The 109,509-nt window shown below is 63.6% G+C and carries 117 protein-coding genes, 4 tRNA genes and 1 riboswitch (2 of these 122 only partly in view); of the genes, 68 read left to right on the top strand and 53 right to left on the bottom strand.

Features of this window, described 5'->3' with window-relative positions; genetic code table 11:
* On the top strand, positions 1-718 hold the 3' portion of the coding sequence (locus PYR64_RS20945; RefSeq protein ID WP_275777459.1) for a Ku protein. It extends 149 nt beyond the left edge of the window; only the last 718 of its 867 coding nucleotides appear in the window; its start codon lies off the left edge, out of view; it ends in the stop codon at positions 716-718.
* 88 nt (positions 719-806) lie between these two features.
* Here PYR64_RS20945 and PYR64_RS20950 read toward each other — a convergent pair whose 3' ends face one another.
* Genes PYR64_RS20950 through PYR64_RS20965 form a run of 4 tightly spaced genes read right to left on the bottom strand, consistent with a single transcriptional unit; the run spans position 807 to position 5,155 of the window.
* Positions 807-1,643, bottom strand: coding sequence for a carbohydrate ABC transporter permease (locus tag PYR64_RS20950; protein WP_039239318.1), 837 nt, complete (start codon positions 1,641-1,643; stop codon positions 807-809).
* On the bottom strand, positions 1,640-2,611 hold the full coding sequence (locus PYR64_RS20955; RefSeq protein ID WP_018778945.1) for a sugar ABC transporter permease: 972 nt from the start codon (positions 2,609-2,611) through the stop codon (positions 1,640-1,642). Before PYR64_RS20955 ends, PYR64_RS20950 begins: the two co-directional genes overlap by 4 nt.
* Before the next feature lie 6 nt (positions 2,612-2,617).
* Positions 2,618-3,913, bottom strand: a complete 1,296-nt coding sequence (locus PYR64_RS20960; RefSeq protein ID WP_275777461.1) for a sugar ABC transporter substrate-binding protein — start codon at positions 3,911-3,913, stop codon at positions 2,618-2,620.
* Between the two features lie 60 nt (positions 3,914-3,973).
* Complete coding sequence (locus tag PYR64_RS20965) at positions 3,974-5,155, bottom strand: aminotransferase class V-fold PLP-dependent enzyme (protein WP_275777463.1); 1,182 nt, start codon at positions 5,153-5,155, stop codon at positions 3,974-3,976.
* Positions 5,156-5,435: 280 nt separating this feature from the next.
* Here PYR64_RS20965 and PYR64_RS20970 point away from each other — a divergent pair, with 280 nt between their 5' ends.
* On the top strand, positions 5,436-6,122 hold the full coding sequence (locus PYR64_RS20970) for an FCD domain-containing protein (protein ID WP_018778942.1): 687 nt from the start codon (positions 5,436-5,438) through the stop codon (positions 6,120-6,122).
* Positions 6,123-6,167: 45 nt separating this feature from the next.
* On the opposite strand, the gene PYR64_RS20975 is transcribed toward PYR64_RS20970, so the two are convergent.
* Positions 6,168-6,434 (bottom strand): Rho termination factor N-terminal domain-containing protein, encoded by a 267-nt coding sequence (locus PYR64_RS20975; protein WP_275777465.1) that lies wholly within the window; start codon positions 6,432-6,434, stop codon positions 6,168-6,170.
* Positions 6,435-6,502: 68 nt separating this feature from the next.
* A complete protein-coding gene (locus PYR64_RS20980) occupies positions 6,503-7,015 on the bottom strand; it encodes a DUF6328 family protein (protein ID WP_275777467.1) in 513 nt (170 codons plus the stop codon).
* A 115-nt stretch (positions 7,016-7,130) separates the two neighbouring features.
* On the opposite strand from PYR64_RS20980, the gene PYR64_RS20985 reads away from it, so the two are divergent.
* Positions 7,131-7,352: a hypothetical protein gene (locus PYR64_RS20985; protein ID WP_275777469.1), complete on the top strand. Its 222-nt coding sequence runs from the start codon at positions 7,131-7,133 to the stop codon at positions 7,350-7,352.
* Between the two features lie 82 nt (positions 7,353-7,434).
* On the opposite strand, the gene PYR64_RS20990 is transcribed toward PYR64_RS20985, so the two are convergent.
* Positions 7,435-7,605 (bottom strand): hypothetical protein, encoded by a 171-nt coding sequence (locus tag PYR64_RS20990; RefSeq protein ID WP_018778938.1) that lies wholly within the window; start codon positions 7,603-7,605, stop codon positions 7,435-7,437.
* 308 nt (positions 7,606-7,913) lie between these two features.
* On the opposite strand from PYR64_RS20990, the gene PYR64_RS20995 reads away from it, so the two are divergent.
* The 4 genes from PYR64_RS20995 to PYR64_RS21010 all read left to right on the top strand — a co-directional run bounded on the left by PYR64_RS20995 (position 7,914) and on the right by PYR64_RS21010 (position 10,628).
* Positions 7,914-8,393 (top strand): DNA starvation/stationary phase protection protein, encoded by a 480-nt coding sequence (locus PYR64_RS20995; RefSeq protein ID WP_014920468.1) that lies wholly within the window; start codon positions 7,914-7,916, stop codon positions 8,391-8,393.
* A 40-nt stretch (positions 8,394-8,433) separates the two neighbouring features.
* Positions 8,434-9,393 (top strand): DNA topoisomerase IB, encoded by a 960-nt coding sequence (locus tag PYR64_RS21000; RefSeq protein WP_189076406.1) that lies wholly within the window; start codon positions 8,434-8,436, stop codon positions 9,391-9,393.
* An 85-nt stretch (positions 9,394-9,478) separates the two neighbouring features.
* A complete protein-coding gene (locus tag PYR64_RS21005; RefSeq protein ID WP_018778936.1) occupies positions 9,479-10,036 on the top strand; it encodes a hypothetical protein in 558 nt (185 codons plus the stop codon).
* Between the two features lie 4 nt (positions 10,037-10,040).
* Positions 10,041-10,628: a TetR family transcriptional regulator C-terminal domain-containing protein gene (locus tag PYR64_RS21010; RefSeq protein WP_189076407.1), complete on the top strand. Its 588-nt coding sequence runs from the start codon at positions 10,041-10,043 to the stop codon at positions 10,626-10,628.
* A gap of 122 nt (positions 10,629-10,750) precedes the next feature.
* On the opposite strand, the gene PYR64_RS21015 is transcribed toward PYR64_RS21010, so the two are convergent.
* From PYR64_RS21015 to PYR64_RS21035, 5 genes are all read right to left on the bottom strand, one after another.
* Positions 10,751-11,029 (bottom strand): HPr family phosphocarrier protein, encoded by a 279-nt coding sequence (locus tag PYR64_RS21015; RefSeq protein ID WP_018778934.1) that lies wholly within the window; start codon positions 11,027-11,029, stop codon positions 10,751-10,753.
* Positions 11,030-11,068: 39 nt separating this feature from the next.
* Positions 11,069-13,099, bottom strand: coding sequence for a fructose-specific PTS transporter subunit EIIC (locus PYR64_RS21020; RefSeq protein ID WP_018778933.1), 2,031 nt, complete (start codon positions 13,097-13,099; stop codon positions 11,069-11,071).
* Positions 13,096-14,088: a 1-phosphofructokinase family hexose kinase gene (locus PYR64_RS21025; RefSeq protein ID WP_275777475.1), complete on the bottom strand. Its 993-nt coding sequence runs from the start codon at positions 14,086-14,088 to the stop codon at positions 13,096-13,098. The genes PYR64_RS21020 and PYR64_RS21025 overlap by 4 nt, the downstream gene beginning before the upstream one ends.
* Entirely contained in the window at positions 14,085-14,876 is a 792-nt protein-coding gene (locus PYR64_RS21030) for a DeoR/GlpR family DNA-binding transcription regulator (RefSeq protein WP_018778931.1), read from the bottom strand. Before PYR64_RS21030 ends, PYR64_RS21025 begins: the two co-directional genes overlap by 4 nt.
* Before the next feature lie 734 nt (positions 14,877-15,610).
* Positions 15,611-15,943 (bottom strand): hypothetical protein, encoded by a 333-nt coding sequence (locus PYR64_RS21035; protein ID WP_229778650.1) that lies wholly within the window; start codon positions 15,941-15,943, stop codon positions 15,611-15,613.
* 278 nt (positions 15,944-16,221) lie between these two features.
* On the opposite strand from PYR64_RS21035, the gene PYR64_RS21040 reads away from it, so the two are divergent.
* From PYR64_RS21040 to PYR64_RS21050, 3 genes are all read left to right on the top strand, one after another.
* Complete coding sequence (locus tag PYR64_RS21040) at positions 16,222-16,995, top strand: GAF and ANTAR domain-containing protein (RefSeq protein WP_018778929.1); 774 nt, start codon at positions 16,222-16,224, stop codon at positions 16,993-16,995.
* A 216-nt stretch (positions 16,996-17,211) separates the two neighbouring features.
* Positions 17,212-17,661, top strand: coding sequence for a hypothetical protein (locus tag PYR64_RS21045; RefSeq protein WP_275777478.1), 450 nt, complete (start codon positions 17,212-17,214; stop codon positions 17,659-17,661).
* A 40-nt stretch (positions 17,662-17,701) separates the two neighbouring features.
* Positions 17,702-18,838: a glutamate--cysteine ligase gene (locus PYR64_RS21050; protein ID WP_275777480.1), complete on the top strand. Its 1,137-nt coding sequence runs from the start codon at positions 17,702-17,704 to the stop codon at positions 18,836-18,838.
* An 87-nt stretch (positions 18,839-18,925) separates the two neighbouring features.
* Here PYR64_RS21050 and PYR64_RS21055 read toward each other — a convergent pair whose 3' ends face one another.
* Positions 18,926-19,327, bottom strand: coding sequence for a VOC family protein (locus tag PYR64_RS21055; protein WP_026267320.1), 402 nt, complete (start codon positions 19,325-19,327; stop codon positions 18,926-18,928).
* 10 nt (positions 19,328-19,337) lie between these two features.
* A complete protein-coding gene (locus tag PYR64_RS21060) occupies positions 19,338-19,787 on the bottom strand; it encodes a helix-turn-helix transcriptional regulator (protein ID WP_018778925.1) in 450 nt (149 codons plus the stop codon).
* Positions 19,788-19,813: 26 nt separating this feature from the next.
* On the opposite strand from PYR64_RS21060, the gene PYR64_RS21065 reads away from it, so the two are divergent.
* The 4 genes from PYR64_RS21065 to PYR64_RS21080 all read left to right on the top strand — a co-directional run bounded on the left by PYR64_RS21065 (position 19,814) and on the right by PYR64_RS21080 (position 24,765).
* Positions 19,814-20,431, top strand: coding sequence for a phospholipase (locus PYR64_RS21065; RefSeq protein ID WP_055977433.1), 618 nt, complete (start codon positions 19,814-19,816; stop codon positions 20,429-20,431).
* A 204-nt stretch (positions 20,432-20,635) separates the two neighbouring features.
* Positions 20,636-21,637, top strand: coding sequence for a LacI family DNA-binding transcriptional regulator (locus tag PYR64_RS21070; RefSeq protein ID WP_275777483.1), 1,002 nt, complete (start codon positions 20,636-20,638; stop codon positions 21,635-21,637).
* Positions 21,638-21,645: 8 nt separating this feature from the next.
* Positions 21,646-22,377, top strand: coding sequence for an HAD-IA family hydrolase (locus PYR64_RS21075; protein ID WP_035734044.1), 732 nt, complete (start codon positions 21,646-21,648; stop codon positions 22,375-22,377).
* A 30-nt stretch (positions 22,378-22,407) separates the two neighbouring features.
* Entirely contained in the window at positions 22,408-24,765 is a 2,358-nt protein-coding gene (locus tag PYR64_RS21080; protein WP_275777486.1) for a glycosyl hydrolase family 65 protein, read from the top strand.
* Positions 24,766-24,770: 5 nt separating this feature from the next.
* Here the strand turns inward: PYR64_RS21080 and PYR64_RS21085 are convergent, their stop codons facing one another.
* Complete coding sequence (locus PYR64_RS21085; protein ID WP_018778920.1) at positions 24,771-24,962, bottom strand: hypothetical protein; 192 nt, start codon at positions 24,960-24,962, stop codon at positions 24,771-24,773.
* Positions 24,963-25,343, bottom strand: a complete 381-nt coding sequence (locus PYR64_RS21090) for a hypothetical protein (protein WP_018778919.1) — start codon at positions 25,341-25,343, stop codon at positions 24,963-24,965. It abuts the gene before it with no gap.
* Positions 25,344-25,464: 121 nt separating this feature from the next.
* On the opposite strand from PYR64_RS21090, the gene PYR64_RS21095 reads away from it, so the two are divergent.
* Positions 25,465-26,220, top strand: coding sequence for a class I SAM-dependent methyltransferase (locus tag PYR64_RS21095; protein WP_018778918.1), 756 nt, complete (start codon positions 25,465-25,467; stop codon positions 26,218-26,220).
* Between the two features lie 270 nt (positions 26,221-26,490).
* The gene (locus PYR64_RS21100) at positions 26,491-27,609 is read left to right on the top strand and encodes a hypothetical protein (protein WP_275777489.1); all 1,119 of its coding nucleotides are present in this window, start codon (positions 26,491-26,493) and stop codon (positions 27,607-27,609) included.
* A gap of 25 nt (positions 27,610-27,634) precedes the next feature.
* Here the strand turns inward: PYR64_RS21100 and PYR64_RS21105 are convergent, their stop codons facing one another.
* Positions 27,635-28,456 (bottom strand): tryptophan-rich sensory protein, encoded by an 822-nt coding sequence (locus PYR64_RS21105; RefSeq protein WP_275777490.1) that lies wholly within the window; start codon positions 28,454-28,456, stop codon positions 27,635-27,637.
* A 111-nt stretch (positions 28,457-28,567) separates the two neighbouring features.
* On the opposite strand from PYR64_RS21105, the gene PYR64_RS21110 reads away from it, so the two are divergent.
* Positions 28,568-29,089, top strand: coding sequence for a MarR family transcriptional regulator (locus PYR64_RS21110; protein WP_018778915.1), 522 nt, complete (start codon positions 28,568-28,570; stop codon positions 29,087-29,089).
* Here the strand turns inward: PYR64_RS21110 and PYR64_RS21115 are convergent.
* Genes PYR64_RS21115 through idi form a run of 6 tightly spaced genes read right to left on the bottom strand, consistent with a single transcriptional unit; the run spans position 29,084 to position 34,934 of the window.
* Complete coding sequence (locus tag PYR64_RS21115; RefSeq protein ID WP_275777492.1) at positions 29,084-30,283, bottom strand: prenyltransferase; 1,200 nt, start codon at positions 30,281-30,283, stop codon at positions 29,084-29,086. The two genes, PYR64_RS21110 and PYR64_RS21115, sit on opposite strands and share 6 nt — an antisense overlap.
* Complete coding sequence (locus PYR64_RS21120) at positions 30,280-30,630, bottom strand: lycopene cyclase domain-containing protein (protein WP_018778913.1); 351 nt, start codon at positions 30,628-30,630, stop codon at positions 30,280-30,282. Before PYR64_RS21120 ends, PYR64_RS21115 begins: the two co-directional genes overlap by 4 nt.
* Entirely contained in the window at positions 30,630-32,282 is a 1,653-nt protein-coding gene (crtI, locus tag PYR64_RS21125) for a phytoene desaturase family protein (RefSeq protein WP_079582360.1), read from the bottom strand. Before crtI ends, PYR64_RS21120 begins: the two co-directional genes overlap by 1 nt.
* Positions 32,279-33,184, bottom strand: coding sequence for a squalene/phytoene synthase family protein (locus tag PYR64_RS21130; RefSeq protein WP_018778911.1), 906 nt, complete (start codon positions 33,182-33,184; stop codon positions 32,279-32,281). The genes crtI and PYR64_RS21130 overlap by 4 nt, the downstream gene beginning before the upstream one ends.
* Positions 33,181-34,383, bottom strand: coding sequence for a polyprenyl synthetase family protein (locus PYR64_RS21135; protein ID WP_275777495.1), 1,203 nt, complete (start codon positions 34,381-34,383; stop codon positions 33,181-33,183). Before PYR64_RS21135 ends, PYR64_RS21130 begins: the two co-directional genes overlap by 4 nt.
* Positions 34,380-34,934, bottom strand: coding sequence for an isopentenyl-diphosphate Delta-isomerase (idi, locus tag PYR64_RS21140; protein ID WP_039239340.1), 555 nt, complete (start codon positions 34,932-34,934; stop codon positions 34,380-34,382). The genes PYR64_RS21135 and idi overlap by 4 nt, the downstream gene beginning before the upstream one ends.
* Before the next feature lie 105 nt (positions 34,935-35,039).
* Between idi and PYR64_RS21145 the strand changes: the two genes are divergently transcribed.
* Together PYR64_RS21145 and PYR64_RS21150 are read left to right on the top strand one after the other, a co-directional pair.
* Positions 35,040-35,627 (top strand): MarR family transcriptional regulator, encoded by a 588-nt coding sequence (locus tag PYR64_RS21145; protein WP_189076418.1) that lies wholly within the window; start codon positions 35,040-35,042, stop codon positions 35,625-35,627.
* 133 nt (positions 35,628-35,760) lie between these two features.
* A complete protein-coding gene (locus tag PYR64_RS21150) occupies positions 35,761-36,867 on the top strand; it encodes an EAL domain-containing protein (protein ID WP_018778907.1) in 1,107 nt (368 codons plus the stop codon).
* Positions 36,868-36,961: 94 nt separating this feature from the next.
* Here the strand turns inward: PYR64_RS21150 and PYR64_RS21155 are convergent, their stop codons facing one another.
* Entirely contained in the window at positions 36,962-37,843 is an 882-nt protein-coding gene (locus PYR64_RS21155) for an SGNH/GDSL hydrolase family protein (RefSeq protein ID WP_018778906.1), read from the bottom strand.
* Positions 37,844-37,956: 113 nt separating this feature from the next.
* Here PYR64_RS21155 and PYR64_RS21160 point away from each other — a divergent pair, with 113 nt between their 5' ends.
* Positions 37,957-38,907 carry a cation transporter gene (locus PYR64_RS21160; RefSeq protein ID WP_275777499.1) on the top strand — a complete coding sequence of 317 codons (951 nt, stop codon included), beginning with the start codon at positions 37,957-37,959 and terminating at the stop codon, positions 38,905-38,907.
* A gap of 10 nt (positions 38,908-38,917) precedes the next feature.
* Here the strand turns inward: PYR64_RS21160 and PYR64_RS21165 are convergent, their stop codons facing one another.
* The gene (locus tag PYR64_RS21165) at positions 38,918-39,754 is read right to left on the bottom strand and encodes a helix-turn-helix transcriptional regulator (RefSeq protein ID WP_018778904.1); all 837 of its coding nucleotides are present in this window, start codon (positions 39,752-39,754) and stop codon (positions 38,918-38,920) included.
* Between the two features lie 86 nt (positions 39,755-39,840).
* On the opposite strand from PYR64_RS21165, the gene ilvD reads away from it, so the two are divergent.
* Positions 39,841-41,703, top strand: coding sequence for a dihydroxy-acid dehydratase (gene ilvD, locus PYR64_RS21170; RefSeq protein WP_275777501.1), 1,863 nt, complete (start codon positions 39,841-39,843; stop codon positions 41,701-41,703).
* 165 nt (positions 41,704-41,868) lie between these two features.
* On the top strand, positions 41,869-43,527 hold the full coding sequence (locus PYR64_RS21175; RefSeq protein ID WP_275777502.1) for an HNH endonuclease signature motif containing protein: 1,659 nt from the start codon (positions 41,869-41,871) through the stop codon (positions 43,525-43,527).
* 44 nt (positions 43,528-43,571) lie between these two features.
* On the opposite strand, the gene PYR64_RS21180 is transcribed toward PYR64_RS21175, so the two are convergent.
* A complete protein-coding gene (locus PYR64_RS21180) occupies positions 43,572-44,423 on the bottom strand; it encodes a LysR family transcriptional regulator (protein ID WP_275777504.1) in 852 nt (283 codons plus the stop codon).
* Between the two features lie 85 nt (positions 44,424-44,508).
* On the opposite strand from PYR64_RS21180, the gene PYR64_RS21185 reads away from it, so the two are divergent.
* Positions 44,509-45,366, top strand: coding sequence for an EamA family transporter (locus PYR64_RS21185; RefSeq protein ID WP_275777506.1), 858 nt, complete (start codon positions 44,509-44,511; stop codon positions 45,364-45,366).
* Here the strand turns inward: PYR64_RS21185 and PYR64_RS21190 are convergent, their stop codons facing one another.
* Entirely contained in the window at positions 45,367-46,386 is a 1,020-nt protein-coding gene (locus PYR64_RS21190; protein ID WP_039239346.1) for a LacI family DNA-binding transcriptional regulator, read from the bottom strand.
* A 121-nt stretch (positions 46,387-46,507) separates the two neighbouring features.
* Between PYR64_RS21190 and PYR64_RS21195 the strand changes: the two genes are divergently transcribed.
* Positions 46,508-47,692 (top strand): Gfo/Idh/MocA family oxidoreductase, encoded by a 1,185-nt coding sequence (locus PYR64_RS21195; protein WP_064723579.1) that lies wholly within the window; start codon positions 46,508-46,510, stop codon positions 47,690-47,692.
* 1 nt (position 47,693) lies between these two features.
* Positions 47,694-48,689: a Gfo/Idh/MocA family oxidoreductase gene (locus tag PYR64_RS21200; RefSeq protein WP_275777510.1), complete on the top strand. Its 996-nt coding sequence runs from the start codon at positions 47,694-47,696 to the stop codon at positions 48,687-48,689.
* An 82-nt stretch (positions 48,690-48,771) separates the two neighbouring features.
* Here the strand turns inward: PYR64_RS21200 and PYR64_RS21205 are convergent, their stop codons facing one another.
* Complete coding sequence (locus PYR64_RS21205; protein WP_275777512.1) at positions 48,772-49,566, bottom strand: TIM barrel protein; 795 nt, start codon at positions 49,564-49,566, stop codon at positions 48,772-48,774.
* Entirely contained in the window at positions 49,563-50,702 is a 1,140-nt protein-coding gene (locus PYR64_RS21210) for a Gfo/Idh/MocA family oxidoreductase (protein ID WP_275777514.1), read from the bottom strand. The genes PYR64_RS21205 and PYR64_RS21210 overlap by 4 nt, the downstream gene beginning before the upstream one ends.
* A 467-nt stretch (positions 50,703-51,169) precedes the next feature.
* On the opposite strand from PYR64_RS21210, the gene PYR64_RS21215 reads away from it, so the two are divergent.
* Positions 51,170-52,156: a LacI family DNA-binding transcriptional regulator gene (locus PYR64_RS21215; protein ID WP_275777516.1), complete on the top strand. Its 987-nt coding sequence runs from the start codon at positions 51,170-51,172 to the stop codon at positions 52,154-52,156.
* Positions 52,157-52,183: 27 nt separating this feature from the next.
* Here PYR64_RS21215 and PYR64_RS21220 read toward each other — a convergent pair whose 3' ends face one another.
* Both PYR64_RS21220 and PYR64_RS21225 read right to left on the bottom strand, forming a co-directional pair.
* Positions 52,184-53,488, bottom strand: coding sequence for an MFS transporter (locus PYR64_RS21220; RefSeq protein WP_275777518.1), 1,305 nt, complete (start codon positions 53,486-53,488; stop codon positions 52,184-52,186).
* 70 nt (positions 53,489-53,558) lie between these two features.
* On the bottom strand, positions 53,559-53,723 hold the full coding sequence (locus PYR64_RS21225) for a hypothetical protein (protein WP_018778892.1): 165 nt from the start codon (positions 53,721-53,723) through the stop codon (positions 53,559-53,561).
* 196 nt (positions 53,724-53,919) lie between these two features.
* Here PYR64_RS21225 and PYR64_RS21230 point away from each other — a divergent pair, with 196 nt between their 5' ends.
* The 3 genes from PYR64_RS21230 to PYR64_RS21240 are packed head-to-tail and all read left to right on the top strand — an operon-like array spanning position 53,920 to position 56,302.
* A complete protein-coding gene (locus PYR64_RS21230; protein WP_055977383.1) occupies positions 53,920-54,756 on the top strand; it encodes a hypothetical protein in 837 nt (278 codons plus the stop codon).
* Complete coding sequence (locus PYR64_RS21235) at positions 54,740-55,489, top strand: 5-oxoprolinase subunit PxpA (protein WP_275777521.1); 750 nt, start codon at positions 54,740-54,742, stop codon at positions 55,487-55,489. Before PYR64_RS21230 ends, PYR64_RS21235 begins: the two co-directional genes overlap by 17 nt.
* A gap of 39 nt (positions 55,490-55,528) precedes the next feature.
* Positions 55,529-56,302 carry a biotin-dependent carboxyltransferase family protein gene (locus tag PYR64_RS21240; RefSeq protein WP_275777523.1) on the top strand — a complete coding sequence of 258 codons (774 nt, stop codon included), beginning with the start codon at positions 55,529-55,531 and terminating at the stop codon, positions 56,300-56,302.
* Between the two features lie 46 nt (positions 56,303-56,348).
* Here the strand turns inward: PYR64_RS21240 and PYR64_RS21245 are convergent, their stop codons facing one another.
* Both PYR64_RS21245 and PYR64_RS21250 read right to left on the bottom strand, forming a co-directional pair.
* Positions 56,349-56,786 carry a VOC family protein gene (locus PYR64_RS21245; protein ID WP_018778888.1) on the bottom strand — a complete coding sequence of 146 codons (438 nt, stop codon included), beginning with the start codon at positions 56,784-56,786 and terminating at the stop codon, positions 56,349-56,351.
* 62 nt (positions 56,787-56,848) lie between these two features.
* A complete protein-coding gene (locus PYR64_RS21250; protein WP_275777525.1) occupies positions 56,849-58,204 on the bottom strand; it encodes a DUF445 domain-containing protein in 1,356 nt (451 codons plus the stop codon).
* A 50-nt stretch (positions 58,205-58,254) separates the two neighbouring features.
* Between PYR64_RS21250 and PYR64_RS21255 the strand changes: the two genes are divergently transcribed.
* Genes PYR64_RS21255 through PYR64_RS21270 form a run of 4 tightly spaced genes read left to right on the top strand, consistent with a single transcriptional unit; the run spans position 58,255 to position 60,722 of the window.
* The gene (locus PYR64_RS21255) at positions 58,255-59,142 is read left to right on the top strand and encodes a glycerophosphodiester phosphodiesterase family protein (RefSeq protein WP_275777527.1); all 888 of its coding nucleotides are present in this window, start codon (positions 58,255-58,257) and stop codon (positions 59,140-59,142) included.
* 52 nt (positions 59,143-59,194) lie between these two features.
* The gene (locus tag PYR64_RS21260) at positions 59,195-59,629 is read left to right on the top strand and encodes a hypothetical protein (RefSeq protein WP_018778885.1); all 435 of its coding nucleotides are present in this window, start codon (positions 59,195-59,197) and stop codon (positions 59,627-59,629) included.
* A complete protein-coding gene (locus PYR64_RS21265) occupies positions 59,626-60,411 on the top strand; it encodes an AzlC family ABC transporter permease (RefSeq protein WP_275780028.1) in 786 nt (261 codons plus the stop codon). Before PYR64_RS21260 ends, PYR64_RS21265 begins: the two co-directional genes overlap by 4 nt.
* Positions 60,411-60,722, top strand: a complete 312-nt coding sequence (locus tag PYR64_RS21270) for an AzlD domain-containing protein (RefSeq protein WP_275777529.1) — start codon at positions 60,411-60,413, stop codon at positions 60,720-60,722. Before PYR64_RS21265 ends, PYR64_RS21270 begins: the two co-directional genes overlap by 1 nt.
* Here the strand turns inward: PYR64_RS21270 and PYR64_RS21275 are convergent.
* A complete protein-coding gene (locus PYR64_RS21275) occupies positions 60,719-61,258 on the bottom strand; it encodes a DUF5684 domain-containing protein (RefSeq protein WP_193590739.1) in 540 nt (179 codons plus the stop codon). The two genes, PYR64_RS21270 and PYR64_RS21275, sit on opposite strands and share 4 nt — an antisense overlap.
* Positions 61,259-61,353: 95 nt before the next feature.
* Entirely contained in the window at positions 61,354-61,983 is a 630-nt protein-coding gene (locus tag PYR64_RS21280) for a TetR/AcrR family transcriptional regulator (protein ID WP_018778881.1), read from the bottom strand.
* Between the two features lie 91 nt (positions 61,984-62,074).
* Between PYR64_RS21280 and PYR64_RS21285 the strand changes: the two genes are divergently transcribed.
* The 3 genes from PYR64_RS21285 to PYR64_RS21295 are packed head-to-tail and all read left to right on the top strand — an operon-like array spanning position 62,075 to position 63,617.
* Positions 62,075-62,407 (top strand): thiamine-binding protein, encoded by a 333-nt coding sequence (locus PYR64_RS21285; protein ID WP_055977396.1) that lies wholly within the window; start codon positions 62,075-62,077, stop codon positions 62,405-62,407.
* Positions 62,408-62,447: 40 nt separating this feature from the next.
* Complete coding sequence (locus PYR64_RS21290; protein WP_275777532.1) at positions 62,448-63,119, top strand: O-methyltransferase; 672 nt, start codon at positions 62,448-62,450, stop codon at positions 63,117-63,119.
* Positions 63,120-63,617 carry a GNAT family N-acetyltransferase gene (locus PYR64_RS21295; protein ID WP_275777534.1) on the top strand — a complete coding sequence of 166 codons (498 nt, stop codon included), beginning with the start codon at positions 63,120-63,122 and terminating at the stop codon, positions 63,615-63,617.
* A gap of 7 nt (positions 63,618-63,624) precedes the next feature.
* On the opposite strand, the gene PYR64_RS21300 is transcribed toward PYR64_RS21295, so the two are convergent.
* Positions 63,625-63,777, bottom strand: coding sequence for a hypothetical protein (locus PYR64_RS21300; protein ID WP_018778877.1), 153 nt, complete (start codon positions 63,775-63,777; stop codon positions 63,625-63,627).
* A 118-nt stretch (positions 63,778-63,895) separates the two neighbouring features.
* Here PYR64_RS21300 and PYR64_RS21305 point away from each other — a divergent pair, with 118 nt between their 5' ends.
* A complete protein-coding gene (locus PYR64_RS21305) occupies positions 63,896-64,771 on the top strand; it encodes a fused MFS/spermidine synthase (RefSeq protein WP_275777536.1) in 876 nt (291 codons plus the stop codon).
* A 2-nt stretch (positions 64,772-64,773) separates the two neighbouring features.
* Here PYR64_RS21305 and PYR64_RS21310 read toward each other — a convergent pair whose 3' ends face one another.
* Positions 64,774-66,546, bottom strand: a complete 1,773-nt coding sequence (locus tag PYR64_RS21310; RefSeq protein ID WP_275777538.1) for an ABC transporter ATP-binding protein — start codon at positions 66,544-66,546, stop codon at positions 64,774-64,776.
* Positions 66,543-68,312: an ABC transporter ATP-binding protein gene (locus tag PYR64_RS21315; RefSeq protein ID WP_275777540.1), complete on the bottom strand. Its 1,770-nt coding sequence runs from the start codon at positions 68,310-68,312 to the stop codon at positions 66,543-66,545. The genes PYR64_RS21310 and PYR64_RS21315 overlap by 4 nt, the downstream gene beginning before the upstream one ends.
* A 40-nt stretch (positions 68,313-68,352) precedes the next feature.
* On the opposite strand from PYR64_RS21315, the gene PYR64_RS21320 reads away from it, so the two are divergent.
* The 7 genes from PYR64_RS21320 (at position 68,353) to PYR64_RS21350 (ending at position 75,465) form a co-directional block, all read left to right on the top strand.
* The gene (locus tag PYR64_RS21320; RefSeq protein ID WP_275777542.1) at positions 68,353-69,189 is read left to right on the top strand and encodes an AraC family transcriptional regulator; all 837 of its coding nucleotides are present in this window, start codon (positions 68,353-68,355) and stop codon (positions 69,187-69,189) included.
* A gap of 123 nt (positions 69,190-69,312) precedes the next feature.
* Complete coding sequence (locus tag PYR64_RS21325; protein ID WP_275777544.1) at positions 69,313-70,266, top strand: ABC transporter substrate-binding protein; 954 nt, start codon at positions 69,313-69,315, stop codon at positions 70,264-70,266.
* Complete coding sequence (locus PYR64_RS21330) at positions 70,263-71,144, top strand: siderophore-interacting protein (RefSeq protein ID WP_275777546.1); 882 nt, start codon at positions 70,263-70,265, stop codon at positions 71,142-71,144. The genes PYR64_RS21325 and PYR64_RS21330 overlap by 4 nt, the downstream gene beginning before the upstream one ends.
* Positions 71,145-72,230 (top strand): Fe(3+)-siderophore ABC transporter permease, encoded by a 1,086-nt coding sequence (locus PYR64_RS21335; protein WP_275777548.1) that lies wholly within the window; start codon positions 71,145-71,147, stop codon positions 72,228-72,230. It begins immediately after the preceding gene.
* Complete coding sequence (locus PYR64_RS21340; RefSeq protein ID WP_275777550.1) at positions 72,227-73,315, top strand: iron chelate uptake ABC transporter family permease subunit; 1,089 nt, start codon at positions 72,227-72,229, stop codon at positions 73,313-73,315. The genes PYR64_RS21335 and PYR64_RS21340 overlap by 4 nt, the downstream gene beginning before the upstream one ends.
* On the top strand, positions 73,312-74,172 hold the full coding sequence (locus tag PYR64_RS21345; RefSeq protein ID WP_200942184.1) for an ABC transporter ATP-binding protein: 861 nt from the start codon (positions 73,312-73,314) through the stop codon (positions 74,170-74,172). Before PYR64_RS21340 ends, PYR64_RS21345 begins: the two co-directional genes overlap by 4 nt.
* 246 nt (positions 74,173-74,418) lie before the next feature.
* Complete coding sequence (locus tag PYR64_RS21350) at positions 74,419-75,465, top strand: IS30 family transposase (protein WP_200888294.1); 1,047 nt, start codon at positions 74,419-74,421, stop codon at positions 75,463-75,465.
* 68 nt (positions 75,466-75,533) lie between these two features.
* On the opposite strand, the gene PYR64_RS21355 is transcribed toward PYR64_RS21350, so the two are convergent.
* Positions 75,534-76,430, bottom strand: coding sequence for a LysR family transcriptional regulator (locus PYR64_RS21355; RefSeq protein WP_210078498.1), 897 nt, complete (start codon positions 76,428-76,430; stop codon positions 75,534-75,536).
* A gap of 137 nt (positions 76,431-76,567) precedes the next feature.
* On the opposite strand from PYR64_RS21355, the gene PYR64_RS21360 reads away from it, so the two are divergent.
* From PYR64_RS21360 to PYR64_RS21370, 3 genes are all read left to right on the top strand, one after another.
* Positions 76,568-77,959, top strand: coding sequence for an MFS transporter (locus PYR64_RS21360; RefSeq protein WP_275777554.1), 1,392 nt, complete (start codon positions 76,568-76,570; stop codon positions 77,957-77,959).
* A 4-nt stretch (positions 77,960-77,963) separates the two neighbouring features.
* The gene (locus PYR64_RS21365; protein ID WP_018780360.1) at positions 77,964-78,713 is read left to right on the top strand and encodes a 3-hydroxybutyrate dehydrogenase; all 750 of its coding nucleotides are present in this window, start codon (positions 77,964-77,966) and stop codon (positions 78,711-78,713) included.
* Between the two features lie 111 nt (positions 78,714-78,824).
* Positions 78,825-79,370, top strand: coding sequence for a hypothetical protein (locus PYR64_RS21370; protein ID WP_275777556.1), 546 nt, complete (start codon positions 78,825-78,827; stop codon positions 79,368-79,370).
* A 64-nt stretch (positions 79,371-79,434) separates the two neighbouring features.
* Here PYR64_RS21370 and PYR64_RS21375 read toward each other — a convergent pair whose 3' ends face one another.
* Positions 79,435-80,871: an amino acid permease gene (locus PYR64_RS21375; RefSeq protein WP_055975539.1), complete on the bottom strand. Its 1,437-nt coding sequence runs from the start codon at positions 80,869-80,871 to the stop codon at positions 79,435-79,437.
* A 261-nt stretch (positions 80,872-81,132) separates the two neighbouring features.
* On the opposite strand from PYR64_RS21375, the gene PYR64_RS21380 reads away from it, so the two are divergent.
* Both PYR64_RS21380 and PYR64_RS21385 read left to right on the top strand, forming a co-directional pair.
* Positions 81,133-83,181: an ALF repeat-containing protein gene (locus PYR64_RS21380; RefSeq protein WP_275777558.1), complete on the top strand. Its 2,049-nt coding sequence runs from the start codon at positions 81,133-81,135 to the stop codon at positions 83,179-83,181.
* A gap of 167 nt (positions 83,182-83,348) precedes the next feature.
* Positions 83,349-84,158, top strand: a complete 810-nt coding sequence (locus PYR64_RS21385; RefSeq protein ID WP_018780287.1) for an IclR family transcriptional regulator — start codon at positions 83,349-83,351, stop codon at positions 84,156-84,158.
* A gap of 23 nt (positions 84,159-84,181) precedes the next feature.
* Here the strand turns inward: PYR64_RS21385 and PYR64_RS21390 are convergent, their stop codons facing one another.
* A complete protein-coding gene (locus PYR64_RS21390) occupies positions 84,182-84,625 on the bottom strand; it encodes an SRPBCC domain-containing protein (RefSeq protein WP_275777561.1) in 444 nt (147 codons plus the stop codon).
* A gap of 162 nt (positions 84,626-84,787) precedes the next feature.
* On the opposite strand from PYR64_RS21390, the gene PYR64_RS21395 reads away from it, so the two are divergent.
* The 3 genes from PYR64_RS21395 (at position 84,788) to PYR64_RS21405 (ending at position 88,563) form a co-directional block, all read left to right on the top strand.
* Entirely contained in the window at positions 84,788-86,515 is a 1,728-nt protein-coding gene (locus PYR64_RS21395; RefSeq protein ID WP_275777563.1) for a urocanate hydratase, read from the top strand.
* Between the two features lie 9 nt (positions 86,516-86,524).
* Positions 86,525-88,117 (top strand): histidine ammonia-lyase, encoded by a 1,593-nt coding sequence (gene hutH, locus PYR64_RS21400; protein ID WP_018780284.1) that lies wholly within the window; start codon positions 86,525-86,527, stop codon positions 88,115-88,117.
* Positions 88,118-88,314: 197 nt separating this feature from the next.
* On the top strand, positions 88,315-88,563 hold the full coding sequence (locus PYR64_RS21405; RefSeq protein WP_018780283.1) for a hypothetical protein: 249 nt from the start codon (positions 88,315-88,317) through the stop codon (positions 88,561-88,563).
* Between the two features lie 105 nt (positions 88,564-88,668).
* Here the strand turns inward: PYR64_RS21405 and PYR64_RS21410 are convergent, their stop codons facing one another.
* The 5 genes from PYR64_RS21410 to PYR64_RS21430 form a co-directional block, all read right to left on the bottom strand.
* Positions 88,669-88,890 (bottom strand): hypothetical protein, encoded by a 222-nt coding sequence (locus tag PYR64_RS21410; protein WP_018780282.1) that lies wholly within the window; start codon positions 88,888-88,890, stop codon positions 88,669-88,671.
* A 192-nt stretch (positions 88,891-89,082) separates the two neighbouring features.
* Positions 89,083-89,156 (bottom strand) — tRNA-Cys (locus PYR64_RS21415).
* 84 nt (positions 89,157-89,240) lie between these two features.
* Positions 89,241-89,702 (bottom strand): hypothetical protein, encoded by a 462-nt coding sequence (locus tag PYR64_RS21420; protein WP_275777566.1) that lies wholly within the window; start codon positions 89,700-89,702, stop codon positions 89,241-89,243.
* Between the two features lie 61 nt (positions 89,703-89,763).
* Positions 89,764-90,711 carry a formimidoylglutamase gene (gene hutG / locus PYR64_RS21425; RefSeq protein ID WP_275777568.1) on the bottom strand — a complete coding sequence of 316 codons (948 nt, stop codon included), beginning with the start codon at positions 90,709-90,711 and terminating at the stop codon, positions 89,764-89,766.
* 73 nt (positions 90,712-90,784) lie between these two features.
* The gene (locus PYR64_RS21430; RefSeq protein ID WP_018780279.1) at positions 90,785-92,227 is read right to left on the bottom strand and encodes an NCS2 family permease; all 1,443 of its coding nucleotides are present in this window, start codon (positions 92,225-92,227) and stop codon (positions 90,785-90,787) included.
* Between the two features lie 114 nt (positions 92,228-92,341).
* Here PYR64_RS21430 and PYR64_RS21435 point away from each other — a divergent pair, with 114 nt between their 5' ends.
* Together PYR64_RS21435 and PYR64_RS21440 are read left to right on the top strand one after the other, a co-directional pair.
* Entirely contained in the window at positions 92,342-92,974 is a 633-nt protein-coding gene (locus tag PYR64_RS21435) for a copper resistance CopC family protein (protein WP_018780278.1), read from the top strand.
* A 150-nt stretch (positions 92,975-93,124) separates the two neighbouring features.
* Positions 93,125-93,316, top strand: a riboswitch (cyclic di-AMP (ydaO/yuaA leader).
* A 3-nt stretch (positions 93,317-93,319) separates the two neighbouring features.
* Entirely contained in the window at positions 93,320-94,111 is a 792-nt protein-coding gene (locus tag PYR64_RS21440) for an NlpC/P60 family protein (protein ID WP_189076920.1), read from the top strand.
* A gap of 104 nt (positions 94,112-94,215) precedes the next feature.
* On the opposite strand, the gene PYR64_RS21445 is transcribed toward PYR64_RS21440, so the two are convergent.
* Positions 94,216-94,896 (bottom strand): FAD-binding protein, encoded by a 681-nt coding sequence (locus PYR64_RS21445; protein WP_039239382.1) that lies wholly within the window; start codon positions 94,894-94,896, stop codon positions 94,216-94,218.
* A gap of 417 nt (positions 94,897-95,313) precedes the next feature.
* On the opposite strand from PYR64_RS21445, the gene PYR64_RS21450 reads away from it, so the two are divergent.
* Positions 95,314-96,351: a universal stress protein gene (locus PYR64_RS21450; protein ID WP_055973921.1), complete on the top strand. Its 1,038-nt coding sequence runs from the start codon at positions 95,314-95,316 to the stop codon at positions 96,349-96,351.
* 62 nt (positions 96,352-96,413) lie between these two features.
* Positions 96,414-99,089 carry a PEP/pyruvate-binding domain-containing protein gene (locus tag PYR64_RS21455; protein WP_275780030.1) on the top strand — a complete coding sequence of 892 codons (2,676 nt, stop codon included), beginning with the start codon at positions 96,414-96,416 and terminating at the stop codon, positions 99,087-99,089.
* Between the two features lie 5 nt (positions 99,090-99,094).
* Here the strand turns inward: PYR64_RS21455 and PYR64_RS21460 are convergent, their stop codons facing one another.
* Complete coding sequence (locus PYR64_RS21460) at positions 99,095-100,015, bottom strand: cation diffusion facilitator family transporter (protein WP_018780272.1); 921 nt, start codon at positions 100,013-100,015, stop codon at positions 99,095-99,097.
* A gap of 10 nt (positions 100,016-100,025) precedes the next feature.
* Positions 100,026-100,487, bottom strand: a complete 462-nt coding sequence (locus PYR64_RS21465; RefSeq protein ID WP_193590754.1) for a metallopeptidase family protein — start codon at positions 100,485-100,487, stop codon at positions 100,026-100,028.
* Between the two features lie 90 nt (positions 100,488-100,577).
* Here PYR64_RS21465 and PYR64_RS21470 point away from each other — a divergent pair, with 90 nt between their 5' ends.
* Positions 100,578-101,501 carry a carbohydrate kinase gene (locus PYR64_RS21470; RefSeq protein ID WP_018780270.1) on the top strand — a complete coding sequence of 308 codons (924 nt, stop codon included), beginning with the start codon at positions 100,578-100,580 and terminating at the stop codon, positions 101,499-101,501.
* A gap of 8 nt (positions 101,502-101,509) precedes the next feature.
* Here PYR64_RS21470 and PYR64_RS21475 read toward each other — a convergent pair whose 3' ends face one another.
* Positions 101,510-102,451 carry a DMT family transporter gene (locus PYR64_RS21475; protein ID WP_039239386.1) on the bottom strand — a complete coding sequence of 314 codons (942 nt, stop codon included), beginning with the start codon at positions 102,449-102,451 and terminating at the stop codon, positions 101,510-101,512.
* Positions 102,452-102,767: 316 nt separating this feature from the next.
* Here PYR64_RS21475 and PYR64_RS21480 point away from each other — a divergent pair.
* The 3 genes from PYR64_RS21480 (at position 102,768) to PYR64_RS21490 (ending at position 103,120) form a co-directional block, all read left to right on the top strand.
* Positions 102,768-102,840 (top strand) — tRNA-Glu (locus tag PYR64_RS21480).
* Between the two features lie 84 nt (positions 102,841-102,924).
* Positions 102,925-102,998, top strand: a tRNA-Asp gene (locus PYR64_RS21485).
* A 46-nt stretch (positions 102,999-103,044) separates the two neighbouring features.
* A tRNA-Phe gene (locus tag PYR64_RS21490) sits at positions 103,045-103,120 on the top strand.
* A gap of 323 nt (positions 103,121-103,443) precedes the next feature.
* Here the strand turns inward: PYR64_RS21490 and PYR64_RS21495 are convergent.
* Positions 103,444-104,271: a hypothetical protein gene (locus PYR64_RS21495; protein WP_275777577.1), complete on the bottom strand. Its 828-nt coding sequence runs from the start codon at positions 104,269-104,271 to the stop codon at positions 103,444-103,446.
* 132 nt (positions 104,272-104,403) lie between these two features.
* The gene (locus tag PYR64_RS21500) at positions 104,404-105,069 is read right to left on the bottom strand and encodes a DUF6318 family protein (protein WP_275777579.1); all 666 of its coding nucleotides are present in this window, start codon (positions 105,067-105,069) and stop codon (positions 104,404-104,406) included.
* Between the two features lie 117 nt (positions 105,070-105,186).
* Here PYR64_RS21500 and PYR64_RS21505 point away from each other — a divergent pair, with 117 nt between their 5' ends.
* The 8 genes from PYR64_RS21505 (at position 105,187) to PYR64_RS21540 (ending at position 109,222) form a co-directional block, all read left to right on the top strand.
* Positions 105,187-105,759, top strand: a complete 573-nt coding sequence (locus PYR64_RS21505; RefSeq protein ID WP_018779543.1) for a hypothetical protein — start codon at positions 105,187-105,189, stop codon at positions 105,757-105,759.
* A gap of 80 nt (positions 105,760-105,839) precedes the next feature.
* Positions 105,840-106,286 (top strand): Asp23/Gls24 family envelope stress response protein, encoded by a 447-nt coding sequence (locus tag PYR64_RS21510; RefSeq protein WP_018779542.1) that lies wholly within the window; start codon positions 105,840-105,842, stop codon positions 106,284-106,286.
* Positions 106,283-106,474, top strand: coding sequence for a hypothetical protein (locus tag PYR64_RS21515; protein ID WP_018779541.1), 192 nt, complete (start codon positions 106,283-106,285; stop codon positions 106,472-106,474). The genes PYR64_RS21510 and PYR64_RS21515 overlap by 4 nt, the downstream gene beginning before the upstream one ends.
* Positions 106,471-106,854: a hypothetical protein gene (locus tag PYR64_RS21520; protein WP_018779540.1), complete on the top strand. Its 384-nt coding sequence runs from the start codon at positions 106,471-106,473 to the stop codon at positions 106,852-106,854. The genes PYR64_RS21515 and PYR64_RS21520 overlap by 4 nt, the downstream gene beginning before the upstream one ends.
* A complete protein-coding gene (locus tag PYR64_RS21525) occupies positions 106,851-107,498 on the top strand; it encodes a DUF6286 domain-containing protein (protein WP_018779539.1) in 648 nt (215 codons plus the stop codon). Before PYR64_RS21520 ends, PYR64_RS21525 begins: the two co-directional genes overlap by 4 nt.
* Positions 107,495-108,106, top strand: coding sequence for a hypothetical protein (locus PYR64_RS21530; protein WP_018779538.1), 612 nt, complete (start codon positions 107,495-107,497; stop codon positions 108,104-108,106). Before PYR64_RS21525 ends, PYR64_RS21530 begins: the two co-directional genes overlap by 4 nt.
* Positions 108,107-108,197: 91 nt before the next feature.
* Entirely contained in the window at positions 108,198-108,506 is a 309-nt protein-coding gene (locus tag PYR64_RS21535) for a hypothetical protein (protein ID WP_275777584.1), read from the top strand.
* A gap of 41 nt (positions 108,507-108,547) precedes the next feature.
* Positions 108,548-109,222 carry a DNA alkylation repair protein gene (locus tag PYR64_RS21540; RefSeq protein WP_275780032.1) on the top strand — a complete coding sequence of 225 codons (675 nt, stop codon included), beginning with the start codon at positions 108,548-108,550 and terminating at the stop codon, positions 109,220-109,222.
* 21 nt (positions 109,223-109,243) lie between these two features.
* On the opposite strand, the gene PYR64_RS21545 is transcribed toward PYR64_RS21540, so the two are convergent.
* On the bottom strand, positions 109,244-109,509 hold the 3' portion of the coding sequence (locus PYR64_RS21545; protein WP_275777586.1) for a hypothetical protein. The gene runs 97 nt beyond the window's last position; 266 of the gene's 363 nt are visible here — the last part of the coding sequence; its start codon lies beyond the right edge, outside the window — the gene reads right to left on this strand; the stop codon is at positions 109,244-109,246.

Consider the following 109,509-nt stretch of genomic DNA (forward strand, 5'->3'; position numbering starts at 1 on the left):
TTGCAGCGAAGTCGTAGCTTACGAGGACATCGACAAGGCCTACGAGGAAGAGGGCCGCACCGTGGTCCTCACCGCCGCCGAGTTGAAGTCCCTGCCGGAGGAGAACAGCCGCGAAATAGAGGTGGTGGAGTTCATCCCCGCCGAGCAGCTTGACCCGATCATGTACGAGCGCAGCTATTTCCTGGAGCCTGATTCCAAATCGCCCAAGGCCTACATGCTGCTGCGCCAGACGCTGGAGGACACGGACAGGATCGCGATCGTCCAGTATGCGCTGCGCCAGAAGACCCGGTTGGGGGCCCTTCGCGTGCGTGGAGACGTGCTGCTGCTGCAGGCGCTCCTATGGGGTGACGAAGTCCGCGAAGCCAAGTTCCCGTCCTTGGAAACAGACATCAAGATTTCCGACAAGGAACTGGAAATGTCCTCCGCACTGGTGGAATCCATGGCCCACGACTTCGACCCGGATGAATACACCGACGACTACCAGGCCCAGTTGAAGACACTCATCGAAGCCAAGCTCGAAAAGGGTGAGGCCCTGGACACGGAGGCCACTTTCGGCAACGTCGAAGGCGAAGGAGAAGGCGGCGACGTCATCGACCTCATGGAGGCCCTGAAACGCAGCCTCGACAAGAAACGCGGCAAGGAAAAAGCGTCCGACGACGACGCTGCCGCCGGCAAAACTGCCGACAAGCCAAAGGCGCGGGCGAAGAAAAAGGCGTGAGTCCGGCGTCGGGCATTTAGTCGCTTGATACGCAAGAGGAAAGCAGCGCCGGAAGGTACCGGCGCTGCTTTCCTCTTGCGTGCCTGGCTCAGCCTTTGACTGAGCCCGCAGTGAGCCCCTGGACAATGAACTTGCTGGCGAACGCGAAAATCACCAGCGTGGGTACCACTGTCAAAACCGCGGCAGCGGACATGGAACCCCAGTCAATGTTGAAGCTGGAGATAAAGCCGGCCAACGCCGTCGGGATGGTCTTGTTGCTGTCGCTGTTCATGAGTGTCACGGACAGGAACAACTCGTTCCAGCAGTTGACGAAGTTGAAGACGAAACTCGCCGCAATGCCCGGAAGCATCACCGGAACGATCACCCTGAAGAGCGCACTCAGCCTCGAACAGCCATCAATCATGGCGGCCTCTTCCAAAGCGTCGGGGACGTTCTCGAAGAAGCCGCGGAGCATGATGGTGCAGAACGGGATGCAGATGGCGATGTAGATCAGGATCAGGCCGGTCTTGGAATCCACCAGCCCGAAGTCGGTCATCATCAGGTACAGCGGGCCCAAGGCAATGAACCCGGGAATCATCTGCGTGATGAGGAACGCGCCAAGCACAGCCCCTCGTCCGGAGAACTGGAACCTCGCCAGGACATAAGCGGAGAGCAACGAGATGAGCGTGGCCACCGACGACGCCACCAGTGCTACCACCAGGCTGTTCAGCATGTACTGGCCAAAGTCGGACTTCGTGAAAAGACCGATGTAGTTGTCCAGCGACAGCTGCCGTGGCCAATAATCCAAGGGCAGCGAATAGATGGCCCCCGGCTCCTTGAGGGACGTCACCACGATCCAATACAGCGGAAAGACGGTGACGATCAGGCACAGGCCCAAAAAGACGACCTTTGAAACCCGGCCGAAGAGCGAGGGAGTGTTGATCATCGGTCTGCCTTTCGGAAACGGACAGCCATGAGGTAGAAGGCTGCAAACAGCATGAGGGTGACCATCACGATCAACCCCAGGGCGGACGCCTTTCCGTAGTCGCCCTCCTGGGTAATTTTGATCATGTACGTGGTGATGATGTGGGTCTGGTCGGCCGGTCCGCCGCCTGTCATGGCGAAGATGATGTCCGGGAAGTTGAAGATCCAGATCACCCGCAACAGGATGGTCAGCGCCAGCGTCGTCGAAATGCTTGGCAGCGTGATGCTGAAGAACGTCCGTACCTTGCCCGCACCATCCAAAGCGGCTGCCTCATACATTTCGTCGGACACCGACTGCAGCGCCGCGAGGATCATGATGGCGAAGAACGTCACGCCGTACCAGATGTTGGCAATGATGATCGCTGTCATCGCGAAGCCGGGGTCGGACAGCCACGGAATAGGCGAACTGATGAGCCCCGCCTTCATCAGAAGGTCGTTGACCACCCCGAACTCCGCATTGAACATCCACCGGAACAGCATGCCGATGAGGAAACCCGACACCGCCCACGGGAAGAAGATCATGGCCTGGTACGCCCCGCGCATCCGGAACCGGCGCTTCAGGAACAGTGCCACCGCGAAGCCAATGACCACCTGCGGAACCAGGGAGCCAACAACCCACACCACCGTATTGCGGACAATCGTTCCGAACTCGGGGGCATCGAACAGGCTCTGGAAGTTCCCCAAACCTACCCAGGAGGTATCGGAAAGGTCGTTCAGGTTCCAGTTCCGGAAGGCCATCTGGCTGCCGGCAATCATGGGGTAGTACGTGAAGATCCCCACGAAGACCGCAGCCGGAGCCAGGAAAGCCAGCAGGGTCAGCGCTGTCCGGCCGCTGAACCGTCGCTTGGACGGGTTGCCCCTGCCCGGTTCCGACAGCGCGGCTTTCCGCCCGGAAGGGGGCGGTGCGGCCTGCTTGACGTCGAGAGTCACCGGAAGCTATCCCTTCATCTTTTCGGTCCAGTAACTGTCCCAACTGGACAGCAGGTCAGACGTTGACATCTGGCCCGTGAGGACGCGTTGAAGTTCACCGTCGGACTTCTTGATCCATTCAGTCCACCAGGAGACGCTGCGGGGCTGGATCGCCGAGACGTACGTGTCAGGGTTCTCAGTCATCTTGACGTAGGCAGCCCATGGTCCGGTGCTGTAGAAGGTGTCCTGGGCTGCGGACTTCAGCGTGGGCACCAGGCTGTTGTCCTTGCTGAACGTAGTGGCAGCATCTCCCTGTGCCAGGTACTTGATGAGCTTGACTGCCTCGGGCTTGGACTTGGATGACTCAGCGATGCCCCAACCCGCCGAAGCCACGGGCTGGATTGCCTTGCCGCCCGGTCCTACCAGCAAGGGTGCGACGTTCCATTGGTCCTGCTTGATGGACTGTGACTCTTTGACGGTGGCAATGACTTCGGGATCCTGCAGCAGGAACGCAGTGGAGCCGTTGCTGAAGCCCTGCACCATTTCGGGGTAGCCCCAGGCTACCGACGACGGCGGGGAACCCTTCTTGAACAGGTCAATGTACAGATTCATGGCTTGCTGGGCCTTGGGGGAGGAGAAGATCGTCTTGCCGTTCGTCAGCTTGAAGGCGTTTTCCCGGTCGATCTCGTCTGCCACGTATGCCTCGATGATGGCGACGGCGTTGGAGTTGGCATTGGTGCCGCCACGGAAGGCGTAACCGAACTTGTTTTCGGCGGGTTTGTTGAGTGCCTCGGCCTGCTTCGCCATCTCTTCCCAACTGTTCGGAGGGCCGTCGAATCCGGCCTCCTTGACCAGGTCCGAACGGTAGAAAAGGGAAAGGCCGTAGAAACCGTACGGGATGTAGTAGGTCTTGCCGTTTTGCTTCGAGTACGTGACCGCGTTGTCTGTCAGGTTGTTCCAGCCGTCCCAGCCATCGAGGTCCTTGGTCATGTCGTAGAGCCAGTTGTTGGCGCCGAAGGAACCCACTGTGATGTCACGGGCTTCCACCACATCGATGCCTTTGCCGGACTGGAGCATCTGCTGGATTTTCTGGTCCGCCTGATCGGTGGGAGGCGAAATGAGCTCCACCTTGATGTCGGGGTTGGCCTGTTCGAAACCGGAAATGAGCTTCTTCAGGGTTTCCGTGCGGGTGGGGTTCGTCAGGCTTTCCACCATCTTCAAGGTGACCTTGCCATCGGCCGCTGACTGGCCGCCTCCACACCCGGCAAGTGCAAGAACTGCCGCCAGGCCTGCTGCCGCAGACGCCATAATTCTGGATTTCACGTGGGTCCTCCGTTGATTGGTTGAGTGATTTGCACCGGCTGAGCGGGTGCGGGTGGGGGTCTAGAGGGAACGGGCAAGCCGGACGAGTTCCGGGACTGCCTTTTCCGCGAATATCTCGTAGTCCTTGGGGGAGTTGTACAAATGGGCCGAAAGCCGCAGGAAACCTTGTCCGTTGAACGTGGTGATGGCAGTTTCGATGTCCAGGTGTTCTGAGATGTAGCCGCGGACCGCGTGGGAATCCTCGTGGGTAGTGGCGAGCCCCTCCGGCAGGCGGATCAGGCGCAGAGGTCCCACCGGCATGCCGACGTCCACTGCCGGGTTCTGCCCTGTGGCACTGGCAAATGCCTCGCTGATCAGTGATTGGCCATAGTCGCACAACTCCTTGGCGTAGCTGCGGAAAGCTGCCCAGCCGTATCGCTCCTCTATGGTGTCGAAGGCGGTCCGGGCCGCCATCCACGAGGTCACGTCCTGGGTTCCCACGTGGTCGAAGTTCTCCGGGAAGCTGTACGGGAACCCCCACGAATCGATCAACGGTTCCAGTGCCTGTGCTTCTGGTCCGCGCGCCACCAACGCTGCGGTGCCTCGTGGCGCACAAGCGAATTTGTGCAGGTTACCAACCCAAAAACCCTCAAAATCGGGGACCGGGAACTCCAGAACTCCCGGAGCGTGGGCGGCATCCACCAGCACAGGTATACCCAGACGGGAAGCCGCGCGGGCGATTCCCTCGACGGGGAAGGCCCGGGCAGTTGCGGAGGTGATGTGGTCCACCACGATCAGAGCTGTCCTGGGAGTTACTTCCGCCATGACCAGGGCGCAAACTGCCTCCGCATCCGCCTCGAGGGGTATCTCTGCAATCCGGACCTGGCCGCCGCACCTGCGGGCTACCCGCTCCGCGCCCTGCAGCACCGCTCCGTAGGCGTGGTTGGTGGTCACGATTTCGGCGCCGGGAGCGAAGTCCAGTGAGTTGTAGACGGCACTGACGCCCGCGCTGGCGTTGTGGACCAGCGCCACGTGTTGCGGATGGACCCTGAGGAACTCTGCAATCTCCCGTCGCGCCGTGGCTACCAGCTCGAATTGGCCCATGAACCACGGACAGGGGTTCTGGTCCATAAGCTCCTTGAGCTTCAACTGATGTGCCTGGGCAGCGCGGGGAACGGACCCATATGAACCGTGGTTGAGGTGGACCTTGGACGGTGTAAGGCTCCAGTCGGCCATTGCGGGCTGGCCCTCTGGGGTCAACATCGGGCGGGGGACTGTGAGGGGTGCTGGGAACACGGCGTCCTTCGTCGGAGGGATGGGTCAACGCTCTGTAAGTTACATCACAGCTTTGACCAAGACAACGGACAATCCAAAATAGTCATAAGATGACTCTGTCGTTTTCTGGTGATATTCCTGCCTCATCAGCCCATGTTTGAGTCTAAAGGTACGATGTCTTGAACAGAAGGCATGACAATGCCCTCACTCAGCTGCCCGGACGCCCCGGTGCGGTAGCGTGATACCGGAATCTGGAGGAGGCGACGTATTGGGTGCTGTCGAAACGGCGATGCAGGGCCTGAGGAACAAAATTGCCTCGGGTGAACTCGCGGCTGGTCAGAAATGTCCTCCGGAAGCGGAGTTGGCGGCGCAGCTGGGCGTATCGCGGAGTTCCCTCAGGGAGGCAGTGAGGGCGATGTCGGCACTGGGCGTCATGGAATCCAGGCATGGCTCGGGAACGTACGTCTCGTCCCTGGAGCCCACGGTGATCCTTCAGAACTTTGCCCTGCTGGTGGACCTGTTGCCGTTGGACGGTCTGCTGGAACTCTTCGAGATCCGCCGTCTCATGGAATCCCATGCCGCTGCGGCGGCGGCTGCCAATGCCACTCCTGAAGTCCTGGCGAAGTTGACCGCGCTTGTGGAGAGCATGGAGGCCACGGTCGACCCCGGCGAATACTCCGAGCTGGATTCAGAGTTCCATGAGGAAATTTGCCGTGCGGGCGGCAACTCGACGCTGAATGCGCTGGTCAGGCTTTTCCGCTCCCGAGGCGGGCATTTCCACATTTTCGACGGCGAGGACGGCGCGGCCGTGCGCAGGGACAGCACTGCAGGCCATAGTGCGATCGTGGCTGCGATCGCCCGGCGTGATCCCACCATGGCGGCGACAGCGACGGCCGCACATATCGCCCAGACGGAGACCTGGCTCAGGAAACTAAGGCCGGAGCCCCGGCTCTGACGTTGCCATGGCCGGGGCTGGGCGACGGGGTCAGTGGTTCCGGGGTCAGTGGTTCCGCAGCATCGAAATGAGTTCGGACTTCTTCTTGCCCGAGTAACCCCTCAGGCCGAGTTCTTTGGCGCGGGCTTTCAGTTTGTCGACGGTCCAATCGTCATAGTCCCCTGATTTGCCTCCCTTACGGCCCACGTCCTTGCGTCCCCGGGCTGCCGCTGCGTTGGAGATCCGGGCTGCTTTTTCCTTGGAGGCTCCGTCGTCGCGCAGTTCCTCATAGAGTTCAGGGTCTTTGATGCTTGGGTTCTTCTTTTCCGGCATGTTCAGGTTCCTTTCCCTGAGTTTGTGGTCATGTGATACTTCGGAGTTCGTGGCAGCTTCCAGGCGACTCAATCCACCTTGTTGTGTCCGTTGTTGCTCATGCCCCGGCGGTAGAGCCACAGGGGCATGCCGACCACCAGCAACAGCAACGTCAGGACGATGAAGCCGCCGGCCACAATGCCTGCGGTCCTTCCGGCTGTGAAATCGAAGACCAGCGTGGCGGACCCCACGATCAGTAGCGCGACGCCTCCCAAGGCCCATTTGGTGACAATGTCGGCGCTGGAGACGAGTGTGGCCTTGAGCCCGCGGCGGAAGAGCCGTCGATGAACGCTGACCGGAATGACGATGAGCACTGTAGTGAGGGCAGCCACCATCACGTTGAACAGGTAAAGGCCGCGCTGCCAGTCGTCCAGTTCCCCGAATCGTGACTGGAACGGCAGTGTCAACAGGAAGCCACCCAGGATCTGGACGCCCGTTTGCAATACCCGCAGCTCCTGGATGAGTTCCATCCAGTTGCGGTCCATGCGTTCTTCCGTGGACTCGTTCCTGCCGATTCTGGGAACTTGTTCCTGTTCTGCCATTCGCATGCCTCCGCAGCTGTGTGGTGGACGCCGGGGATGTGCCGGACTACGGTCGGACTGTCAGCATTCCTCGAACTCTTATCGGGGCCTCAACGGATTTCCAAGGAGGAAGAAAATGAGTCAGGACGAGCACCGCGTGGACCCGGACAGCGAGCCCGGCGGCTACGGTACGCCGACTCCCGAACAGGAGATGCCCGGCAGCGGCGACGGGGGCGAAACGCCGGAGCGGCCGGCTGAAGGAGTTCCCGAAGTACCGGGTGACGAGTTCCCCACGCCCAAGGATCCGGATGCTGCGCCGCCGTCAGAGGCTACAGGGCAGGAGTCTGAGGGAGGGTAAGGGCGCCTGAGGGCCGTCCCTGCGTGCAAATGATGGGCGCAGGTACAGCCCTCGTTGACCTGTCGGAAGTCCTCGGTGGTGGTTATACCGTATGGCCCCGGCGTCCCGACATGAAGCTCAGCAGCCACCCGATGGCCGCGATGACGAGAAGGACAACGCCTACCCACAGCAACCAGTTCAGGGCCTGCGAGAAGCCGCCCACAAGAAGAAGAACAATTGCTACTACACCAGCAATGATCAGAAGCGTATTCATGGTCAGCACATTCCTTTCCGGGGAAATCATTGAATAATCGCCGATTCCCAACTATGCATTCCGGTTTTACTTCGATTTAGTTATGCCGGTACTTGGAGGCGTTCCGCCGCCTCGAAGTGCCTTTGCCCCTGTCAGCCGGCGTTTCATCGGGTGATGAAGTTCGCCAGCTGTGAACAGTAACACTCCTCATTGTACTACTAAGCACCCTTATGAAAGGCTTATTGCAGTCGTCACCTGATGATTGGGCAGTCGCCGCAGAAATCTTGCGGCGCGTTTTTGGCTCATATGAAAGTCCATGAGAGGAACACATGAAAGCGTCACAGCAGCTTGCAGACAACCTTCAAATCGTCCTGACAGACCTCATCGAGCTGCAGCTCCAAGGAAAGCAGGCACACTGGAACATCGTGGGACCGAACTTCCGCGATCTTCACCTCCAGCTGGACGAACTCGTCCTGGCCACCCGCCAGTTCGCTGACGACACCGCCGAGCGCATGCGTGCCCTCCATGCCCTGCCGGACGGCCGCAGCGCGACCATCGCCAAGGGCACCCGCCTGGAGGAATTCCCGGCAGGCCTGGTCAACACCAAGAACGCCGTCAAGCTGGTTACCGACCGCGTGGAACGCGCTGTCCAGACCATGCGCGACGTCCATGACGAGGTGGACGAGGAAGATCCCACGACGGCGGACCTGCTGCACGCGTTTATCGCCCGCCTTGAGCAGCTGGTTTGGATGATCAACGCAGAGATCATGAACGCCGGCGCTGCCGTTACCGATCCGGACGAAGCCTGAGCATCAACCGGACCGGCTGAAGACAGAGAGCCCCGCGACCATGCCGCGGCTGAAGAGAAGCGACCTTTCCAAGCCCGGCATCGTCCGCCGGAAGGTTGGTACGGGGTTCAGCTACCGCCACCCTGACGGCAGTCTGGTCAGCAAGGAGGATCGCCAGCGCATCAACGCGCTGGCGATCCCACCTGCATGGACCGATGTGTGGATCAGTCCCTACGAGCATGGCCACATCCTGGCCACGGGAGTGGATGCTGCCGGACGGAGCCAGTACATCTACCATCCTGGGTGGCGGGAACGTAAGGACACCGAGAAGTTCATCCGTGCAGCCAAACTTGGCCTGGTGCTGCCAACGGTCCGCCGCAACGTGACGGTCCATCTCCAGGACGCCGCGGATCCCCGGCAGCAGACGCTCGCAGCAGCTGTACGGTTCATGGACCTTGGCGCGCTGCGCGTAGGTTCCGAGGTCTACATGAAGCAGAACGGTTCCTACGGACTCACCACCCTCCGATGCCGCCACGCGCGGGTGGAGGGCCCTGACGTCTTCCTTAAGTTCCCCGGCAAAAGCGGCCAGCTCTGGGATACCTCCATCCACGATCCCGCTTTGGCGGCCTTTTTGGAGCCGCTGGCGGACCGTCCCGGCAAGGAACGGCTGCTTGCTTACCAGGCCAACGGCACTTGGGTGTCGGTGGATGCGTCCATGATCAATGAATACCTCAGGGGCATCTCAGGGGAGGCGTACACCTCCAAGGATTTCCGGACCTGGAAAGGCACTGCGGCCGCCGCCCTCTGCCTCATCAAGTCCGGGCATAAGGGAACCCCCAGGCAAGCCATTGTGCGAGCCATCAAAGAGGCGTCCGAACTCTTGGGCAACACGCCCTCTGTGGCGCGCTCCTCCTATGTGGATCCGCGGATTATCGAGGGCTACCTCTCGGAGGAGCTCAAGGACGTCAAGCCAACGGAAGCGTCGGTTGCCGCCTACTTGAACGGCGAAACATCGAGTTAAACCGTGCCCCCGGAGAAGGCCTGTCGTTTTTATGAGTACACTCGTACTAATAAAAATTGATGGACGTGGCGTCTGGGGGCCGTAAGTGATTCTGTTGGCAATCGTGGTGTGTGAAGTTGCGTTCTGGGTGGCGATCCTTGCCGGGCTAGCAGCACGGTATCTGCTGCGTCGTCCCCGCCTGGGCGGAGCCCTCCTGATCCTTGCTCCGGTTATTGATGCCATCCTGCTTGCCTTGGTCGCCGTCGATTTGCTGGGCGGCGGTACAGCCTCATGGCACCACGGACTCGCCGCGGTCTACATCGGTGTCTCTGTCGCGTACGGCAAGCGCATGGTGGCTTGGGCCGATGCGCACTTCCAGCACCGGTTCGCGGGCGGACCTGCGCCGGAACGACTCACTGGAACCCGCTACACCATCAAATGCTGGCGGGATGTGCTCCTTACCGGGTTGGCGGTTGCCATCGCAGCGGCGACCCTTGGCGCGATTATCTTCCTCGTCAACGACGCCGAAAGAACCGCGGCGCTCTCGGACTTCTTCCGCATCCTGGGCATCATCTTCGCCATCGACTTCCTCTGGGCTTTGAGCTACACGATCTGGCCGAAGAAGGCTGCCCGCGCCTTGCCCGCTGCTACGCCGTCGCGCTGATTCCATGCCCCGGAGAATCGATACAGAGGCACGCAGTGCAGCAATTGCGGAAGCTTCCCTGCGGGTCCTCGAACGTGATGGCCTTTCGGGCCTTTCAGTGCGCGGGGTGGCAGCGGAAGCGGGCATCGCAGCCGCTTCGCTACGGCGTGCGTTTGCCACGCAACATGCCCTGCGGGAGTTCTGCCTGCAACTCATTGAGGACCGGGTCACCGCCCGAATCGCCGCCCTTGAGCTCACTGGCCGGGCGTTGGTTGATGGCTTGCTCCTGCAGTTGCTTCCTCTCGACAAGGAACGGCGGCTGGAACTCGTGGCGCAGGTCCAGCTTGGTGTCCTCTCACTGACGGATAGTGCACTACGTCCTGCCGCGATCAGGCTCAGCGAGGGAGTGGACCGCGTGTGTCACGTTGCCCTCCAGCTCCTGGCCGAAGCGGGACAGTTCAACCCGGGGCGCGACCCCGGCTATGAAGCCCAGCGCTTGCGTGCGCTCCTTGATGGGATCGCGATGCACGGATTGTGGAGCGGTGAACTCCCGGAGGCGGGTCCGATGCTCCGGGTGCTCTCGCGCCATCTCGACGAGCTGGCGGGTCCCTAGCACCTTAGGCAAGCAGAGCACCCCGGACACGCAAAAGTACCTCGGACATGCAAAGAGCCTGGCGCCACCCATATCCGGGTGGCACCAGGCTCTTTGCGTGTCGCTGAGGGGTTTGGGTGTCCCTACTCGGCGTCGTGGTCCGTTTCGAGGATCTTCACCAGGCTGTCCAGTGCTGCGTCCGCACCTTCACCTTCGGCACGCAGCACCACCACGTCACCGTGGGCAGCGCCCAGGCTCATCAGGGAAAGGATGCTGGCGGCGTCCATGGCGTCGTCGGCTGGCTCTCCCGGGCGGGCGATGGTGACATCGATATCCAGGTCTCCCGCAGCCTCGGCGAAGATGGCTGCCGGGCGGGCGTGGAGGCCGACGCGGCTAGCGATGGTGGCTGTACGTTCAGGCATTGGTGCTCCTTTGTGGTGGTGGGTGGCTTTGTGGGAAGTCTAGACGCTGACGGTTGCCGGGGTGGTTTCTGCCTCTACCGGCTTCTTCACGGCCCAACGCTTGAGGGCGATGACCAGCAGCGCAGTGATGACCACGCCGACGGCGATCGAGAGGAAGAACAGGAGGAAGTTGTCGATGGCGAAGAAGACGAACAAACCGCCGTGTGGAGCCTTGGAGGTGACACCGAAGGCCATCGACAGGGCACCGGTGACGGCGCCGCCCACCATGCTGGCCGGGATGACGCGCAGGGGGTCGGCTGCGGCGAACGGGATGGCGCCTTCGGAGATGAAGGATGCCCCGAGGAGCCAGGCTGCCTTGCCATTTTCACGCTCTGCCAAGGAGAACAGTTTCTTGTCCAGGACGGTGGCGAGGGCCATGGCCAGCGGCGGAACCATTCCTGCAGCCATGACGGCTGCCATGATCTGCCAGGGAGCCTGGTTGCTGACACTCGCAGCACCGAGGCCCGCAACGGCAAATGCGTACGCAACCTTGTTGACGGGACCACCGAGGTCGAAGCACATCATGAGCCCCAGGATGATGCCGAGGACCACAGCTCCGGCTCCCGTGAGGCTGGAAAGTCCGGCATTGAGGGCGTTGGTCAGATCCACGATCGGACGGCCGAGGATCAGGAACATCAAACCGGACGCCACCAGGGACGCGAGCAGAGGGATGATCACCACGGGCATCAGGCCGCGAAGCCAGCGCGGGACGTCCAGCTTGCCGATCTGGTAGGCCACGTAGCCGGCCAGGAGACCACCAACGATGCCTCCCAGGAAGCCGGCGCCCATGAAGCCGGACACAGCACCGGCTACAAAGCCGGGGGCGATACCCGGGCGGTCAGCGATGGCGTAGGCAATGTAACCGGCCAGTGCGGGAACCAGGAACCCGAGGGACAGGGCGCCGATCTTGAACAGGACTGCGCCGATGTAGGCACCCAGCGGACCCCAGGCGTTCTCGGGGAAATCGGTGGGGAGGTTGAAGATGCTGTTTTCAACAACGATCTTGTCGGCGAAGTTGGTGATGAGGTAACCGCCCATGAGGAAGCCAAGAGCGATCAAAAGGCCGCCACCCGCAACGAACGGAATCATGTAGCTGACGCCGGTGAGGAGTGCGCGCTTCAGCTTCTGGCCGATGTGCTCGCCCTTTTCCTCCTCGGCACGCTCAGCCTGCTCTTCGGCACCGAAGTGCGGAACACGGCGTGCGTGGGGGTCGACGGCGGCAGCCAGGGCTTCCTCGACCATCTTGGTGGGCTCATCGATGCCACGCTTGACCGGAGCGTTGATGACCGGCTTGCCGGCGAAGCGCTCCTTGCCGCGGACGTCGACGTCGACGGCGAAGATCACGGCGTCGGCCGCAGCAATCACTGCCGGATCCAGCGGCTTGGCACCGGAGGAACCCTGGGTCTCGACCTGCAGGTCAACGCCCATTTCCTTGGCAGCGGCAACCAGCGAATCAGCCGCCATGTACGTGTGTGCGATGCCGGTTGGGCAGGCGGTCACTGCGACGATGCGCTTGGGTGCGGCAGTCGTCGTCGTGTTTTCTGCGGGAGCAGCTGCAGCGGCGGGCGCAGCAGCTGGCTTGTCTGCCAGCGCTCCGTCGACGAGGTCCACAATGTCCTGCTCGGTGGCTGCCGCCCTGAGTGCTGCGGTGAAGTCCTTCTTGATCAGTGAACGCGCCAGCTTGGAGAGCAGCTTCAGGTGTTCCTGGTCTGCGCCGTCCGGGGCTGCGATAAAGAAGATGAGGTCAGCCGGGCCGTCCTTGGCACCGAAGTCCACCTTGTGGGAGAGGCGGGCCATGGCAAGGGCAGGCTCCGTGACGGCGGCCGAGCGGCAGTGCGGGATGGCGATGCCGCCGGGGACGCCGGTCGCCGTCTTCTGCTCGCGGGCGAAGGCGTCGGCGAAGAGCCCCTCAACCTCGGAAGCTCGGCCGGAGGCGGCAACTTTGCCTGCCAGGACGCGGATGACGTCGGCGGGGGAGTCGCCCAGGTTTTGGTCGAGGGTGACCAATTGTGGGGTGATCAGCTGGGTCACTGTGATTCCTTCTGGAGGGCCGTGATGGATACGGCGTCGGGGGTTGTCTGGTGGACTGCCGGGACAGTGGAGCCCGGCAGCGAAGCAGCTGCGGCACCATGTGCCACGGCTTGACGGAGGCAGTCCTGCGCGGAACCGCCCTGGGTTGCGGCCAGCAGGTAGCCGGCAAGGGAAGAATCCCCTGCGCCCACTGTGCTGACTGCCTTGATCGGCGGATGCGTGGCGAACCACGCTCCGTCTGCGGTCACCAGGACTGCGCCCTTGGACCCGAGTGTTGCGAGAACGGCGCCTACGCCGCTGGCGACGACGGCGGCAGCGGCTTGGGCGGCTTTGGCCGGGTCCGCTTCCAGTTCGTCAGCTGTGTAGACGTTGGTGAAACCGGCTGCGGCGGCGAGCTCGGCAAGCTCTTCCGCATTCGGCTTGAGGAGGTCGGGCTTTCCTGCGGCATCGCCCACCAGGGCCGCCGCAAGCGGAGCTCCGGAGGAGTCGATGGCGATGCCGGGGGCGGCCGTTCCATCAGCGTTCGACCGGAGCCGACGCGCGATTGTGGCGTAGAAATCCGCGGGCACCCCTGGTGGGAGCGAGCCTGCGAGAACCACCCAGCTGGCGCCACGGGAGCGCTCCAGCAGCAGCCCGATCAGGGCTTCCTGCTGTTCGCCACTCAGCTCCGGGCCGGGTTCGTTGATCTTGGTGGTGACCCCATCCGGTTCGGTGAGCGTGACGTTGCTGCGCAGCGCCTGACCGATGGACAGCGCCGCAAAGGGCACGCCGCCGTCGTGCAGTCCGGACAGGACGGGGTCTGAATCCGCGCCGGGAAGGACTGCCAACGTTTCGAGGCCGGAGGCCACGAGCGCCCGGGAAACGTTGACGCCCTTTCCGCCGGATTCCTGGTGGACGGCCACCGCGCGCTGAACTTCGCCGCGGGCCAGGGCGCCCGGAAGTTCCACCGTGCGGTCCAGGCTGGGGTTGGCGGTGAGCGTGACGATCATGCGATCACCACGTCGACGCCGGCGTCGGCCAAAGCCGCCGCAAGTTCAGCCGAGGGCTGCTGGTCAGTAATCAAGGTGTCAACATCCTTCAGGGTGGCGAACTGGACCAGTGTTTCGGCATCCAGCTTGGACGAGTCGGCCAGGGCTACAACGCGGCGGGCAGACTGGACGAAAGCGGCTTTCACCGCGGCTTCCTCGGGATCCGGCGTGCTCAGCCCGAAGACGGCGTGGATCCCGTTGGCGCCCACGAAGGCGATGTCCGGACGAAGCCTGTAAGCGGCCTCAACGGTGGACTGCCCGACGGCGGCCTGCGTGAGTCCGCGGACACGGCCGCCGAGGATCTGGAGTGCGACGCCCTGCGTGGAGGAGAGCTTGCCGGCAATCGGAATCGCGTGGGTGATGACCACGAGCTCGTCGTTCCCATTGGTGGACGGAGTCCGCTGGGCCAGCAGGTCCGCCAGGGTTTCAGTGGTGGAACCGGCGTCGAGCAGGATGCTGCCGGTGGTGGGTTCCGGGATCAGTGCAAGAGCGGCGTTCGCGATACGGAGTTTTTCGGCCTGGCGCTGCACTGCCCGCTCCAGGATGCTTTCCTCGCGGGTGCTCAGGCGGTCGGAGGGGACTGCGCCGCCGTGGACGCGGCGGAGATTTCCGGAAACTTCAAGGGCCGCGAGGTCGCGGCGGATGGTTTCGGTGGTGATGCTGAAACGGTCTGCGAGGTCCGTAACGCTCACGCGTCCGCGCTCTGCGACGAGTGCGGAGATCAGTTGCTGGCGTTCTTCTGCGAACACTTACCCTCCATTGCGGTAAAGCCAAGTTCGTTGCGGCCACTTCCGTGACTGCTGTCACAACGATGTGGAATTGCTTGACTCTATCTTTGTTTATGTTGGTAAGTCAATAGAAACCAACATAAACAAAGATCGCTGCTGCGTCCGAGGTGGTCCGGGCGCGTACCGGGAGGGCTCCGGAGACGACGAAAGGGCATGTCGCGCTCCCTGTAGCGCGACATGCCCTTCTATCGGATCCTGACTGGGGGATATGCCGGGATCCGGTCTTGTTGGGTGCGGAACAGCCCTAAAGCGAAGGGGGGTTCCCTGGTCCCGGGGGCGGTGGGACTGCCGGTCCCGGGGTGGGTTCCGGGACGGGCGCCGGGCCCGGTTCGGGCAACGGTACGGGCTCAGGCGTAGGCCCGGGTTCCCGGGTTGGATCGGGGTGTGAGGGATCCGTGGGGAAACCGCTCATCATCAAGCGCTCCTTCTCCGGGACGAATGCGTCGGGCGGAGGCTTTGCGGCGTGCTGGAAGGGTACCGGCTGGAATCCCATCCGGACCCCATGTAGTCGATGGGCAGGTTGTCCGGGTCAGGTGGATCCGGCAGCTTGTGCTTGCCGGGTTGACCATGCTGGTTATGCTGGCCGAGGCCCCGGGTGGCTGTGGAAGACTCTCTTTTCTGTGATTCTGCGTGCATGCTGTCCCTTCCTGTAGCTTCAGAATTGGTGCTGCTCCTCATGGCTGCGCCCGTCACCTTCAGTCCGGAATTTCCATCCGGAAGCCGCAGTGGCATCCAAGAATCCTCGTGTTGATGAGAACCTCGTACATCCGCAGCTGCCCACCCGGTTTCAGGACGAGGGGAGTTTGAATCCTCCGGAGCTCGCAGCTGCTGGTCTTCATGGGTTCGCCGCAGTGAAGATACTGACCGCCGAACTGAAGTACCCCCTGGGAAATACCGGGTCGGTTGAGTACCGCGGCAACCCTCTGGACAGACGCGATCTGCTGGTAGGAATACCTGCAGACATGGCACTCGTACGCCACGTCCACCAGGTTGGGCGCGGGCGGATAGTGGGACTGGATCGAATTCACCAGGAGGTGCTTGTCCGTATTGCACCGGGTACACCAAAGACGCTCATCGGGCGGTTGGTGGGCTTCGTCCGGGACTCTGGACGCTGGCTGGGCCGGCATGGGTGTCTACCTCGGCATCAAAAAATGCGGGTCGCCCGTCTGCATGAGCTGTAAAGCCTGGTCCTGAAAATGCGGGACTGTAGCTAGATTGTGCACATAGGTGCACGGCATATGCAAGGATTCTGTAGTCATTCCCCAAAGGGGTGACAGGCAGTGACCCGGCGATCGTAAACTAAGGCATGGACGAAATGAACGTTGAATTGGCGCTGCCTGATGCCGCCTCGGCGCCCGACGAAGTTTCGGTGCCCGAGCAGCTTCAGGACCTCGTTATCGATAGCGAAGACGTCGGTGGATTCCTCGGAGAGCTTGCTGTGTTTTCCGCGGCGGCAGTGTCCAACGCGGTGGGTGTGAACGTGCACTGTGGCATCACATTGAGCAGGCGGAGGCGGACGGCCACGGTGGCCGGAAGCACCCCTGAAGCCAGATTGATTGACGAAGTACAGCAGGCGTACGGGGACGGCCCATGCCTGGAAGCAATGCGTAGCCATGCCACCGTGCATGTGCCCGACACCTCCACCGAGGGGCGCTGGCCCGACTACTGCAAGGTCATCGCGGACCGTGGCCATCTTTCGGCACTCTGTGTCCCTTTGGAGCTGGACGAAGGTGCAACCGCGGCCCTTAACTTCTTCGCTCCGCGGATCGACGCTTTTGACGCGGCCACCATCCGGGACTGTGAGCTCTATGCCAGCCAGGCCGAACGCTCATTGCGCCTGGCAGTCCGGATCGGAGTAAAGCAGCAGCACGCCGATGACCTCCAGGATGCGATGCAGTCCCGCACCGTGATCGACCTCGCGTGCGGCATCATCATGGGGCAGAACAGGTGCAGCCAAGACGACGCCTTCCAGATCCTCAAAAAGGCCTCAAGCGCCCGGAACCAGAAGCTGCGTGACGTCGCCGAGTCGCTGATCAAGAGCGTTGCGAAAGAGTCACCCGTGGCTCATTTCGAACCCTGAGGGACAGCGCCCCAAGGGTCCGCGGCCAGCCGATGACTTGTGACGCAAGCCACTGGTGAACTACATTTTAGGTGGGTTAAGCAGATAGCCCTTGGAGCCTCATGACGTGGTGCCATCCCGGATGGTCCAAGAACTGCACTTTCAGCCGTGGCCATTATCGGCCGGCTCGCAGCGTCAATGCATGCGGCTCCTTGGAGTTGTAAAAGGAGAATGGCAATGACGCTTGGTTCCCTTCCTGTCCCGAAACCTTCACAAGGGCCCGAACCTGCCCAGGCCGGAGTGCGGCCATGGTGCACTGTCTGCGGCACCGATTCCTACATTTTTGTTGAGACCGTGGTGGAAGCCGAACCACACCAGACGGAAGTGGTCGACGTCAGCTACACCTGCAGCGAATGCGATACCTTCTACGCCCACCCCGTCCGCCTGGCAACGCTGGTGCCGGAGATCCAACAGGAATTCCTTTCCACTGCAGCAGCAGGACTGTGGTTCAGCTGCACACATTGCGGCGACCCCATGACGCTGGGACGTCCTACTGAACGCGTGATTGCGGCCCCCCGGAGCACAGAAGATCCTGAAAGCCCCAATCTCCTTGAGGTCTACTTGCAGACCCAGGTCCTGCATTGCCGTTGTGGTTTCCAAATGGAGGTTCCGCGCCACGTTGGGTAACCACCGTCTCTGAATAGTCCATAGCGGGAGGGGTGGGTCTGTGCGCACGTTTGGTGTCGAGGAGGAACTTCTGATTGCCGATCCTTCGGACGGCATGCCATTGGCCCTCGCCACAGACATTCTGGACGTGGCGGCTGCCCACGGCGGGGATGTTGACGGTGATGCCGCTTCCCTGAAGTCCGAATTCAAGCAGGAGCAGATCGAGGTCAACTCCCGCCCTTGCCGGACGGCTGCTGAGCTCAGGGCTGAAATCCGTGCCGGCCGGGCCTTGTCCGACAAGGCGGCCAGAGCCGTGGGTGCGCGGGTGGCCGCGCTGGCTACCCCGCCGGTATTCCATGCGACGCCCACCTTGGGCAATCAGCGCTACGCTGCCATGGGCACGGAATTCGGCTTGATTTCGCGTGAGCAACTCACCTGCGGTTTTCATGTCCACGTATCCATCGAGTCGCCTGAGGAAGGCGTTGGAGTCCTGGACCGCATGCGGCACTGGCTCCCCGTGCTGCTTGCCCTCAGCGCCAACTCTCCCTTCTGGATGGGGGCCGACACCGGCTTCGCGAGCTATCGAACACAGATCTGGAACCGGTGGCCTACTGCCGGTCCCATGGACGTATTTGGTTCGGCCGATGGATACCGCGCAGTCCTGGGGGCGCTGCTGGGCACCGGAGTTCCCATGGACGAGGGCATGATCTACTTCGACGCCCGCCTTTCCAGGGGCCATCCAACTGTCGAACTCCGGATCGCGGATGTTTGCCTCTACGCAGAAGACGCGCTCACCCTGGCGGTGATCGCGCGTGCCCTGGTGGAAACCTCGGCCGCTGAATGGCGGCGGGGCGATCCGCCGTCGAGTGCTTTGACCCAGGTCATCCGCATGGCCAACTGGAAGGCGAGCCGCTTTGGCATCAACCGCGAGCTGCTTCACCCGCAGGACCAGAACCCGGTTGCTGCTCCGGAAGTTGCCGGCGCCTTGCTGCGCCACATCAAGCCTGCCCTAGGCAGGGCCGGAGACCTGTCGCTGGCGCGGGCCGGGGTGGCCGGCATCCTCCGCCGCGGTTCAGGCGAGCGGCTGCAGCGCCAGGCGTACGCGCGCCGGCGGCGGCTGTCCGACGTCGTGACCGCAGCCATCGCCTCCACGCACGAGTACGGGGAACTTTCGGACGCCGGGCTGCTCAGCCACTAGCAGTCGAAGGCCCGACGACGGCGGGCCGGTGAGCCGCCGTCGTCGCGCCTTGTGCGGGCCGTAGCCTCCGATGAAGTGCCGGGACGGTCAGCCCTGGTTGATGCGGATCATGTTGCCGGAGGGGTCGCGGAAGGCGCAGTCGCGCGGTCCCCACGGCTGGTCGATCGGTTCCTGGAGGACCTCTGCGCCGGACGCCCGGAGTTTCTCGAAGGTGGCGTCGAGGTCGTCCGTGCTGAAGACGAGCATCGGCATGACGCCCTTGGTGAGGAGTTCCTGGATGGCGTCGCCGTCAGCCTGGGAGCGGCCGGCGTGCGGCGGGGAGAGGACCAGTTCGAGGTCGGGCTGGGCGTCGCTGCCCAAGGTCACCCAGCGCTGGCCATCGGAGCCGACGTCGTTGCGGACCTCCAGGCCGAGCGCGTCGCGGTAGAAGGCGAGCGACTCATCGACATCGTTGACAGTGACGTGTGCGTACTTCAATGAAATGTTCATGAACCACACGCTATTGCAGCTTGGGAGCCTGCGCTTCTTCAATCCTGCTCAGGTTGGTGTTGCCCTTCCTGTCGGGACGAGTGTGCTGTTTGGCGATGCAGTTCGGCATGGCTTTCACGGCGTGGTGCTCCCGGGAGCGGTACTCGCTGGGCGTGATCCCTACGATTTCAGTGAAGCGGCTGCTGAAGGAGCCCAGGGAGGTACAGCCGACTTCCATGCAGGCATCCGTAACGCTGGTCCCGGCACGAAGGAGGGCCATGGCCCGTTCTATCCGCCGGGTCATCAGGTAGTTGTAGGGCGATTCACCGTATGCGGCCTTGAACTGGCGGGAGAAGTGCGCCGGTGACATGAGGGCGCCGGCTGCCATGGTGGGCACGTCCAAAGGACGCGCGTACTCGCGGTCTATGAAGTCGCGGGCGCGCCGCAGATGGGCCAGGTTGGCCAGTTCCTGCGGTGTCATGGCGTCAGTCTACTAGGCTCATGCCCATGGAATCAGTGGTCTGGTCAAAGCCCGAAAACCAGCGCAAGGGCACTCCTTTGCTGGTGATGCTGCATGGTTACGGCACCAGCGAGCAGCGCATGGTCAACCTTTTTGACCAACTGCCCACGGAGTTCACCTGTGCTGCGTTGCGGGGGCCCAAGGTTATCGGCGACGATTACGGGTGGTTCCTGCTGGACTACTTCCTGACGAACGACTTCGCGGATGTGATTGCCTCCACAAATGCGGTGTTCGACTGGATCAACTCCGTGAAAGACAACCACAGCAGCGTCAGTTTGCTCGGCTACTCCCAGGGCATGGCCATGGCCAGCACGCTTCTGCGGTTGCGGCCCGCGTCATTCAAAGCCACCGTCGGCTTGTCCGGATTTGTCCTGGACAACGACCTGCTTGCCCTGAGTGAATCATTCGACACCCCGCCGCCGTTCTTTTGGGGGAGGGACAAAGCGGACCCCGTGATCAACGAGGACGCGATCGCCCACACGGAGGAGTGGTTGAACGCCAACACGGCGTTGACGGCACGTACTTATCCCGGGATGGGGCACCGGATAGACCCTGTCGAATTGGTGGATGTCAGTGCTTTCCTGAAGTACTACGTGCTGGGCTAGGGCTGGATTAGAAGGCATTCCCACCCCGGAATCAAACCTGTTGGTGAGATTCGCGTCACAATTTCGCATTCAACCGCACTCTATTGAATGACAAAATTGTAAGCGCTTACACTTTTGGCTGGTGACCCGGTCCGGGACACACGCCAAGGCGTCAGGCGAGCATGGAAAGGGTTGAGGCCGTGTTGCATGGTTAGGACTCACAGGGTGACAATCCAGGACGTAGCCGTCCTTTCCGGGTTGTCGATTTGCACGGTATCGCGGGCACTCAGGAAGCTCCCCAACGTTTCCGAAAAGGCCCAGTCGCGGGTGGCTGAAGCTGCCAGCAAGCTCGGCTACAAAGCCTCGGCCGCCGCATCCAGGCTGGCCGGCGGAAACACAGGGTCGGTGGCGATCGTCGCCCCCACAGCCACATCGTGGTTCTTCTCCCAGGCCGTGGAAGCCGCAGAGGAGGTTCTGGGCGACAGTGGCTACGACACGGTCCTGATCAGCCTCCGCAACAAGGCCACTGTCCGGAAGCAGTTCTTCGCGGACCTTGAAAACCTCGCGCAGAGGGTCGACGGACTGCTGTTGCTCAACATTGACCTCGACCCCGGAGAACTGGAAGCGTTGGAAGCCTGCGGACTGGCAGTGGCCAGCGTGGGCATGCGAAATGTTCCGTGGGACAATGTAGGTATCGATGACGAACACGCTGCCTGGCAGGCAACCCAACACCTGCTGGGGCTGGGCCATTGGAACTTGGCCGTTCTCTCGAGCAATGAACACTCCGTTGTGACTGAGACTCCTCGGTTCCGTGGCTTCCGGCGTGCGCTGGATGAACACCACCTCACCGTTCACCCGGACCTTGTGGTGGCTTCAGGGCCAGGTATCGACGACGGGCGGCGGGCCATGACTGAGCTCATCACCCGCGGCGCGAAGCCCACGGCAGTGTTCGCCCACTGTGACGAGGCCGCGTTCGGTGCATTGACCGCGCTCCGGGAATACGGCTTGTCCGTGCCGAAAAACGTGTCCGTGATCGGAATAGATGACCACCCGATGAGCTGGTTCCTGGGTCTCAGCACCGTGGCGCAGCCGGTAGCTGACCAGGGCGCCTTCGCTGCGAACCTGCTGTGCGAACGACTCCTGAATAACGAATCCCCCCACCAACCCTCCAACCACTTGCTCGATACCAAGCTCATCGAACGCAAAACCACGCGCCACAAGCGCTGAACGGAACTATGCACATGACTGACCTTCGTAATGCCTGGACCGGCGCCTCGGCGCTCCTGTTCGATCTCGACGGCGTGCTGACGCCCACTGCCGTGGTGCACGAGCAGGCATGGCAGGAACTGTTCGACGGTTACCTGGCCCGGATCGGGCACCAGGAGGGCTACCAGGAGAGCGACTACTTCGACCACATCGATGGCAAGCCGCGCTTTGACGGCGTCCGGGACTTCCTCACCTCCCGGGGCATCACGCTCCCGGAAGGCCCAACGGACGACTCACCCACGAACCAGACCATCCAGGGGCTCGGCAACCGCAAGAACGCCATCTTCAACGAAATCGTGGACACTCGGGGAGTGGAGCCCTACGAAGGTTCCGTCAAATTCATCAATGCGGCCTTGGAACGGGGACTCAAGATCGCAGTCGTCTCCTCGTCAAGGAACGCTCCTGCCGTGCTGAAGGCAGCGGGACTCGACCACAACTTCGAGGTAGTCGTCGACGGCCAGGTGGCCGCCGCCGTCGGACTTCCCGGCAAGCCGGACCCGGCCACCTACGTGTATGGAGCAGGCCTGCTGGGCGTACCCGTGGAGGAATGCATCGTGGTGGAAGACGCCGTGTCCGGGGTGCAGGCCGGCGCGGGAGCTCCCTTCTACGCCGTGATCGGCGTGGACCGCGGTGCGGGCCGCCAGACCTTGCTCGATGCCGGCGCCACGCTGGTGGTCGACGACCTCAACGAACTTCTCTGACCCTACTTTTTCGAAGGACTTCAACAGCCCATGGCACTCATCAGCTCCGATCGGCTGCGTTTCCCCTGCGAGCCCTGGAAGCTTGTGGAAAACATCCACGTACCCGGTGACGAGGGAACGTTGGAAACGCTGTTCGCGCTAGGCAACGGCCACCTCGGCATCCGTGGATCCCATTCCACGGCGGGAGACAGCGAGCTTCCCGGCACGTTCATCAACGGTTTCCATGAGATCTGGGACATCAAGCATGCCGAAAACGCCTATGGATTCGCACGGACGGGCCAACGGATCGTGTACGTACCGGATGCCAACAACTTCACGGTTTCCATTGATGGCGAAGCCCTGAGCCTTGCCGAGTCCACGGTGTTGGACTATCACCGCAGCGTCGACTTCTCCACAGGCGTTTACGAGGAACGCATCGTGTGGTCCTGCCGGTCCGGCGCGACCGTCACCACAGTGGAGCGCCGCGCGGTCGGCTTCGATTCCCGCGGATGCCTCGGCCTTGAACTGTCGTTGTCAGCGGACCGCGACGTGTCCGCGGACATCACCTCCGGCGTCGTGAACCGCCAGGACCAGCCTGTGGAGGACCACTCGGTCCATGACCCGCGGCGTTCGGGGCGGCACGCCGGGCGGGTACTGCTGCCACTTCACCTCCAAGGCGCCGATGGTTCGCTCCGCCTTGCCTGGGAAACGTCGGAGTCGCGCCAGCGCGTGGCGATGGCCGTCGACCACTGGATTTCGGCCGAAGGCCAGCCGTTCGAAACGCTGGTGGCGGAGGACGAGTCCTCCGTCCGTTACGTTCTGGCAATCCACGACGGCGACACTTTCCGTTTGGAGAAGACGGTCAGTTACGTCGTGGCCGGGTCAGCCGGGGATGCCGAGGACCGTGGCGAAAGCCTGGCCGCTGAGGCGGAGGCCAACCTGGTGCCGTTCTCCGAGATCCTGGCCCAGAGCAAAGCGCATTACGACGAGTACTGGACCACTGCTGATGTATCGATCGGCGGCCAGGCCGAGATGCAGCAGGCAGTGCGCTGGGGTCTGTTCCAACTCGCGCAAGCTACTGCCCGTGCCGGTGTGGCCGGCATTCCCGCGAAGGGGGTCAGCGGCTCCGGCTACGAGGGCCACTACTTCTGGGACCAGGAGATCTACCTCCTGCCTTACCTGACCTACACCAACCCCTGCGGCGCCAGGAAAGTGCTCGAATCACGCCACGCGATGCTGCCGGATGCGAGGGTACGGGCCAAGGAACTCAGCGTGGACGGTGCGTTGTTCCCGTGGCGCACCATCAACGGCCTGGAAGCGAGTGCCTACTATGCGGCGGGAACTGCCCAGTTCCACATCGCCGCCGCCATTGCGTTCGCTGCCAACCGCTACCAGTGGGCCAGCGGCGATGACACGTTCAGCGCAGAGCTGGGTGCCGACCTGCTGATCGAGACGGCCCGCATGTGGGCCTCGCTGGGGTTCTTCGGCAAGGACGGAATGTTCCACATCCACGGCGTCACCGGGCCGGACGAGTACACGGCTGTGGTGAACGACAACCTGTACACCAACGTCATGGCACGCTTTAACCTCCGGGCAGCGGCCGCGCTGGAACACGAGGGCATCGCCGAAACCGAGCGCATGGTGTGGAGGCAGGCCGCTGAACGGATGTCCCTTCCGTACGACCCCCACCTCCAGGTCTTCAGCCAGGACAACGACTTCATGACCCTGGAACCCTGGGACTGGAATACGCCCAAGTCCAAGTACCCGTTGCTGCTGAACTTCCACCCGCTGGTGATTTACCGCCACCAGGTCCTCAAGCAGGCTGACACGGTGCTGGCCATGTTCCTCCAGTGGCAGGACTTCACCGCTGAAGAGAAGCAGCGCGCTTTCGACTTCTACGATCCCATCACGACCGGCGACTCCACCCTGTCCGCGTGCGTGCAGGGCATTATGGCGGCCGAGGTCGGTTACGGGGACGTCGCGTTGCAGCACTTCACCGAGGCCTTGTTCATCGACCTCGACAACTCGCACGGCAACACCATTGACGGCGTCCACATTGCCTCCACCGGCGGCATCTGGAGCTCCTTGGTCTGTGGTTTCGCAGGAATGCGGGACCAGGGCGAGGTGCTGCGCTTCGATCCCCGGCTGCCTGTTGAGTGGGACGGCTTGTCCTTCCGGCTCAAGGTGCAGGGCCGCCTGCTGGCCGTCGAGCTGGAACAAGGGTCCATTGCGTTGACCCTCGTGCCTGGCCCCGAATACAGCGAGGAGCCGTTGCAGGTGAAAGTGCGGGACTACGACGTCACCGTTGGTACCGCCACCGTCCAGGTGCCGCTGGAGGACGTTCCCGTCCCGCCGCCGTCGATCTTCCCCAGCGTTTTCCCGACGGCGGGTCTTCCGATCATCCGGTAACCCGTTCAGGAAGCCCGCGACGTGTGGTCTTCAATCAGGCCACTCGCCGCGATTTCCCGCAGCGAATAAATGGCTTTGGCTGCCGTGGCCCTGTCCTGGAAACAGATGGAGAGCGCGAGTTCAGTCCCGTCGGCATCGACGAGGCGGACCCGGCAATCACCGCCTGATTCGTCGAACAGTTCAAAGTGGCCGGCCATTTACGCCGCCCCCTTCCTGGTGGCGGGTGCCTCTGCTGCGGGCGCCTGCGGGCGGCCTTCCGCGGTTCGACGCCGGTCCAACTCGCTGTTGATCAGTTCCAGCAGCGCTTGGGCCGGCTCGGACAGGTGGTGGGTGTCCGGGGAACCCAGCTGGTCGCAGTGAAGGAGGACGTGGCGGATCCTCTCCAGTTCGCGGGAGGGCACCAGCGGCCAGCGGTGAAAAAGCTGCCTTACGGCTATGGCACCCAGCAGGGCGTCGGGTTTGTTGGCTGCGCCATGGCTTCCTTGGGTGACTGCTGCTCTTCGTCGAGCAACGGAGGCTGCGGAAGCTGCGACACCATGGGTGAGAAGAATGTTGGCTTTGAAGGAATTGGGGGCCATGAGGACCTCCCTGATGAGAGCGATGAAAGCCGACTGCGTGACTCTGAATCCAGCTTACAGAATGTGAGTTATGTCATGTCAATCGTTACGCGCGGTTGCCGGGACCTGCAATAGTGGCAGGATGACCGACCAGCAGGAGCTCTGGAACGAAGAAACCGCGCAGCAGTACGACACCCCCGGTGAAGGCATGTTCTCGCCCGACGTGCTGGGCCCCACCGTTCAGGTGTTGTCGGAACTCGCCGGTGACGGTGCCGCCGTCGAATTCGCGATCGGTACCGGCAGGGTGGCGGTGCCCCTCGTCGAAGCAGGCGTGCCCGTGAGTGGCATAGAACTTTCCCACGCGATGATCCGGCGGCTGCGGTCGAAGGCAGACGCGGCCACCATCCCGGTGGTTCAGGGCGACATGGCCGAAGCGCAGGTGCAGGGCGAGTTCACGTTGGCGTACCTGGTGTTCAACACCATCGCCAACCTCCTGACCCAGGAGGAGCAGGTCCGCTGCTTCCAGAACGCGGCCAGGCATCTGGCGCCAGGCGGTCGTTTCGTCATTGAGCTGTGGGTGCCGCAGCTGCGCTCACTGCCGCCCGGACACGGTGGAACAGTTGAAGTGAGCCAGCCTGGTTACCTGTTGGTGGACAGCTATGACGTTCTTCGCCAGCATGTCATCTCCCACCACGTGCGCTTCGGCCCGGGCCTGTCCGACGGCAGGGATGCGCGCATCAGCCGGACGCCACACCGCTACATCTGGCCCAGCGAACTGGACCTCATGGCGCGGATAGCCGGGTTCCAGCTCGAATCCAGGTGGGCGGACTGGGACCGCAGCGACTTCACGGCCGAGTCCCGGAGCCACGTGTCGGTGTACCGGCTCGTGCACCGTTAGGGTCAACCCGTCTCTGACCAAGCCCATCACGGGTTGTCCGGTGCGGGCCTGTCAAGCGGTCTGCAGTAAGGCTTCCGGGCCTTGCCATAGGCCCGGTGCCCTGTGCAGTCGCCACGGACCCGGGTATAGTCGGCCCATGCCTTCATTGCGTCGATTTACTTGCCCCCGACCGGTCTCCGGTCGCGAGGGCTGTTTGGCGCGCGCCTAGGTCCTGGCACGGAGAAGGTCGGGGGAGGAAGCCTCCACCCACACCGAACCCAAGGACCAGCCATGCCTTCATATCTCAAACCCACAGAACTCCATGAAGCCCTGACCATCCGGGACCTCTCCAATCCGGACCAAGGCCCGCACGCCATGCAGCAACTCCTCCACGACACCGTGCGCGGCCTGCGCGGGCAGTGGAACGTGTCGGAACGAATCATCCGCCATAGTCCGTTGGTCAGCGTTTCCGACAATTACGATCGGCTCGGGTTCAGCGCCGCGGCCGTCACGCGCGACCAGAAGTACTCCCGCTACATCAGCCCTACCGTCATGCTGCGCAGTCACACCTCCGCGTCCATCCCGTCGTTGCTGCGTTCGCTGGATCCGGATGGGTCCCTCGACGAGCTCTGGGCAATCCCCGGCGTGGTTTATCGTCGGGACGCCATTGACCGGACCCATGTAGGGACGCCGCACCAAGTGGATTTGTGGCGCGTCTCTTCCAAGGAGACGCTGACGGCCTCCCATCTAGGGGAAATGGTTGCCTCGCTGGTGAACGCTGTGCTGCCGGGCGCGGAGTGGCGGACGGTTCCGGCAACCCATCCCTACACGCACAACGGCCTGCAGCTCGATGTCCGTATGAACGGTGAGTGGCTGGAGCTTGCGGAGTGCGGGCTGATGGCCCCACAGCTGTTCCTGGATGCCGGATTGAACCCCGGTCACTGGTCGGGACTGGCTCTCGGGATGGGCTTGGACCGGGCCCTGATGCTCCGCAAGGGCGTTCCCGACATCAGATTGCTCAGCTCGGACGATCCCCGGATTCAACAGCAGATGCTGGACCTCTCACCGTGGAGACCGGTGTCCCACATGCCGTCCATCAGCAGGGACATCTCAATCGTCGTTGCCGCGGATATGGATGGCGAAGTGCTCGGAGACCGGGTGCGGACGGCTCTGGGTTACCGGGCGGAGGACCTGGAAAGCGTCGAACTGATGGCCTTGACTGCGTACCACGAGCTTCCTGCCAGAGCGCGGGACCGTTTGCAGATCCTCGACGGGCAGGCCAACGCGCTGATCCGGCTCGTCTTGCGGCCTCTCGGCCGGACGATGACGGATCCGGAAGCAAACCAAGTCCGGGACGATGTCTATCTGGCGTTGCACGAAGGCCCGGTGAAGGAGCTCATCGCAGGCTGAAGCAACCCGAGCCAAGGCCGCCGGGCTATTGCAGCGGGGAGGACGAACTCCGGGTACCTGCCCCGGCCAAGGCCACCCGGGTCCTTACCGCGATCGCAGCGCCCAGGACCAGTGCAGCTGCGACGGCGGCCGCGACCGCCGTCGGGAATGACTCAGGTGCGTCCGAGCTGCGGCCAACCGTGATCCATACCAGGCCCCACGCGATGGCCGCAGCGAGGGCTAGACGGCCATGGCCTTTGAAGGCCAAGGCGACGCCAATGACCGCCACCACCACCAGCACGGCAACGGACCACACCTCGGGTTGCAGGCCGAATCCGGAGAATCCGGCAGCCTTCAAAGCGGCAGCGATATTGGCGCACACCGCCACGCTGGTCCACCCAAGATAGAGGCCCAAAGTTCCGTCCACCACAACGGCCTCCACCCATGAGGACGCGCGGGTCCGGCTGTAGCGGAGAAACGCCAGGACGAGGGTCGCAAGGAGTGCCAGGATCACCAGGACGCTGACAAAAAGCCATCCCGCCTGCACTGACAAGATCCATGCCGCATTCAGGATCATCGACGCGGCAACCACCCAGCCCAACGCCCGCTGCCGGTTACTGGAACGCTGGGACGGCAACCACTGCCACACGGTGTAGGCAACCAGTCCGGTGTAAACCACGGACCAGATGGAGAACGCGGGCGTGGCCGGCGCCAGGAGGGTGGAATCAGCGGCCAAGGCACCGCCCGCGGCCTGGGCAATGGGTGTGCCGCCAAAGACTCCGACACCGATCATCGAGCCAACAATGCAGACAACCAGACTCGCCGTTACAGCGAACTGTCGAGTGGGATCGGGGCTTCCGGTTGCCATATGCTGCGCCTCTTTCCTGATGGGATGTGCGGATTCATGCATTCGGGGTGTCCGTGACTTAGTATCAAATTGCTAGTGAAGCGAGCTTTATGCTTATCGAAGGAACATCGGATGGATTCGGAAGGCCACGCAAAGGGCTATTGGTACGGGAAAGACCCCGGGCAGAAGGCCATCGCCATCGATGTCCTGAACGCGCTGCGGGACTATCGAGCCTCCGAACAAGCGATGCGCCGCAGGACCCGCTCGTCCATGGGGATGGGCGAGAAAGACTTACTGGCCCTGCGGTACCTTTTTGAGGCGGAAGCCGACGGCAAAGTGATGAAGCCGAAGGACCTGGGCGACAAGCTGGGAATAACGTCGGCGTCCATGACCACCTTGATTGACCGTCTGGTGGAGTCCGGCCACATCCGCCGTGAACCCCATCCCACCGATCGTCGCGCGCTGATCCTGAAGGCCACCCCGGGATCGGACCAGGAAGTCCGGCACACCCTGGGCGGAATGCACCGCCGGATGTTGGACGCAGCGTCTGCGCTGAGCCCGGACGAGTCACGGGTCGTGGTGGATTTCCTGCAGCATATGCGGGAGGCGTTGGACACCATCGACGAAGAGCCCGGAGAACCGTCCGGGTCATGACGTCAGGCTCCACTGCAGGATGAAGATCAGGGTCACCAGGAATCCTGAACCGTAGTTGAGCCAGATAAACCGCCGCCATGCCACATTGGTGCGTGCCGCCGTCGTATCCGTGACGTTCCAGTACGGTGCGCAATTAACGATGTACGGGACGGCGATGATCGCCGCCAGCGGCCCGGGCCACGGCGTGGCCAGCATCGCCAGTCCCGCAACAAACCACAGGACGACGGCGAGCCGCACCGTCCGGCGGGCACCGATGACCGTTGCGATGGAGCCGATGCCGGCCTGCCGGTCGGGCTCGATGTCCTGTACGGCACCGAAGGCGTGGGCGGCCATGCCCCAGAGGAAGAACGCGGCCAGCAGAAGGAGGAGACCGGGCGTCACGTCGGCGCCGGCGAGGGCCAAACCGACGACGGCGGGACTCACGAAGTGCGTACTCGACGTCAGCGAGTCCAGGACGGGGCGTTCCTTGAAGCGGAGTCCCGCCACGGAGTAGGCCACCACGGCGAAGGCACTCACGGCCAGGCTCAGCCACACTGCCGGTCCGCCGGCGAAGGCGAGGACCAGCAGGAACGGCACGTTGGTGATGGCGGCGAGCCACAGCATTGGCCGGTGCAGCTGCGGCCGGAGGAGCGCGCCTTCGATGCCGCCCTTGCGCGGATTCTTGAGGTCCGATTCGTAATCAAAGACGTCGTTGATGCCGTACATGGCCAGGTTGTAGGGGATCAGGAAGTAGAACGTGCCCACGATCAGGACCCAGTCGATTTCGCGGGTGGTCAGGAGCATGGCCGCGGCAAAGGGATACGCGGTGTTGATCCAACTGACCGGCCGGGACGCCAGTATTGCCTGCGGAACCAGGCCTGTGAGGTCGGATTTTCCTCCGGCACTCCGACGGCGGGTCAGCCACATCCACAGCCCGGGAAGCACCACGACGCCTGCCAGCGGATAGGCGAAATCCTCGATGGGTGCCAGCCCGGCCTTCAAGCCAAGAATGTGCGAGGCGTCGTAGTGGAAAAGCTCCATGCCGATCATCACGGAGTCGAACACCGCGGTCAGCACAGCCAGGGCAGCGAACGCCAGCCCCACGGCTTTCCAATGCCTGGAGGTCTCGCCCTGCCGGGTACCCCGGCGGGCGAAGATCACGCCGGCGACGGCTGCCGCGGCGATGAATGCAAGTGCGAGCCACAGGTACGTCATGCGTTCTCCCGCTCCCGCTCCGCTTGCCTCGCGGGAGACCGTTCCAGCAACCGCCGGGCGCCCGTGTACAGGACCATGGTGCACAGGGTCAGGAAGAGCAGGAACACGGGCTCCTCAATGGGCAGTTCGGGAGCGATCAACAGGCCCGTGGCTATGGTTCCTTCGCCGCGGAGGAAAATCCCCAGTCCGATTCCGGCCGCGTCCCAGCCGAGGAAGAACAAAACCCCGACGGCGGTCACGATCGCCGCTGCCTTCGCGTCATGCCAGAAAAACAGGCGGAATCTGTGATCCAGCAGCAGCATGCAGGTGATGCCGAGCAGCAACGAGGCCAAGTAGAGGACTCCCATCAGCCAATCCTGCTGGCTACGGGCCTCACGGTGACAGGGCCGGTGCTGTGATCGCCGCGGATCCTTTTCAGGACCAGCTCGGCGCTGATCAGGCACATGGGCACCCCCACGCCAGGGGCCGTTGTGGCGCCGGCGTAGTAGAGGCCCTGCACGCGCTTGGAGGCATTCTGGGGCCGGAACATGGCGCTTTGTCCCAGTGTGTGGGCCGGTCCCAACATGCCTCCGCGCCACGAGTTGTAGTCCCGGGCGAAGTCCGCTGGTCCTGTTGTCTGCCGGACCACGATCCTCTCGCGAAGGTCCGGGATGCCTGCCCATTGGGCGATCTGGTCGATCGCCGCGTCGGCGGTTCGTTCTATGAGCACATCTCCCGCCCCGTCCGGCCCGCCGGCTCCCAGTGCGGGATCGGCCGGGATGGGAACCAGGACGAAGAGGTTCTCGTGGTCTGTGGGCGCTACGGCGGGATCGGTTGCGCTGGGTTTGCAGACATAGATTGACGCCGGGTCCGGAATGGCCGGGTTTTCACCGAAGATGGAGGCGAAGTTTGCCTCCCAATCACGGGTGAAGAACAAAGAGTGGTGCGGCAATTCAGGGAGCTTGCCCTTGACTCCCAGCATCACCAGGACTGCTCCCGGACCGCTGGTACGCCGCTGCCACCAGGAACCGGGGTAGCTGCGGTCCCGCACGCCCAGCAGTTGGGTTTCGGTGTGGTGCAGATCGGCGCCGGAGACCACGAGGTCCGCCACGCTGTAGTGCTCGTTCCCGGAGGTGTCACGCCAGGTCACGCCGGTGACTTCACGGCTGTCCCTGCCGGTCAAGGCGGCCGGAAGCTTGACGCCGTCGAACCGTCCCACCTTCTTGGTCCTGCTGACGGCGCGGGTGGTGATCTTGAGGGCCTCGGCGCCGGTGTGGATCCGAACCCCTGCCTGGACTGCCAGATCCTCAAGCCGGCCCACGAGCTCCCAGAAGCCGCCCATTGGGTATTGCACCCCGTCGCCGAGGTCCAGCGCACTCATCAAGTGGTACATGGCAGGAGCATCGGAAGGGCTGGTGCCCAGGAAGACGGCCGGATAACCCAGGACCTGCCGCAGCACAGGATGCTGGAAACGCCGGGCAACGTATTTGTCCAGGGGCGTCAGCAGAAGCTGCGCAAGCTTGGGCAGGCTGCGCAGCACCTCGGGTTGGAGCAGTCCTTGCAACCTGGTGAAGGGGTTGTAGAGGAAGAAGCGCTCCGCCATGTCGGTGGTGTGCCGCGCCGATGCCAGATAGGTGGCCAGCTTCCTGGCGCTGCCGGGTTCCACGTCCTCGAACGTTTCCAAAACCTGTTCGCTGCCCAAGGGAACGGTCAGCGTGTCCGGCCGGACGCCGTCGAGGTTTGGTTCGCTGAACACGCGGTACGCGGGACTGAGCGTGCGGAGATCCAACTGTTCCGCGGTGCTGGTGCCCAGAAGCTCGAAAAAATGGTCGAAGACGCCGGGCATCAGGTACCAGGAGGGGCCCGTATCAAAGCGGAAGCCGTCGCGCTCAAGGCTGCCGGCGCGCCCGCCAACGCGGTCACGCTGCTCAAGGAGTTGGACTTCGTGTCCTTCGTGGGCGAGGAGGGCGGCGGTGGCAAGCCCAGCGATGCCACCGCCGATCACTACTGTCCGGGTCATCGGTGCAGCTCCATCCAGGTTGAGGTGACTGCCCGCGCGGCAAGGCCGGCCTTCACGGCATCCGGGACGCGTACTCGTGAACGGTAGAGCTCGTCCACGGTGGTCTGCTCGATCCTGTCCGTCAGGGCTGTGAAGAGGGAAAGGGCGCTGCGGACAGCGGCCCGGGCATCGCGCGGCAGCAAGGGGATGACGGCGTCGGCGTCGGCCAACTGGGCGCGGATGGTGCGTACCCATTCCACGCGGTCGCGGTCCTCAAGGTGCTCGGAGGTGCCCAGGTAATTGCGTCCCAGACGGGTGGTGTCATCGGCCAGGTCGCGCAGGAAATTGATGTTCTGGAAAGCAGCCCCCAGCCGGCTGGCGCCGTGCTGCAAAGCCGCGGCGTCGCCGTCGTCGATGTTTTCATCCCGCATGAAAACGCGCAGGCACATCAGCCCTACAACCTCGGCGGAGCCGTGGACGTAACCCTGGTGGGCGTCGGCGTCGAAACGCAGGGGGGTCTCCGGGGTCCCGGTGCGCTCGCCGAGGTCCGTGCGCATGGAGTCGAAGAACGGATCAATGAGCGACTCGTCAATCCGGGCCGCGCGGGCAGTCTGCGCGAAAGCATGGATGATGAGGTCGCTGCTGTAGCCCAGCTTGACGGCCCGGTGGGTCTCGTCGATGAAGTGGGCCAGGGCATCGCACTGTTCCTGGTAGCTGAGGCCGGCCTCCGCGGTGACGCCATCCACGAGTTCGTCCGCGACGCGCACCAAGGCGTAGATGTTCCGGACATGTTGGCGGTGCCGCCGCCCGAGCAGCCTGCACGCCAGCCCGAACGAGGTGGAATACGCGGCGATCACCTGGTTGGCGGCCCGCTCGGCCGTCCGGGTGAAATGGGTGAATGAGGTGTCCGTGGCGAGGCTCATGACTGCCGTCCTTCCAATTGCCCGGCAAGGTCCAGCAACACATTGCACACGCCCTGCGGGATGGTGCTGGTCAGCAGCTCGTTGAAGGCTCGCATCTGCTCCTCGATGAGTCCGTTGACGAACGTTTCCGCCCCGCAATCGGCCAAGTGCCGGCGAACGTATTCGCATTCCGAGCCGTTCAGCTCCGGCCTGCCGAAGAAAGGCTCAATGTCCGGCCATGCCGCCGTGGTTCGTGCATGGGCGATGATGGCCGTTTCTTTTCCCTCCCGCAGATCCGAAAAGGGATCCTTGCCGTGCCGGCGGGGGTCCCCGAACGTTGACAGGAGGTCGTCCTGGAGTTGGAAGGCGAGGCCCAGATGGCGGCCGGCCGTGGCGAGCGCATTTTCGACGGCGAAGTCCGCGCCTGCCAGCGCGGCTGCGGCCCGCAGGGGAAGTTCGAAGGTGTAGGTGGCGGTTTTGTAGCCGCACATCACCAGGATGGTCTCGAGGTGGGGGTCGATGATGCCGTCCCCGAGGCCCACGTCCAGCTGCTCACCGGCCACTGTTTCGTTGATGGTGTGTTCCAGGAGATCCAGGAGCCGCAGCCTCAGTGCATGCGGGAGGTCTGCCCTGGCGAAAGCCTGGTGGGTGGCGGCGAGGAGCATGTCCCCCATGAGGATGCCGCCGGTTTGGGCCCAGTGGAGGTCGCTGCCTTCCCGGGCGCCTTCACCACTGTTGGTCCGGGGAAGTGACTGGGTTTCTGAAAGCGACTTTGCTTCTGCGAGGAGGGAGCCGATGAGGTTCGGGTGCCCGCGCCGGACCAGGTCTCCGTCGATCACGTCATCGTGGAGCAGGAAAGAGTAGTGGAGGAGTTCGATCGCGGCCGCAATGCTGATGGCCGTTTCGCGGTGGCCCGTGTCCGGCGGGCTGGCTTGGGGCTGGTTGGTGCGGGGCTGGCTTGTCCCGTGCTGGCTTGTCCCGTGCGGGGTTGTCCCGTCCGTGCCGCGCCCCCTGAGGGCATCGTAGGTCTCCATGAGCAGCAAGGGACGCACGAACTTTCCACCCAGGACGTTGTGGCCGGCCAGTTCCCAGAGCCTGGTGAAATGCGGCCCATACGTTGTTGCGGCGGCGGCCCGCTTGCCGATGAGCCCGCTGAGCTCGTTCTCAATCGCCGCGCAAAGGTCGGTGCGGCTGCGTAAAGCACCGGAGGTGACGGTCATGCTTTGGCTCCGGTCCCGAGGGGGAGTACCCGCGCTTCAAGCAGCTGGGGGAACTGGAGTCCCAACCACGGGCTGAAGGCGGAGGGGGTGCGCTCCAGGGAGTTGGCCAGCAGGGCCGGTGACATCCAGGCCCAGTCCGCTACCTCTGAAGGATTGGGGTTTAGATCGCCGGCGATCCTGGCGACGTAGACCGGGCAGATTTCGTTTTCCACAATTCCTGTGGGGTCCACGGCCCTGTACCGGAAGTGGGGGAGCGCCATTTCAACCTGGTTGGCATCCACCCCGAGTTCGAACTGCGCCCGGCGGGCTACTGCGTCCAAGGGGTCCTCGCCGGGTGCCGGGTGTCCGCAAAAGCTGTTGGTCCACACTCCGGGCCAGGTTTTCTTCTCCGGCGAGCGGCGGGTCAGGAGGACCTCGCCGTCATCGTTGAGGAGGTAGCAGGAGAATGCGAGGTGGAGGGGCGTTTCCTGTGTGTGGACCCCTGCTTTGGGGGCTTCGCCTATGGGTGTGCCGGCGTCGTCAAGGAGGACAACCATCTCTGTAGCGTTCATACTGCGCCTTCCTCCTGCAACCTGAGTCTTTACAGCAGCCCGAATATTGCTAGACAAGCTAGAAGAAAGGCTACCATGTAGGAAGTTAGGTGTAACATACTCAGCATGTCCAGTCTTGAAGAACTGCCTGAAGAAGCCGGGTTCCCGGTCTCATCCGGCCTCTATCATCTGGACGCCAACGATCCCCATCAACAGTTGATTGACCGCTCCCGGTTCTCCGAAGCCGACATCGTACAGATCAGCGAACTCATGGCAGCGCTCGGGAGGCTCCGCGACGCCGAACAGCGCTTGGCGGAGGCCTCACTCCGATATATGAAACTGAACCAATCGGACATGCGGGCGCTGCATTACCTGATCGTCTGTGCCAACCATGGCGTCATAGCCACGCCCGGAGCCATAGCTTCCCACCTGAACATCTCGACGGCGTCAACCACCAAATTGCTGGACCGGCTGGAACGTGCCGGCCACGTCACCCGGCAGGCGCACCCCTCCGACCGTCGGGCCCTCGCGATCGCCATTACCCCGGAAACGCACGAAGCCGCTATGCGTACTGTGGGCAAGCAACAGGCGAAGCGGTTCCTGGCGGCCGCACGCCTCACTCCCGACGAGCGCGTGGCCGTGATGCGGTTCCTCGATGACATGGCGCGGGAGATCGAAGTGGCGGACGAGCCGTGGGCTGCGGCTCCACGCTAAAAGCTTCCTGTGATTCGAGTGATAAGTGTGAGCCAAGTGACACTTTTCTCTGTAAGATTCGAGGCAAGGCCCTCATGCGGCGGGCCGGCAGTTGTCTGGCCTGGCCAGCGGGGGATACACAAAGGAATAATTGATGGCTCAAGAAGCGGGCTCTCTATCACCGGGTAACGACGCGGACAGCAGCAACCATGACGGCGCAGGGGACACACCGTTCGCGGATGAAGAGACCATGCGGGCACAGGTCCTGGACATCATCGAGTCCATTCTTGAGGACGCTGAACCGCGCAGTGAAGGGGCCAGGAACAAGCTCCGTGAGCTTCTTGACGCGCGGCCGGACGACCCCGAGGGTGCATTGCTGAAGCACCTGCTCCTCACCCGGAAAACATCACAGCCGGCATCCAACGTGCCTGTTCACTTGGAACACGCCAGCCTGCATCTGGAATCGTCCGACGCGTCACGAACCGTGCTGGTCCCTGTCAGCCACGACGTCCGCGCCGGCATCCAATCGATCCTGGCCGACAAGCTTCTCCTGACGGCGTTCCAGCCGATCCACTCCCTTCCCAAGGGCGACCCGATCGGCGTCGAGGCCCTGACAAGGTTCATCGGTGAGGACGGTGCGGGCGCCGACGTGTGGTTCAGTGAAGCTGCTGCTGCCGGTCTGGGAACTGAGCTGGAGATTGCAGCCCTGCATTGCGCCCTGATGGCTGCGCACGACGTCCCGGAAAACATGTTTGTCACTCTGAATCTCACCCCGGCCACCTCGCACGATCCCCGGGTGCGGAACCTTTTGGCCGCTGCCGCCTTGGCCCCCGAGAGGATCATCGTTGAGCTGACGGGCAGCCTGGAATCCATGGCGGCCCAGCCGGCCGGCGAAGGCCTCGAACAACTGCGGGCCTTGGGGTTGCGGGTGGCGATCAGCGCCTCGGGTGCCGCATTGGTCTCGCTGGACAGAATCGAGCAATTGCGCCCCGATATCATCAAATTGGACCGCCACCTGATTGAAGGAATCGCCGGAAACGACGGCCAGAAGCTCCGTGCCAAGGCCATCGTTGAGCTGGCCCGTGAGATCGGGGCAGATGTCCACGCGCAAGGCATCGAAACGGCCGAAGAACTGCACGAAGTCACTGCCTTGAAGGTCACCGCTGCGCAGGGATACCTTTTGGGCCGTCCCTCGGTGCACCCGCTTGATTGGTCGGCCTGGAGCGTCCGGGCGCAAACGGAACCGCAGCCTGCCAGCTGACCGTCGTTGAATCGACGACGCCGGTCCACGCCCGGGGTGCCAGACGGCAGGCCGCGTGGCCGGTCAGTTGTTCGGCGGCCGGTCAGTCAGTTGGTCAGTCCGTCATACGGCGGGGATCGTTCCCGACATAGCTGCCTGGCGGCATCGCCGCACCGAAAACCGGCCCGGGTTGTGGACGCTTGGGGTGCCGACCGCCGTCGGCGTTCCGCTGCGTCAACCTCCGCACAACCCAAGGAAAAAGGTGCTCCCGGGCCCACACGATGTCATCCGCGCGGGCCTCGCGCCAACGGCGCTCGGGAAGCGGCCGCGGAGCCAGCGGTTCAAGGGAATGCGGGACGTTCAATGACTCCAGGACCATGATGGCGATGATGTGCTGGCCGAGCGGAGAGAAATGAAGCCGGTCCGGATCCCACATCCGGGGATCGGTGAGTTGGCGCAAAGCCCAGAGATCGGCAATCACGGCATCATGACGGGCGGCCACCACGCGGATGTTCTCGTTGAAAACAGCCACTTTGCCGCGGGTCCTGCCAAGCACCGGGGTCGCGCCCCAGTCCGGGCCGGTGAAGAGGACGATGGTGGCGCCCGTTGAGGCCAGCGTTTCCACGCCACGATCCAGTTCCAGTGCCAGCTTGTCGGGGTCGCTCCTATGAAAGAGCAGGTCGTTGCCGCCGGCGTTGAGAGTAATGAGATCGGGTTTGAGGTCCAATGCCGGACCCACTTGCTCCTCCAGGATCTGATGGAGGAGCTTCCCGCTGATCGCCAGGTTGGCATAGGCGAAATCGTGGTGGTCCGTACTCAACTCTTCAGCAACACGGTCCGCCCATCCTCGGAGTCCGCCCGGGCTGCGGGGTTCGGGGTCGCCCAGACCCTCCGTGAACGAGTCCCCCAATGCCACATAACGGCTCCACGGGTGCAGTCCAGCCCGGAAGCTACCGGAACCGTCCTGCGCCAAACCGCCGGCATCAGGAGCGTCCATCCCTCCATAGTGCGCCACATCCTGAAAATGTGTGCTGAAACGGGAATTCTTTTATTCAGCTGCGGAACCTCGGTCCGCCGTCCATTTCGTGCGCTGTTGGGTACGGTAAGCCTATGGCTGCCTCACGAAAGCGATCGGACTCCAGCTCCACCCTGCTGACCGTCGTCATCGCTTTCGCGGCGAACGCCCTGGTTGCAGCGGCCAAATCAGTGGCCGCGGCGCTCACCGGGTCGGCGTCCATGACTGCTGAGGCGGCGCACTCCTGGGCCGACACCGGCAACCAGGTGTTCCTGTTCCTGGCCGAACGCCGCTCTCAACGTCCGCGCGATACGGGACATCCCATGGGTTATGGCCGCGAAGCGTACGTCTGGTCCATGTTTGCCGCTTTCGGGCTGTTCACTGCCGGCGCTGTGGTTTCCATCATGCACGGGATCCAGCAGATCATTGAGCCGGAGCCTGCGTCCGACTTCCTGATTGCGTATGTGGTTCTGGCAGTGGCCTTTGTCCTGGAAGGGTTTTCCTTCGTCCAGGCCTTCCGCCAGACCCGAAAGGCGGCCAGGAAGCTGGAACGGCGGACCTTGGAACAGGTTCTTGTCAGCTCGGATCCCACGCTGCGTGCCGTCTTTGCGGAGGATGCCGCAGCCCTGGTTGGGCTGGTGCTCGCATTCACTGGCGTCTTCCTCCATCAGGTCACGGGTTCGCCCTTGCCCGATGCTGTCGGATCGATTGTCGTCGGTGTCCTGTTGGCGGTTGTTGCCGTCGTTCTGATCGACCGCAACCGCCGGTTCCTGGTAGGGCAGGGGGTCACGCCGGACATAGAACGGTCCATGGGGCGGCAGCTCCTGGAACACCGGGACATTGCACGGCTGACGTACCTCCACCTGGAATTCGTGGGCCCCCGCAAGCTCTATCTTGTAGCGGCCGTGGACTTGCAAGGCGACCACCCGGAACACGAGGTTGCCGTGGTGCTGCGCAGGATCGAGAGGGAGCTGGAGGACCACGAGACTGTGGAGGAAGCAGTGCTGACGCTTGCCACCCCGGACGAATCGTCCCTGCAGTTGTAGGAACGCCGGGTTACGACCGCCCGGTCTCCAGCAGCCGCTCCATCTGCTCACCGGCGTCACTGCCTGGTGCCGGGGTGTAAACCACAATGTGCAGGTCCGGCCGGTCCGACGGCGATACCTGGTGGTGCTCCAGCTGCAGCACTCCCACTGCGGGATGGTGGAAAAGGCGCTCGCGGGACTCAAAGCCAAGGATGTCGTAGCGGTCCCAGCTTTCCTGGAATTCCGGGCTGGCCTCCTTGAGTCGTTCCACCTGATAGGCGACATCCGGATCACCCAGCCGCTGACCCGTCTCTGCACGAAATTCGGCGAGGAACCTCTTGCTGGTGACGTCCCAGTCCGGGAGCAGGTCCCGGACGTAGGGGTCGGTGAAGACGAGCCACAAAAGGTTCCTGTCGGCGGCGTCGAAAGTTCCAATGTTCGGGTACAGCGCCTCGTAGGCGCGGTTCCACCCGGCCACGCCCCAGTCCGGTGAAAGCGCATACGAGGGATTGGGATCCAAGGCGTCCAACAGGCGCTGGACATGCGCCGGTGCATCGGCGGCAACCGGACCCTTGGGAATGGCGGAGGCGTATCCGCCCAGGGAGAGCACGTAGCCGAGCCCGGTATCCGAAAGGTGCAGGGCCCGTGCGATGGACTCAAGGACCTGCCGGGAAGGGCTGATGTCCCGGCCTTGTTCGAGCCAGGTGTACCAGGTGACGCTCACCCCGGACAGGAACGCGATCTCCTCCCGGCGCAGTCCGCGCTCGCGGGACCGCCCCACCGGTGGCAGTCCGTAGTCGGAGCGCAGGGCCTGGTTGCGGCGGGTCCTAAGGTAAAGCCCCAGTTCCTTGCGCCTCTCATCTTTCACACTGACAACACTATTACTCTGGTACTTTCACTACTAGTAGCAGCACCGTCTTCCGGGGGTAACAAAACCCCAGCAGGATGGTACTTATGCCTGCACTACGCTCACGAACAGTCACCCACGGCCGCAATATGGCCGGCGCCCGCGCACTGCTGCGCGCCTCCGGCGTCGCCAACACGGACATCGGCAAGCCGATCATTGCCGTGGCAAACTCCTTCACCGAGTTCGTCCCCGGTCACACCCACCTTGCCCCCGTGGGCCGGATCGTCTCGGACGCGATCCTCGCCGCCGGCGCAGTACCGCGCGAATTCAACACCATCGCCGTCGACGACGGCATCGCCATGGGCCACTCCGGGATGCTCTACTCCCTGCCGTCCCGCGACCTGATCGCCGACTCCGTTGAGTACATGGTCAACGCACACTGCGCGGACGCCCTCGTGTGCATCTCCAACTGCGACAAGATCACTCCGGGCATGCTCATGGCAGCGCTGCGCCTGAACATCCCGGTGGTCTTCGTCTCCGGCGGTCCCATGGAGGCCGGCCGCGTGACTCTGACCGACGGTTCCGTGCGTTCCCTGGACCTGGTGAACGCCATCGCCGACGCCGTGGACGAATCCATCTCCGACGAGGACATCAACCTCATCGAAGAGAACGCCTGCCCCACCTGCGGTTCATGCTCGGGTATGTTCACGGCCAACTCCATGAACTGCCTCGCCGAGGCCATCGGCCTGGCCCTGCCGGGCAACGGCTCGGTCCTCGCGACCCACACCGCCCGCAAGGCGCTGTACGAGAAGGCCGGTGCCACCGTCGTCGAGCTCGTGAAGCGCTATTACGACGGCGACGACGACTCCGTGTTGCCGCGGTCCATCGCCACCGCTGAGGCCTTTGACAACGCCATGGCCCTGGACATCTCCATGGGCGGCTCCACCAACACCATCCTGCACCTGCTGGCTGCGGCCCAGGAAGCCGGCGTGGAGTACGGACTGGCCGAAATGGACGCCAAGTCCCGCCAGGTGCCCTGCCTGGCCAAGGTGGCCCCGAACGTCGCCGGAAACAAGACCTACTACATGGAAGACGTGCACCGCGCCGGTGGCATCCCCGCCTTGCTGGGTGAGCTGAACCGCGGCGGCCTCCTGCACAAGAACGTCCACTCAGTGCACTCCGCCGACCTCGACGGCTGGCTTGACGACTGGGACATCCGCGGCGGCAAGGCCAGCGAGGAGGCACGGGCGCTGTGGCACGCGGCCCCCGGTGGCGTCCGTTCCTCAACAGCGTTCTCGCAATCGAATGAGTGGACCTCCCTGGACACCGACGCCGAGGGTGGCTGCATCCGTTCCGTGGAGCACGCGTTCTCCAAGGACGGCGGCCTCGCTGTGCTGCGCGGCAACGTGGCGGTGGACGGTGCCGTGGTGAAGACCGCAGGCGTGGACGAGTCCATCTGGACCTTCGAGGGCCCTGCCGTTGTGTGCGAGTCGCAGGACGAAGCCGTGGAAATGATCCTGAACAAAACCATCAAGGAAGGCGACGTGGTGGTCATCCGCTACGAAGGCCCCCGCGGTGGCCCGGGCATGCAGGAAATGCTCTACCCGACGTCGTTCCTTAAGGGCCGGGGATTGGGCAAGAAGTGTGCCCTCATCACCGACGGTCGCTTCTCCGGCGGCACCTCCGGGCTGTCGATCGGGCACATTTCCCCGGAAGCTGCCTCCGGCGGCGCCATCGCCTTGGTGGAGAACGGTGACATCATCAGCATCGATATCACCCAGCGCTCGCTCCAGTTGCAGGTTTCCGACGAGATCCTCGCCGAACGCCGCGAGAAGCTCGAAGTCAACGGCGGGTATAAGCCCAAGAACCGCGACCGCCAGGTGTCGCCGGCTCTCCGCGCCTACGCGGCCATGGCACTCTCCGCTGACAAGGGCGCCGTCCGGGACGTCTCGCTGGTGGAAAACCTCTAAGGCCTAGCGCCGCGCCTTCTGCGCCCGGGCCGCCTGCCGCCGTCGTGCTTTTACAACGCACGACGGCGGCAGGCGGCCTTTTTCTGCTTAACTGCGGTTGATGCGTTATCCACATACGCAGATTGGCGTGGTTACTGGGGCTGGGGGCCGTGACAGGCTTGCTTTATGGGGATCGGAGGGCAGGTGGCTGAAGGGCAGGCGGAGTCTTCATCGGACTCTGCGGTGGACTGTCTCGAAGACGGTGCTGATGCCCTGGATGGTGTGAGGGCGTCGATCCTTGCTCAAGCCTCGATGTTCGATTTCGGCGAGGCGAGCGCTTTCGCCGGCAGGGTCGAGGACATTGCCCGGACCGTGGAGTACCTTCAGCTCGTCGCAGCCCGGGCCGTGGAGCGAACCCGCAAGGAAGCCGGAACTGCCGCGGTGCTCGATGACGGGTACCGGAACGCTGCAGATTTCCTCCGTGCACGGCTGCGGATCACAGCCAAGGAAGCCCGGCGTCGCCTGGCCCTTGCGGACGCCGTCCTGCCCGGCGTCTGCATTGCCGGAGAGCCGGTCCCGCCGCAGCGCGAACAGCTGGCCTCCGCTGTGGCCGAGGCATTGGTATCCGGCGGCTCGGCCACCCTGATCAGCACAGCACTGGACCGCGTCCAGCTTCTGACCGATCAGGACACCATCACCAGGATGGAGAAGGACCTCACGTCCACAGCCATCCAGTCCGACACGGATTTCGTTTCCACGACGGCCCGCCGCTGGATGGATTTCATTGACCAAGACGGTGCCGAACCCACGGAAGAAGTGCTTCGGCAACTCCAAGGTGCGTTCATTCGAAAGCCACGCTTTGGCCTGAATCATCTCGAAATCTTCGCAACGGCCGAGCAATTCGAGACCCTCACCACCGTCATGAACGCCGCCACGAACCCCCGCCTCGTTGAGGGCGAGGTGCGCAATACTGGCAGTTCTGGCGGCCCGGGAGGGAGAAATGGCCCAAGCCGCACGGCTGTCCATACCACCCAGCGCGGCGCGGACACCAGGGGTCGGAGTTCAGCCGCTCAGGTCCGCACCCCAGAGGGCAGGGTAGCCGCCACCGTTCGCATGGAGCCCGCGAACGGGAGGAACCCGATTCCGGAACCGGGTCGCCGCTCCCGCGCCCAGAAACTCCTCGACGGTCTGGTCGGTGGCTGCGCGTTGGCCCTGAGAACCGGTCAGCTACCAGCCAATGGCGGCTTGAAACCCCAAGTCATGGTCACCATCGACTACCGGGATCTCTTTGACCAGCTCCAGAGCCACGCTGCCCATCACCAAACCGGCAACCCTGTGGGCGCCGGTGAAACCGACCCGGGCACAAAAGCGGCAGGCAACGGCACAACAGGCACGGGCGGCCTGCACCCCAGGCTCAGCAGCGCGGTATCAACCTTCCAAGGACCCATCCACCCGAACGTCATCCGGAAGATCGCCTGCGACGCCGATATCCTCCCGGTCCTGCTCGGCACCGAAGGCCAGGTCCTCGGAATTGGCCGGACCAGCCGGATCTTCCCGCCCCACATCCGCAAGGCCCTCCAGGCCCGCGACCAAGGATGTGCTTTCCCGGACTGCACCATGCCGGCGCCTTGGTGCGAAGCCCACCACATCACCTACTGGTCGCAAGGTGGCACCACCAACACCGACAACGGCGTGCTCTTGTGCTCACACCATCATCACGTCATCCACAAGGAACAGTGGATGATTGCGAGCAGAAATGGCATCCCGTGGTTCATCCCGCCGGCGCACGTCGATCCCAGCCAAGCCGCCCGACGCAACCATCACCACACACCGCTGCGGACATAGACCGCCAGCCTTCACGGCCATGGCGGGCGACTGTCAAAGGCGGCCTACCGATAGAGCTCGGCCAGCAATGCAACCACGGCCTGGTGATCCTGGGGCGGGTCGTTCTTCAGCCACGCCACGTACACCGGAACCATGGGTGCGTCACGCACCGGCCGGTAGGCGACTCCCCGGCGTCGATATTGATGTGCCGTGGAGGCTGCAGTGATACCCCGCGCGGCCCCGCTGCCGATCACGGTCAGCCAATCGTCGATGTCGTGGATAGGGATAACCTCCGGGGGCTTACCCTGCTCCGGCCATAGGTCCAGTGTTGTGCTGCCTGTGCGCAGGTCCATTGCCACGGGCAATGTGGCGATTTGCGCCAAAGACACTGACCTCCTTGGGGCCAGCGGATCGTCAGTGGACATGGCGCAGTAGCGCTTTTCCTCCCCGACGCGCACATGCTCGACGGCGGCGGCCTGCGGGAGTCGTCGAAGGATTGCGTAATCGGTGGTTCCATCCAGCAGGCCGCCGCTTGGGGTGTTGGAACGGGTGAGTTGAAGCCCGGTGTGCGGGAAGCGCAATTTCCAGCGGTGTTGGAATTCGGTTGTGTGCTCACCCAGAGCCGACCACGCGTAACCCATGCGGATCTGCCCCGTTCCGGCCCGGGCATCACGTTCAAGATCGGCCAGGAGCGCGATGATCCTGCGGGCCTTGCCCAGTGCGCGCTCACCGGCGGCTGTCAGCCCCACGCTGCGGGTGGTTCGCTCCACAACGCGTGTCCCCAGTGCTTGTTCAAGGGCTGCGATGCTTCGTGACACGGCGGCCTGGGACATTCGAAGCTCGATGGCGGCGTCGGTGAACGTGCCTTGCTCCACTACCGCGATAAGACAGCGCAATTGGCGCAGTTCCACGTCCATGTCCTCATCTTATTCATGCACGCAGCGCATAAATACGCCAATTCATGCATTTAGCGCCTGAACCCCCGGCGTGCAGAATCTCCTCATGGAACAGACCAACGCCGCAGCGGGCAAGGCCGGGGGAGCCGCAACCCTTGTCGCCAGTGCGCTCTCCAACCAACTGGGGGCCGCCAGCGGTTCGCTCGCTTTTCCTGCCATGGGACCTGTGGGCGTCGTTGCTGTTCGACAACTTGTGGCCGCGGCTGTCCTGCTTCCGGTCGTGCGGCCGAGGCTGCGCGAGTTGAGCTGGCACCAATGGTGGCCGGTGCTTCTCCTGGCCGTGTCGTTTGGGACCATGAACCTCGGGCTCTATGCATCCATTCAGCGCATTGGCCTGGGGCTGGCAGTGACGCTGGAGTTCCTGGGCCCGCTGGCCGTGGCCCTTGCGGGTTCCCGAGGGAAGGGAAGTGCCCTGTGCGCGCTCGCCGCCGCAGTGGGCGTTGTGGCGATCACCGGTCCGGAGGCGTCCACAGATCTTCCCGGCATCAGCCTTGGACTAATTGCCGCATGCAGTTGGGCTGCGTACATCCTCCTGAACCGGATAGTGGGCCAACGAATCCAAGGAATCCAGGGCACAGCGGCCGCCACGGGGGTGTCGGCGACCCTCTTCCTGCCGGTTGCCGTCGTAGTTTTCCTGACCCAACCCATCGATGGCTTTGCGGTGCTCTGTGCCGTGGGTGCCGGCATCATGGCTTCAGTGCTGCCATATGTGGCGGATCTGATCGCGCTGCGGAGGGTTCCGGCGAATCTGTTCGGCGTGCTGATGAGCATCAACCCCGTTTTCGCGGCCGTCATCGGAGCCCTCATTCTGCGTCAGGAACTTGCACCAGCTCAGTGGGCGGGAATCGTCCTGATCGTCGGAGCCAACGCAGGAGTGCTGTTGCTAGACCGAGTGAAACGGTAGCTACGACGGGGCATCCCCAGAGGACCCCCGCACCTGCAGCTGCGACGGAACCTGGTGCAGGCGGGCAGGAAGTTCCGGGGCTGTGAGCCGCTCAAGGATGAACTTCCCGGCTTCCACCCCCACGGCGAGATTGCCGTTGTCCACGGAGGTCAGCGACAGATGCCGGATCCTCGCGAGGTAGGTGTTGTCGTAGCCAACCAGCGAGAGATCCTCGGGCACGGACAGTCCAAGGTCGTCGGCCGCGGAGAGTGCCCCGATGCATGCGATGTCGTTGTAGGCGAAGATCGCGGTCGGCCGTTGGGGTCCGGCCAGGAGACGGCTCGCGGCAGCATAGGCACTCTCCTCGCTCACCCCGCCAGTTACCACCAAAGGTTCCAACCCGGCGTCGAGCATGGTCCGTTCGAACGATAACCGTCGCAACTTGCCGACTTCACCCGGGCCCTGGAGATGCGCAATGCGCTGGTGCCCCAGCGAGAGCAGGTGCCCGGTCGCTTGCCGCGCGCCGGCGTCGTCGTCATTGACCACGATGTCAACGCCGGGAAGTTCCGGTTCGCGCGTCCCGGCCAGGACCACAGGGATGTTTCGTGAGGCGTTTTCGATCGCAGCCGATTCCGTGGTGGTTCCTACCACTACCAGGCCGTCGATCCGCTGCTCCAGCAGGGTTTCCACGGAACTGCGGCCCACGCGGTTGTCGGTGTAGGAGTCAGCCAGGACCGGTGAGATGCCGGCCGCGTGCAGTGACGCGGTGAGCCCTTCCAGCAGTTCCACAAACCATGGGTTCCGGATGTCATTAAGCATCACCCCGATGGTGCCACTGCGCGGTCCGGAAAGGCGTTGGGCCAGCCGGTTGGGCCGGTAACCGAGCTGTTCCATCGCTTCGAGGACCGCGCGACGGCGACCGTCGCTGACGTTGGCAGAGCCCTGCAGGACCAGGGAGACCAAGGATTTCGAGACGCCCGCGGCGCTGGCGACATCGCGGATGGTGGGCTTGCTTCCGGGCAGGCTGGACGCGTCAGTCACGCATGTCTCCTTTCACTCCGGCAGATCCCATCCAAGCTTAGAGGGCTTGACGCCTTCGCCTCCCCACCGCCATTATGGACCGGTCCAAGTAAATTCCAAAGAGAGTCCTTGAGGATTTTTCATGAGTGAACCACATACCCGGCAACTGATAGCCGGCATGGTCGGAGGCGGCAAAGGCGCCGACATCGGCAAGACCCACCGCTTCGCCATGAGGCTTGACGGCCATTACGACCTCCAGGCCGGAATCTTCGGGCGGGATCCGAGCAGTTCCCGTGCCATCGGTGCCGCGCTCGGTGTGCCGGCGGACCGCAATTATGGGGACGTCCGCGAAATGGCTGAGGCCGAGGCCGTTCGCGAAGACGGTGTGGACGTCGTGGTGGTGGCGACGCCCAACGACAGCCACTTCGAGATCGCCCGCACGTTCCTCAGCAGCGGCATTTCTGTGGTCTGCGAGAAGCCGCTCACGCAGGACTCGGTTTCCGCCGCGGAACTCGTACGCATCGCCGCCGCCAATGACGCCATCCTTGCGGTGCCTCACTGCTATTCCGCCTACGCCATGGTTCGCCAGGCTGCCCGCATGGTCCGCAACGGGGAGCTGGGCGCCATACGCTTTGTCGACGTCGAACATGCTTCCGGGTGGGCGGCCACCCCGCTGGAAAACGAGGGCCACAAGCAGGCTTCGTGGCGCACCAATCCGGACATTGCGGGCTTCCCGAGCGTCGTGGGCGACCTCGGCACGCACGCCTTCCACCTGTTGCGCTACATCACGGGACTGGAAGCCCAGCGTCTCTCCGGCCGGCTGCAGACGTTGGTGCCAGGGCGCCGGGTCTTCGACAACGCCACCGTGGAACTCGAACTGACTGGCGATGTCCCGGCCCGCGTCTGGGCAAGCATGGCCGCCACTGGCCACAACCATGGACTCCGCATCCGCGTCTACGGGGAAAAGGGCAGCCTGGAGTGGCAGCATGAAGACCCTCATTACCTCAAGGTCCAGGATCCGGCAGGAGCCACTGCCGTCCTCACACAGGGGCTCAGCACCCTGCACGACGACGCGTCCCGGCTCACCCGCGTCGGCCTCGGCCATCCGGAGGGCTTCCTTGGGGCCTTCGCAAACTTTTATTCCGACCTCGCCGAGGTCCTCCGCGCACGCCGCGACTCCACGCCGCTCCCGGAACGCGGGCTGTCTTTCCCTACCGGGATCGATGGATTGATCGGCGTCCAGTTCGTGGAAGCAGTCGCAGCCTCGCACCACGACGATTCCGCATGGATAATCCCCGCATCAGCACACCAGAAAGCAGCAGCCTGACATGATCCGCTTCGCACTCATTGGTGCCGGTTTCATCGGCGCCGTCCACGCGGCAAACCTCGCCGCACATCCCGGGGTCGAGTTCCGGCTCGTTTACGACGTCGACCAGCGGCGCGCGCAAACCCTCGCCGCGGCCCACGGTGCTGCCGCCGCCGGGGTGTTGGAGGAGGTGTTCGACCCATCCCTGATCGACGCTGTCTTCATCGCCTCCTCCACCGATACACACGCCGGGCACTTGCAGCGCGCGGCCGCCGTCGGAATTGCAGCCCTGTGCGAGAAGCCGATCGACCTGGACCTGGACCGCGCCCGCGAAACCGCCACATTCGTGCAGGAATGCGGCGTCCCCGTGATGGTGGATTTCAACCGCCGGTTCGACCGCGACTACGCCGAACTCAAACGTGTGGTCGATTCCGGCGGGATCGGCACGGTGGAACTGATCCAACTCACCTCCCGTGGCCCATCCATGCCCCCGTTGTCCTACGTCGCCGTCTCCGGCGGCCAGATGCGCGACCAGACTGTCCACTTCTTCGACTTGGCCCGCTGGCTTTCCAACGTGGATCCGGTGGAGGTTTTCGCCACTGGATCAGCGTTGGCGGAACCCGGCGTGGCGGATCACGACGACGTCGACACCTCCGCCGTCACGCTGCGGCTCCCCGGAGGGGCGTTGGTCCAGATCGACAGTGTGCGCCGCACCGGTTACGGGTACGACGAACGCATCGAGGTCATGGGTTCCGAGGGAATGGTGGAAGCCAGACGACACCGGAACGGGGCAGTGTCCCGCTACTCCGGCACGTCAGTGGTGGACGACGGGCTGCACCCCGGCTGGTTCGAACGCGTGCAACCGACGTATGCCTCGGCCCTTTCGGCGTTCGTTTCCGCGCTGGAAAGCGGCGTGGCTCCCGCGCCGTCGCTGGAAGACGGGCTGAAGGCCCAAGCCATCGCCGAGGCTGCTGTGCTCTCCTTGCGCTCCGGCCGCATGGAGCCAGTCAAGTACTGACCCGGACGGGTAGCAACGGTGCAAGCAGCAGCGCGCGTTGTGGGCGGGCGGTTCCTGCGCCCATAACGCGCGCTGCTGGGACTCAGTTGGGAGAGAACGCGGCACGGAAGGCGGCCAGGGCGGCATCGCCCGCCTCTATTCCCTGGCCACCGATCGCACCGGCTTCCATGCCGACCACACCCGTATAGCCGGCCTCGTTGAGGGCCTTCGCGATCGCCGGATAGTTGATCTCGCCGGTTCCGGGTTCGAAGCGCCCGGGCACGTCGGCTACCTGGATCTCGCCGGTGAATGGCTGCGCCGCACGGACGAGCTCGATCAGGTTCCCCTCGCCGATTTGCGCGTGATACAGATCCAGCATCATCTTCACGTTGGGATGATTGACGGCCTGCACCAGGGCCAGGGTGTCCTTGGCCCTTGCCAGCGGAATGCCCGGGTGGTCCAGGATCGTGTTGAGGTTCTCCAAGGCGAACGTGATGCCGTGTTTTTCGCCCAGTTCGCCAAGTTTTTCCAGAGTCCGGAGCCCTGTCAGCCACATGTCGCCCCTTGAGCGGTGGGTGGGCCGCACGGCCCTTCCTCCCTCGCCGAGTTCGGCAGGATGGACCACCATGCGCTCCACGCCCAGTTCCAGCGCAGTGGGAACCAGCTTTTCTGCCGACGCAAGGACCTCGTGGGCATTGGCGGCGTCGATGACGCTGCCCCCGAAGTATCCGCTCATGGAGGAGAACGATGCCCCGGTGGCGGCCAAAGCCGGAATGTCCCGGCCTCGGGTGTCCCATAGCTCTACCTCGAAGCCTTGCTCGTGGATCCGACGAACCCGGTCAATCAGGGGCAGTTCGCCGTAGACCATTTCCGCGCAGACGGCCAGGCGGAAGCTCATGCGGGGACCCCGGCCGGGGCGGGCTCTGCGGCCTGCAGTTCCGCGATGTCCGAAATCTCCACGGGCAAGCCTGTTTCCGCGGACCTGAAGGCAGCCAGTGCTACGGCCAACGCGTTCCGTGCGTCTACCCCACCCGGAGCTGCCACGGGGGCCGGCGGGACGGCCGCCGTCGTGCGTTGCTCCGGGTATCCGCGGCGTGCAGCGACGTCGTCCGCGAAGGCCGCGAGCTCGGCGGTGTAGGCGTCGTGGAAGAGGTGGATGTTCAGGTGCGAAGTCGCCGTGACGATGCCTGCGGCGGTGTAGCTGGTGGCGTTGGTGGCCTGCGGTGTTCCGGCGGTGACCATGCCTGCGGAGCCGAACACTTCGCCGCGGACATCGTAGCCGTAGAGCGCATTGAAGTTCGCTTCGGCCACAGCGATGGCGCCATTGCTGTACGTGACGGTCACGACGGCGGTGTCCAGCAGGCCGCCCGACCTCGCCTCGGGCGCTACCAGGGCATCAGCGACCGCGTGGACTTTGACCGGGACGGCCCCGGGGTTGAGCCAGTTGAGGGTGTCGAAGTCGTGGATGAGGGTTTCCAGGAAGATCGTGCCTGGAGCAATGCGCTCCGGGTTGCTGATTCCGGCTTCGGTTCCGGGGTCCCGGGTAAGGGAGCGCAGCAGCTGCGGTGTGCCTACGGCGCCGTCGTCCACCAGCTTGCGGGCGGCTGCGAAATCGCTGGAGTAACGGCGGTTGAAGCCAAACCGGAGAACGACGCCGGCGCTCGCCGCGGCATCGATGGCGGCGTCGAGTTCATCGATGGTCCGCCCGCCGGGCTTTTCGCAGAAAACATCCTTGCCGGCTGACGCTGCGGCTGTGATCAGCCCGGCGTGGAAACGCATGGGAGAGGCGATGAGGACAGCATCAACGTCCGGGTCGGCCAGCACATCGGCGGCGTCCGTACTGATTTTGGCCACGCCAAGCTTGTTTGCGAGTTCTTCGACGGCGGGCAGGACGGGGTCGGCGATTGATTCCAGTCGTGCATTCGGAATGCGGCGGGCTATGGTCTCGGCGTGGAATTTGCCGATCCAGCCAGCGCCGATGACGGCGATGCGGACAGGCTGCTCTGCCTGGACCGGGTGCTGGAGATACGTCACTGGGGCTCCTCTTCAGGTTTCTAGATCGTTCTAGTCGCTCCCATGGTTGCATGCAGTGTGAGTGCGTGTCTAGATCGTTCTAGTGGGTTTCTTGGGAGGCCGTAAAGATGGCGTCGGATTCGGAGAGATGCCCAAAAAGAGGTCTAAGGGGTCCCGGACTTCAAACAAAAAACCTCTTCCCGGAAATAATCTTCGGAACTCCGCGTCATGTTTGAGGGACTCGGACTACATATCCAGTGCCCATGTCATTGACCGCGTTTCGCGCCGTTGCCCTTTTCGGCTGCGTCGCGTGTCATCGGCACAGTAGGCAGCGATGGGTGTGGCGGGTTCTGGGGCCCGCCCGGGGCGCCATCGTTGCATGAACGGGCTAGTGCGGTCGGTCGTCTGAGTCGCGACCGACCGCACGACTCGTTCGAAGCCCGGCGGTTGGATCGTTCTATAGACTGGCTCCCGAACAAAGGAGCGCCATGACGGGCAAACGGCCTACGTTGATGGACGTAGCGGAAGCAGCAGGTGTTTCACGCGCCCTCGTTTCCATCGTCATGCGGGATGTTCCAGGCGCATCGGACGCCACCCGGGCAAAAGTGCAGGAAGCTGCCAGGGCACTTGGCTACAGGCCGGACAGTCGTGCCCGCCTCCTCCGAAGCAGCCGCACGAGGCTCCTTGGGGTCAGTTTCTCCACTGCCCATGCTTTTCACGCCGAAATAGTTGATGCCGCCTACGCCGGAGCCACACTGCGGGGCTACGATATCGCGCTCAGTGCGGTGGCCAACGGACGGTCCGAAGAACGTGCGGCGGACTCGCTGCTGGATCTCGGATGCGAAGCCCTGATCATGATTTCCCCGACCCTCGAAGAACAGCAGTTGGCCGAATACGCGGTCCGGGTGCCTGTAGTCAGCCTGCTCCGGGACGACGTTGGGGACTCCGTGGACTCCGTGAGCAGCGACGACCGGGCCGGCATGCACCTCGCGATCGAGCACTTGACCTCGCTGGGCCACCGCAGCATAGCCCACGTTGACGGCGGTGAGGCCATCTCCGGTCCGCAGCGCAGGGCGGCCTTCCGGGAAGAAATGGAGCGCCGCGGACTGGACGGCCGCGTAGTACCGGGTGGCCCCACCGAAGAAGACGGTTTGCGCGCCGGACGGAAGCTGCAGGAGGAGCTGCCCACCGCCGTCGTGGCTTTCAACGACCGCTGCGCCCTGGGCGTCTGGGAGAGCTTCAGGGCTGCTGGCCTTCGCGTGCCGGAAGACGTGTCCGTCCTTGGCTACGACGACAGTCAATTTGCACGCCTCAGCTACGTCCAGCTGTCCTCCGTCAGCCAGGACGCACCGCTCCTTGCGCAGGCCGCAGTGGACCGCGCCGTCGACCGTTTGGAGGGGACGACGCCGGCCACCCACCTGGTGCGGACACCGCACCTGGTGGCGCGCCGCACCACGGGACCCGTGCCTGGGTAAGGCCTGCGGCAGGACCGGGCTACCACGCTAAACGGAGTCGGACTGCGAGTCCGCGGATTCGGAAACGGCCGGCGTCAAGGGATTGTCGATCTCGTCAGTCATCATGCGCGCTGCGAAGACGGCCACGAACGCCATGAACGGGCACACCAGTCCGGCCACCAGGAAGATCAGCCAGATGGGAACCACCTCGGCCACGGGACCGGCGAGGGCCATGGACACAGGCATCAGGGCCAGGGAGACAAAGAAGTCCAGGCTCGAAATCCGGCCCAGTAAATGCCGTGGGACCCTTCGCTGCAGGAGTGTGCCCCAGATGACCGTTCCCATGCCCTCGGTGACTCCGAAGATCAGCATGGCACCTCCGAGCAGCCACACGCTGTCCATGAAACCAATGGCTGCGACGGGCAGGCTTCCGAGGCCCCACGTCACTACCATCACTGTCAGGTAGCGGCGGGGGAGGGGGAAAGAAGCGGTGGCCAGCGCGGCGACGGCACTCCCCACGCCCATGACCGCCAGCAGGAAACCAAACATCCTTGAATCGCCACCGAGCTGGTCCCGGACGACGAAGGGCAGCAGGACCTCAATCGGCCCGATCAGGAACAAGACGGACAGGCACGCCCACAGCAGTGTCCACAGCAGCCAGGGGGTGCGGACGGTGTAGCTGAACCCTTCTCGGAGGTCCCCCAGGAAGGACCTCCCAGCCGACGCGTCGGAGAACGCCACGCCGGCATCGGGGCCGCCCAAAGTTCGTCTGTTGAGGAAGTTCAGGATCCCGAAGGCCAGGAAATGGCATGCAGCAACCCCGGCAACGGCGTGCGCCGGGGAAAATGCCGCCACCAGGATGCCCGCAATCGCCGGACCGGCCGCTTGCTGAAGGATCGGCCGGACGGTGCCTTCCATCCCGTTGGCCGCGAGGAGGTCCTCTGCCGGCAGGATGCGTGGAAGGATCGCCGAATATGCCGGAAAGAAAAAGGCCTGCCCCACGCCCAGGACGAACGCACCGAGGGCCAGATGCCAGAGCTGCAGGACATTGAGCATCGCCAGCAACGTCACCGTGGCGATCACAGCCAGATTGGCCCCCTCCACGCCGATGATGAGCAGCCGCTGGGGAAAGCGGTCGGCGGCGATACCACCTGCCAGCACAAATCCCACCAGTCCGATGCTGGCGGCAGTGGCCACCAACGACAATTCCAGCGGGCCGCCTCCCAGATGGATGACCTCGTAGACCATCGCCACGGCCCACATGCCGGATCCGAAAATGGAAATCGACAAAGCAGAGATCAACACCCGGAATTCCCGGTGTGCAAAGGGGCGCAGCGCTCTCAGGGCGGCCATTTCACCAGCCTAAACCTGTGTCGGGACGCTGCGTAAGGCGGTCCAGCCGCCGGCGTGGGGAGACGTCAGGTCAAGAAGCGCCCGACGGCGGGACGTCGTCGTCGATGTCCGGACCCTCCGCCGGCTCTTGGCTGTGCAGGCCGGTGTCGTGCGGAACCCAGCCTTCGGTTTCACCCTCTGCCGGGGCGTCGGTGTGGTGCCGGTCGAGGTGCTCGTTCTTGTCCGGGGCGGTCATGACGGATTCTCCCTGTCCTTCTTGGACTGCTTCCGTGAGTGAACTCAGTCTACGCCGCGGAAGGCTGAAAACGGGGTCCGCTCTGCGCGGAATAGTATCCACAAACGGCACAAAACGGCCCATGCGACATTGGAGTGTGGCATAGGCTGAAACCATCAGTTCCCTGAACAATCAGAGCTGCCAAGGAGAGGTGAACATGCCCAAGCGACCCAACCCGGCGGTGAAAATCGCCCAGGAGACAGCACACAACGCAGTCTTCGATGCCGAAGGCAACACCAAGCCAGGAGTGCACAACGTGCTCCTGAAGGCAGTGGAGGTCCAGCGTCCCCTGGTCCTGGCGAACCTTCGCAGGCTTCAGCGAAGGCACCCCAACGATTCCCCGGCGCAGCTTGCCGCCAAACTCGAGCGCCACTACCTGTTCGCCATTTCAGGTGGCGGTGCAGCGGTGGGCGCCACCGCCGTCGTGCCTGGGATTGGAACTGCAGCATCGCTGGGACTCTCAGCCCTGGCGACCGTGGGTTTCCTGGAAACCACCGCGCTGTACGCGTCGTCCTTGGCAGAACTCCATGGCATCCGGCTCACTGACCCTGTCCGGGCCCAGACCATGGTCATGGCCATCATGTTGGGTGAAGAAGGCACGTCCATGCTCGGCGCGCTCAGCGGGCATTCACTGGGACGGGGAATGGGCGTCACAAATGCCTGGGGGAAAACCCTGACCAAGAAGATCCCGGGCAGCGGCTTTGGAGTCGTCCGGGACGCCATCCAGCGGGCGTTCCTCAAGAACCTGATAAAGCGGCAAGGGTCTGCGTTCCTTGGCCGCGCACTGCCGTTTGGCATTGGCGCAGTGGTGGGCGGTGCCGGAAACATGATGATGGGGCGGGCCGTGGTGTCAACTGCCAAGGAAGCATTTGGCCCCTTGCCGGACACCATTCCAGGTGAACTGCTTCCCAACGCACCCAAAAACATTGCCGGGAAATCGACCCCTGCGGAGAACCCGATACTGGAAGGCGGCAATAGTGGATCTGAACGCTGATCTGGGGGAGTCTTTCGGCTCCTGGACCACGGGCGACGACGCCTCGATGTTCCGCATCGTGAGCAGCGCGAATGTCGCTTGCGGATTCCATGCCGGCGACCCCCTCACCATGCTGGACAGCTGCCGTGCGGCGTTTGAACTCGATGTTCGGGTAGGAGCGCACGTCGGATACCGGGACCTGGCAGGGTTCGGCCGGCGTTCCCTGGACATGACCTTCGACGAACTGTTCGGCGATGTGCTGTACCAGCTGGGAGCCCTGGACGGCATGGCCCACGCGGTAGGAGCCTCGGTGGACTACGTGAAGCCGCATGGCGCCCTGTACAACAGAATCGTCCGGGACGCCGAGCAGGCCGAGGCCGTGGTCGCGGCCGTCCACGCCTACGATCCCGGGCTTCCCGTATTGGGCCTGCCGGACTCGGCCTGGATCACCTTGGCCGAGGAAGCGGGACACCCTGTCTTCCGCGAAGCGTTCGTGGACCGGGCGTACTTGCCGGACGGAACGCTGGTTCCCCGCACGCAGGAAGGCGCCGTGTTGCACGACACCGCTGCAGTCGTGGCACAGGCCGTGCGGCTGGCAACACGTCGGGAAGTAGTGGCCATTGACGGCTCGGTTGTGCCTGTCCAAGCGGATTCGCTGTGCATCCACGGCGATACGCCGGGAGCGGTAACGATGGCGACCGCGGTTCGCGAGGGCCTTGAAAGCGCCGGCGTGGGCATTGAGGCGTTCGCCTGATTCTGGTTGGACGGCAGAATTCATGGGTTGGGAGGTTGCATGGGCGCAGTAGTGGTGGATCCCGGGTCCTCAAGCCTGGTGCTTGAGCCGGAGCACGTCCTGGACCGCGCGTCCATGAACCTTGCCAACGCCTTGTTGGGTAATGCAGCCACAGCGCCCGGTCTGGAGGTGCTGGTGGGTGGGCTCAAACTCCGCTTCGTGACAGGCTCCGCCGTTGCAGTGACTGGCGCCGAGGGCGTCGTGACCCTCAACGGCGAAGAGCTGCCGCTGAACAAGCCCGTCCGGGTGGCTCCCGGAGCAGTGCTGTCCTTCGGTCCGGCCAAGTTCGGAATCCGGTACTACGTTGCCGTGCAGGGCGGATTCACGGGCCGCGGGGCACTCCAAGCCGGCGCCGCACTGTCATTTGGCAAGGCACAGGGACATGGTTTCCCACACATCCACCAGACAGCCCGCCGCGCTTTGGATCCGGAACGGCCGGTGGTCGCCCGGATCAGCCGCGGACCCCGCGTCCCCAACTACGACGCCGGGTTGTGGCATCGCCTGACCACGGAACCGTGGATTCTCTCGCCTGAGTCGGACCGGGTCGGTGCGCGGCTGGCGGGCCGGCCACTCGAGGTGGCTTCGGCTCCGGCACCCGAGGCCCAACCGTTGACGGCAGGCTCGGTGGTGTTGCCGGCGTCGGGCCTTCCCGTCATCGCCCTCGCCGACCGTCCGGCCACGGCCAAGTCGCCGGTGATCGCGGTGGTGCGCGATGACGACCTCGACTTGATCGGGCAGGCCAGACCGGGGCAGATGGTGCATCTGCTGGGTTAGCGGATCGGGGCCCCGGTGACGAGACACCCAACAACGTGCCCGAGCGTCAGTCCTTCTTCACTTGCTGGGCCAGCATGACGAGGATGCCGCTGGGCCCACGGAGGTACGTCAATTTGTAGATGTCCTGGTAGTTGGCAACACCGCGTAAAGGGGTGCATCCGTGCTTGGCCGCGATTTCGAGGGAGGCATCGATGTCGTCAACGGAGAAGGCGACCCGGTGCATGCCGATCTCGTTGGGAAGGGTCGGGCTCGTTTCGATCGCATCCGGGTGGAGGTATTCGAAAAGCTCCAACTGGCCATGGCCGTCGGGGGTTTGGAGTACCGCGATCTTGGCGTGGTTGCCGTCGAGCCCCACGGCGGTGTCGGCCCATTCGCCGCTGACTGTGTCGCGGCCCAACACTGTGAGGCCAAGGTCGGTGAAGAACGCGATTGTTGCTTCAAGATCCCGGACGGCAATCCCGACGTTTTCAAGTTTGATAGGCATGCGTTGAACGTACCAAGGCACGCTGGATAGCTCCAGAGCCGGCCACTCACCCCGAAGGGTCTTTAGCCGAAGAGCAGATGGGCCACGGTGAAGATCGCCAGGCCTGCCAGCGCGCCCACAACGGTTCCATTGATGCGGATGTACTGAAGGTCCTTGCCCACTTGGAGTTCGATCTTCTGCGAGGTTTCCTCGGCATCCCACCGCGCCACGGTGTCCGAAATGACGCCTGCTATGTCTGAGCGGTACGTGTTCACCAGGTAGCCGGCGGCGTCGCCGATCCACGTGTTGACCTTGCCCGCCAGTTCGTCGTCGTTGACCAGGCGCGTACCGAAGTCGCGGACGGCGCTCTTGAAGCGCTGGCTCAGTTCGCTGTCGGGATCGTCGACGGCGTTGAGCAGTGCCGTCTTGACCGTCCCCCACGTGCGGGAGGCAAGTTCGCGGACCTCGGGGTCACCCAGGATCTGTGCCTTGATGCTCTCCGCCCGTTCTATCATTGCCGGATCATGCTGGAGATCCTGGGCAAGGTCGGTGAGGTACGCGTCGATCGACTGGCGGACCTGGTGATTCTGGTCGGCCTGGACTGCGCGGACAAACTTGGAAAGTTCCACGTGCACGCGGTCTCCCACCAGCCCGTCAACGAAGGTCGGCACCCACAGGGGCGAGCGGTCCGACACCAGCCGGTTCACAGTTGAATGGTTGGCATCAACCCAGTCTGCGGCGCGGTCAACCAGCAGGTCCACCAGCGTGTGGTGGTGTCCATCAGCGAAGATCCTTTCCGCCATCCGGCCCACGGGCGGCCCCCACGGGGGAGTGAGGAGGTGCTTGCGGACCATTCCTTCGATGACCGCCTGCACGTCGTCGTCGTTAAGGACCGTAAACGCGCCGCGGATCACCGCGCCGCCCTCTTTGGCCACGCGTTCGGCGCCGCCGGGAGCGGACAACCAGTGCCCGGCTTTACGGGCGATATCGATGCTCGCCAGTTTCTCCTGCACAACCTCCTGTGAAAGGAAGTTGCTCTCCACGAACTCACTGAGCGATTCGCCGATCTGGTCCTTGCGCCGCGGAATGATGGCCGTGTGCGGAATCCGCAGGCCCATTGGGTACTTGAAGAGCGCGGTCACGGCAAACCAGTCCGCCAAAGCACCCACCATGCCGCCTTCGGCCGCAGCACGCACATATTCCAGCCACGGATATTGCTTCTGGAACGCGAAAGCGACCGTGAAAATCACTGCCATGGCAATGAGGAGGGCCAGCGCCAAGCGCTTCATCCGCAGCAGCGCGGCTGCCTTTTCCCTTTCACCAGCGGAAAGATCGACGACGGCGGTACGTCCGCGCGTCGTCGTCGAACCTGGCTGCGTGGGCAGTGGGGCCGGGGTGGTGACGTCTTCAGTTGGGATTCGCTCAGAGTTCACCTGCATTAGCCCAGCGTAGCCCCCGTTGGGACGGCGGTGTGGGCTACCGTGTCTGCATGACTAGCGACGACTTCGCCCCGTTCCGCCCGAAGGTCTACGCCCACCGGGGTGCCAGTGCCGCGTTCGCCGAGCACACCCGTGCGGCGTACTTGAAGGCCATCGCCGACGGCGCCGACGGTGTGGAGTGCGACGTCCACCTGACCCGTGACCAACACGTGGTCCTCCTGCATGACGCCAACCTCGACCGCACCTCCACAGGCACGGGACCTGTCTCGGAACACACCCTGGAGGAGCTCAGGTCCTTGGACTTCTCTTCATGGAAAGGCGCGCGCATTCCGGACGCCTATGGGGGAGTGGCAGACCAGTTCCTTACCCTGCCGGAACTGCTGGACATCCTCCGGGGCGCGGGCAGGGAAATTGGTCTGGCAATCGAACTCAAGCATCCCAGTCCTTACGGGCTCAAGCTTGAGGAGCGGGTCATCGCAGTCCTGGAGCAGGAAGGCTGGTCCGCCGAAGAATCACGGCTGGAGAATATACAGATCTCGTTCATGAGCTTTGACTCCGACTCCGTGCAGCGGTTGCTCCAATCGGTTCCAGGGCGCCACATTTGCCAGTTGGTGGATGACTTCACAGTGCAGGAAATACGGCAGGAACTCGGGCTGGGCTTCCTTACCGGCGGTGCCGTGGCCAATGTCATGAAAGCAGCCCAGGAGGATGCCGAACGTGTCCTGGACGAAGGACAGGTGGGCATCGCCGGTCCGGGGATCGACTATGTGCGCGAGCACGCACGGAACGTTCAGCGCTGGTTGGAAGCCGGGCGCACGTTCAGGGTGTGGACTGTGGACTCCGAAAAGGATGTTGCCCTGTGCCAAGGCCTCGGCATCCAGGAGATCACCACCAACAAGCCGGCGCAGGTACTCGCCCAGTTGATGGTGTCCAACTAGACCGGCGTAGCTCTGGCTTTGGGGGCCACTCCGCTTGTGATTGAGTGGTCTCATGCCTTTTCGCTGGTCAGCCCAAGCAACCCGTACCACTTCCGCAGTCGCCCTGAGCGCCCTGCTCCTGACCAGCGCTGTGAAGCACTTCCGCACGCCTTCGTTCTACAAGCCTGTGGTGCCGGATTACTTGTGCCGCAAGGATGAGCCGGGGAGCCGCCCGAACGGTCCCTTGGCAGTTATGTCCCGCGAGGAGTGGATTGCGTCTTCCGGCCTGCTGGAGGCCGCAGTCGCCGTCGGACTGCTGGTCCCTGCCACGCGCAAGGTTGCTGCTGACGCGACTACCGCCATGTTCACTGCATTCCTTGCAGGACATATTGATGCCTTGCGTCGCGCCTACGGTCCGACTGGCACGAAGAAAGAGCGCCGTATCCACACACTCCGCCTGCCGCTGCAACTTCCCCTCATCCTTTGGTCGTGGAGTCTCCGGAAATGAGTGGCGGTTCCGCTCCCGCGAAGCTGAAGGAGTCACCGGCCTTCAAGATCGCGCTTTCCCTGAGCATTGCGACGGGCTTGTATGGCGTATCTTTCGGGGCCCTCTCCGTGGCATCAGGTTTTGATTTCTGGCAAACCATGGTCTTGAGCCTTCTGCTGTTCAGCGGTGGATCCCAGTTTGCGTTCATCGGCGTGGTGGCGGGTGGAGGCTCAGGTGTTGCCGCGATGACTGCCAGCGCCCTGCTGGGGTTGCGCAACGGAATCTACGGAATGCAGATCAACGCCATGCTGCGTCCAGGGGGCTGGAAGCGTTACGTCTCCGCCCACATCACCATTGACGAATCGACTGCCACAGCTTCCGGCCAGTCCGATCCCGGCGAACAAGCCCGCGGGTTCTGGACTGCGGGTATTGGCATATTCATCTTGTGGAATATCTTCACGGCGGTTGGAGCGTTGGCAGGCGATGCCATGGGCGACCCGAAGCAGTGGGGTTTGGATGGTGCTGCCGTTGCGGCCTTCCTGGCGCTGCTGTGGCCCCGGCTCAAAGGGCGCCAACCCTGGGCGATTGCCGCAGCGTGCGCCTTGGCTACAGTGCTGGCCGTGCCCTTCGTGCCTTCCGGCGTCCCGATTCTCGTTGCGGCCGTGGTGGCAGGCATGATCGGCTGGTTCAGCCACTCGCGTATGAACGAAGGGCTTGAGCCGGATCTGGATCCCTACGCGGAGACTCGCCGGCGAGATAAGAATCAGCACAGCAAAGATCATCACGGAAATGGGGGTGCGTAATGAACCTCTGGCTGTGGATCCTCATCGCCTGCGCCTTGGCTTATCTCACCAAACTGGTGGGCTACTTTGTGCCCGCCAAGCTGTTGGACAACCCCCGCATCATGCACGTGGCCGGAACCATGACCATCGGGCTGCTCGCCTCCCTCGCGGTGGTGAACGCTGTGGCGTCCGGCCAGGGCCTGGTTCTCGACGCGCGGATCGGCGCCCTGGTGGCTGCCGCCGTCGCACTACTGCTTCGTGCGCCGTTCCTGGTTGTTGTCATTTCGGGCGCAGCAGCCGCTGCATTGCTGCGGCTGCTGGGCTGGGGCTAGCGGTACTGCTGGTCCGTTGGGTGTTGTCCGGGATGACCCTGGACAGGCGGCTGTCCGTAACCCGGTACTTGGCCGTAGCCCTGCTGCTGGCCGTAAACCGGGGGATATGCCGGCGGGTACGCCATGAACTGCCGGCCGGCTGCCGGTCCGAGGTATTGAGCGGAGCCGTACGAAAGCATGGGCACGAAGACCACCGGAAGCAGGACAAGCCCCACCGTGTAGCCGGCGTCTTTCCCGAAGCTCTTGGCGAGGTCGTTCAGGGCCACGATGCTGAAGTAGATCCCGGCGAACGGGATGAGGAACAGCAAGTACCAGTACCAGGGGCGCCCGGCGATCTCGAGCAGTTTGATCCCGTTGTAGACAGGGACGAAGGCGGCCCAGGCCGGTCGGCCGGACTTGGTGAAGATTCCCATGTAGAGCACACCAACGATCGCGAAGATCACGGCGAAGTAGATCAGCATGAACAGCAGGGCGAGGCCGGCCGTGGCAGCGGATCCTGCTCCGCTGGAAGAGTATGAGCTCAGGGGAATATTCATACGGTAGACGATACGGGCACGTCTTCGGCTCCGCGATGGGCAGGACTCACCATGGGCCAAGGATCGGGCCGGGCCTTGGAAGCTGCGGAGGGGCTTCAGGCGCCTTCGGTGAGCGTCACTCCGGGGATGCCCGACTGTTCCGGCAGGGGACGCGAGGGGCGTTCTGTCCGGATAGCGTCCTCGATCAGGGCCACAGGACGCTTCCAGGCTTCGGATCCCGGTTCCATGGTGTCCACTGCCCCGATCAACATGGCCACCAGCCTGACCATGTCTTCGATAGTGATGTCCTTACGCAGTGATCCTTGGCCCTGGCCGCGTTCCAAGAGTGTGGCCATGGACCCGATGAGCCCACCGGTGATGCCCATGAGGAGCCCACGGCGGCCGGCGACGGCGTCAAGCAGATTGGCATCTTCGCTGGCAACCCGCATCACGGCGTCGATGACGTTGATGAGGCCTTCGGCGGCGTCCATGCCGTCCGCTGCCGCAGCGGCCACGGGGTCCACGTGCTGGCGCAATTGACGCGACAGTGCGGCGAGGACCAATTGCTCTTTGTCGGAGAAGTTGCGGAACAACGTTGCGGGGCCAACTCCAGCGGTGGCGGCAATGGTCTGCAGGGGCACGTCAGGGCCGAATTCACGGAAGCACTGCCGGGCGGCGGTAATGATCTTGTCTACGTTGCGTGCGGCGTCTGCCCTGAGGGGCTTGCGTTCAGAGGGCTGTTCCATGCTTGTCAGGGTAGCAACGCAGGCGTTCAGGCCTGTTGTTACGCGGGAGTAGGTTGTTATATGACAAACCGGCACATGAAACACTGGATTCATGTTGCTTGCATTCTCAGTTGCCCCTTCGGGCCAGCCCGCTTCCGCCGCCAATGGTGGACCCACCCCTGACGCCTCCGTGCACGACGCCGTTGCTGCCGCAGTGAAGATCGTCCGCGAGTCCGGGTTGCCCAACCAGACGGACTCCATGTTCACCACCATCGAAGGCGAATGGGACGAAGTTTTCGACGTCGTCAAACGGGCCACCGAGGCGGTCGGGCGCTATGGCAGCCGCGTCTCGCTGGTCATCAAGGCGGACATCCGCCCTGGTTACAGCGGCGAGCTGACCGGCAAGGTGGAGCGCCTGGAAGACGCCATCTCCGCTTCGGAGTAGATGCTTTCCCCGGCGGGCGGTCAGTGCCAGACTGGGGGCCATGATTGAACACGTGACCGAGCCCGGCTGGGTGGACGTCGAACGGTACCTGACGGACGTCGTCGTGCATCCCGAACCTGCCCACCAGCGCGCGGTGGCTTCCGCCATGGAGGCCGGGATGCCTGCCATCGAGGTAGCGCCAAACGCTGGCAAGCTGCTGAGGATGCTGGTGCAGATGTCGGGGGCCAGGCGCGTGCTGGAGATCGGAACGCTGGCTGGGTTCAGCAGTATGTGGATGGCCCAGGGACTGCCTGATGACGGCAGGATCGTTACGTGTGAATACCTCCGGAAGCACGCCGATGTTGCGCGCGCCAACCTGGATGCTGCCGGCGTTGGCCACAAGGTGGACATCCGGGTGGGTGCGGCCCTGGATACGCTTCCGACGCTTGCAGGCCAGGAGGCGTTCGACTTTGTGTTCATTGATGCGGACAAGGAAAACGACGCCACTTACCTCGACTGGGCCATCCGGCTGGGTCACCCCGGCACGGTGATCGTGATGGACAACGTGATCTGGGACGGTGCCATCCTGGAGCCCGGGCGGGACGAGACGAATGCGCCCGGAATCGTAAAGGCGCTGGAAATGTTGGGGCAGGATCCGCGTCTGGATGCCACGGCCATCCAGACGGTAGGGAGCAAGGGCTGGGACGGCTTCGCGATCGCACGGGTGCGGTAGGTGGACTTCACGCTTCGCCCTGCAACGGTGGACGATGCCCGCGCCATGGCCGTGATGCACCTCCAGTCATGGCGCGAGAGCTATGGACGGCTCCTGCCCGATGAGTTCTTTGCCAAACAGGAAGCAGGATTGCCCCAACGCATCGACAAGTACAGGGAGTCAATCGCCGCGGGCCATGCAAGGATGCTGGCTTTCGGTCCCGATGGCGACCTGGTGGGGCTCGGAGCAGCTGGTCAGGGCAACGACGAGGACCGCCTGTGTGATACGGAATTGTTCATGCTTTACACCTTGGAACGGATCCACGGGAGGGGAGTTGGACAGGCGCTGGTGGACGCCTTGATCGGGGACGCTCCGGCTTATTTGTGGGTCCTGGACGACAATCCGCGGGCCCAGGCTTTCTACCGCCGCAACGGGTTCGTCCCTGACGGCAAGCGCCAGTTGTGCGACCCATCGTGGTACTCGCTCCCGGAGCATCGGATGGTACGCCCCGGCGTCTGATCCTGAGTCAGCGCTCGCTCTCCTCGGGCTGGTCCATGTCCAGCGGCGAGTCGAGCAGGCCCGGCGGTTTGGGCACCCGCGCGAGCAGGAGGCAGACCACCGTCAGCCACGCCACTGCTGCCGTCAGTACCTCCGCCCATACCGATGCTCCAAGTTCCATGTAGCGATCATATGGCTCAGCGGAGCCAAATTGTAAGTATCCTTACTACTGATGTGACTGAATCGGGTAACACTGCACTCCACTAGGCTGGAACCATGGATCAGGCAGGGCGGCAATAGTGGCGAAACGCGGAAAAAGGTCGACGGCGGGAGTCGTCGAGGTGCCTTCCGGCACCCGTCCTGACGGCCCGGTGGCAGGCGTCTATTACATCGATACCGGCGACTGCGAATTGCTGCAGGACCAGGACAACTCCAACGGCTGGCTGCTGAAAATCAACGGCGTCATGAGCTCCCATATCGACCTCGCGGACCCCCTGCTCCTGGACTTCGAGTACATGCGGTGGATTGCGGCCCTGGTGGAATCCCGATGGCCCATGGAGTACAAGCCCAAGCTGCGTGCACTCCATCTGGGCGGTGGGGCGTGCTCCATGGCGCGGTACTTCCACTCGGCGTACCCCGAAGCGCGGCAGGTGGTTGTGGAGCTTGACGGCAAGCTGGCCGACTACGTCCGTGGCTGGTTCGATCTGCCCAAGGCGCCGTTGCTGAGGATCCGCGTGGGAGAAGCCCGGGAAGTCACAGAGTCCCTCACTCCGGATACCCGCGACCTCATCATCCGCGATGTTTTCGCGGGAGCCTTCACGCCACGTGCCCTGACCACTCGGGAGTTCACGGCCCATGCCGATGCTGTACTCGCCGCTGACGGACTGTATGTGGTCAACTCAGGGGATGCGCCGGACCTGAAGAATGCCCGGGCAGACGCCGCTACTATCGCCGACACCTTCGAGCACACCATGATCATTGCTGATCCGGCCATGCTCAAAGGGCGCCGGTACGGCAACATGATCATGGCCGGCAGCCACGTTCCTTTCGGCGATGACCCCACCCTGGCGCGCAGGTTGCTGGGCGGCGGCGTGCCGGCCCACATCTGGGACGATGCCAAGGTTCGGGCCTTCGCAGCCGGAACCCCGGTGCGGCACGATCCTCCTGCCGAGTGACGTTACCCCCGGCTCAAGGAGCTGTTCCAAGCCTCCCATAAGGTGGCATACCGGCCGCCGTGGGCCAACAATTCCTGGTGCGGACCGGACTCAACAAGCCTTCCGTGCTCCATCACCACCACCGTATCCGCGGAGGCGGCCTGCGACAGCCGGTGCGCGATCACCACGGACGTTCTGCCTGCCAGGGCAGCTTCCGCGGCCTGGTCAAGCATGGTTGCCGAACCCGTTCCTGCCTCCGCCGTCGCTTCGTCCAGAACGGCGATCGGCGGGTCCTTGAGCAGGAGCCGTGCAAGGGCTACTTGTTGCGCCTGCTCGGGGGTGAGCTGGTGGCCGCCGGCACCTACGGGAGTCTCCAGCCCGTCGTCGAGCGTTTCACTCCAAGTGGCCCCTACCGTGTGCAGGACCTGCTGCAGTTCCGCAGGGGAAGCATTCGGCTTGGCGAGCCTGAGGTCCTCGGCGAGGGTTCCGGAGAAGACATGCACTTCCTGGCTCACCATGGCAATGCGTTGATGCAGCTCCGCGGGGTGGGCGGTGGCGGAATTGAGGCCCCCCACCAGGGCGGTTCCGCGTTGGGGTTGTTCCAAGCCCATGATGACCTTGGCCAGTGTGGTCTTGCCTGCCCCTGACGTTCCCACGATGGCCACACGTTCGCCGGGTTTGATTGTGAGGGACACTCCGTTGAGCGCGGGACGCTGGCCGGGGTAGGCGAAGGAGACATCGTCCAAGACGATTCCGGCGTCCTTTTCCGGGGCGGTGCCGTCAGGCTTGGTCCGGTCCGGGGGAGCAGCCGGCCCCGCGGATTGCGTCAGCCCGAACATCCGGCCCAGGCCCGCGGCTGCCTTCTGGAGCTCGTCGAACTGCCCCAGGACCAGGCCAATCGGATCGAATAACCGGTAGAAATACAGTGCCGCTGCCGTCGCTGCCCCAATGGTTACCGCGCCCTCGGCGTGTAGCCAGAACCCCACCAGCAAAACGGCGGACAGCCCAATGAGCTCGGCCAGGTTGAGGCGGTTGTAGAAGCGGGTCAGGTAGCCAACCCCGCGCAACGAATGGCCGATGTTTTCCCGGGAGGCTGCCGCCACAAGATCGGCATGGCGTTCTGCCAGTCCCAGCGCCACGACAGACGCCGAACCGTGGACGGTCTCGATGATCTGCTCGGTCCGGTTGGCCTCGGTGATCCGGACCGTCCGATAGATGGGGGCGGTCCGTTTGAGGAACCAGCGCAACGTGATGACCTGCAAGGGTGCCGCAACCAGCACGGCGACGGCGAACCGCCAGTCGATCACGCCCAGGCCAAACAGTGTCACGGCAATGGTGAACGCTGCGCTGGTAAACGCGGGCAGCACGCGGGAGATGGCCTCGCTGACGGCCTCCACGTCGCCGGAAACCCGCGCAACGACGTCGCCAATCCCTGCCTTTTCCAGTTGTGCCAGCGGCTTGCGGACTGCTGCTGCAAACACGTCCTCGCGCAGTCCTGCCAACGCTTCCTCGCAGATCCGGGCCAGGAGATTCTGTCCCAGAATCCCCAGGAGTGCTCCCAAGCCACCGGCCACCAACAAGGAAACGGCCAGCCACAGCAAAGACAGGACGTCTCCACCCGTCGCCGCAATATTGACCATCATGCCCAGGATTGCCGGAGCCGCGAGCCCGCAGCAGGATGCTGCCAGCAAGACCAGGATGGTCAACGTGAGCCTGCCCGGACGCTGAGCCAACAGGCGCCACATGGCCTTCCGTGTTTCACGGGGAGAGGCTATGGGAAGAATTTCGATGCTCATGAACCCACCACTTCGCGGTAGCCGGCGGAGGTGGCAAGAAGCTCGCGGTGGGTGCCTGTTTCCGCCGGACCGCCCGCACCCGCCATGACTACGCGGTGGCACGCCGCCAGCAGCGTGGGACTGGTTGTTACCAGGACCAGCGCCTTGTCGGGGAAGTTCCGCAAGCCGTCGGCGATCACGGCTTCCGTGGCGGTATCGACGGCGGTGGTGGGGTCGTGCAGGACCAGTACCGGTTGCGGCTGGTGCAGTGAGCGCCCCAGTACCAGCCGTTGCCGCTGGCCGCCGGAGAGGCTCTGGCCATGACCGGTCAGGACGGTTTCGGTGCCGTCGGGCAGCCCGGACACAAAGTCCCCGACGGCGGCAGCGGCCATGGCGCGTTCCTCCAGCAGGGCGGTGGGTGCCGCGACGTTTTCGCGGACACTGCCCCGGAACAGGACACCATCGTGGTTGTCGGCAAAGACCTGCGAGCGGATGTGGCCGGGGTCGAGCCCTGCGGCATCCTGGCCATCAATGGAGATGAGGCCAGGCGGGGTGGGTACGCGGACGCCAAGGGTGTCCACCAACTGCCTCGCCTGCGTGCTGTCGGGGAGGACGATCCCCACGATTTCTCCGGCTGACGCCGTGAAGGCGGGCAAGGTGCTGTCTGCTGCGCCGCTGTGGATTTCGAGCAGCGGGGCGCTGGTCGCCGCGGACCGGGCGTCCGGCGTCGTGCGCTCTTTCGGCTCACGTGAGCCGGGCTGTTCGGGGGCCGGCACTGCGGCCGGTTCCTCCAATACGGCCGCGATCCGCGCCGCGGAGGCACGCTTTTGAGCCAGTTCCACACTCAGGAACCCGAGCCAGGTCATGGGTCCCTGGACGAATTGGGCCACGCCAACAACCGCCACCAATTGACCCACGGAGATTGTCCCTTGGAGGGCAAACCAGGCCGCGAAGAAGGCGATGCCGGCCAGGAACGCCGCAGAGAGGGCGGTGCCGGCGCCTGTGTAGGCGGACTTGGCGCGGATGGCTTTCAGCGCCGAAGCCAACGAGACCCGGCTCGCGGAGCGGTACCGGGTGATGGCTGCGTCCTCGGCGCCGAGGCCCTTCAAGGGGCGGGAACCGGTAATGAAGTCCGTCGCCAGGGCTCCTGCCCGCGCGGCCGTGGACTGTTCAGCGTCGCTGCGGTTTTCCAGCGGTTTGGTGAGGTGGTGCATGACGAGCAGCATCACCGGGGTCGCCAGGAGGACGGCAAGCCCCAAGGGCACGGAGATCAGCAGCAGCGTGACGGCGGAGGTGACCAGCCCGGCCACGGCAGCCAGGCCACCACTGATCAGCCAGGAAAGTCCTGCAACCCTGTCGGCGTCGGAGGATGCGATGGCGACGATTTCGCCGGGCGCTCGCCGGCTGGCCATGCCGCGGGGGTGAAGGTTTCGTTCCACGATGAGTTGGCGGAGGTCGTGGGAGCCGTAGTTGAAGGAGCGCTCAGTGGCCAGCGTCCCGAGCCGCCACGAGAGCGCCAGGACCACGAAGACCACGGCCAGGGCGCCCAGCCACCCAAGGAGGGCGGCGACGTCGTTCGGTTGGATGGAGTTGTCCACCGCTGCGCCAATGGTGGCCGGCACCAAAGCCTCGCTGACCTGGTGCAGCGCGAGCCCGGCACAGCCTCCCAGCAGCAACTTCCATCGGCCGTTCGCAAAAAGGGCGAACGTGAAGATCCGGGATACCTTCCACGGTGCTTGCTTGTTGCGCCCGGGCGGGCAGGACTGAAGAGCGGAACTGGAAGGCATGCTTACCATAGTAAGGCTCACCTAACTTCGAGAAGGCCAGATGACCCGCCAAGGTATATCGCAATCCGGACATACGCCGCCGGTGGAAGCAGGCGGCAGCCTTTCCACGCCGCATGTCCGTGGTGTCCATACGGGATACTTCGAGTGCGCGACGCCGGCTACCTGGACTGAACACGTCCACGAAACCCATGAACTGCTCTGGGGTGCCCGCGGCGTGCTCACGGTGGAAGCCGACGACGGGTTCTTCGCGGTCCCCTCGACGCTGGGCCTATGGATCCCGGCGGGCGTGGCGCACGCGGTGAAATCGACCCAAGGTACGGGCTTTTACTGCTCGCACATTGATGCGCAGGTGGCTCCCGCGCTGGCACATCGAACCGTGGCTGTCACGGTGCCCGCGGCCGCGCAGGAGTTGCTGCGCCACATGAGCACCTTTGACATGGACGATTCCATCCGGCGGAGATCCGAGCATGTTGTGGTGGGGCTGCTCGAGGTCGTTGATTCCCGGCCGATGCTGCTGCCCATGCCCACCGATCCGCGGCTGGAACTGATGGCCAGGGCACTTCTTGATGATCCGGCCCTGGATCGTTCGTTGGAGGAGTGGAGCGTTGTGGTTGCCGTCAGCGTGCGTAACTTGTCCCGGCTGTTCCATAAGGAAACCGGGATGACCTTTGCCCAGTGGCGGATCCATGCCCGGGTGCGCGTGGCGTTGGGTTTGCTGGCGGCCGGCTACCCGGTGTCGTCGGTCAGCAGGCGTGTGGGTTACAACAATCCGAGCGCGTTCGTGCAGGTGTTCCGAAAGGTTATGGGGCACACTCCTGGCTGGTACGTGGCATCGCTGAAGGCCGGAAATCATCAGCCTTTGGCCGGTTCCGAATAGAATCCGGCGGTCTCTTCGAGGAGTGCATTGTTAGGGTAGGTATACCTAACTTCGGCGGCCGGATGACAAAGCAGCGCCGCTACCGGGAGCTCTCCGCCTCCCCTGAGAATCAAGAGGACCGCAGTGATTTCACGCCCTAAAACCATGTCTGCCGCCGTTGCGGCACTGGCATCCGCAGCTTTGCTCCTGAGTGGTTGCGCCACCACCGATGCCAACGCCAGCGCGTCATCGGAGACCCGGACGGTCCAAAGCGAGGTCAAAGAAGTCGTCATGCCCGCCGAGCCCAGGAAGGCGCTGGGCATGTACACCACAGACTTGGACATGCTGATCACCCTCGGCATTCCGTTGGCCAGCCAGCAGCCCATCCGGGACAGCGGCTACAAGGGCTTCCCGTACTTCTTCGACCAGAAAGCGTTGGAGGGCATCACGCCGTTCACCAACTACCCGGAGTTCAATTTCGAGGCCATCCTCAAGGCCCAGCCCGACGTTATCCTGAACGGCCTGGGTTACGACAAGGAACTGGACGGGAAGCTCTCCGACATCGCGCCGACCTATACCTTCAACGGTTTCGACGGCAGCGACTGGCGCACCAAGTTCAAGACCGTAGCCGAAGCCTTCGGCAAGACGGCTCAGTACCAGGCTTGGATGGACAAGTACCAGGCCAAGGTTGACGACGTGAAGAAGCGTCTCGCTGCGGCCGGCAAGGACAACCTGGTGGTCGGCCCCGTGGACTACTACGAGGACCAGGTCTCCGTCAGCTGCTACGGAACGCCCTGCCTGGTGATCAAGGACCTGGGCCTGAAGATCTCACCCCTGGCTGATGGCGAGGGCAGCAAGTTGAGCGCCGAGCAGCTGGAGCAGCTCAAGGGAATCGATGTCGCCATCACCACCGAGGTTCCCGAAAAGGACGGTGCCAACCCGGACGCCTTCGCTCCGCTTGCCGGAAACAAGCTCTGGACCTCGCTGCCGTTCGTAGCCAACAAAGAGATCCATACGTACGACCTCGAAATGATTTACGGCTCACCCAGCGGCCAGTATGCGCTGCTTGAGAAGATCGAAAAGGCCCTCCTGCCATGATGCGGATCTACCGCGCCGAGGTAGTCGGAACCCGCTTTCTCACGCCCGGAATGATCCGGATTACCTTCGGCGGACCCGCCCTTGCCGGCTTTGACACCACAGGAATCGGCGACGAATACCTCCGCGTCTTCCTGCCCGAGCCGGGTGCCCGGGAAGCGCGGCTTCCCATCTCCACCGGCGACTCCTGGGACTGGGAGCCCGGCGTCGAGCCGTCCGCCATGCGGACCTACACAGTCCGGTCAGTGGATACTGCCGCCGGCACCGTCGACATTGATTTTGTAGTTCACGACGGCGGACTGGCAGCTTCCTGGGCGCAGCGCGCCCAGGTGGGGGACGTCGTCGGACTCAACTCTCCGACCGGTCTGTACGAACCGCCGGCAGGGCTGCAGTGGCAGATCCTGCTGGCAGACGCCACCGGACTTCCGGCCGTGGCCCGGCTTGTGGAGCAGACGCCGCCAGGCGTTCGAACGCGGGTGCTGATCGAGGTTGAGCATGCCACGCACCAGCAGGAGATCACCCTCGGCGCCGGGACCGAACTCGCTTGGATCCACGGCGGGAACGGCCACAGCCAATCCCGCCTGGAGGAGGTCCTGCGGTCGATGGAACTGCCCGGCGGTGTCGGCTACATCTGGGTGGCCGGCGAGACCAAGGTGCTGCGGGGGATCCGCAAGTATCTTCGACACGAGAAGAAGCTCACGCCCGAGTCCTACAAGCTGATGGGCTACTGGACGGACAAGAGCGAGGCTTGGGAACAGCGCTGGGAAAACCTCGACGCCGAAACCCGCCGCTGGTTCGACGAGCTCTGGTCCAACGGGAATCGTGACCACGAGGAAATCGCGGACCTGCAGGACGCCAGGTTCGAATTGCTGGGGCTCTAAGTGGCGGCCGGGACCATGGAGTTGCGATCAGCCCCCGCTGAAACCGCGCCGGTTTCAGCGGGCACGTTGCGGCCGGCGGCCTTGGCGGCTGTGAACAGGCATCGGCTCCTGGGGCTGCTTTCCGCAGTCGGTGCACTGGCGCTGGTCCTGTGGCTGAGCCTTGTGGTGGGATCCAAAGACGTGGACCCGGGGAGTCTATGGCCCGCCATCACCGCGTACGACGGCTCGCCGGAACACGTGATTATCCACGACCTTCGCCTGCCCCGGACGGTCACCGGCGTGCTGGTGGGCGTGGCCCTGGGCCTGTCCGGCGCGCTGATCCAGGCCCTGACGCGCAACCTGTTGGCGGACCCCGGCATCCTGGGCGTCAACGCGGGCGCCGGCTTCTTCGTGGTCCTCGGGGTGGCGCTCTTCGGCGTCACCAGCATCCAGCAGTACATCTGGTTCTCTTTCCTTGGCGCGGTCGTTGCCACGGTGGCCGTGTACTTCATCGGTTCGCGGGGAAGGGGTGGGACCACTCCGCTCCGCCTCACCCTTGCCGGGGTTGCCCTGGGCGCGGTCCTAGGAGGCATTTCGTCCGGCATCACGCTCCTGCGTCCGGCCGTGTTCGACAGTATGCGCAGTTGGAGTGCTGGAACGTTGAGCAATCGCACGTGGGAAGTATTGGCTTCCGTGGCGCCGTTCATCCTGCTGGGAACGCTGATAGCGCTGTGCATGGCCCGTCCCCTCAACGCTGTGTCCATGGGCGATGACACCGCCAGATCCCTCGGTGCCAACATCGTGCGCACCCGGATCTGGACCATCATCGCGGTCACGCTGCTCTGCGGAGCCGCCACCGCTGCCGCCGGACCTATCGGCTTCGTGGGGCTCATGGTGCCACACGTCGCCCGCTGGATCGTTGGTCCGGACCAACGCTGGATCCTGGCCTACACTTTGGTGCTCTCGCCCGTGCTGCTGCTGGTGTCCGACATTCTTGGCAGGCTGGTCCTCCGGCCCGGCGAAATGCAGGTGGGAATCATTACTGCTTTTGTGGGCGCTCCCGTCCTCATCTGGCTCATCCGGCGCCGGAAAGTGAGCACCCTGTGACATCCCTTGACCAGGCGTTTCCCCTTGAGAAGACGACGTCCGTCGACTTCGGCCGGCGGACCATCGCCATCCGCCGCTTTGGCGGACGCGTTTCCCTTCGCCTCGACGTCCGGACCTTGGTTGTCACCGCCGTCCTGCTTACCGCCGCCCTGGCGCTCGCCGTCGTCGCCCTTGGCCTGGGTGAGTTCAGCGTTGCGGTACCGGACGTTGTTTCGGCGCTGCTGGGCCAGTCCAGCGGCGCCGTGCACATGGTGGTGGTGGAGTGGAGATTGCCCCGTGTCCTCCTGGCCCTGTTATTGGGGGCGGCCATGGGGGTCAGCGGGGCAATCTTCCAGTCGCTGACCCGCAACGCGCTGGGAAGCCCCGATGTGATCGGCTTCAACACGGGCGCCTATACGGGCGCGCTGGTGGTCATCCTGCTGATGGGTGGCGGCTACTTTGCGGTGTCGGCCGGTGCTCTGGTGGGTGGTCTGGTGACTGCCGCGCTGGTGTACGTGTTCGCTTACAAGAAGGGCATCCAGGGGTTCCGACTCATCATCGCGGGCATCGCTGTGAGCGCCATGTTGGCCTCGGTAAATACCTGGCTCATTCTCAAAGCCTCGCTGGAGCATGCAATGTCGGCAGCCGTCTGGGGTGCAGGTTCCTTGAACAAGATCACCTGGGACCAGGTGTTGCCGGTGATGATCGTGTTCGGGGCGCTGCTGGTGGTGCTGTCTTTCTACGGCAGGCGGCTGGGCCTGTTGGAAATGGGCGACGACGCCGCCCGCGCCTTGGGTGTTCGGCTGGAAGGCTCGCGGCTGGTTCTGGCAGTGGTTGGCGTGGCTTTGACGGCGATGGTCACCGCCGCCGCGGGGCCAATCGCCTTTGTATCGCTGGCAGCACCGCAACTCGCGCGCCGTCTCACCCGCTCGGCCTCTGTGGGCCTGGTCCCGTCGGCTGCCATGGGCGCTTTCCTGTTGGTGGCCAGCGACATCGCGGCGCAGAACCTTTTTGCGCCCACGCAATTGCCGGTAGGCGTGGTGACTGTCAGCATCGGCGGCTGCTACCTCGTGTGGCTCCTTGCCCGTGAGGTGAAGCGGCAATGAGCGAAGAATTGAAGGAGTCTGTTGTGACTGATGTGTTGGTTGATCCCGTTTCTGGTTTTGCGCCGGGTGCCCGCCCCTTCGCTTCGCGCCTCAGCGCCGAGAGCGTGAGTCTCGGCTACGCGGGACGCCCGGTGTCCGAGGCGCTTGACGTGCGGATTCCGGACGGCGGGTTCACGGTGATCGTGGGCCCGAATGCCTGCGGTAAGTCGACGTTGCTGCGGGCGTTGTCCAGGCTGCTGGAGCCGACGTCCGGGTCGGTGCTTTTGGATGGCAAGAGCATCTCCTCCTATGGGGCCAAGGAAGTCGCGCGCCGCCTCGGTTTGTTGCCGCAGACCTCCATTGCGCCCGACGGAATCACCGTGGCGGACCTCGTAGCCCGTGGCCGGTACCCGCACCAGAAGCTGCTGCGCCAGTGGTCTGAGGCTGACGAGGCCGCGGTGGTTCAGGCGTTGGAAGCGACGAATGTTGAAGGACTGTCCGGGCGTTTGGTGGACGAACTCTCCGGCGGGCAGCGGCAACGCGTGTGGGTGGCCATGGTGTTGGCGCAGCAAACCCCGTTGCTCCTGCTGGACGAACCCACCACGTTCCTGGACATCGCGCACCAGATCGAGCTCCTGGAACTGTTCCGGCGGTTGAACGGGGAAGGCAACACCCTGGTAGCTGTCCTTCACGACCTCAATCACGCCTGCCGCTACGCCACGCACCTCATCGCCATGAAGGACGGCGCCGTGGTTGCCGAGGGCCGGCCCGCCGATGTAGTGACAGCCGAGCTGGTGGAGCACGTTTTCGGCCTGCCGTGCCTCGTGATCGACGACCCCGTGAGCCACACTCCGCTGGTGATCCCGCTTGGGTCCTGATTCCCCCGTTGATTCCCCCGCCCCCGACCCACGAAGTGGCACTTAATGACAGTGTTTTGCGGGCAAAGTCATAGGGTCGTTGCAACGCTCTGATTGATGGAGCGTTTTATGGTCAAGTTGTTCCCCAAGGCTGCGCGTACTGAGTTTCTTGATTTGGTGTGTGCGGGGATGCCTGTTCGTACTGCTGCCCGGCGTGTCGGGGCGGTGCACGCTACCGGGCACAATTGGTGGGTTCAGTCTGGCCTAATGATGACCGTGAACCGGGGTGCTACCGGAGGTCTTGCCGATCCTGCTCCTTCAGTCGGGGGCCCTGGCCGTGCGTTGGGTCTGGAAGAGCGAGGCATGATCCAGATGGGTGTGCGGATGGGCCTCAGTTACGCGAAGATCGGCGCATTGATCGGGCGGGATAAGTCCGTAGTTTGGCGGGAGGTCAAACGCCACACGAGCGCGGACGGGAAGTACTACGCCTCGGTCGCTCACGCCAAAGCGCATCAGGACAGGCGCCGTCCCAAACCCTTCAGGCTGGCCAAGGACGAGGGTTTGTGCCGGCTGATCGGCGTCTGGATGGATGACGGGTGGAGTCCGAAGCTGATCTCCTCGATGTTGGCGTATTACTTCGGTGACGATCAGACTATGCAGGTGAGCCACGAGACGATCTACCAGGCCCTTTACGTCCAAACCCGCGGGAACCTGCGGGCGGACCTGGCCGAAAAGCTCAGCCTGAAACGCAAACAACGCATCCCCCACGGCACTGACCGGCGCGCCAACAGCCCCTATAAAGAGGCCTTCAAGATCAGCCAACGTCCCGCCGAGGTCCAGGACCGGGCAGTGCCCGGGCATTGGGAAGGTGACCTCATCATCGGCGCCAACGGGACAGCGATCGGAACCTTGGTGGAACGCTCAACCCGGTTCACGATCCTGCTGCACCTGCCAGGGGACCACACCGCGGAAACCGTTGCCGCCGCGATGATCCGGGAGATGGCCTCCCTCCCGGATCACCTGCGCCGGTCGATCACCTGGGACCGCGGCACCGAACTGGCCGACTACGCAAAAATCCAGACCGCTCTCGATACGACGATGTACTTCTGCGACCCGCACTCGCCCTGGCAGCGCGGCACCAACGAAAACACCAACCGGCTCCTGCGGTTCTGGTTCGAGAAAGGCACTGACCTTTCAGTGCACACCCCCGAGGACATCCGCCTGGTCGCAGCGAAACTCAACCGCCGCCCCAGACCAACACTGAACCTCGAGACCCCAGCCAACCGGCTAAACCAGCTGCTACAAGCGGCCTAACCCCCAGCGTTGCTCCCACCAATTGACTTTGCCGCGAAAACATTGCCATTAACTGCCACCTCGGAGACTCATCCCGCCCCCAGCAGTTCCTCCCGCCGGCTCTCCGTCTCCTCCCGCAAAGCCTGCACGACGGCGGCTACCGCGGGGCGGCGCATGGAGTCCGGGCGGAGGACCATCCAGTAGGGGAGCAACTCCGCGAAGTCCGATGGCAGCAACCTGACCAGATCCTCGTGCCGGTCAGCCATGAAGCACGGCAGGAACCCCACCCCGGCGCCGGCCCTGGTTGCTTCGACGTGGACAAAGACGTTCGTTGAACTCAGCCCGTCGCGCATGGTCGGAACCAGCCTCCGGGGAGCGTCCAGGTCATCCACCTGAAGCATGGAATCCACGAAGTACACCAGCTGGTGTTGCGTCAGTTCCTCAATGCTCGAAGGCGTCCCGTTGTCTTTCAGATAGGCACGGGAGGCGTACATTCCCAGCCGGTACTCGCCAAGTCGGATCGCTTCAGCCCGGTGCACTTGCGGCGTCCCGACCACCACCTCGATGTCCAGGCCCGAGCGCTGCTGCAACGCCCGACGCGTCACCGTCACAATCTCCACGCTGAGACCAGGGTGCGAGCTCCGCAGACGGGCCACCGCTGGTGCCGCAATATAGGCGCTGAAGCCGTCCGTCGCGGTCATGCGTACGACGCCGGTAATGGGGTCGGGTGCGCGGTCGCTGGGGCCCAGCGCACCCACCGCAGCTTCGATCCGCTCCGCCACCAGAACCGCTTCGGCGCCCAACTCCGTCACCTCCCATCCACCGGCCGCACGCGCCAGGATCCTGCCGCCCAATGCCTTCTCCAGCGCCGCTATCCTGCGCGAAACGGTGGTGTGGTTCAGCCCCAAGGCTTGTGCCGCCGTCGTGAACTTCCCTGAACGTGAGACGGCAAGGAAGATGAGGAGGTCATCGGGGTTCGGCTTCATATCTGCAATTTTGCACACATGTGGTGCCTCTTTGGTCATTGAGGCATAACAAATCTGCGGCGATACTCAGTGGAGCATTTCGTGTTGTGGATCACATCACGTTCAAAAGGGTCAAAGAGGACACTGAGGAGATGGATATGAGCGTAGAGCAGCGCTCCGCATCAAGAGCAGGGAAAGACGCCGGCAAAGGCTCCGGCCTGAAGAAGATCGTCGCGGCCTCGATGGTGGGCACCGTCGTGGAATGGTACGAGTTCTTCCTGTACGCCACAGCCGCCACGCTGGTTTTCGGCAAGTACTTCTTCCCGAGCACAGGAAACGAACTGGACGGCATCATCCAGGCCTTCATCACCTATGCCGTGGGTTTCGTCGCGCGGCCGCTGGGTGGCATCGTGTTCGGCCAGATCGGCGACAGGCTCGGCCGCAAACCCACGCTGCAGCTGACCATCGTGATCGTGGGCGTCTCGACGTTCCTGATGGGCTGCCTCCCCGGCTTCATGGACATCGGGTACTGGGCGCCGGCCATGCTGGTGGCACTTCGCTTCATCCAGGGCTTCGCGCTCGGCGGCGAGTGGGGTGGCGCTGTGTTGCTGGTAGCTGAGCACAGCCCCAACAAGTCGCGTGGTTTCTGGTCCTCGTGGCCGCAGGCCGCAGTGCCGGTGGGCAACCTCCTGGCCACACTGGTCCTGTTCGTCATGTCCACCACCCTGAGCAGCGAAGCGTTCCTCGGCTGGGGCTGGCGCGTTGCATTCTGGCTCTCCGCGGTGATCGTGTTCGTTGGCTACTACATCCGAACCCACGTCACCGAAGCTCCGATTTTCCTCGAAGCCAAGGCACAGGTGGAAGAGTCCAAGGCCATCAGCTACGGCGTCGGCGAGGTCATCCGCAAGTACCCCAAGGGCATCCTGCAGGCCATGGGACTCCGTTTCGCGGAGAACATCATGTACTACCTCGTGGTGAGCTTCGCGATCGTCTACCTCAAGAGCGTCCACAAGTACGACACGTCCTCGCTCCTGCTGGCACTCCTGATCGCCCACGTCATCCACTTCCTGGTCATTCCGCAGGTCGGCCGGCTTGTTGATTCGTGGGGCCGCAAGCCCGTGTACCTCATCGGCGCCATCACCGGTGCAACCTGGCCGTTCTTCGCCTTCCCCATGTTCGACACCAAGAACGCCGTGATCATCGTGCTCGCCGTGACCATCGGCCTCTGCCTGCACGCCTTCATGTACGCCGGTCAGCCGGCCATCATGTCCGAGCTCTTCCCCACCCGCATGCGCTACTCCGGCGTCTCACTGGGCTCGCAGGTCACGTCCATCTTCGCCGGATCACTCGCTCCGCTGCTGGCAACCCAGTGGCTCAAGGACACCGGCTCATGGGTTCCCACAGCGATCTACCTCGTGGTCGCCTGCGCGATTACCGCCGTCGCGGTTATTTCACTCAAGGAAACCAAGGGCATCGCGCTCCAGGAGGTGGACGAGGCCGACGCAGTAAGGCACGGACTCACCACCGCACCCGCTACCTCGAAGGGCTGATCTGATGGACAACTCCTTGAACGGTCGCAAAGCGCTGATAACCGGAGGCGCGAGCGGTATCGGGGCTGCCTGTGCCCGTGCGCTCGCCGCACGCGGCGCGAAGGTAGTAGTGGCCGACGTCGATGCCTCCGGAGCTGCGGCCCTTGCCGACGAGCTGGGCGGCACGGCCTGGACGGTGGACTTGCTGGATACTGAGGCGTTGGCCGCACTGAGCCTTGACTGCGACATTCTGGTCAACAACGCCGGCATCCAAAAGGTCGCGCCGATCGAGGAGTTCGAACCAGCGGAGTTCCGACGGATCCTGGCCCTGATGCTGGAGGCGCCGTTCCTCCTGATCCGTGCCGCCCTCCCGCACATGTACGCCAACAACTTCGGCCGGATCATCAACATCTCCTCGGTCCACGGGCTCCGGGCCTCGGCCTACAAGAGCGCGTACGTCTCCGCAAAGCATGGGCTGGAGGGCCTCAGCAAGGTCACTGCCTTGGAGGGTGGCGAGCACGGGGTCACGTCCAACTGCATCAACCCCGGCTACGTCCGCACGCCCCTTGTTGAGAAGCAGATCGCGGACCAGGCCCGGCTCCATGGCATCCCCGAGGCCGAAGTCCTGGCCAAGGTGATGCTCACGGAGTCGGCGGTGAAGCGGTTGGTGGAGCCGGAGGAAGTTGCGTCGTTGGCAGCTTGGATGGCCTCCGACGACGCCGGTATGGTCACCGGCGCGAGCTACACCATGGACGGCGGGTGGTCGGCGAGGTAGGCCCCGCCCCATCCCCGCGAAGTGACAGTTAATGCCAATGTTCCGCGCGAACATTGGCATTAACTGTCTTACGGGCGGGGGAACCAACATGCGGACACTTAGAGTGTCCGCATGGCTAAAGTGAGGTCTTTGCGTTTCAAGCGGACAGCCGCGACGGTGATGAACCTTGCCGCCGTGACAGTGTTCACGGTGATGCTTGTGATCACTGGGGAGCCGCTGTACTGGGCAGTCGTCTCTGCTGTTGTTGGCGTCTTTGCTTCTTATGCCGTTCTGTACTTGGACGCTGTCTTCGCAGAGCTACGCTTCCATCGGTTGCTGCGACGCGGAAACTTGGAGTGTTGGATCCGCTGCCATGAGCCACAGCAAAACGGCCGAAGGATGGGCTGGGAGCGCGGGCTGGTGTCCTTCCGGACTCCGGCTGTGGACTTTGTCAGAACGGACCCGAACAATTCGTCGCAAGAAAAGCTCTTCACTTTCCTCGTCAGCGGGAGGGCCGAGCCCAATTTATGGGACCCATATCCGAATGATGCGCGCTGGCTTGGCCGGGGTGTCCGCTCGATCCAGCTGGACACAACACGGGGCACTATTGACGTCGCCGGCTTTCCCGAGGCCATGGAGCGGTTGGAAAAGGAGCTCTCCCTCGCACCCGCGAAGTGACAGTTAATGCCAATGTTCCGCGGGCAAAGTCAATTGGCATTAACTGTCATACGGGCGGGGAAAATCAGGCGGTTTCGTCCACCAATTCGGCCCGGCGCAGGCCACCACCGCGGACCCACAGTTTGTAGGCCACGAACAGGAGTACCAGCCAGGTTCCGCCAACGTACAACGCAACCCGGGTGTCCTCGAAGACTCCAAGGATCACGATGACCATCGCCATGAACGCCATGGTCAGGATGGACGCAGCAGGCCAGAGCGGCGAGCCGAATTCCGACGCCGGCAGGCCCTTGCGCTTGATCTCCCGCTTCATCGCGACGTGCGAAACCAGGATCATCACCCAGACCCACACGGTGGCGAAGGTGGCGATCGAGGCAATGAGCACGAACACGTCTTCGGGGATGACGGCGTTCAAAACGACGCCCACCAGCAGGATGCAACCCATCATCACCACGGTCATCCACGGAACGCCGTGGCGGGAAATCTTGCTGAAGCTCTTGGGCGCGTGGCCCTGCTGCGCCAGACCAAACAGGATGCGCCCGGCCCCGAAAATGTCGCTGTTGATCGCCGACAGCGCGGCGGTGATGACCACGGCGTTGAGGATGTGCGGAGCGGCCGGGATGCCCAGTCCGTCGAAGATCTGCACGAACGGGCTGCCGCTGCTGCCGATCTCGTTCCACGGGAAGATGCTCATCAGCACGCCCAAAGTCAGCACGTAGAACAGGAGCACGCGCACGGGCACGGTGTTGACGGCCTGCGGGATGACCTTTTTAGGGTCGGCGGCTTCGCCCGCGGTAATGCCAATCGTTTCGATCCCGCCAAAGGCAAACATCACGACGGCGAACGCTGCCAGGAGCCCTTCGAATCCGTTGGGGAACAAACCGCCGTGGTTCACGAGGTTCCCCAGCCCCGGTGCCACGCCACCGCCGTCGCCCGTTTGGAAACCGAACACGATGATCGCCGCACCGCCCACGATCATGGCGATAATCGCCACCACCTTGATCAGCGAGAACCAGAACTCAAGCTCACCAAACACCTTCACGCTGAGCAGGTTCATGGCGCCCAGGAACAGGATGATCGCCAGCACCCAGATCCATCTGTCCACCTGTGGGAACCAGAAGCCCATGTAGATACTGAAGGCCGTGACGTCGGCGATTGCCACGATCGCCATTTCGAACACGTAGGTCCACCCGGTTACGAAACCGGCGAAAGGCCCCAGGTAGCGGCTCGCGTATTGGCCGAACGAGCCGGACACGGGGTGTCGGACGGCCATTTCGCCGAGGGCGCGCATCACCATGAACACGGCCGCGCCGCCGATGATGTAGGCGAGCAGGACGGCCGGTCCGGCCTTTTGGATAGCGGATGCCGAGCCGTAGAACAGGCCGGTGCCGATCGCGGATCCGAGTGCCATGAAGCGGATGTGACGGACGTTGAGGCCTCGGCTGAGCGCCGTACCTGCGGCCTGGAGGACAGAGCTCTCCACAGCCAGCTTGGTTTGTTGCATAGTAAAACCTTCTCGTCTTTGGGAGGGGATCGCTATCCAGCAGATCACTTTTGACGGCCTTGTGATCGGACTCACGAGGGATTGGTGTCTTTGATCGCAGACACCATGCTGTGGGTCTCATCAGAGGGTGGTAAAAGTCATAGTTCCCGGTCGGATATGATGACCGCGGACAGCTCTTCAACACGGTCAGGCATCCCTCGCATTTCGCGTCGCCCCCTTTGAACTCTGTGCTGACTCTTGCATCTGTTACTTGGGGGACTCATGATTTCCGTAATCCGCGCTACCCGACGCCGTTGGGCAGCTGCCGCTGTTGCCGTAGTGGCCGGGGCATCCTTGCTCTTTGCCACACCCGCGCAGGCCTATGACGTGCCGAATTTTGAGGTTCCGAACGCCTCGCAAGCTCCCGTGCCTTTCGTGGAACGGGTGAGTGACGCCGCTGGCGTGGTTGAGCTCTGGAAGACCGGCGGTCCCGCAACTCGAACCGCCGCTGCTAAGGCCCTGGTGGGCGGCCCGGACTCTGTTCAGGCATTCCTCGACGGCGGGCAGGACGTCGCGCTGGCAGCTGACCGGAAGCAGCTGGTCACCGAGCTGACGACACGGGGGAGCGAGCATGTCAGGGAGAGCGCGGTCAGGATACTGGCCACTAACGACCCCAGCGTGATCACGAGCTTCCTGTCAAAGGGCTGGGCCGGCGCCTGGGATCTCGACCTGCGGATAACGGCCACTCGGTTCCTCAACTACTCGGGTCCCATCCGGATGGCTGCTTCCAAGAGCCTGGACAACGGCAGTGAGGCTGTCGAGAAGTTCGTTCTCGAAGGCTGGCAAAAGACCGCTCAGGGCCAGGATCGTGAGGCAGTAACCTACCTGACCAATTCGCCCATTGCCGGCGTCACTCGCGGAGCGCAGGCTGCTCTGGACACCTACGACCCTGAAGTCCTTGCTACATACCTGCGCTACGGTCAGTTCGTTGCCGCAGCGCAGGACCAAAAATTGACTACGGTCACCAAATCACTCGACGCTGTGAGGGCAGATATCGCAGCCAACCCTGCTGGCTCGGCAGCCGTGGCGGATCGCGCGAAGACTGCTCTGGAGAACGCGCGACACGCCGTTGATGGCCCCAAGAAGACCGACCTGAGGCGCTTGCTGGAAGAGCGGGACTATCGCTTCTCGCAGGCTTGGCCCAAGCAGGCCATAGACAAAGCCCGGCTCGCATCCCAAGAGCCCGCCAAGGCTGCGTTCAAAAAGGCCGCCGCCGAGCTTCCGGCTTTGCTGTCGACGCTAACGGCCCCTGGTGCTGATCTTGATCCTTTGATCATGGAAGCCCGCCAGGCCACACTGGACCTCGCATTGGTGGGTACGCCTGAAGTGCGGAAGGCAGCTGAGGCTGCTCTGCTGGGTGGGGACTCTGCCGTCAAGGACTTCATTGCCGATGGTCACGGTCTCGCGAGCGAACAGGACAGTGCAGCCTTTGTTAACGACAGGCAGCGTGCTTTCCAGCACATGGCCGCGGGCGGCGTGCACGTGGTCCAGGCTGCTAAGGACGCTGTTAAGTCCGTCAACCATGCAGATGTCCGGTACTTCCTCGAGTACGGACACTCCGACGCGCAGTACTTGGATAACTCGGAATTGGCCGACGGTCTCATAAGGCTCGATTCTCCGGAGCTCCAGACTGCTGCTGGCGTAGCGATGGCGGGCGGGCGAGCGGAACTTCAGGCATTTGCATCAAGCGAACAGTTCACTGCTGCCAAAAAGGACGCGGCGAATGCCCGGCATACCGCCGCCGTAAACACCGCTCTCGCAGAGCTGTCGCGGCTCACTGACCAGGCAATCCTCGACGCCGGTAGGGCGGCTGACGCTGCGAAGGCCGCTGAAGCCGCACGCCAAGCCGAGGCCGCGCGCCAGGCTGAAGCCGCACGCCAGGCCGAAGCCGCTGGTGGGCAGCTTGCGGCCGGCAGCGTTGATGCATCGCAGCAATCGGGAACAGGAGCAGCCCCGATCGTCATTCCGTGGCCGCGCGAGTACGCTCCCGCCGTCGGACTGGCTGAGACCGGAGCTGTCACGGAGTCCGTAGAAAAGCCCGCAGCAACGCCTTCGGCCGCACCGAGCATTACTGTGCCGCCGACAACCTCGGCAGCAAAGGGCTCCACATCGGTGGATTCCCAGTCACAGGAGGCGGCTGCTCCGATGGCTGCTTCTTCTGCGGGCATGAGTGGCTGGACCATCGGCCTCATCGTGGCACTGGTCCTGGCAGCAGCTGGAGCTATCACGTTCCTGTTGCGCCGCAAGGGTCCCTCCCCAGCCGAGGGATAGCCGGCAACGCCTCCGGGCAGTCGGAAAACGTCGTCAGAGTGTCCGGTATACCGGACACTCCCGGCGGCCCGGTGCTGGTCAATGCCTTGTGAAAGGTGCACGCTTGAGTACGGGATACCGGACAGTATGCTCCGGCGCCCCTCAAGATCACCCAGCAGCGAGGAACCATGACCACCACGCCCACCGCGCCCGGCAAGGCCACGTCCAAAGTCCCGGCTGCCGAAAACACCTTGCGCATCCTGAAACTGTTGGCTTCGCGGCGAGGGCCGATGGCGGCGTCGAATATCGCCACGGCACTGGGCCTGCCGCGGTCCAGTGTCTACCACCTGCTGGGCGTTATGGAGGCGAACGGCTTCGTCCTCCATCTGCATGAGGAGCAGCGCTACGGGCTCGGCATCAGTGCCTTCGAACTTAGCTCCGCCTATTCGCGGCAGGAGCCGTTGTCCCGGCTGGGTCGCCCCATGCTGGCGTCGCTGGTTGACGTCATCGGCGAGAGCGCACACCTGGCTGTGCTCCATGGCCGGGATGTCCTTTACATCGTGGAAGAACGTGCCAAGAACCGCCCAAGCCTGGTGACCGACGTCGGGGTTCGGCTTCCCAGCCACCTCACCGCGTCCGGTCGGGCAATCCTCGCCGCCTTGCCCAAGTCGCAGGTCCGCGCCCTCTACCCGAACGCTGCGGCCTTCACGTCCCGGCACGATGTCGAGTTTCCCATCATGAAGTACTCCGCCTTGTCGTCCCATTTGGACCAGGTGCGCCAGCGTGGCTACGCCACGGAAAACGGCGAAATCACTCCCGGGTTCGGCTCCATCGCCGTCGCCGTGACTGACCACGTTGGATGGCCGACGGCGGCAGTCGCCGTCACGTTCCTGGAGGACAAAGTGCCGGCTGAGCAATGGCCCGTACTGGCCGCGCGGATCAGGAAAGCCGCCGACGAACTGTCGGTCCGGATCCATGGTCGCCCGACGGCGGGCTGACGCTTAGTAAGCGCCGATGCACCCTAGCGGCTGCTCGGCCCGGGGGAGTCGCGTTCAACCATGGCGCGGAAAGCTTCCAGCTCGCCCCGGAAACTGCCCCGGTAGGATCCCGTGGCGAAGAGTCGTCCCACCACCGTGGACACCAGTCCGCGTGTTTCGAACAGCTGCTGGATGCGCGTGCCACCACTTTCCGGGGTGAACGTGACATCCGATTCCCCTTTGAGGATCGCGTTGCCGAAGCGGGTGCGGATGTGCCGCGGCCGTTCCGCAGCGATGACTTCCGTGGGACTCGCCATCCGGCCGAACCACACCGTATAGCTGCTGCCGGCCTGGTCGGTGGAGCCAACGAGATCGGTCACGCGTGTGACGCCGCCGATCCACTCAGTAAACCTGTCAGGATCCGTCCAGGTGTCGAAAACCCGCTCCGGCGGCGCGGCGACCAAGGTGGACACTCGATACGTTGCCATGGGTCCAGCATGCGCGCATCCGGGCGCGAAAGCGAGAGCATCTGCATGTCTGTAATCCCGGACAGCACCATCCGAAAAGCCGTTCCGGCCGCTTGGTAAAGGGGCTTTAGTAGAAGCAGAAGATCTTTCCACCACACACTTCCCACAGACGAAGGAGTCACCATGGCACCCGCCGATTTCTATACTGGTGCCCGTCCGGTCAAGGCCGCGCGGGGTACTGAGCTTACTGCCAAGTCGTGGCAGACCGAGGCGCCGTTGCGCATGCTGATGAACAACCTCGACCCCGAGGTCGCCGAGCGTCCGGACGACCTGGTCGTCTACGGTGGCACCGGACGCGCAGCGCGTTCCTGGGCTGCGTTTGATGCGATCACCCGGACTCTGGAAACCATGGAGAAGGACGAGACCCTACTGGTGCAGTCGGGTAAGCCGGTAGGTGTCTTCCGCACGAATGAGTGGGCGCCCCGTGTTCTCCTCGCCAACTCCAACCTCGTCGGTGATTGGGCTACGTGGCCTGAGTTCCGCCGGCTCGAGGCTGAGGGCCTGATGATGTACGGCCAGATGACGGCCGGGTCCTGGATCTACATCGGCACCCAGGGCATCCTGCAGGGCACCTACGAAACCTTTGCCGCCGTCGGAAATAAGCTCGCTGCGGAGGGCCGCCACCCCGCGCCTGCCGCTGAAGGTTCCACGGAAGGGCCGCTCGCCGGTACCTTGACCCTGACCGGTGGCTGCGGTGGCATGGGCGGTGCTCAGCCGCTGGCCGTGACGTTGAATGATGGCGCGTGCCTGATTGTTGATGTGGACGAGTCCCGGCTGCGTCGGCGGGTGGGTAAGCGGTACCTGGACGAGGTCGAAACCGATCTGGACACCGCGATCGCCAAAGTTCAGGCCGCCAAGGACGAGCGCCGTGGCTGGTCCGTCGGTTACGTGGGCAACGCCGCTGAAGTCTTCCCCGAATTGCTGCGTCGTCATAAGGCCGGCGAAGTCACTTTTGATGTGGTCACGGACCAGACCAGTGCGCATGACCCGTTGTCTTACCTGCCGGAGGGCATCACCGTGGCTGAGTGGCACACCGAAGCCGAGGCGGATCCGGAAGGGTTCACCAAGAAGGCCCAGGCTTCCATGGCCCGGCATGTGCAGGCGATGGTGGAGTTCCAGGACGCCGGAGCTGAGGTCTTTGATTACGGAAACTCGATCCGTGACGAGGCCCGTAAGGGCGGGTATGACCGGGCGTTCGAATTCCCCGGTTTCGTTCCGGCGTACATTCGTCCCTTGTTCTGTGAGGGTTTGGGCCCGTTCCGCTGGGTCGCGCTCTCGGGCGATCCGGAAGACATCCGCGTCACCGATGAAGCCATCAAGGAGTTGTTCCCGGAGAACAAGCACCTCCACAAGTGGATCGACGCTGCCGCGGAGCGGGTGGAGTTCGAGGGCCTGCCGGCACGTATTTGCTGGCTCGGGTACGGCGAACGCGCCAAGGCCGGGTTGTTGTTCAACCAGCTCGTCGCCGAGGGCAAGGTCAAGGCCCCGATCGTGATCGGCCGTGACCACCTGGATTCAGGGTCCGTGGCGTCCCCGTACCGTGAGACCGAGTCGATGAAGGATGGCTCGGACGCGGTCGCTGACTGGCCGCTGCTGAACGCACTGACTGCTGCATCCTCGGGCGCTACCTGGGTGTCCATCCACCACGGTGGTGGTGTCGGTATTGGCCGGTCCATCCACACTGGCCAGGTTTCCGTCGCTGACGGCACGGAACTGGCAGCCCAGAAACTGGAACGGCTCCTGACCAACGACCCCGGCATGGGCGTCATCCGCCACGTCGACGCCGGCTACGACCGCGCCATCGAGGTCGCCAACGAACGCGGCGTCCGCATCCCCATGAACGAGAAGTAGGCAACAAAAGTGACTATTACTACCCACGAACCCCTGACCGTCACCCTCGGCTCCAGCGGCGTGACCCCGGAAGACGTGGTCGCCGTCGCACGCCACGACGCCAAGGTGACCATCTCCCAGGAAGCCCTGGACAACGTCGCCAAGGTCCGCGCCCACATCGATGACCTCGCTACCAGCGATGTCCCCGCCTACGGCATTTCCACGGGCTTCGGCGCCCTGGCCAACCGCCACATCCCCAACGACCTCCGCACGCAGCTGCAAAAGTCGCTGATCCGCAGCCACGCCGCCGGCATGGGCCCGGCCGTTGAACGCGAAGTGGTCCGCGGCATCATGTTCCTCCGTGCCAAGACCCTGGCATCGGGCCGCACCGGCGTCCGTCCGGTGGTTCTGCAGACCATGGTGGACGTCCTCAATGCAGGCATCACCCCGCTGGTCCGCGAGTTCGGTTCGCTGGGTTGCTCCGGCGACCTCGCACCGCTGTCCCACTGCGCGCTGGTCCTCATGGGTGAAGGTGAAGCAACGGGCCCCGACGGCGAGCTCTACGGCGTTGCCGGAAAGGCGCCCGTTGCTGAGCTGCTCGCCCAGCACGGCATCGAGCCTGTCACGTTGGCTGAGAAGGAGGGCTTGGCCCTCGTCAACGGCACCGAAGGCATGCTTGGCATGCTGCTGATGGCCATCGCCGACATCCGCCTGTTGCTCGCGACGGCGGACGTCACCGCGGCGCTCAGCGTCGAGGCCCTGCTGGGCACCGATCAGGTGTTCCTGCCGGAACTCCATGCAGCCCTGCGTCCGCACCCGGGCCAGGCTGCCAGCGCCGACAACATGCTCCGTGTGCTGTCCAACTCGCCGATCGTTGCCTCCCACAGGATCAACGACACCAAGGTGCAGGACGCCTACTCGCTTCGTTGTGCCCCGCAGGTTGCCGGCGCCGTCCGCGACACCGTGGACCACGCCGCGCTGGTGGCGTCCCGCGAACTTGCTGCCGCCATCGACAACCCCGTGGTCCTGCCCGACGGCCGCGTCACCTCCAACGGCAACTTCCACGGCGCCCCCGTGGCGTACGTCCTGGACTTCCTGGCCATCGCCGTCGCGGACCTCAGCTCCATCGCCGAGCGCCGCACGGACCGCATGCTGGACCCGGCCCGCTCGCACGGACTCCCGGCCTTCCTCGCCGGAGACCCCGGAGTGGACTCCGGCCTGATGATCGCCCAGTACACGCAGGCAGGCCTGGTCTCGGACAACAAGCGCCTGGCCGTTCCGGCATCGGTGGACTCCATCCCGAGCTCCGCCATGCAGGAAGACCACGTGTCCATGGGCTGGCACGCAGCCCGGAAGCTTCGCAAGGCCGTGGAGAACCTTCGCCGCGTGCTCGCCGTCGAACTCGTCACCAGCGCACGCGCCATTGACATGCGTACGCAGATGTCCGACGGCGAACTCACCCCGGGTCCTGCCGGCACGGCAGTACTTGAGGTGCTTCGCGAAGTGGTGCAGGGACCGGGAACCGACCGGTTCCTGTCGCCCGAACTCGAAGCGGCTGACCGTTTGGTTGGCTCCGGCGCGGTCCGTGCGGCCGCCGAATCCGCCGTCGGGATTTTGGCCTGACGTCGAATAAAACGCTCATTTCATGGGCAGATTTGTCACGCCCCGGTCTTTGTTCGCAACGCAGGCACCGGGGCGTGGCAAATGTAGTAGAACTTATGGTGTACGTCACGTCCACGCCGAAGATGTCGTGGGCTTGACGGTCAACCGTTCACAACTCAATACACAACAGAGAACATCCACAAAGGGGTAGAAGTTCAATGAAGGCACGCGGAGCAGTCCTGTCCAGGCGAAACGCTCACTCGGCTACGGTTTCCGATTGGAAGACGCTGAAGGCCGGCGACACGGTGGAAGTGGTCAAGTACGCCCACGTCATCGCAGCCGGTCGGGTTGAGGAGGTTTCCAGCAGCGGAAACGTTGTGTGGCTTGAGCACTCAGGTCCCGGCGTCACCGAAGAGGGCAAGGAATTGTTCATGAAGTCCGACGGCGTCACTCTCCGCCGGGCGTAGCTTAAACAGAAACCGGGGCTCGTCCCCTTCCGCGGGTAGTAGATGCGGAAGGGGACGGGCCCCGGTTTTTGGCGTCGCTGCCAGTGGTGCCGTCAGGGGTGGCAATCAGGCAGCGAGTACTTCGTGGGTCTGACCGAAGGGAACGGATTCGTCCAGCGCCACGGTGTAGGTGCCGGGCTCGTGCCTGGTCACCAGAATGCCGCAGTTGGCGTCTGCCGCTGCGTTCTTGATCAATGCATCCACGGCCTGCTCGAGTCCGTCGTGGATTTCGTCCGCCCTGGAAAAGGACAGGCGGATTTCGCGTTCTGCAGTCATTGCAGGGGTCATTTGGGGGCCTCCTATTACTTGCCGCATGCGAGGGCGACCCATCAATCATAGTCGGAGCTTGCCCATTATTTGTAAGATGACTGGCAACGGAGTGACCCGGGTCTCAGGCGCGCCGAGGCGGCAGTTAATGCCAATGTTTGGACAAAACACCCGCATTAACTGCCAACTCGGCGGACGATCGCCGGGACCGATTGGACGTGGTGGCGGGATTCGAACCCGCGTACGCTGCTTTGCAGGCAGCTCCCTGGCCTCTTGGGTACACCACGTGCAGTCGACACTAGGTGCGTGGGCCAGGGGCTTACAACATTCGTTGCGCAGGCTTTCGAAGGGCTACGCGGGCTTTCGCGCGGCTACGCAGTATTGCCCTTGGTTGCCGTCAATGACACGCGTTTGAGTAGTCCTGTGACCCCGGCAGCAACCATGAGAGTCAGGATGGCTGCGGCCGTGTGCGTATAGAGCATGATGTGTGGCGAACCACCGCTGAAGCCAGCCGCTGCCGGCGGATCACCTGGACCTGGTGCGGCGCTGTGGAGGTGCTCCACCCATCCACTCCCGGGGTAGTAACCGCCGAATGCAGCGAACCCAAAGTGCAGCAGTTGCTGCGCCACACCTGACACCAGCAGCAGGATCAATGGCCCGTGGACCCAGCGGGCCAGGAGTTGGGCCCCCAGGCAGCACAGTGCGGCGAAGCCAAGCAGAACGGGAAGGGCCGGAGCGCTGCCGCCCGCCGTCAGGTGCGCCGCCAGTCCCAGGCCGACGGCCAGCAGCCCGGAGACCCAGGCCCACTTGTCCTGCACAGGAACTGCGCGCATCGCCATCCTTCCCTCCACACAGGCTAAGCGGCGAAGGCCGGAGGGAAAAGGGGGCGGGCGACTATCCCAGGAGCGTGTTCACCAAACGTGCTGCAACTTTCGCAGTCCGGGAATCAACGTCGAATTCCGGATTCAGTTCGGCGACATCAACGTGCAGCAACTTCCCGCTGGCGGCAACCTGCCGGCATACCGCGCTGATCACGGGCAGCGGGACGCCATAGGCCGCAGGAGCGCTCACCCCGGGTGCCACCGAGGCCGGCATCACGTCGAGGTCGATCGTGAGGTACAGGACATCCACGCCAGCCAGGAAATCCGCTACAAAAACCTCCACGGCTTCCGGTGAGCATTGCTCGTCCAGCAGATACTTCACGCCCAGGCGTTGAGCGGTGTCAAAAAGGGTCCGGGTGTTGTTGGGCTCGGAAATCCCGACGACGGCGTACTGCAGTTCGCGTCCGGCGGCGGACTCAGCCCGGGCCATCTGAAGGAACGGCGTGCCCGAGCTCGGTGTGGGCTCATCCCTCAGGTCAAAGTGGGCATCAAGGTTCAGCACACCCAGCCGCTTGCCCTGGACCACGTCCGAGCCGGCGACGCCCAAGTAGCTGGCAAACGCGGTCTCGTGGCCTCCGCCCAGCACCACGGTGAGGTTACCGGCGTCGAGCAATCCCGAAATGGCGCGGCCGGCGCGCTCCTGGCCCGCCTCCAGCGCGTCGCCTTCCACCACAACATCGCCGGCGTCGAACACGTCCCGTTCCAGGTGGTAAGCCAGCGGTCCCAGTGCCGAACGGATGGCGGCCGGCGCCGCGGCGGCACCCGTGCGGCCCTTGTTGCGTCGAACGCCGGCGTCACTGCAGAACCCAAGCACGACGGCGGGACGCGAGGCGGAGCTGACCGTTGCGGGCGTGTGCGGGGTGACGGCCTGCCACCAGCGGCGGTGCGCAACGCCGTCGCCGTCGAAACGGCCGGTCCACGGGGCGGGGCTGACATCTACAATTACGGCGCGTGTTTCCATGCTTTAAGCAGACCGGACCCGGACTGCCAATACCAGCAGTTCCGGGTCCGGGGTGTCTGAAATACCGGAATGCCTACTTGACGCCCAGGAGTTCCTCAACGGTTCCGATGCCGAAGAAGAGCAGGAACGCAGCGGCCACAGCCCACATCAAGGGGTGGACTTCGCGGGCGCGGCCCTGGAAGGTGCGGATCAGCACGAACGAGATGAACCCGGCACCCAGGCCGTTGGCGATGGAGTACGTGAACGGCATCAAGGCGATGGTCAGGAACGCGGGAATCCCGACTCCCCAGTCCTGCCAGTCGATCTTCCCCACCTGGGACACCATCATGAAGCCCACAACCACCAGCGCGGGGGCCACGGCTTCGAACGGCACCAGGTTGATCAGCGGTGTGAAGAACATGGCAATGAGGAAGAGAACGCCGGTCACGATCGAGGCCAGGCCGGTGCGGGCACCCTCGCCGATGCCCGCGCCGGATTCAACGAAGATCTGGTTGGAGGAAACCGAGGCCCCGCCGCCGACGATGGCACCAAGGGCGTCCACCTGCAGCACGCGGTCCACGTTCGGGATGTTGCCGTCCTTGTCCACCGTTCCGGCCTCATTGGCCAGGCCCACCATGGTGCCCATGGCGTCGAAGAAGATGCTCAGCAGGATCACGAATGCCAGCAGCGCCGCGGCGATGAAGCCGAGGTGTTCGAAGGCCCCGAAGGGGTTGGCCTTGCCGATCAGGGAGAGGTCCGGAGCGCCCCACTCCGACAAAGTGGGGGCCACCAGGGACCAGCCACGGGGGTTGACGTTTTTGCCATCGAAGCTGGGGCCGATGTGGAGCGTGAATTCGAGGATCGCAGCCAGAGCGGTGGAGACCACGATGCCGATCAGGATGGCGCCTCGGACCTTGCGGACCACCAGGGCGATAGTCAGGATCAAACCGACGGCAAACACCAGAGTGGGCCAGCCCATGAGCTTCCCGTCAACACCGAGTCCCAGCGGAACCGTCGTGCCCGCAGCGTCCGGGATGCGCCGGACGAAACCGGCGTTCACCAGGCCGATCAGGGCAATGAACAAGCCGATGCCCACCACGATCGCCGTCTTCAACGCCTCCGGCACAGCCTTGAATACCGCGGTGCGGAAGCCGGTAAGCACCAGGATGAGCATCGTGACGCCGGAGAGGACAACAAGGCCCATCATGTCCGGCCAGGTCAGCTGCGGGTGCGAGGCCACGGTAACCGCGACGAACGCATTCACGCCCAGCCCGGTGGCCACAGCGAAGGGGTGCTTGGCCCAGGCGCCCATGAGGATGGTCAGGATGCCGGCGACGAACGCCGTGGTGGCTGCGACCGCGGTGAAGCCCAGGGAAGCTCCGCTGGAGTCTGCCCCCGAGAGGATCAGCGGGTTCAGCACAACGATGTAGCTCATGGCGAAGAATGTCGCGAAGCCGCCACGGATTTCCCTTGAGTACGTGGAGCCACGTTCGGAAATCTTGAAATAGCGGTCCACTGCAGAACCTTGTTTAAGCATGAAGGTCTCCGGGTATTGGGGGGAGTGTGCTCTCAAATCCTATGCCGTTGAATGTGGGAGCTTCGGACCATTCCCCTAGTCTGTAAGGAAGCCAACACTAGGAGAAACCGCCCCATGCGTACCATCCGCCCGCTTCTGGCCGCCGTCGTCGCCGCCCTTGCCTTCGCGTCTGCCCTGCTGTTTTCCGCGGCTCCGGCGTCCGCGCACGATGTCGCGGAATCCACAGCGCCGGCGAACGGTGCAACCGTGGCTGAAGTGCCGGCGTCGGTCTCCATTACGTTCAACAACCGGCCGCTGGCCATCGGATCGGGCGTCTCCGTAACCTCCGGCGGCGAGAACTGGGCAGACGGGCCGGTCGAGATCATCGACAGCCAGGCCGTGCAGAAGCTCCGGGCCGGCGCGCCGGCGGGGGAGTACACGGTGGTGTGGCGCGTTGTCAGCTCCGATTCGCACCCCATCGAGGGCACCTTCAAGTTCACGGCCACAGCGGGAAGCACGACGGCGGCAAGCGGCTCGGCCGCCCCCTCGGCGTCCGCTTCGGCCACCTCGGGATCGGTGCCGTCCGCAGGTACGGCTCCTCCGGGAACAGTTGGCAGTTCGCCCGCCGCAGATGCGTCCCAGCCGTTCCCCTGGAGCATTGTTGTCATTGCGGTTGTTGCGGTTGCGCTCGTGATCTTCCTCGCCGTTACAGCCCGCAGGAAACTTGCCGGATCGGATGACGAAAACCGCCCGGAAGCCGCGGAATAGCGGGCTTTTCTACGTAGCTGCGAATATCTCGGTTCCGTTACCGCGACACGCCAAAGCCGCAGTCCTCGTTACTTAAATGTGACTTCGACGGGATCATCGCGTACGGTAGTACCTGTGCCTGTTCCACGTAGCGGGCACTTCCGGCCTGATTGCCTAGCTCTGCCGCAGTCCGGAATCCGTTCGCAGACAAACCTACGGCAGAGACGGGGAACCCATTTTGGGCCGCTTTCGAGCGTGCCTTGGGGTGAAGTCACGAAGCTTCCGCTGAACAGCGGGGGACAGTGGCCGGGTGACTCCCATCCGAATCCGACAGCTAACCTCGCAGGCATCGGGAGAGGCTCTTTCATGTCTTCACGCATTCTTCGCGGCCGTCGTAAGGCGGACAGCGTACGTCCTAATCCGTTCATCTCCATCTCCAAGGCAGTTGCCAGCAACGCTTCCGGCGCTGGCCGCCAGGCAGCTGTTATCGCAGCAGCTTCCGGACTCGTTCTGACCGGCTCTGTCGCTGCACACGCTGCAGAGGCTCCGGTCCAGCGCGATGCCAGCCCCGCCACGGTCGCCGAGACCGCTTCCGAGGCCCCCACCAAGGTTGTTACCGCTCTTTCTACGGCTACCATCAACTTCGAGCGTCCGGCTGTTGCTTCCGTTGCAGCTCCGGTCATCGAAAAGCCGGCTCCTGTAGTTGAAGCCCCCGCTGCCAAGCCGGCTGCCGTTACCGCTGCCGCAGCTGCGGCTCCCGTAGCTGCCCAGGCTGCAGTTGCAGCTCCGGCCGCTGTTGCACCTGCTGCTGCTCCTGTAGCTGCTGCTCCCGCTGCCGGCGGCGTCAACGCTGCCATGGTTGCCTCGGCTTACGCCCAGATCGGCATCATGCAGGACTGCACCGCCATGGTTGAGCGGGCCCTCGGTTCCGCCGGCATTCCGGTTGGCGACCTCGCCCCCATGCAGTTCATGAACTACGGCAAGGTTGTCAGCGACCCGCAGCCGGGCGACATGATCGTCCAGTCCGGCCACGTCGCCATCTACATCGGCAACGGCCAGGCAATCAGCGGTGGAATCAACGGCAACCAGACGGGCATCCACCCGATCAGCTGGTTGACCGCTACTGGTCCCATCACGTACGTACGCGCTGGCGCATAAGCCTCACGCTTCAACGCAAAGGCCGGTGTCTCCGAAGATCATCTTCGAGGACACCGGCCTTTGGCGTTTAAACTTCGTGTTGCGGCTGCCGTGAATGATGCCGGCTAGGCGATGGCGATACCCGGGCCGCCCGGGAGCGCCACTTTGGTGGAGATTGCCTGGCCCACTGCCTTGGCTTGCCGCAGGACTTCCTTGGGGCTGGGCGTAATGAGCTCGCCCACGCCCACCAAGTGCATTCCCACTGCCCGCATCGCGGAGACCAGGTTCTGCCCGACGGCGATTCCAAGTTCGGCCAGCATGCGGCGCAGCTGGCTCTGGGCGCAGCGTGTGACCACAATATGGTCTGCCAGGAGAACCCCGTTGGCGGTGTGGACTGCCCACTGTCGCGGGGCGGATTCGAGGGGGCCAGAGGCATGGAGACCGCTCCGGGTCATGCTTGCGGCGAGCCCGTACCCGATGTGCTGGGTTGGGTCCGCGCCCAGGAAATCCAGGCGGACGGCCCTGGTGGTGCTGCGTACGTCCAGATGGTGGCTGGCCGCGTAATTGCGTAAGTGGCGGAGGATTTCGTTGCGTTCCTGGATGGACGCGGGATCGGTGACCTCGCAGCGTTGAAGCATGCCTGTGTGGACCGCCGGGCCGGTGGCTGACAGGGCACCGAAACCATCCACCACTATGGAGCCCACGCCGTAGCGGCTGAGTTCACTGGCAACTGCCAGGCCGGACAAGCCGGTTCCTATGACCACGGTGGTTGTGCGTTCCGTGCCGGAATCAGGCGCGTGTGACACTGCTTGGTTCCTCCTTGACGTGTGTGCCTTGCGGCATCGCGTGGGATCGCGTCCGAGTTCCCCAAGCGGCCGCAAATAAATGGCCGGAGTGTGCTGTAGGACACGTTCGCCGGCCATTCGGTGACTCGAACACTACCGAACTTTTTCGCGCATGGATAGCCTTCCCTGACAGCGTGTTCCGCGTGTTCATCAGCAGCACAAAAACGGGGTCCGGAAACCGAGCCCCGACCGTTATACACATACAGCCGAGCCACCTTGATTCGGCCCTGCCGACCGAGAATAGTGGGCATTGGACAGGGAAATTCCGGATTTCCCTGCCCCTGGCCATTGACAATCGAGCCCTCGAGGAATCCGATGCGGAAAACCTCTGGCAGAATGGCCGGAACATCAAGCAGTAGGTGGAGAGGCGGGCCCCAAATGGACCAGCACGGCAGACACAGTGAAGAGCCACAGGACGGCGAGGGCCTGGCAGTGGCACCGGGCGGCATCGTCGTGGGAGTGGACGGCTCGGAACACGGGCAGTGCGCCCTGGTGTGGGCAGCACGTGAGGCCGAACGCAGGCAGCTTCCGCTGCACATCGTCACGGCGTACTCGGTTCCTATTTTCGCCGCCTCAGGACTCGACGGCGGATACGCCACCGTGGACGATTCGGTCATTCGCGAGGGCGCGGAGGCCATTGTCAAGCAGGCCATGGACAAGGTCGCCCGATACTCCATCGACGTTGATGCTTCCGTCGAAAACGGCGACGCAGCAGGCGTGCTGCTGGATCTTTCCGCTGAGGCAGCGCTCCTGGTTTTCGGAAGCCGTGGCCGCGGCGGTTTCGTAGGTCGTCTGCTGGGTTCAGTCAGCAGCGCCTTGCCCGCCCATGCCAAGTGCCCCACAGTAACTGTCCCGCTCTATTGTGCTGACCGCCTCGGCGAGAATACCGAGGACAAACACATCAAGGCCGAGCACGCCAAGGCCGGCCCCCGCATCGTGGAAAACGTTGTTGCAGTGGGCGTGGACGGCTCGGAGCAGGCGCGGGTCGCTGTGCTCGAAGCAGCTGAGCAGGCCCAACGCATGGGAGCCAAGCTCCGCGTCATTTGCGCTGTCCCGCAGTACAGCGGTTCCCTGGCCTGGGTTCCCGCTCCCTTGGACCGGGACGCCTTGTTTGCCGATATCAAGGTTCAGCTGGACGCGGGGGTTGCCTGGCTGCAGAGCCACTTCCCGCAACTGACCATCGAGACGGACCTCAGGGACGGCTCGCCTGTTGACGTTCTGGTGGAAACCAGCCGCAGCGTGGAATTGGTGGTTTTGGGCACCCGTGGCCGCGGTGGGTTTGCGGGCATGCTGTTGGGATCCACATCGGATGGCGTCCTGCACCATGCGAAAGGACCCGTGTTGGTTGTTCCGGACCGCGAGGATCCCCGTCTGGCAGACCGCGACAAGTTTGGTCCGATGCTCGGCGCGGTGTAGGAAAAGGCGCAGGAAAAGGGATACCGGTGTTCACGCTGCAGCTCACGGATATTCGTGGACCCATGCTTCCCGAGGTGGGTGGCAAAGCAGCGAACCTCGGCGAGCTTGCAGGCGCCGGCTTACCCGTGCCGCCAGGCTTTTGCCTGACCACGGATGCTTATCGGCGTGCGCTGTCATCGAGCGGCCTGGATGACATTTGTGCGGCCCTGGAATCGACAAGCACGGTTGACCTTACAGGGCTGAACCGGTTGGCCGGGCGGGCCCGTTCCCTGGTCCTCGACGCCGGGGTCCCGGCCGACGTCGCTGAAGCAGTGCGGTCCGCCTATGAAGTCCTGGGCAGCAACGTCCCTGTCGCGGTCAGGTCCTCGGCAACAGCCGAAGACCTTCCCTTCGCGAGTTTCGCCGGCCAACAGGACACTTTCCTGAACGTGGTGGGCGCGGACTCTGTCCTGGATGCCGTGAGCCGCTGCTGGGCTTCCTTGTGGACTGACAGGGCGGTGACGTACCGGGCTACCAACGGCATTGAGCATGCTGGTGCCGCCCTGGCTGTCGTTGTCCAGGAGATGGTCGATTCGACGGCTGCCGGTGTTATGTTCACGGCCAATCCCGTGACGGGCAAGAGGCACGAGACAGTGATCGACGCGAGCCCCGGTCTGGGGGACGCCGTGGTGTCCGGCGCCGTGAATCCGGATCAGTACGTTGTTGATATGGCCGGCGGTGCCATTGTGAAACGCACCCTGGGGGACCGGCGGGTGGAGATCCATGCCGTGCCGGGCGGCGGCACGCAACGGACCCAACGGTCACGCAACGAAAGTCCGGGGGACCCGGAAGGCGCCCGGGATGCAGCTGTTCAACCGTGTCTCAGTGACCGGCAGATCAAGGAGCTGGCCGAACTTGGCCGCTTGGTGGAGAGACACTATGGAGCTCCACAGGACACCGAGTGGGCCATGGATCCCAGCGGAAAACTGTGGCTGACCCAGGCCAGGCCCATCACCACCCTTTACCCGCAAACCACCCGCACCCCACAGGTCCCTGGCATCCACGCCTTTCTGAATTTCAGCCTCGCGCAGGGCCTCACACGGCCGCTGACGCCCATGGGTTTGGCCGGGATCCGCCTCATAGCCTCCTGTGTTGCCAAAACGGCGGGCTTTGCCGTCCCGGATCCCCGGTCAGGACCGTCGCCCTATTACGAGGCCGGCCAGCGCATCTTCTTTGATCTCACCCCGGTATTGCGGAGCCGGATCGGGCGGAAGATCGTGCCCCGGGTCTTCGATGTCATGGAAGCCCGGTCCGCCATGCTGATGCGGAGTTTGTTCGATGACGCCCGCTTTTCGGTGACCATCAAAACGCCGCTGAAACTCATCCGCCACGTGGCTCCAGTTGCTGCAAAATACCGCGTCCCCGAGTCGTTGCTCCGGGGTCTGTTCCGTCCGGAGGCGGCCTTGGAACGGGTAGAGCGCCACAGTTCTGAACTCCGCAAAGCCATAGCCGTCCCCGGGGAAGCCACCGCCCATCAACGGGTAGCCCACGTGCAAAGAATCCTGGGTTCGGAGCTCTTCGCCACGGTCCCGCAAATCCTGCCGTTGCCGGCGCTCGGCTTTGCCCTGCTGGCGCTCGTAGGCCGGATACTCGGCGACCAGGCATCCTACGCTGAACTGCAGACCGTGATCCGCGGGCTGCCCAACAACGTCACCACTGAAATGGACCTGGCCCTGTGGCAGCTCGCCTCGCAGATCAGGGAAGATGACGACGCCGCTGCCTCCATGGCTGGCCAAACGGCGGAAGCGCTGCTGGAACGGTACAGGGACGAGGGGTTGCCTGCCATTGCCCAATCCGGCCTCGATGGGTTCCTGCGCGCCTACGGGCACCGGGCCGTGGCTGAAATCGACCTTGGCATGCCCCGGTGGGGAGACGATCCCACCCACATTCTTGGCGTCCTGGCCAATTACCTGAGACTGCAGCCCGGTGCGGGGGCTCCCGACGAGCAGTTCCGCAGGGCAGCTGAAGAGGCCGAAGAACAGGTGGCGAAGTTCATCGCCCGGGCCCGGGCCATCAGTCCGCTCCACGCAGTGGTGGTCCGCGCAGCGCTGGACCGAACGCGCAGGTTCGCTGGTCTGCGCGAGTTGCCCAAATACAACCTCGTGCTGGGCCTCGCCGTGGCCCGGCAACAACTGCTTTTGGTGGGAAGCGAACTGGCAGCATCACATCGGATCGAGCGCCCGGAGGACATCTTCTTCCTGGATCTGGACGGGGTGGAAAATGCGCTTGCGGGGCAGGATTTCCGCGAGGCAATTGCACAACACAGGGCGGCCTACGAACACGAACTCCGGCGCAGGCACATTCCCCGGGTGCTGCTCTCCGACGGCACGGAGCCGGAAGCGACGGCTGCGGGCGACGCCGATCCGCGCCCGGGAACATTGTCCGGCAGCCCGGCGTCGACGGGTCTGGTGAGCGCGCCTGCGCGCGTCATCACGGACCCGGTCGGGGCACATCTGGAGCCGGGTGAGATCCTCGTGGCTCCGTCCACGGATCCCGGGTGGACTCCGCTGTTCCTCACAGCGGGAGGCCTGGTCATGGAGATGGGCGGCCCAAACTCGCACGGCGCCGTGGTGGCACGCGAGTACGGGATCCCTGCGGTCGTCGGCGTCCCGGACGCAACCATCCGGATACGTACGGGCCAGCGCATCACCGTGGACGGTGCAGCGGGGACAGTCAGTACGGAAGACCCGGACGGCTGAGCTTTTCAGGCGTGCTGGTGCGATTCGTGCTCGGAATGGCTGACGGGCTCCAGTTGGAACGTGCAGTGCTCGGTGTCGAAGTGCCGGCCAAGGCAGGAGCCCAGCTGGTCCAGGATGCTGTCCGCGCCAGTGGCATTGAGCACCTCGTCCTGCACCACCACGTGGGCGGAGAACACCGGTACGCCGGAAGTGATGGTCCAGATGTGGATGTCGTGTGCTTCCACCACACCGTCCACGGCCATGATGTGCTCGCGGATCATGTTCACGTCCACGCCCTTGGGGGTGGCTTCAAGAAGTACGTCCACCACGTCGCGGAGCAGATGCCATGCACGGGGAATGATCATCAGGGCGATGAGGACCGAGGCGATGGGGTCGGCAGCCGAGAATCCGGTGGTCATGATCACGATTGCTGCCACGATGACCGCGATGGAGCCCAGGAGGTCGCCCAGCACCTCAAGGTAGGCGCCGCGGACGTTGAGGCTTTCCTTTTGCGCTCCCTGCAGGATGAGGAGGGAAACCAGGTTGGCGACGGCGCCCAGGACTGCAGCCCACAGCATTACGCCGGTCTGGATTTCGGTGGCTTCGCCGAACCGACGGATCGCTTCGATCATGATCACTACGGCGATCACAATGAGGATCAGAGCGTTGGCCAAGGCAGCCAAAACCTCTGCGCGCTGGTATCCGTAGGTCCGCAGATCGCTGGCCGGGCGGGTGGCGATCCATGCGGCCATGAGCGCAATGAAGACACCTGCAGCGTCGGAGAGCATGTGCCCGGCATCCGCCAGCAGCGCCAGGGAACCGGAAACGACGGCGCCGACCACTTGGATGCCCACGACGCCCAAGGTGATGCCCAGGACGGCGATCAGGCGTTTGCGGTGCTTTCCGGTTGCGGTAACGCCGTGCGAGTGGTTGTGATCATGCCCCATGCATACAAGGCTAGCCCCAGCCGAGCTCGTGCAAGCGATCGTCATCTATCCCGAAGTGGTGTGCGATCTCGTGAACCACGGTGATGGCAACCTCATCGATGACTTCCTGGCGGCTGCCGCAGATATCCAGGATGGGCTGGCGGAAGATTGTGATGCGGTCCGGTAGGGAGCCCGCATCCCACCAGGAATCCCGTTCCGTCAGCGGCACGCCCTCGTACAGTCCCAACAACACTGTGTCCGGGTTTTCCCCCGGCTGCGGGGTGTAGTCGTCCTCAATGAAAATTGCCACGTTGTCCATGGCACGGGCGGCTTTGGCCGGAATCAGCTGCAGGGCGTCGCTGACGGCTTCTTCAAACTCCTCGGGGGACATTTGGAAGGGCGGCCTGTGCGGCGCGTTCCGCTCCGGCAGCGGCGAAGAGGGACGCTCGCCGTCGGGAACGATGGGAAGTCCGGGAGGAAGATTCGCGGGCATGACTCGACTTTAGTCCGCCACGGCTGTATTGGCGCCCCATGTCATGAGGGATACTGATCTCAGTCCCTTTCCGATAGACACAGGAACCGCATGACTTCCACCGCTTCCCCCATGTCTGAACCCCTCGACGTCGTCGTTGTGGGCGAGGCGCTGATCGACATCGTGCAGTCGCCCGACGGCCAGGCCGAATACCCCGGCGGTTCGCCGACCAACGTTGCTTACGGGTTGGGCCGGCTGGATGTGAAAGCCGGTCTTTTGACGGCGATCGGCCGGGACCCCCGGGGTGACGCCATCGCAGCGCACCTCCAGAGCGCGGGGGTGGTGCTGCTGCCCGGGTCCCAGTCCATGGGAAAGACCGCGACGGCGACAGCCAGGATCGCTGCCGACGGTTCGGCCGCTTACACCTTCGACATTGAGTGGGCGCTGGCCCCTTTGGCACTGCCGTATGCGCCGCGCATCCTGCACACCGGTTCCATTGCTACGTTCCTTGAGCCCGGCGCCGGAGTGGTCCGGAGCTTGTTGGAGCAGGCGCAGGGAGGCTGCATGGTCACCTACGATCCCAACATCCGCACCGATCTCCTGGGCAGCCATCACGAAGCACTTGCCCTCTTTGAGGAAATTGTGCCGCTGACGGATGTCGTGAGGATGAGTGCCTCGGACGCCCACTGGCTCTACCCGGGCAAGGCACTGGAGGATATCGCGAGCCATCTTCTGACGCTGGGTACCACCCTGGCGGTCATGACTGAGGGTGCGAAGGGCTCGTTGATGGCCACGCGCCACTTTCAGCTCCGGGTCCGCGCCGTGCCGTCCACCGTGGCGGACACCATTGGCGCGGGCGATTCCTACATGTCGGCGCTCATCATGGGCCTTTTGTTGCGTGGCAGCGACGGGCTGGCGCCAACCGTGCTGGAGCGGATCGGCAGCATCGCGTCGATGGCAGCCGCCATCACTGTCGGGCGTCCGGGGGCCAACCCGCCCACGCACCGTGAACTCCTGGCAGAGATGGCCCGCTAGCGGCAGGTTCAGCTGGTCCGACGCCGTGTGAGCCCAACGCCCACCAGGCACACCACTCCACCGATCAAACCCCAGATGGTTGGTACTTCCTGAAGGACGGCCCAAGAGATCAGGATCGTTGTTCCCGGCACCAGGTATGTCGTGGCAGCGAGTTTGCCGGCCGAGATCAGCGAGAGGGCGTACGCCCACGTGGTGAAGGCGATGGCGGTGGGGAAGATGCCCAAGTACACCAGGCCGAGCGTGGCCGGAAGAGGCGCTGCCTGGACTTCGGTCACCAACTGACCTGCCCACGGCAGGCAGCAAAGCGCTCCGACCATGATGCCGAACCACGTTGCCTGGCCTGCTGAGAATTTCCGGAGCACGGGCTTTTGCAGGATTGCGCTCACTGAGGCGAGCACAGCGGCGAGGAGGCACAACAGCACTCCGGCGACATCCGCCGTCGAACGTTGCCCCGAACCCAAGGCGATCATCGCCACACCGCAGAAAGCCACCCCGCTGCCGATCAGCAGCCACCGCGGGAAGCCCTCCTTGAGGAAGATTCCCGCCAGGATGGCGATGAGGATGGGCGAGACGTTGATCAGCATGGCGCTGGTGCCGGCGTCGAGCATGTGTTCCGCGGCGTTCAGGGCGACGTTGTAGCCGCCGAACCACATCACCCCGTAGGCCACGATCGGAAGCCACTCCCGGCCTTTCGGCCAGACCTTCAGCGTCGGCAGCACCACAATGCCAAGAACGACGGCGGCGACCGCCAAACGCCCGAGCGTCAACGACCCGGGGGAGAAGCTGGGGCCGACCGCCCGGATGCCCACGAACGCGGATGCCCACAGGACAACGGTAACGATGACCGCAGCGATGCCCAGTTTGCTGATGGCCGCTCCCGGCGCGGGGGTGGTGCGCGGGGGCAGGCTCGGGGATGGCTGGCCGGGTTCGGCCGGGGAAGTGGTTGTCATGTGCCAAATCTATCGGGGCATCGGCCGGGACGGCTGGCGGTTTTTGGACGCGTCAGGGCAAGATCCTGCCAATGTTCGCGGGCTTCCGTTCTCGGGTCCCGCGAGGGGTGACCTTTCGACTCTTAGGAAGCCCCCAAAGGGGTGGGATCCAACCCGTCGGCGCGCTCGCGAGCGGGGGCCCGGGATGGTCCTCCAACCTCGATTTGGGAATATCGGCATCTATGCTCTAAAGTTTTAGAGTCCAGTTCGGACGAGCGAGACACGGAAAGAACGCGTAAAGCGTCCCTTTTCTTTGCAAAATCCGAATTGAGTTCAGGCCCCCATCGTCTAGCGGCCTAGGACACCGCCCTTTCACGGCGGCGGCACGGGTTCGAATCCCGTTGGGGGTACGCAAGGAAGTGGTAAATCGGACTGAAAAAGTCTGGTAAGCTAGAAGCCTTGAAAAAAACGCGGTAGAGATACTGCAAACGCAAGGCCCTGTAGCGCAGTTGGTTAGCGCGCCGCCCTGTCACGGCGGAGGTCGCGGGTTCAAGTCCCGTCAGGGTCGCTCTGAGCGCCGAAGAAATTCGGTTCTCAAGGTGACATGTCACCTAGGCTCTGTAGCTCAGTTGGTAGAGCGTTCGACTGAAAATCGAAAGGTCACCGGATCGACGCCGGTCGGAGCCACCACTGGGAAGCATCAGTTCTTTGGAACTGGTGCTTTTCTTCTTTTAAGGCCCAGGATCTCCGTTGAAGACGCGGCTTCTCCGTCCCCGCGTACCGCCGCCACCCACTTTGACACTGTGAGGGATCCAATACACCGTGTTGGATGTGTTGCCGGGCTGTCCGCCCTCGAATTGGATGGTGGGGGTACAGGGGTTTCCGCAAGATTCGACGTCGGCACCTGGGTGGTGTGGCTTTGTGACCTTGTTTGAGGCCGTTGAGTGCGCTTTTCCCGCGGTTTCGAGCTGTTTCGGGTTCAAAACGGGTCAGGAAGCTACTGTTCCGAGGCCTTAATGCGTTGGTTCGGTGGTGGGGCAGCCCCAGGAGTTGGGGTTTTGTTGGCAGGTGTCGGCGACGAGTGCTCTTTGTGTTTTCCAGACGTGGATGGTTGTGGCTGGTGTGGTCAGGTCCAGGGTTCCGTTGATGGGTAGTGGTGGGCCGTTGTTGACGGAGTAGGTGCCGGTGAAGCTGGTGGTGATGGTGGCGGGGTAGTTGCCGGTTTGGGTGTAGCTGTGGCTGGTGCGGGTTTCGGTGGTGAGCCATTCGGCTTCGGGGATGGGGTAGCCGGCGGCGGGGGTGGGGCCCAGGGTGGTGCCGTCGCCGAAGGTGTAGGTGTGGTTGGCGGGGGTGGCGGTGAGGTGGATGGCTTGGCCGAGGATGGTGACGTCGAAGGTTTGTTCGGTGGCGGTGGTGTAGAAGTTGGTGGGTCCGCCTTTGAGGGTGTGGGGGAAGGGTTGGGCTTGTAGGTTTCCTGGGTTGATGGGGAGTTGGCGGAAGTCGTTGAGGATGCGGGCGGCGATGTCGGCCAGGACGTTTTTCGGCTCTGCGTCATAGAGGCAGGTGGGGCCGGTGATGGGGATCCAGTTGGTCCAGCCGGGGTTGGTGATGGCTTTGGGGGCTTCTTTCCAGATGACGGGGGTGCCTTCTGGGCCACCGGGTGTGGTGGCGGGGCAGTCGAGGGCGTCGCAGCCGGGGTCTTTGGTGTCGGGTCCGTCGGCACGGCAGTGGGTATCGGCCATGTACTGGTTGGGGTCCTCGGCGGTGGAGGAACTGGCGGGGCCGACATAAGGAATGAACTGGCCGGTAATCGGGTCTCGCGACCATTGAGTTCCCGTCAACTTCAAGCCGTTGTCAACATAGCCGATGTCAATTCTCGGGTCCTTCGCTACGGCTGATTGGCACGGGACGGCAAACAGGATGCAGCATGTTCCGGCGAGAAGTAGCGATATTCTCCCTAGCTTCGCCATGGGTTACCGGATCAAACCGAGATCGATCATGCTCCAGTGATTCTCCTCGAACCGAAGACTTGCCCGACTCGCTGAGTTCGTTGCCGCAGTAGGTTCTTGGTAGAGCGAACCGTCCGGCGTTCTTATCTCAATCGATTCTTGAATGACTTGAACTGCGGCTACCTGCGTGGACGCGGTTGAATTGAAGTCCGTTTCAACCGTTGCGGATCGGAGTGTTCCGCCTTTGATCCAGCGACCTTCTTGCCAACCTGCTTCGATGCCCTTCTCAAGAGAAGCGCAGAGAGTACACGCCGGGCTACTAAGGGACAGCAGTTGCTTAGTTTCGCCCGTCTCGTAGGCATAGCTCATCTGCGCGTACCAGTACCGAATAAACGCTTCCAGCCCCGCCTTGGAGTTCTCCTTCGCCAACTCGGGCATCACAGGCACCGGCACGTTCTGCGCCTTCCCGCTAGCATCCGCCGGCTTGTACGCACCCGACGAAGGCGGAGCAGCCGAAGCAACAGGCGACGAAACACTTGAGGTGGGCGACGCCGTCGTCGTGTGTGTTTCCGAGTTGCCCGCAGTGGGTGACCCGCCCTGGCAGCCGCTGAGAAGCACCGCTGCGACAACGACGATTGCCGCCGTTCGCGCACGGAGAGGCAACAAAGCGGCATACGTAAGGCGTGGCATGGCGAAGCTCCCCAGCAGCTGTTTCAGGTGATGTGTCGGCCAGTCTAGGCAGGGTTTCCAGTCGCCTCCCAGTCTGGAAACGGGCCTTGTGGATAACTCGTCTCTGGCCTCGGGGCGATGGCCGAAGTATTCTTGGCCTGCCAGCTTGTCATCGCACGCATCTTTTTGGGGGAATTCATGGTCGCCATCGAACGTTCACGCCTGTCCTTTTCCGGCCGCCTGGCAGCAGCTGCCGGTCTCGTCGCAATGCTGACGCTCAGCGCCTGCTCCTCACCATCGCCGGCAGCTCAAAACACCCCGGCGGCGGCGTCCGAAACCCCCGCCGCGGAAGTGGGTTCAAGCTCCGCTTCCGCCAGCGCGCCCAGCCCGGACGGCTCGGCAGGAACCGACGGTGTATACGGCCAATTCACCTCAATGTCAGAGGCTTGCCTGTCTGTCAGCGCCACCATGCTGAGCGTCACCATTCTCCCCCTGGCAGCCATGACCGGCGGAAATGCTGAGGACATCCAGAAGGCCAAGGATGAGTTGTCGAAAATGCAGGGCAAGGTGCCGGAAGAGCTGAAGCCGTCGTTCGAGAAACTGCGGGCCTTCACTGAGTCCGCGGGGTCGGATTTCAGCAAGTACGGCGATGGCCAGTTCGAGGAACTCATGAAGCCCATCCAGACGTGGACAGAGAAGAACTGCTCCTAGGGCACCGCCGCGCGCACCCCTTGTCTCCAAAGCGTCGTAGCTAGACGCTAGGGTGGTACTCAAGAGAAGGGGAGTGCTCCATGGAAGTCCAGAACGTGCAGCCGGATCCTGTGCCTGGGGGCGAGATTCCCGGTACCGGACGCACCATCATCTCCGAGGCCGCGGTGGCGAAGGTGGCAGGTATCGCTGCCCGCACAGTGCCCGGTGTCTACTCTCTTGGTTCAGGTCCTTCCCGCGCTCTTGGCGCGATCCGTGACGCTGTCGGCAGTTCAGACCACGCAGCGGGCGTCCGCGCCGAGGTGGGCGAAACCCAAGTGGCAGTGGACATCACCTTGGTTGCCCTCTACGGCCATCCTTTGCATGGCGTCGCCAATCAGGTCCGGGCGGCGGTGTACCGCGCTGTCGAAGAACTGGTTGGCCTTCAGGTAATCGAAGTAAACATAGAGATTACCGACGTTTTCATCGCGCCGCCGGCAAAACAGCCCGGGGCCAAGACCGTCGTGGTGGAAAGGGAGGCACTCCAGTGAGCATGACCGTAGTGGGAATCGCGATCGGAGCCTTCGTGGCGTTCATGTCGTTCTCGTTCGGGCTGTGGGGTTTCCTCATCTCACTGCTTTTCATGGGAATCGGAGCGTTGTTGGGGCGGGCCGCCGAAGGGAAACTGGATCTTAGAAGTGTCCTTGACGCCATTACGGGCCGGCGCTCTTCGTCATGAGCGTGGCTGAGGCTGTGGAGTACACCACCACCAGCCTGGCCGGCCATAACCGGATCAGTACCCAGGCTTTGACTTCCCTGGCCCGCGCCGCTGCCGCCGAGGCGCTCGGCGTTGAGGCCAGCGACATCCGCGCGGATTGGGCGGACGACGACGGCCTGCTGGCTTTGTCGATTGTCGCACCCATCAGCGTTCCGGCTTTGACGGAAGTACTCCGGGATCCCAGGCGTGTCCAGGGTTTCGGGGGCTCCATCTGGGATCGCACCGTAGCTGCCAAATCCAGAGTCCTCGAGACGGTGACCCGGCTCAGTGGTTCCCAGCTGAGCAGGGTGGATATCAGGATCAGTGGGGCCCAGGTCAGGGAGGGAGGCCGCGTTCAATGACACAGGACCAGGAAACCGGGAAGTTCATGGCCGTGGGCCTGGACAACGACGCCGCGCCGGTGGCGGGGGAGGACCCCGCGATGAGCCGTATCCTCCGTCGCGAGACCCATTCATCACGGGCCGGCGCCGCCGTCATTGCTGCGGTGCTCGTCATTATTCTCTGCGTATACGCGTTGCTGGAAGCCGGAGTCCGTGCGGTCGGCCAGCCTCCTTGGCTGGTTGATCCCACCACTGCTGCCGAACGCATCATCGCCCTACCTGAGGGCATTTCACCCCTCCTGCTGGGAGCGAGCGGTGCCGTGGTCGCCATGGTAGGGCTGTTCTTCCTGCTCCACGCAGTGCTGCCTGGCAGGCGGGCCCGCCATCTGCTCCGGGACCCGCGGACCGCCGTCGTGGTTGACGACGAAGTCCTGGCCTCCGCACTTGCCCGTCGTGCCCGGATGGCAGCGAATGTTACCCAGGAGCAGGTGATGGTGGTGGTTTCCAGACAGACAGTGGTGGTCAATGTGCGGCCAACATCCGGGAGCCGCGTGAGCCACGACGCCGTGCTCGCGGCTGTGCAGGCTGAACTTGAGGAGATGTCGCCGGTTCCCATGCCCACGGTCCGGGTCAACCTGGCGTCGTCGGGGGTGATTGGGGCGTGAACGGAACACCCCGGGCACTCAACCGCGTCTTGCTCTTCATCATCGGGATCAAACTCCTGGCGGTGGGTCTTCTGCTCCTGCTGCTGGCGACTGTCCCTGCAGTGGCCGCCTGGTGGCATGGATGGGCTGCCGGCGTCTGGGCCGGAGCTGAGAATGCCTTCCGGCAGACGCGGTTTCCCGGACGCGAAGAGAGCTGGCTGTGGATTGTGGCGGGTGTGGTCCTGGTGGCCCTCATCGTCGCCATGATTGCGTGGCTGTCACAGCAGGGCAAAGGACGGGCCAACCTCCTGGTCGCCAGTGATGATGACAGCAATGTCGACGGCGAAGTCAGGATTGGCGGTGGCGTCGCCGAACAGGCACTGAGGGCTGCGTTGACGGAAAGAACCGACCTTGCCGGGGTGTCAGTGGCAACCTATGAGTTCAAGGGTCAACCGGGTCTGCGGATACGCATCCAACCGCGCCAGGGCGTGGCACCCCACCTCCTGGCTGCGGAGGTCTCACAACTGGTCGAAGCACTGGACCTCGTCATCGGACAGAAGACACCGGTGCTGGTGCACATGGTTTCGGGGGCGCGCTCAAGATTCACGAAAGCCGAACGGGTGCGCTGACGTTGCGTAATTCCGCTGCTGCAAATAGTTTGAAGCCAGAGGGGAAACCTCCTTTGATGCGCAAAGCCACAACCCGACAGAGGAGTTCGTCATGACTGAGGAAAACACTGGAGCCGACGCCGTGAATGACGGGGCATCGAACGCGAAGAACGCTACAGGCGACGCACTTGAAAATGCCAAGGAATTTGCTGGTGACGCTGTGGAGAATGTCAAGGAATTCGCTGGTGAAGCCGCAGAGAACGTGAAGGAGTTCTTCTCCGGTGACGTTGGAGAGAATGCCAAGGAATTGGCCGGTGACGTCGCGGAGAAGTCAAAGGAAATTGCCGGGGACGTAGCCGAAAACGTGAAGGACCTCGGCGCTAAGATTGCCGGACTGTTCAAGGACGGCACGCAGCAGTAGTTTCTGCCATCGGAGGACAGGAGACAGCAGTGGCAGGATCAATGGCGCCCGAATCTTCCCTGGACGCGGTCCTGGCGGAGCTTGCCGCCTTGGAGGATCCCCGGGCCCGCGAGGTCAATGAGAAGCACGGCGACGATCACGGGGTGAATCTCAGCAAGCTTCGTGCTGTAGCCAAGAGGCTCAAAATCCAGCAGGATCTGTCCCGCGAACTGTGGTCCACGGGCGACACCGCTGCGCGTCTTCTGTCACTTCTGATCTGCCGTCCCAGGGACTTCGGAAAGAACGAACTCGACGCCATGCTCCGGGAAGCCAAGCGACCCAAAGTACATGACTGGTTCGTCAATTACGTCATCAAGAAAAGCCCGTTTGCTGAGGATTTGAGGGTGGCATGGTTTGCCGACCCTGATCCTGTGGTGTCCAGTGCTGGCTGGGCACTGACCGCCGAACGTGTGGTCAAACGCCCCGAAGGCCTGGACCTCGGAAAACTGCTGGACATTATCGAAGCAGAAATGAAGGACGCCCCGGACCGCCTGCAGTGGGCAATGAATAACTGTCTGGCGCAAATTGGGATTGAACACCCGGAGTACCGTCCGCGTGCCCTGTACATCGGCGAGCGGTTGGAAGTGCTGAAGGACTATCCAACGCCACCCAACTGCACTTCTCCGTTCGCCCCGGCCTGGATCAATGAAATGGTCAGGCGCCAAGCCGGAAACTAATGCCCGGGCAGCTTCGGGTGCCTATGCCGCGGATGTCTTGTCCCTGCGCTTTTGGGCGATGTAGAGGACAAGGGCGGCGACAACCAGGATCGCGGCAGCAATGCCTACGGCCAGGGGAGCGTTGTCATCGTTGGGTTTGACCTGTTCCGGTGTGGTTTCAGTCGCCGGGGCAGGGGTGCTGGACGGCGAAGTCGCTTCGGGCGTCGGCGATGGTGTCGCGGTGCGGGCTTGGGCAGGGTTTTGGACGGTGGTGGTCTCCTTGGCCGGAAACATCGCTTCCGCGGCGG

Origin of the sequence: Paenarthrobacter sp. Y-19 (assembly GCF_029223985.1) — a bacterium.
In the GTDB taxonomy this organism is placed as follows: domain Bacteria; phylum Actinomycetota; class Actinomycetes; order Actinomycetales; family Micrococcaceae; genus Arthrobacter; species Arthrobacter nicotinovorans.

Bases quoted from the DNA above. Each gene is read 5' to 3' on its own strand.
- PYR64_RS20950 (WP_039239318.1), bottom strand. From the start codon at position 1,643: ATGATCAACACTCCCTCGCTCTTCGGCCGGGTTTCAAAGGTCGTCTTT.
- PYR64_RS20965 (WP_275777463.1), bottom strand. From the start codon at position 5,155: ATGTTGACCCCAGAGGGCCAGCCCGCAATGGCCGACTGGAGCCTTACA.
- PYR64_RS20975 (WP_275777465.1), bottom strand. From the start codon at position 6,434: ATGCCGGAAAAGAAGAACCCAAGCATCAAAGACCCTGAACTCTATGAG.
- PYR64_RS20980 (WP_275777467.1), bottom strand. From the start codon at position 7,015: ATGGCAGAACAGGAACAAGTTCCCAGAATCGGCAGGAACGAGTCCACG.
- PYR64_RS20985 (WP_275777469.1), top strand. From the start codon at position 7,131: ATGAGTCAGGACGAGCACCGCGTGGACCCGGACAGCGAGCCCGGCGGC.
- PYR64_RS20990 (WP_018778938.1), bottom strand. From the start codon at position 7,605: ATGAATACGCTTCTGATCATTGCTGGTGTAGTAGCAATTGTTCTTCTT.
- PYR64_RS20995 (WP_014920468.1), top strand. From the start codon at position 7,914: ATGAAAGCGTCACAGCAGCTTGCAGACAACCTTCAAATCGTCCTGACA.
- PYR64_RS21000 (WP_189076406.1), top strand. From the start codon at position 8,434: ATGCCGCGGCTGAAGAGAAGCGACCTTTCCAAGCCCGGCATCGTCCGC.
- PYR64_RS21010 (WP_189076407.1), top strand. From the start codon at position 10,041: ATGCCCCGGAGAATCGATACAGAGGCACGCAGTGCAGCAATTGCGGAA.
- PYR64_RS21015 (WP_018778934.1), bottom strand. From the start codon at position 11,029: ATGCCTGAACGTACAGCCACCATCGCTAGCCGCGTCGGCCTCCACGCC.
- PYR64_RS21025 (WP_275777475.1), bottom strand. From the start codon at position 14,088: ATGATCGTCACGCTCACCGCCAACCCCAGCCTGGACCGCACGGTGGAA.
- PYR64_RS21040 (WP_018778929.1), top strand. From the start codon at position 16,222: ATGGACGAAATGAACGTTGAATTGGCGCTGCCTGATGCCGCCTCGGCG.
- PYR64_RS21045 (WP_275777478.1), top strand. From the start codon at position 17,212: ATGACGCTTGGTTCCCTTCCTGTCCCGAAACCTTCACAAGGGCCCGAA.
- PYR64_RS21055 (WP_026267320.1), bottom strand. From the start codon at position 19,327: ATGAACATTTCATTGAAGTACGCACACGTCACTGTCAACGATGTCGAT.
- PYR64_RS21060 (WP_018778925.1), bottom strand. From the start codon at position 19,787: ATGACACCGCAGGAACTGGCCAACCTGGCCCATCTGCGGCGCGCCCGC.
- PYR64_RS21065 (WP_055977433.1), top strand. From the start codon at position 19,814: ATGGAATCAGTGGTCTGGTCAAAGCCCGAAAACCAGCGCAAGGGCACT.
- PYR64_RS21075 (WP_035734044.1), top strand. From the start codon at position 21,646: ATGCACATGACTGACCTTCGTAATGCCTGGACCGGCGCCTCGGCGCTC.
- PYR64_RS21080 (WP_275777486.1), top strand. From the start codon at position 22,408: ATGGCACTCATCAGCTCCGATCGGCTGCGTTTCCCCTGCGAGCCCTGG.
- PYR64_RS21085 (WP_018778920.1), bottom strand. From the start codon at position 24,962: ATGGCCGGCCACTTTGAACTGTTCGACGAATCAGGCGGTGATTGCCGG.
- PYR64_RS21090 (WP_018778919.1), bottom strand. From the start codon at position 25,343: ATGGCCCCCAATTCCTTCAAAGCCAACATTCTTCTCACCCATGGTGTC.
- PYR64_RS21095 (WP_018778918.1), top strand. From the start codon at position 25,465: ATGACCGACCAGCAGGAGCTCTGGAACGAAGAAACCGCGCAGCAGTAC.
- PYR64_RS21100 (WP_275777489.1), top strand. From the start codon at position 26,491: ATGCCTTCATATCTCAAACCCACAGAACTCCATGAAGCCCTGACCATC.
- PYR64_RS21105 (WP_275777490.1), bottom strand. From the start codon at position 28,456: ATGGCAACCGGAAGCCCCGATCCCACTCGACAGTTCGCTGTAACGGCG.
- PYR64_RS21110 (WP_018778915.1), top strand. From the start codon at position 28,568: ATGGATTCGGAAGGCCACGCAAAGGGCTATTGGTACGGGAAAGACCCC.
- PYR64_RS21115 (WP_275777492.1), bottom strand. From the start codon at position 30,283: ATGACGTACCTGTGGCTCGCACTTGCATTCATCGCCGCGGCAGCCGTC.
- PYR64_RS21120 (WP_018778913.1), bottom strand. From the start codon at position 30,630: ATGGGAGTCCTCTACTTGGCCTCGTTGCTGCTCGGCATCACCTGCATG.
- crtI (WP_079582360.1), bottom strand. From the start codon at position 32,282: ATGACCCGGACAGTAGTGATCGGCGGTGGCATCGCTGGGCTTGCCACC.
- PYR64_RS21130 (WP_018778911.1), bottom strand. From the start codon at position 33,184: ATGAGCCTCGCCACGGACACCTCATTCACCCATTTCACCCGGACGGCC.
- PYR64_RS21135 (WP_275777495.1), bottom strand. From the start codon at position 34,383: ATGACCGTCACCTCCGGTGCTTTACGCAGCCGCACCGACCTTTGCGCG.
- idi (WP_039239340.1), bottom strand. From the start codon at position 34,934: ATGAACGCTACAGAGATGGTTGTCCTCCTTGACGACGCCGGCACACCC.
- PYR64_RS21145 (WP_189076418.1), top strand. From the start codon at position 35,040: ATGTCCAGTCTTGAAGAACTGCCTGAAGAAGCCGGGTTCCCGGTCTCA.
- PYR64_RS21150 (WP_018778907.1), top strand. From the start codon at position 35,761: ATGGCTCAAGAAGCGGGCTCTCTATCACCGGGTAACGACGCGGACAGC.
- PYR64_RS21155 (WP_018778906.1), bottom strand. From the start codon at position 37,843: ATGGACGCTCCTGATGCCGGCGGTTTGGCGCAGGACGGTTCCGGTAGC.
- PYR64_RS21160 (WP_275777499.1), top strand. From the start codon at position 37,957: ATGGCTGCCTCACGAAAGCGATCGGACTCCAGCTCCACCCTGCTGACC.
- ilvD (WP_275777501.1), top strand. From the start codon at position 39,841: ATGCCTGCACTACGCTCACGAACAGTCACCCACGGCCGCAATATGGCC.
- PYR64_RS21175 (WP_275777502.1), top strand. From the start codon at position 41,869: ATGGGGATCGGAGGGCAGGTGGCTGAAGGGCAGGCGGAGTCTTCATCG.
- PYR64_RS21180 (WP_275777504.1), bottom strand. From the start codon at position 44,423: ATGGACGTGGAACTGCGCCAATTGCGCTGTCTTATCGCGGTAGTGGAG.
- PYR64_RS21185 (WP_275777506.1), top strand. From the start codon at position 44,509: ATGGAACAGACCAACGCCGCAGCGGGCAAGGCCGGGGGAGCCGCAACC.
- PYR64_RS21195 (WP_064723579.1), top strand. From the start codon at position 46,508: ATGAGTGAACCACATACCCGGCAACTGATAGCCGGCATGGTCGGAGGC.
- PYR64_RS21200 (WP_275777510.1), top strand. From the start codon at position 47,694: ATGATCCGCTTCGCACTCATTGGTGCCGGTTTCATCGGCGCCGTCCAC.
- PYR64_RS21205 (WP_275777512.1), bottom strand. From the start codon at position 49,566: ATGAGCTTCCGCCTGGCCGTCTGCGCGGAAATGGTCTACGGCGAACTG.
- PYR64_RS21215 (WP_275777516.1), top strand. From the start codon at position 51,170: ATGACGGGCAAACGGCCTACGTTGATGGACGTAGCGGAAGCAGCAGGT.
- PYR64_RS21220 (WP_275777518.1), bottom strand. From the start codon at position 53,488: ATGGCCGCCCTGAGAGCGCTGCGCCCCTTTGCACACCGGGAATTCCGG.
- PYR64_RS21225 (WP_018778892.1), bottom strand. From the start codon at position 53,723: ATGACCGCCCCGGACAAGAACGAGCACCTCGACCGGCACCACACCGAC.
- PYR64_RS21230 (WP_055977383.1), top strand. From the start codon at position 53,920: ATGCCCAAGCGACCCAACCCGGCGGTGAAAATCGCCCAGGAGACAGCA.
- PYR64_RS21240 (WP_275777523.1), top strand. From the start codon at position 55,529: ATGGGCGCAGTAGTGGTGGATCCCGGGTCCTCAAGCCTGGTGCTTGAG.
- PYR64_RS21245 (WP_018778888.1), bottom strand. From the start codon at position 56,786: ATGCCTATCAAACTTGAAAACGTCGGGATTGCCGTCCGGGATCTTGAA.
- PYR64_RS21250 (WP_275777525.1), bottom strand. From the start codon at position 58,204: ATGCAGGTGAACTCTGAGCGAATCCCAACTGAAGACGTCACCACCCCG.
- PYR64_RS21255 (WP_275777527.1), top strand. From the start codon at position 58,255: ATGACTAGCGACGACTTCGCCCCGTTCCGCCCGAAGGTCTACGCCCAC.
- PYR64_RS21260 (WP_018778885.1), top strand. From the start codon at position 59,195: ATGCCTTTTCGCTGGTCAGCCCAAGCAACCCGTACCACTTCCGCAGTC.
- PYR64_RS21265 (WP_275780028.1), top strand. From the start codon at position 59,626: ATGAGTGGCGGTTCCGCTCCCGCGAAGCTGAAGGAGTCACCGGCCTTC.
- PYR64_RS21270 (WP_275777529.1), top strand. From the start codon at position 60,411: ATGAACCTCTGGCTGTGGATCCTCATCGCCTGCGCCTTGGCTTATCTC.
- PYR64_RS21275 (WP_193590739.1), bottom strand. From the start codon at position 61,258: ATGAATATTCCCCTGAGCTCATACTCTTCCAGCGGAGCAGGATCCGCT.
- PYR64_RS21280 (WP_018778881.1), bottom strand. From the start codon at position 61,983: ATGGAACAGCCCTCTGAACGCAAGCCCCTCAGGGCAGACGCCGCACGC.
- PYR64_RS21285 (WP_055977396.1), top strand. From the start codon at position 62,075: ATGTTGCTTGCATTCTCAGTTGCCCCTTCGGGCCAGCCCGCTTCCGCC.
- PYR64_RS21290 (WP_275777532.1), top strand. From the start codon at position 62,448: ATGATTGAACACGTGACCGAGCCCGGCTGGGTGGACGTCGAACGGTAC.
- PYR64_RS21300 (WP_018778877.1), bottom strand. From the start codon at position 63,777: ATGGAACTTGGAGCATCGGTATGGGCGGAGGTACTGACGGCAGCAGTG.
- PYR64_RS21310 (WP_275777538.1), bottom strand. From the start codon at position 66,546: ATGAGCATCGAAATTCTTCCCATAGCCTCTCCCCGTGAAACACGGAAG.
- PYR64_RS21315 (WP_275777540.1), bottom strand. From the start codon at position 68,312: ATGCCTTCCAGTTCCGCTCTTCAGTCCTGCCCGCCCGGGCGCAACAAG.
- PYR64_RS21320 (WP_275777542.1), top strand. From the start codon at position 68,353: ATGACCCGCCAAGGTATATCGCAATCCGGACATACGCCGCCGGTGGAA.
- PYR64_RS21330 (WP_275777546.1), top strand. From the start codon at position 70,263: ATGATGCGGATCTACCGCGCCGAGGTAGTCGGAACCCGCTTTCTCACG.
- PYR64_RS21345 (WP_200942184.1), top strand. From the start codon at position 73,312: ATGAGCGAAGAATTGAAGGAGTCTGTTGTGACTGATGTGTTGGTTGAT.
- PYR64_RS21350 (WP_200888294.1), top strand. From the start codon at position 74,419: ATGATGACCGTGAACCGGGGTGCTACCGGAGGTCTTGCCGATCCTGCT.
- PYR64_RS21355 (WP_210078498.1), bottom strand. From the start codon at position 76,430: ATGAAGCCGAACCCCGATGACCTCCTCATCTTCCTTGCCGTCTCACGT.
- PYR64_RS21360 (WP_275777554.1), top strand. From the start codon at position 76,568: ATGAGCGTAGAGCAGCGCTCCGCATCAAGAGCAGGGAAAGACGCCGGC.
- PYR64_RS21365 (WP_018780360.1), top strand. From the start codon at position 77,964: ATGGACAACTCCTTGAACGGTCGCAAAGCGCTGATAACCGGAGGCGCG.
- PYR64_RS21370 (WP_275777556.1), top strand. From the start codon at position 78,825: ATGGCTAAAGTGAGGTCTTTGCGTTTCAAGCGGACAGCCGCGACGGTG.
- PYR64_RS21375 (WP_055975539.1), bottom strand. From the start codon at position 80,871: ATGCAACAAACCAAGCTGGCTGTGGAGAGCTCTGTCCTCCAGGCCGCA.
- PYR64_RS21380 (WP_275777558.1), top strand. From the start codon at position 81,133: ATGATTTCCGTAATCCGCGCTACCCGACGCCGTTGGGCAGCTGCCGCT.
- PYR64_RS21385 (WP_018780287.1), top strand. From the start codon at position 83,349: ATGACCACCACGCCCACCGCGCCCGGCAAGGCCACGTCCAAAGTCCCG.
- PYR64_RS21390 (WP_275777561.1), bottom strand. From the start codon at position 84,625: ATGGCAACGTATCGAGTGTCCACCTTGGTCGCCGCGCCGCCGGAGCGG.
- PYR64_RS21395 (WP_275777563.1), top strand. From the start codon at position 84,788: ATGGCACCCGCCGATTTCTATACTGGTGCCCGTCCGGTCAAGGCCGCG.
- PYR64_RS21405 (WP_018780283.1), top strand. From the start codon at position 88,315: ATGAAGGCACGCGGAGCAGTCCTGTCCAGGCGAAACGCTCACTCGGCT.
- PYR64_RS21410 (WP_018780282.1), bottom strand. From the start codon at position 88,890: ATGACCCCTGCAATGACTGCAGAACGCGAAATCCGCCTGTCCTTTTCC.
- PYR64_RS21420 (WP_275777566.1), bottom strand. From the start codon at position 89,702: ATGCGCGCAGTTCCTGTGCAGGACAAGTGGGCCTGGGTCTCCGGGCTG.
- hutG (WP_275777568.1), bottom strand. From the start codon at position 90,711: ATGGAAACACGCGCCGTAATTGTAGATGTCAGCCCCGCCCCGTGGACC.
- PYR64_RS21430 (WP_018780279.1), bottom strand. From the start codon at position 92,227: ATGCTTAAACAAGGTTCTGCAGTGGACCGCTATTTCAAGATTTCCGAA.
- PYR64_RS21435 (WP_018780278.1), top strand. From the start codon at position 92,342: ATGCGTACCATCCGCCCGCTTCTGGCCGCCGTCGTCGCCGCCCTTGCC.
- PYR64_RS21440 (WP_189076920.1), top strand. From the start codon at position 93,320: ATGTCTTCACGCATTCTTCGCGGCCGTCGTAAGGCGGACAGCGTACGT.
- PYR64_RS21450 (WP_055973921.1), top strand. From the start codon at position 95,314: ATGGACCAGCACGGCAGACACAGTGAAGAGCCACAGGACGGCGAGGGC.
- PYR64_RS21455 (WP_275780030.1), top strand. From the start codon at position 96,414: ATGCTTCCCGAGGTGGGTGGCAAAGCAGCGAACCTCGGCGAGCTTGCA.
- PYR64_RS21460 (WP_018780272.1), bottom strand. From the start codon at position 100,015: ATGGGGCATGATCACAACCACTCGCACGGCGTTACCGCAACCGGAAAG.
- PYR64_RS21465 (WP_193590754.1), bottom strand. From the start codon at position 100,487: ATGCCCGCGAATCTTCCTCCCGGACTTCCCATCGTTCCCGACGGCGAG.
- PYR64_RS21470 (WP_018780270.1), top strand. From the start codon at position 100,578: ATGACTTCCACCGCTTCCCCCATGTCTGAACCCCTCGACGTCGTCGTT.
- PYR64_RS21475 (WP_039239386.1), bottom strand. From the start codon at position 102,451: ATGACAACCACTTCCCCGGCCGAACCCGGCCAGCCATCCCCGAGCCTG.
- PYR64_RS21500 (WP_275777579.1), bottom strand. From the start codon at position 105,069: ATGCCACGCCTTACGTATGCCGCTTTGTTGCCTCTCCGTGCGCGAACG.
- PYR64_RS21505 (WP_018779543.1), top strand. From the start codon at position 105,187: ATGGCCGAAGTATTCTTGGCCTGCCAGCTTGTCATCGCACGCATCTTT.
- PYR64_RS21510 (WP_018779542.1), top strand. From the start codon at position 105,840: ATGGAAGTCCAGAACGTGCAGCCGGATCCTGTGCCTGGGGGCGAGATT.
- PYR64_RS21520 (WP_018779540.1), top strand. From the start codon at position 106,471: ATGAGCGTGGCTGAGGCTGTGGAGTACACCACCACCAGCCTGGCCGGC.
- PYR64_RS21525 (WP_018779539.1), top strand. From the start codon at position 106,851: ATGACACAGGACCAGGAAACCGGGAAGTTCATGGCCGTGGGCCTGGAC.
- PYR64_RS21535 (WP_275777584.1), top strand. From the start codon at position 108,198: ATGACTGAGGAAAACACTGGAGCCGACGCCGTGAATGACGGGGCATCG.
- PYR64_RS21540 (WP_275780032.1), top strand. From the start codon at position 108,548: ATGGCGCCCGAATCTTCCCTGGACGCGGTCCTGGCGGAGCTTGCCGCC.